The 115,343-nt window shown below is 47.4% G+C and carries 93 protein-coding genes, 11 tRNA genes, 1 rRNA gene, 2 pseudogenes and 1 other annotated feature (2 of these 108 running past the window's edge); of the genes and pseudogenes, 89 read left to right on the plus strand and 18 right to left on the minus strand.

Annotation, left to right across the window (positions count from 1 at the left end; genetic code table 11):
• Nucleotides 1-2,029, plus strand: a sequence feature (mutual gap in cmsearch alignment for this rRNA model is longer than 100); it begins 795 nt to the left of the window's first position.
• Nucleotides 2,030-2,186: 157 nt separating this feature from the next.
• The 16 genes from rrf (at nt 2,187) to CZ379_RS11655 (ending at nt 10,269) form a co-directional block, all read left to right on the plus strand.
• Nucleotides 2,187-2,303, plus strand: a 5S ribosomal RNA gene (gene rrf / locus CZ379_RS11580).
• Nucleotides 2,304-2,309: 6 nt separating this feature from the next.
• Nucleotides 2,310-2,385: transfer RNA gene (locus CZ379_RS11585), tRNA-Asn, on the plus strand.
• Between the two features lie 3 nt (nt 2,386-2,388).
• Nucleotides 2,389-2,463, plus strand: a tRNA-Glu gene (locus CZ379_RS11590).
• 150 nt (nt 2,464-2,613) lie between these two features.
• Nucleotides 2,614-2,689, plus strand: a tRNA-Val gene (locus tag CZ379_RS11595).
• Nucleotides 2,690-2,705: 16 nt separating this feature from the next.
• A tRNA-Met gene (locus tag CZ379_RS11600) sits at nt 2,706-2,779 on the plus strand.
• Nucleotides 2,780-2,795: 16 nt separating this feature from the next.
• Nucleotides 2,796-2,872 (plus strand) — tRNA-Asp (locus CZ379_RS11605).
• Between the two features lie 61 nt (nt 2,873-2,933).
• Nucleotides 2,934-3,006, plus strand: a tRNA-Lys gene (locus tag CZ379_RS11610).
• A gap of 12 nt (nt 3,007-3,018) precedes the next feature.
• Nucleotides 3,019-3,103, plus strand: a tRNA-Leu gene (locus CZ379_RS11615).
• Between the two features lie 6 nt (nt 3,104-3,109).
• A tRNA-Gly gene (locus CZ379_RS11620) sits at nt 3,110-3,184 on the plus strand.
• Between the two features lie 7 nt (nt 3,185-3,191).
• A tRNA-Arg gene (locus tag CZ379_RS11625) sits at nt 3,192-3,268 on the plus strand.
• A gap of 20 nt (nt 3,269-3,288) precedes the next feature.
• Nucleotides 3,289-3,372: transfer RNA gene (locus CZ379_RS11630), tRNA-Leu, on the plus strand.
• A 651-nt stretch (nt 3,373-4,023) separates the two neighbouring features.
• Nucleotides 4,024-5,064, plus strand: coding sequence for a zinc-dependent alcohol dehydrogenase (locus tag CZ379_RS11635; RefSeq protein WP_110931768.1), 1,041 nt, complete (start codon nt 4,024-4,026; stop codon nt 5,062-5,064).
• A gap of 46 nt (nt 5,065-5,110) precedes the next feature.
• Complete coding sequence (locus CZ379_RS11640) at nt 5,111-7,063, plus strand: alpha-amylase family protein (RefSeq protein WP_110931769.1); 1,953 nt, start codon at nt 5,111-5,113, stop codon at nt 7,061-7,063.
• A gap of 3 nt (nt 7,064-7,066) precedes the next feature.
• Complete coding sequence (locus tag CZ379_RS11645) at nt 7,067-8,230, plus strand: sugar ABC transporter substrate-binding protein (protein ID WP_110931770.1); 1,164 nt, start codon at nt 7,067-7,069, stop codon at nt 8,228-8,230.
• A complete protein-coding gene (locus CZ379_RS11650; RefSeq protein ID WP_110931771.1) occupies nt 8,227-8,892 on the plus strand; it encodes a dihydrofolate reductase family protein in 666 nt (221 codons plus the stop codon). Before CZ379_RS11645 ends, CZ379_RS11650 begins: the two co-directional genes overlap by 4 nt.
• A 15-nt stretch (nt 8,893-8,907) precedes the next feature.
• Nucleotides 8,908-10,269: an MATE family efflux transporter gene (locus CZ379_RS11655; protein WP_110931772.1), complete on the plus strand. Its 1,362-nt coding sequence runs from the start codon at nt 8,908-8,910 to the stop codon at nt 10,267-10,269.
• Nucleotides 10,270-10,587: 318 nt separating this feature from the next.
• Here CZ379_RS11655 and CZ379_RS11660 read toward each other — a convergent pair whose 3' ends face one another.
• Entirely contained in the window at nt 10,588-12,747 is a 2,160-nt protein-coding gene (locus CZ379_RS11660; RefSeq protein WP_110931773.1) for an alpha-amylase family glycosyl hydrolase, read from the minus strand.
• 299 nt (nt 12,748-13,046) lie between these two features.
• Nucleotides 13,047-14,867, minus strand: a complete 1,821-nt coding sequence (locus tag CZ379_RS11665; protein WP_110931774.1) for an alpha-glycosidase — start codon at nt 14,865-14,867, stop codon at nt 13,047-13,049.
• A 535-nt stretch (nt 14,868-15,402) separates the two neighbouring features.
• Between CZ379_RS11665 and CZ379_RS11670 the strand changes: the two genes are divergently transcribed.
• From CZ379_RS11670 to CZ379_RS11695, 6 genes and pseudogenes are all read left to right on the plus strand, one after another.
• The gene (locus CZ379_RS11670) at nt 15,403-16,731 is read left to right on the plus strand and encodes a sugar ABC transporter substrate-binding protein (protein WP_234404892.1); all 1,329 of its coding nucleotides are present in this window, start codon (nt 15,403-15,405) and stop codon (nt 16,729-16,731) included.
• Between the two features lie 105 nt (nt 16,732-16,836).
• Nucleotides 16,837-18,147, plus strand: a complete 1,311-nt coding sequence (locus CZ379_RS11675; protein ID WP_110931775.1) for a carbohydrate ABC transporter permease — start codon at nt 16,837-16,839, stop codon at nt 18,145-18,147.
• Complete coding sequence (locus CZ379_RS11680) at nt 18,144-18,977, plus strand: sugar ABC transporter permease (RefSeq protein WP_110931776.1); 834 nt, start codon at nt 18,144-18,146, stop codon at nt 18,975-18,977. Before CZ379_RS11675 ends, CZ379_RS11680 begins: the two co-directional genes overlap by 4 nt.
• A 189-nt stretch (nt 18,978-19,166) precedes the next feature.
• On the plus strand, nt 19,167-19,712 hold the full coding sequence (locus CZ379_RS11685; protein ID WP_110931777.1) for a pyridoxamine 5'-phosphate oxidase family protein: 546 nt from the start codon (nt 19,167-19,169) through the stop codon (nt 19,710-19,712).
• A 393-nt stretch (nt 19,713-20,105) separates the two neighbouring features.
• Complete coding sequence (serA, locus tag CZ379_RS11690) at nt 20,106-21,698, plus strand: phosphoglycerate dehydrogenase (protein ID WP_110931778.1); 1,593 nt, start codon at nt 20,106-20,108, stop codon at nt 21,696-21,698.
• A gap of 88 nt (nt 21,699-21,786) precedes the next feature.
• Nucleotides 21,787-22,020 (plus strand): annotated as a pseudogene (locus CZ379_RS11695) (YggS family pyridoxal phosphate-dependent enzyme); the annotation flags it as partial.
• A gap of 14 nt (nt 22,021-22,034) precedes the next feature.
• Here CZ379_RS11695 and pdxR read toward each other — a convergent pair.
• Nucleotides 22,035-23,465, minus strand: coding sequence for a MocR-like pyridoxine biosynthesis transcription factor PdxR (pdxR, locus tag CZ379_RS11700; protein ID WP_110931779.1), 1,431 nt, complete (start codon nt 23,463-23,465; stop codon nt 22,035-22,037).
• 286 nt (nt 23,466-23,751) lie between these two features.
• Between pdxR and CZ379_RS11705 the strand changes: the two genes are divergently transcribed.
• On the plus strand, nt 23,752-26,226 hold the full coding sequence (locus CZ379_RS11705; protein WP_110931780.1) for an ATP-binding protein: 2,475 nt from the start codon (nt 23,752-23,754) through the stop codon (nt 26,224-26,226).
• On the opposite strand, the gene CZ379_RS11710 is transcribed toward CZ379_RS11705, so the two are convergent.
• The 3 genes from CZ379_RS11710 to CZ379_RS11720 form a co-directional block, all read right to left on the minus strand.
• On the minus strand, nt 26,203-26,622 hold the full coding sequence (locus CZ379_RS11710) for a GNAT family N-acetyltransferase (RefSeq protein WP_110931781.1): 420 nt from the start codon (nt 26,620-26,622) through the stop codon (nt 26,203-26,205). The genes CZ379_RS11705 and CZ379_RS11710 overlap by 24 nt on opposite strands.
• The gene (locus CZ379_RS11715; RefSeq protein ID WP_199925582.1) at nt 26,606-27,715 is read right to left on the minus strand and encodes a D-alanine--D-alanine ligase family protein; all 1,110 of its coding nucleotides are present in this window, start codon (nt 27,713-27,715) and stop codon (nt 26,606-26,608) included. Before CZ379_RS11715 ends, CZ379_RS11710 begins: the two co-directional genes overlap by 17 nt.
• Before the next feature lie 95 nt (nt 27,716-27,810).
• A complete protein-coding gene (locus CZ379_RS11720; protein ID WP_110931783.1) occupies nt 27,811-28,734 on the minus strand; it encodes a tyrosine-type recombinase/integrase in 924 nt (307 codons plus the stop codon).
• Between the two features lie 218 nt (nt 28,735-28,952).
• On the opposite strand from CZ379_RS11720, the gene CZ379_RS11725 reads away from it, so the two are divergent.
• The 9 genes from CZ379_RS11725 to yajC all read left to right on the plus strand — a co-directional run bounded on the left by CZ379_RS11725 (nt 28,953) and on the right by yajC (nt 36,961).
• A tRNA-Pro gene (locus tag CZ379_RS11725) sits at nt 28,953-29,026 on the plus strand.
• A 209-nt stretch (nt 29,027-29,235) separates the two neighbouring features.
• Complete coding sequence (locus CZ379_RS11730; RefSeq protein WP_234404893.1) at nt 29,236-29,853, plus strand: BofC C-terminal domain-containing protein; 618 nt, start codon at nt 29,236-29,238, stop codon at nt 29,851-29,853.
• A 220-nt stretch (nt 29,854-30,073) separates the two neighbouring features.
• Entirely contained in the window at nt 30,074-30,577 is a 504-nt protein-coding gene (gene ruvC, locus CZ379_RS11735) for a crossover junction endodeoxyribonuclease RuvC (protein ID WP_110931785.1), read from the plus strand.
• A complete protein-coding gene (gene ruvA / locus CZ379_RS11740; RefSeq protein ID WP_110931786.1) occupies nt 30,574-31,191 on the plus strand; it encodes a Holliday junction branch migration protein RuvA in 618 nt (205 codons plus the stop codon). The genes ruvC and ruvA overlap by 4 nt, the downstream gene beginning before the upstream one ends.
• 35 nt (nt 31,192-31,226) lie before the next feature.
• A complete protein-coding gene (gene ruvB, locus CZ379_RS11745; protein WP_110934337.1) occupies nt 31,227-32,231 on the plus strand; it encodes a Holliday junction branch migration DNA helicase RuvB in 1,005 nt (334 codons plus the stop codon).
• A 53-nt stretch (nt 32,232-32,284) separates the two neighbouring features.
• Nucleotides 32,285-34,405 (plus strand): SpoIID/LytB domain-containing protein, encoded by a 2,121-nt coding sequence (locus CZ379_RS11750; protein WP_324616424.1) that lies wholly within the window; start codon nt 32,285-32,287, stop codon nt 34,403-34,405.
• Nucleotides 34,406-34,414: 9 nt separating this feature from the next.
• Complete coding sequence (gene queA / locus CZ379_RS11755; RefSeq protein ID WP_110931787.1) at nt 34,415-35,443, plus strand: tRNA preQ1(34) S-adenosylmethionine ribosyltransferase-isomerase QueA; 1,029 nt, start codon at nt 34,415-34,417, stop codon at nt 35,441-35,443.
• Nucleotides 35,444-35,467: 24 nt separating this feature from the next.
• Nucleotides 35,468-36,607: a tRNA guanosine(34) transglycosylase Tgt gene (gene tgt / locus CZ379_RS11760; protein ID WP_110934339.1), complete on the plus strand. Its 1,140-nt coding sequence runs from the start codon at nt 35,468-35,470 to the stop codon at nt 36,605-36,607.
• 33 nt (nt 36,608-36,640) lie between these two features.
• Complete coding sequence (yajC, locus tag CZ379_RS11765; RefSeq protein WP_110931788.1) at nt 36,641-36,961, plus strand: preprotein translocase subunit YajC; 321 nt, start codon at nt 36,641-36,643, stop codon at nt 36,959-36,961.
• A 76-nt stretch (nt 36,962-37,037) separates the two neighbouring features.
• On the opposite strand, the gene CZ379_RS11770 is transcribed toward yajC, so the two are convergent.
• Complete coding sequence (locus CZ379_RS11770; RefSeq protein ID WP_110931789.1) at nt 37,038-37,433, minus strand: TIGR04086 family membrane protein; 396 nt, start codon at nt 37,431-37,433, stop codon at nt 37,038-37,040.
• A 225-nt stretch (nt 37,434-37,658) separates the two neighbouring features.
• Here CZ379_RS11770 and CZ379_RS11775 point away from each other — a divergent pair, with 225 nt between their 5' ends.
• Complete coding sequence (locus tag CZ379_RS11775) at nt 37,659-38,381, plus strand: DUF421 domain-containing protein (protein ID WP_234404894.1); 723 nt, start codon at nt 37,659-37,661, stop codon at nt 38,379-38,381.
• On the opposite strand, the gene spoVB is transcribed toward CZ379_RS11775, so the two are convergent.
• The gene (spoVB, locus tag CZ379_RS11780; RefSeq protein WP_110931791.1) at nt 38,382-39,977 is read right to left on the minus strand and encodes a stage V sporulation protein B; all 1,596 of its coding nucleotides are present in this window, start codon (nt 39,975-39,977) and stop codon (nt 38,382-38,384) included.
• A gap of 194 nt (nt 39,978-40,171) precedes the next feature.
• On the opposite strand from spoVB, the gene CZ379_RS11785 reads away from it, so the two are divergent.
• The 7 genes from CZ379_RS11785 to CZ379_RS11815 all read left to right on the plus strand — a co-directional run bounded on the left by CZ379_RS11785 (nt 40,172) and on the right by CZ379_RS11815 (nt 49,904).
• On the plus strand, nt 40,172-40,426 hold the full coding sequence (locus CZ379_RS11785; protein ID WP_110931792.1) for a post-transcriptional regulator: 255 nt from the start codon (nt 40,172-40,174) through the stop codon (nt 40,424-40,426).
• Between the two features lie 131 nt (nt 40,427-40,557).
• Nucleotides 40,558-41,811 (plus strand): protein translocase subunit SecD, encoded by a 1,254-nt coding sequence (secD, locus tag CZ379_RS11790; RefSeq protein ID WP_110931793.1) that lies wholly within the window; start codon nt 40,558-40,560, stop codon nt 41,809-41,811.
• Nucleotides 41,801-42,703, plus strand: a complete 903-nt coding sequence (secF, locus tag CZ379_RS11795; RefSeq protein ID WP_110931794.1) for a protein translocase subunit SecF — start codon at nt 41,801-41,803, stop codon at nt 42,701-42,703. The genes secD and secF overlap by 11 nt, the downstream gene beginning before the upstream one ends.
• Nucleotides 42,704-42,802: 99 nt before the next feature.
• A complete protein-coding gene (locus tag CZ379_RS11800; RefSeq protein ID WP_110931795.1) occupies nt 42,803-43,762 on the plus strand; it encodes a cation diffusion facilitator family transporter in 960 nt (319 codons plus the stop codon).
• Between the two features lie 32 nt (nt 43,763-43,794).
• On the plus strand, nt 43,795-46,215 hold the full coding sequence (recJ, locus tag CZ379_RS11805) for a single-stranded-DNA-specific exonuclease RecJ (RefSeq protein ID WP_234404895.1): 2,421 nt from the start codon (nt 43,795-43,797) through the stop codon (nt 46,213-46,215).
• Between the two features lie 63 nt (nt 46,216-46,278).
• Entirely contained in the window at nt 46,279-46,791 is a 513-nt protein-coding gene (locus tag CZ379_RS11810) for an adenine phosphoribosyltransferase (RefSeq protein ID WP_110931797.1), read from the plus strand.
• A gap of 275 nt (nt 46,792-47,066) precedes the next feature.
• Nucleotides 47,067-49,904, plus strand: coding sequence for a glycosyl hydrolase (locus CZ379_RS11815; RefSeq protein ID WP_407668662.1), 2,838 nt, complete (start codon nt 47,067-47,069; stop codon nt 49,902-49,904).
• 112 nt (nt 49,905-50,016) lie between these two features.
• Here the strand turns inward: CZ379_RS11815 and uraA are convergent, their stop codons facing one another.
• Together uraA and CZ379_RS11825 are read right to left on the minus strand one after the other, a co-directional pair.
• The gene (gene uraA / locus CZ379_RS11820) at nt 50,017-51,300 is read right to left on the minus strand and encodes a uracil permease (protein WP_110931798.1); all 1,284 of its coding nucleotides are present in this window, start codon (nt 51,298-51,300) and stop codon (nt 50,017-50,019) included.
• Between the two features lie 161 nt (nt 51,301-51,461).
• Nucleotides 51,462-51,812, minus strand: a complete 351-nt coding sequence (locus CZ379_RS11825) for a DUF4870 domain-containing protein (protein WP_110931799.1) — start codon at nt 51,810-51,812, stop codon at nt 51,462-51,464.
• A 291-nt stretch (nt 51,813-52,103) separates the two neighbouring features.
• On the opposite strand from CZ379_RS11825, the gene CZ379_RS11830 reads away from it, so the two are divergent.
• From CZ379_RS11830 to hisS, 6 genes are all read left to right on the plus strand, one after another.
• On the plus strand, nt 52,104-54,281 hold the full coding sequence (locus CZ379_RS11830; protein WP_110931800.1) for a RelA/SpoT family protein: 2,178 nt from the start codon (nt 52,104-52,106) through the stop codon (nt 54,279-54,281).
• Between the two features lie 38 nt (nt 54,282-54,319).
• On the plus strand, nt 54,320-54,784 hold the full coding sequence (gene dtd, locus CZ379_RS11835) for a D-aminoacyl-tRNA deacylase (protein ID WP_110931801.1): 465 nt from the start codon (nt 54,320-54,322) through the stop codon (nt 54,782-54,784).
• A gap of 110 nt (nt 54,785-54,894) precedes the next feature.
• Nucleotides 54,895-55,062 carry a hypothetical protein gene (locus tag CZ379_RS26165; RefSeq protein ID WP_199925583.1) on the plus strand — a complete coding sequence of 56 codons (168 nt, stop codon included), beginning with the start codon at nt 54,895-54,897 and terminating at the stop codon, nt 55,060-55,062.
• Between the two features lie 121 nt (nt 55,063-55,183).
• A complete protein-coding gene (locus CZ379_RS11840; RefSeq protein ID WP_110931802.1) occupies nt 55,184-55,690 on the plus strand; it encodes a type 1 glutamine amidotransferase domain-containing protein in 507 nt (168 codons plus the stop codon).
• Between the two features lie 53 nt (nt 55,691-55,743).
• Nucleotides 55,744-56,208, plus strand: a complete 465-nt coding sequence (locus CZ379_RS11845; protein WP_110931803.1) for a hypothetical protein — start codon at nt 55,744-55,746, stop codon at nt 56,206-56,208.
• Nucleotides 56,209-56,833: 625 nt separating this feature from the next.
• Nucleotides 56,834-58,078 (plus strand): histidine--tRNA ligase, encoded by a 1,245-nt coding sequence (gene hisS, locus CZ379_RS11850; protein WP_110931804.1) that lies wholly within the window; start codon nt 56,834-56,836, stop codon nt 58,076-58,078.
• A gap of 93 nt (nt 58,079-58,171) precedes the next feature.
• On the opposite strand, the gene CZ379_RS11855 is transcribed toward hisS, so the two are convergent.
• The gene (locus CZ379_RS11855; protein ID WP_110931805.1) at nt 58,172-58,549 is read right to left on the minus strand and encodes a hypothetical protein; all 378 of its coding nucleotides are present in this window, start codon (nt 58,547-58,549) and stop codon (nt 58,172-58,174) included.
• A 128-nt stretch (nt 58,550-58,677) separates the two neighbouring features.
• Here CZ379_RS11855 and aspS point away from each other — a divergent pair, with 128 nt between their 5' ends.
• The 3 genes from aspS to CZ379_RS11870 all read left to right on the plus strand — a co-directional run bounded on the left by aspS (nt 58,678) and on the right by CZ379_RS11870 (nt 63,608).
• Nucleotides 58,678-60,459: an aspartate--tRNA ligase gene (aspS, locus tag CZ379_RS11860; protein WP_110931806.1), complete on the plus strand. Its 1,782-nt coding sequence runs from the start codon at nt 58,678-58,680 to the stop codon at nt 60,457-60,459.
• Between the two features lie 82 nt (nt 60,460-60,541).
• Nucleotides 60,542-61,294 carry a tRNA threonylcarbamoyladenosine dehydratase gene (locus CZ379_RS11865; protein WP_110931807.1) on the plus strand — a complete coding sequence of 251 codons (753 nt, stop codon included), beginning with the start codon at nt 60,542-60,544 and terminating at the stop codon, nt 61,292-61,294.
• A 160-nt stretch (nt 61,295-61,454) separates the two neighbouring features.
• Nucleotides 61,455-63,608: a HelD family protein gene (locus tag CZ379_RS11870; protein WP_110931808.1), complete on the plus strand. Its 2,154-nt coding sequence runs from the start codon at nt 61,455-61,457 to the stop codon at nt 63,606-63,608.
• Between the two features lie 148 nt (nt 63,609-63,756).
• Here CZ379_RS11870 and CZ379_RS11875 read toward each other — a convergent pair whose 3' ends face one another.
• Complete coding sequence (locus CZ379_RS11875) at nt 63,757-64,059, minus strand: CD3324 family protein (protein WP_199925584.1); 303 nt, start codon at nt 64,057-64,059, stop codon at nt 63,757-63,759.
• 423 nt (nt 64,060-64,482) lie between these two features.
• Between CZ379_RS11875 and CZ379_RS11880 the strand changes: the two genes are divergently transcribed.
• Both CZ379_RS11880 and CZ379_RS26645 read left to right on the plus strand, forming a co-directional pair.
• Nucleotides 64,483-65,799: a replication-associated recombination protein A gene (locus tag CZ379_RS11880; protein WP_110931810.1), complete on the plus strand. Its 1,317-nt coding sequence runs from the start codon at nt 64,483-64,485 to the stop codon at nt 65,797-65,799.
• Between the two features lie 39 nt (nt 65,800-65,838).
• Nucleotides 65,839-65,976, plus strand: a pseudogene (locus CZ379_RS26645) (GAF domain-containing protein); the annotation flags it as partial.
• Nucleotides 65,977-66,042: 66 nt separating this feature from the next.
• Here CZ379_RS26645 and mnmA read toward each other — a convergent pair.
• Nucleotides 66,043-67,179, minus strand: a complete 1,137-nt coding sequence (gene mnmA / locus CZ379_RS11890) for a tRNA 2-thiouridine(34) synthase MnmA (RefSeq protein ID WP_110931811.1) — start codon at nt 67,177-67,179, stop codon at nt 66,043-66,045.
• A gap of 283 nt (nt 67,180-67,462) precedes the next feature.
• Here mnmA and cymR point away from each other — a divergent pair, with 283 nt between their 5' ends.
• The 3 genes from cymR to CZ379_RS26950 all read left to right on the plus strand — a co-directional run bounded on the left by cymR (nt 67,463) and on the right by CZ379_RS26950 (nt 70,644).
• Entirely contained in the window at nt 67,463-67,882 is a 420-nt protein-coding gene (cymR, locus tag CZ379_RS11895) for a cysteine metabolism transcriptional regulator CymR (protein ID WP_110931812.1), read from the plus strand.
• 244 nt (nt 67,883-68,126) lie between these two features.
• Entirely contained in the window at nt 68,127-69,620 is a 1,494-nt protein-coding gene (locus tag CZ379_RS11900; RefSeq protein WP_110931813.1) for a hypothetical protein, read from the plus strand.
• A 178-nt stretch (nt 69,621-69,798) separates the two neighbouring features.
• Nucleotides 69,799-70,644 (plus strand): BclA C-terminal domain-containing protein, encoded by an 846-nt coding sequence (locus CZ379_RS26950; RefSeq protein WP_110931814.1) that lies wholly within the window; start codon nt 69,799-69,801, stop codon nt 70,642-70,644.
• A gap of 121 nt (nt 70,645-70,765) precedes the next feature.
• On the opposite strand, the gene CZ379_RS11910 is transcribed toward CZ379_RS26950, so the two are convergent.
• Nucleotides 70,766-71,020, minus strand: coding sequence for a hypothetical protein (locus tag CZ379_RS11910; protein WP_234404897.1), 255 nt, complete (start codon nt 71,018-71,020; stop codon nt 70,766-70,768).
• 195 nt (nt 71,021-71,215) lie between these two features.
• On the opposite strand from CZ379_RS11910, the gene CZ379_RS11915 reads away from it, so the two are divergent.
• From CZ379_RS11915 to CZ379_RS11995, 17 genes are all read left to right on the plus strand, one after another.
• Nucleotides 71,216-72,373 carry a cysteine desulfurase family protein gene (locus CZ379_RS11915; protein ID WP_110931815.1) on the plus strand — a complete coding sequence of 386 codons (1,158 nt, stop codon included), beginning with the start codon at nt 71,216-71,218 and terminating at the stop codon, nt 72,371-72,373.
• A 93-nt stretch (nt 72,374-72,466) separates the two neighbouring features.
• Nucleotides 72,467-72,988 carry a PRC-barrel domain-containing protein gene (locus CZ379_RS11920; RefSeq protein ID WP_110931816.1) on the plus strand — a complete coding sequence of 174 codons (522 nt, stop codon included), beginning with the start codon at nt 72,467-72,469 and terminating at the stop codon, nt 72,986-72,988.
• Nucleotides 72,989-73,002: 14 nt separating this feature from the next.
• Complete coding sequence (locus CZ379_RS11925) at nt 73,003-73,212, plus strand: hypothetical protein (RefSeq protein ID WP_110934342.1); 210 nt, start codon at nt 73,003-73,005, stop codon at nt 73,210-73,212.
• 151 nt (nt 73,213-73,363) lie between these two features.
• Entirely contained in the window at nt 73,364-74,431 is a 1,068-nt protein-coding gene (locus CZ379_RS11930) for an AI-2E family transporter (protein WP_110931817.1), read from the plus strand.
• A gap of 417 nt (nt 74,432-74,848) precedes the next feature.
• Nucleotides 74,849-77,473: an alanine--tRNA ligase gene (gene alaS / locus CZ379_RS11935; protein WP_110931818.1), complete on the plus strand. Its 2,625-nt coding sequence runs from the start codon at nt 74,849-74,851 to the stop codon at nt 77,471-77,473.
• Nucleotides 77,474-77,604: 131 nt separating this feature from the next.
• Entirely contained in the window at nt 77,605-77,865 is a 261-nt protein-coding gene (locus tag CZ379_RS11940) for an IreB family regulatory phosphoprotein (RefSeq protein WP_110931819.1), read from the plus strand.
• A 9-nt stretch (nt 77,866-77,874) separates the two neighbouring features.
• A complete protein-coding gene (ruvX, locus tag CZ379_RS11945; protein WP_110931820.1) occupies nt 77,875-78,291 on the plus strand; it encodes a Holliday junction resolvase RuvX in 417 nt (138 codons plus the stop codon).
• Nucleotides 78,292-78,303: 12 nt separating this feature from the next.
• The gene (locus CZ379_RS11950; protein ID WP_110931821.1) at nt 78,304-78,612 is read left to right on the plus strand and encodes a DUF1292 domain-containing protein; all 309 of its coding nucleotides are present in this window, start codon (nt 78,304-78,306) and stop codon (nt 78,610-78,612) included.
• A complete protein-coding gene (locus tag CZ379_RS11955; protein ID WP_110931822.1) occupies nt 78,612-78,911 on the plus strand; it encodes a DUF1292 domain-containing protein in 300 nt (99 codons plus the stop codon). The genes CZ379_RS11950 and CZ379_RS11955 overlap by 1 nt, the downstream gene beginning before the upstream one ends.
• A 74-nt stretch (nt 78,912-78,985) precedes the next feature.
• On the plus strand, nt 78,986-80,038 hold the full coding sequence (gene mltG, locus CZ379_RS11960; RefSeq protein WP_110931823.1) for an endolytic transglycosylase MltG: 1,053 nt from the start codon (nt 78,986-78,988) through the stop codon (nt 80,036-80,038).
• Between the two features lie 15 nt (nt 80,039-80,053).
• Nucleotides 80,054-80,992: a peptidase U32 family protein gene (locus CZ379_RS11965; protein WP_110931824.1), complete on the plus strand. Its 939-nt coding sequence runs from the start codon at nt 80,054-80,056 to the stop codon at nt 80,990-80,992.
• A gap of 22 nt (nt 80,993-81,014) precedes the next feature.
• Nucleotides 81,015-82,349: a peptidase U32 family protein gene (locus tag CZ379_RS11970; RefSeq protein WP_110931825.1), complete on the plus strand. Its 1,335-nt coding sequence runs from the start codon at nt 81,015-81,017 to the stop codon at nt 82,347-82,349.
• Between the two features lie 238 nt (nt 82,350-82,587).
• Nucleotides 82,588-84,759, plus strand: coding sequence for a methyl-accepting chemotaxis protein (locus CZ379_RS11975; protein ID WP_110934343.1), 2,172 nt, complete (start codon nt 82,588-82,590; stop codon nt 84,757-84,759).
• A 90-nt stretch (nt 84,760-84,849) separates the two neighbouring features.
• Nucleotides 84,850-85,590, plus strand: a complete 741-nt coding sequence (locus CZ379_RS11980; protein WP_110931826.1) for a Bax inhibitor-1/YccA family protein — start codon at nt 84,850-84,852, stop codon at nt 85,588-85,590.
• A gap of 281 nt (nt 85,591-85,871) precedes the next feature.
• Nucleotides 85,872-86,927 (plus strand): HD-GYP domain-containing protein, encoded by a 1,056-nt coding sequence (locus tag CZ379_RS11985; protein WP_110931827.1) that lies wholly within the window; start codon nt 85,872-85,874, stop codon nt 86,925-86,927.
• A gap of 162 nt (nt 86,928-87,089) precedes the next feature.
• Nucleotides 87,090-88,874 (plus strand): peptidoglycan D,D-transpeptidase FtsI family protein, encoded by a 1,785-nt coding sequence (locus CZ379_RS11990; protein ID WP_110931828.1) that lies wholly within the window; start codon nt 87,090-87,092, stop codon nt 88,872-88,874.
• Between the two features lie 105 nt (nt 88,875-88,979).
• Complete coding sequence (locus CZ379_RS11995; RefSeq protein WP_110931829.1) at nt 88,980-90,434, plus strand: polysaccharide deacetylase family protein; 1,455 nt, start codon at nt 88,980-88,982, stop codon at nt 90,432-90,434.
• Between the two features lie 98 nt (nt 90,435-90,532).
• Here CZ379_RS11995 and ilvD read toward each other — a convergent pair whose 3' ends face one another.
• The 3 genes from ilvD to CZ379_RS12010 all read right to left on the minus strand — a co-directional run bounded on the left by ilvD (nt 90,533) and on the right by CZ379_RS12010 (nt 93,866).
• A complete protein-coding gene (ilvD, locus tag CZ379_RS12000; protein ID WP_110931830.1) occupies nt 90,533-92,218 on the minus strand; it encodes a dihydroxy-acid dehydratase in 1,686 nt (561 codons plus the stop codon).
• 189 nt (nt 92,219-92,407) lie between these two features.
• Nucleotides 92,408-92,671 carry a KGG domain-containing protein gene (locus tag CZ379_RS12005; RefSeq protein ID WP_110931831.1) on the minus strand — a complete coding sequence of 88 codons (264 nt, stop codon included), beginning with the start codon at nt 92,669-92,671 and terminating at the stop codon, nt 92,408-92,410.
• A 139-nt stretch (nt 92,672-92,810) separates the two neighbouring features.
• Nucleotides 92,811-93,866, minus strand: a complete 1,056-nt coding sequence (locus CZ379_RS12010) for an acyltransferase family protein (RefSeq protein WP_110931832.1) — start codon at nt 93,864-93,866, stop codon at nt 92,811-92,813.
• Nucleotides 93,867-94,081: 215 nt separating this feature from the next.
• On the opposite strand from CZ379_RS12010, the gene CZ379_RS12015 reads away from it, so the two are divergent.
• The 3 genes from CZ379_RS12015 (at nt 94,082) to mgrA (ending at nt 96,730) form a co-directional block, all read left to right on the plus strand.
• Nucleotides 94,082-94,855 (plus strand): HAD family hydrolase, encoded by a 774-nt coding sequence (locus CZ379_RS12015; protein ID WP_110931833.1) that lies wholly within the window; start codon nt 94,082-94,084, stop codon nt 94,853-94,855.
• A 5-nt stretch (nt 94,856-94,860) separates the two neighbouring features.
• On the plus strand, nt 94,861-95,616 hold the full coding sequence (locus tag CZ379_RS12020; protein WP_110931834.1) for an NAD-dependent protein deacylase: 756 nt from the start codon (nt 94,861-94,863) through the stop codon (nt 95,614-95,616).
• Nucleotides 95,617-95,725: 109 nt separating this feature from the next.
• Nucleotides 95,726-96,730 carry an L-glyceraldehyde 3-phosphate reductase gene (gene mgrA, locus CZ379_RS12025; protein WP_110931835.1) on the plus strand — a complete coding sequence of 335 codons (1,005 nt, stop codon included), beginning with the start codon at nt 95,726-95,728 and terminating at the stop codon, nt 96,728-96,730.
• A 63-nt stretch (nt 96,731-96,793) separates the two neighbouring features.
• Here the strand turns inward: mgrA and CZ379_RS12030 are convergent, their stop codons facing one another.
• On the minus strand, nt 96,794-97,645 hold the full coding sequence (locus CZ379_RS12030; RefSeq protein ID WP_110931836.1) for an AraC family transcriptional regulator: 852 nt from the start codon (nt 97,643-97,645) through the stop codon (nt 96,794-96,796).
• A gap of 163 nt (nt 97,646-97,808) precedes the next feature.
• Here CZ379_RS12030 and CZ379_RS12035 point away from each other — a divergent pair, with 163 nt between their 5' ends.
• The 15 genes from CZ379_RS12035 to CZ379_RS12105 form a co-directional block, all read left to right on the plus strand.
• Complete coding sequence (locus CZ379_RS12035) at nt 97,809-98,990, plus strand: galactokinase (protein ID WP_407668663.1); 1,182 nt, start codon at nt 97,809-97,811, stop codon at nt 98,988-98,990.
• A 1-nt stretch (nt 98,991) separates the two neighbouring features.
• Nucleotides 98,992-99,984, plus strand: a complete 993-nt coding sequence (gene galE, locus CZ379_RS12040; protein WP_110934345.1) for a UDP-glucose 4-epimerase GalE — start codon at nt 98,992-98,994, stop codon at nt 99,982-99,984.
• Entirely contained in the window at nt 99,968-101,572 is a 1,605-nt protein-coding gene (locus CZ379_RS12045) for a UDP-glucose--hexose-1-phosphate uridylyltransferase (RefSeq protein ID WP_407668664.1), read from the plus strand. Before galE ends, CZ379_RS12045 begins: the two co-directional genes overlap by 17 nt.
• Before the next feature lie 236 nt (nt 101,573-101,808).
• On the plus strand, nt 101,809-102,972 hold the full coding sequence (locus tag CZ379_RS12050; RefSeq protein WP_110931838.1) for an iron-containing alcohol dehydrogenase: 1,164 nt from the start codon (nt 101,809-101,811) through the stop codon (nt 102,970-102,972).
• A gap of 210 nt (nt 102,973-103,182) precedes the next feature.
• Nucleotides 103,183-103,725, plus strand: a complete 543-nt coding sequence (locus tag CZ379_RS12055; protein ID WP_110931839.1) for an NfeD family membrane protein — start codon at nt 103,183-103,185, stop codon at nt 103,723-103,725.
• Between the two features lie 15 nt (nt 103,726-103,740).
• Nucleotides 103,741-105,333, plus strand: a complete 1,593-nt coding sequence (locus CZ379_RS12060; protein ID WP_110934346.1) for a flotillin family protein — start codon at nt 103,741-103,743, stop codon at nt 105,331-105,333.
• 167 nt (nt 105,334-105,500) lie between these two features.
• Nucleotides 105,501-106,343: a glucose PTS transporter transcription antiterminator GlcT gene (gene glcT / locus CZ379_RS12065; RefSeq protein WP_110931840.1), complete on the plus strand. Its 843-nt coding sequence runs from the start codon at nt 105,501-105,503 to the stop codon at nt 106,341-106,343.
• 247 nt (nt 106,344-106,590) lie between these two features.
• Complete coding sequence (gene ptsG / locus CZ379_RS12070) at nt 106,591-108,657, plus strand: glucose-specific PTS transporter subunit IIBC (RefSeq protein ID WP_110931841.1); 2,067 nt, start codon at nt 106,591-106,593, stop codon at nt 108,655-108,657.
• A gap of 105 nt (nt 108,658-108,762) precedes the next feature.
• Nucleotides 108,763-109,038 (plus strand): HPr family phosphocarrier protein, encoded by a 276-nt coding sequence (locus CZ379_RS12075; RefSeq protein WP_110931842.1) that lies wholly within the window; start codon nt 108,763-108,765, stop codon nt 109,036-109,038.
• Nucleotides 109,031-110,746 carry a phosphoenolpyruvate--protein phosphotransferase gene (ptsP, locus tag CZ379_RS12080; RefSeq protein WP_110931843.1) on the plus strand — a complete coding sequence of 572 codons (1,716 nt, stop codon included), beginning with the start codon at nt 109,031-109,033 and terminating at the stop codon, nt 110,744-110,746. Before CZ379_RS12075 ends, ptsP begins: the two co-directional genes overlap by 8 nt.
• Before the next feature lie 212 nt (nt 110,747-110,958).
• Entirely contained in the window at nt 110,959-111,600 is a 642-nt protein-coding gene (locus tag CZ379_RS12085; protein WP_110931844.1) for a 50S ribosomal protein L25, read from the plus strand.
• Between the two features lie 206 nt (nt 111,601-111,806).
• Complete coding sequence (locus CZ379_RS12090; protein ID WP_110931845.1) at nt 111,807-112,535, plus strand: DsbA family protein; 729 nt, start codon at nt 111,807-111,809, stop codon at nt 112,533-112,535.
• 2 nt (nt 112,536-112,537) lie between these two features.
• Nucleotides 112,538-112,978: a disulfide oxidoreductase gene (locus CZ379_RS12095; protein ID WP_110931846.1), complete on the plus strand. Its 441-nt coding sequence runs from the start codon at nt 112,538-112,540 to the stop codon at nt 112,976-112,978.
• 159 nt (nt 112,979-113,137) lie between these two features.
• The gene (locus CZ379_RS12100) at nt 113,138-113,968 is read left to right on the plus strand and encodes a hypothetical protein (RefSeq protein ID WP_110931847.1); all 831 of its coding nucleotides are present in this window, start codon (nt 113,138-113,140) and stop codon (nt 113,966-113,968) included.
• 166 nt (nt 113,969-114,134) lie between these two features.
• Nucleotides 114,135-115,343 carry the 5' end (the start) of a WIAG-tail domain gene (locus CZ379_RS12105; RefSeq protein ID WP_110931848.1) on the plus strand. Its footprint extends 4,062 nt past the window's final position, so only the first 1,209 of its 5,271 coding nucleotides appear in the window; its start codon is at nt 114,135-114,137; its stop codon lies beyond the right edge, outside the window.

The following is a 115,343-nucleotide window of genomic DNA, read 5'->3' on the forward strand; positions in this document are numbered from 1 at the left end:
ATGGTCAGCGCAAGCTGCCGGATATGCTTTCGAAGTAGCTTTGCTTCGTAAAGCTTTTAGCTCACTCGTTGGTCAGTTTTGAGAGTTCAACTCTCAAAACCCTCGTTACTTTTAGTCAACACGATTCGTGAACGACCCGAAAGTAATCGAGATTGATCCTTGAAAACTGGATAACGAAACGAAATTTGCGTTTTAGAAATATTCCTTTTCTGATGAANTAACACGAGACATTTTTGCCGAAAGCGACCTTGAATTTATTGTTCAGTGGTTTCGGCCAAATGCTCCAGGGGTTAGACACATCACTTCGAAGCTGGAGTGAAGTCGATTCAGGGGTAGGGGAGCGTTGTATATGGGTTGAAGTCAGACCGGAAGGACTGGTGGACTGTATACAAGTGAGAATGCCGGTATGAGTAACGAAAAGATCAGTGAGAATCTGATCCGCCGAAAGCCCAAGGTTTCCTGAGGAAGGTTCGTCCGCTCAGGGTAAGTCGGGACCTAAGGCGAGGCCGAAAGGCGTAGTCGAAGGACAACAGGTTGAAATTCCTGTACCACCGTAATCCGTTATGAGTGATGGGGTGACGCAGTAGGGTAGTGACGCGAGCTGATGGATGCTCGTCCAAGCAGTGAGGCTGATGTGTAGGCAAATCCGCACATCGTTAAGGCTGGGCTGTGATGGGGAGGGAAAATTTACAGTACCGAAGGTCATGATCTCACACTGCCAAGAAAAGCCTCTAGCCAGGAGAAGGTGCCCGTACCGCAAACCGACACAGGTAGGCGAGAAGAGAATTCTAAGGCGCGCGGAAGAACTCTCGTTAAGGAACTCGGCAAAATGACCCCGTAACTTTGGGAGAAGGGGTGCCCCGGTAGTGTGAATAGCACGAGGGGGCCGCAGTGAAAAGGCCCAAGCGACTGTTTAGCAAAAACACAGGTCTGTGCGAAGCCGTAAGGCGAAGTATACGGGCTGACGCCTGCCCGGTGCTGGAAGGTTAAGGGGAGCGGTTAGGGGTAACCCGAAGCTGTGAACCGAAGCCCCAGTAAACGGCGGCCGTAACTATAACGGTCCTAAGGTAGCGAAATTCCTTGTCAGGTAAATTCTGACCCGCACGAATGGCGTAACGACTTGGGCGCTGTCTCAACGAGAGATCCGGTGAAATTTTAATACCTGTGAAGATGCAGGTTACCCGCGACAAGACGGAAAGACCCCATGGAGCTTTACTACAGCTTGATATTGAACTTTGATGCGATTTGTACAGGATAGGTGGGAGCCTAGGAATCCGGAGCGCCAGCTTCGGTGGAGGCATCGTTGGGATACCACCCTGATCGTATCGAAGTTCTAACCTAGGACCGTGATCCGGTTCGGGGACAGTGTCAGGCGGGTAGTTTGACTGGGGCGGTCGCCTCCTAAAGAGTAACGGAGGCGCCCCAAGGTTCCCTCAGAATGGTTGGAAATCATTCGTAGAGTGCAAAGGCAAAAGGGAGCTTGACTGCGAGACTGACAAGTCGAGCAGGGACGAAAGTCGGGCTTAGTGATCCGGTGGTACCGCATGGAAGGGCCATCGCTCAACGGATAAAAGCTACCCTGGGGATAACAGGCTTATCTCCCCCAAGAGTCCACATCGACGGGGAGGTTTGGCACCTCGATGTCGGCTCATCGCATCCTGGGGCTGAAGTAGGTCCCAAGGGTTGGGCTGTTCGCCCATTAAAGCGGTACGCGAGCTGGGTTCAGAACGTCGTGAGACAGTTCGGTCCCTATCTGTCGTGGGCGTAGGAAATTTGAGAGGAGCTGTCCTTAGTACGAGAGGACCGGGATGGACGCACCGCTGGTGCACCAGTTGTTCCGCCAGGAGCATAGCTGGGTAGCTACGTGCGGATGGGATAAACGCTGAAAGCATCTAAGCGTGAAGCCCTCCTCAAGATGAGATTTCCCAATTAGTAAGACCCCTTGAAGACGACGAGGTTGATAGGCCTGAGGTGGAAGTGCAGCAATGTATGGAGCTGACAGGTACTAATCGGTCGAGGGCTTATCCAATTCCCTATATGAAGTAGGGCTAACACGCAAATGGTTGTTTCGTATCCAGTTTTCAGGTGATCAAACATCTGAAATGCAGTTTAAGCTGCATGTTTGTTCTAAGGTCTGATATTTTGTTGTAGCAGATCGAAGAAGTGAATGCAGTGCAAAAATCACGTTTGGTGGCAATGGCGGAGGGGTTCCACACGTACCCATCTCGAACACGACCGTTAAGCCCTCCAGCGCCGATGGTACTTGGACCGCAGGGTCCTGGGAGAGTAGGACGTCGCCAAGCGGATGTTCCCTGATAGCTCAGTCGGTAGAGCACTCGACTGTTAATCGAGTTGTCACAGGTTCGAGTCCTGTTCGGGGAGCCATGTGGCCCGTTGGTCAAGGGGTTAAGACACCTCCCTTTCACGGAGGTAACAGGGGTTCGAATCCCCTACGGGTCACCACTATCTTTAATGCTACGAGTAGGGTATGAGAAGCCCTTAAGGGTTCGTCGGAGCATAAACTTCGTTAGCAATAACATCGCAGTCTCGAACGAAGTGAGAGTATCCCCTACGGGTTACCACTTTATTTTGATTTATTACAGGTTTACATATGGAGGCTTAGCTCAGCTGGGAGAGCATCTGCCTTACAAGCAGAGGGTCAGCGGTTCGATCCCGTTAGCCTCCACCATATAACTTATAACTGACGCGGGGTGGAGCAGCTCGGTAGCTCGTCGGGCTCATAACCCGAAGGTCGCAGGTTCAAATCCTGTCCCCGCAATTGCAACATCTAGTGTGGAGCCGTGGTGTAGAGGCCTAACATGCCTGCCTGTCACGCAGGAGACCGCGGGTTCGAATCCCGTCGGCTCCGCCATTACATCTCTGAACAAGGGATGAGAATCCGTTAAGGTTCGTCGAAGCATCAGTATTATTTTGAGCCATTAGCTCAGTTGGTAGAGCACCTGACTTTTAATCAGGGTGTCGAAGGTTCGAGTCCTTCATGGCTCACTTTTAAAGGTTGCGCGTGTGGCGGAATTGGCAGACGCACTAGACTTAGGATCTAGCGTCTTCGGATGTGGGGGTTCAAGTCCCTCCACGCGCACCAAGTTTTGCGGACGTGGCTCAGCGGTAGAGCATCGCCTTGCCAAGGCGAGGGTCGCGGGTTCGATTCCCGTCGTCCGCTCCATAAATATGCGCCCTTAGCTCAGCTGGATAGAGCGTTTGACTACGAATCAAAAGGTCGGGAGTTCGAATCTCTCAGGGCGTGCCACTTTTTTTTGCATATGATATGCCGGTGTGGCGGAATGGCAGACGCGTTCGACTCAAAATCGAATGGGGAGACCCGTGGAGGTTCGAGTCCTCTTACCGGTACCAACTAATGAATTGAAGCTCTTAGGGTAATTTAACCTAAGAGCTTTTTTGTATTCAGAAGTGCACCGATATGATCCTGGAAAAGTTAGATAAGGAAGCGGATGAACAATGAAATGTTCTCTAATTTAATTTTCGACCTGTTCAGAGCGTGAACTAAATAGAGTGTCATACTGATAATGAAATCCAACAGGAAGTTGGCATCCGTTCTCTCCATCATTTATTGAAAATATGTTTCTCTAAAAAATAAGAAAGATCGCCTCCCTTCCCCGTATGGGCAAAGGGTTGACGATCTTCTTTTATTATGACTGTAGCGAGACTCATAGAGCTCTTCAGGTCAATTCAAGCTACCAGTTGTGGAAGGTTTTGTAGATTGCCGTTCAATATATAGACAGCAGCTAAGTCAAAGAAGAGGAATTTAAAACCCGCGAAGGGCCTTGTAAAATCAAGGTTTTTCGCGGGTTTTTCGTTTTTTTTAGGCTCCATAAGACTTCTGGTAGCAGAGCCGACGCAGACAAGAAAATGGATCTAATAAAAAAAAAATTTGTGGCAAAATTAGACAAAAATCACCTTACTTTTACATACAAGCTATGATACTATTTTATTCAAACGTTTGCACAACAGGCATAACTTAATGAAGAGAGGAGAGAAACAAAAGTGAAGGCATTGGTGTGGAGTGAAAGAAATCGCCTGGAGCTATGCGAGAGAGAGGAACCTCAATGTTCAATGCAAGATGAAATCAAGGTGAAGGTTGAGTTATCCGGTATTTGTGGTACTGATCTTGCCGTAATTACAGGTAAAGAGCCTGGAGTTCCGGACGTTATTCGTGGACATGAAGCTGTTGGGACTGTAATTCAGATCGGTTCTAGGGTTACACGGTTTAAAGTAGGCGACCGGGTTGTTATTGATCCGAATCAAAGCTGCGGACAATGTCGTTTCTGTCAAAAAGGGCAGCCGAATCTATGTATCGGGTTAGTTGGTCAAGGAATGAGTATAGCAGGTTTGAATACACAAGGAATGTTCGCTCCTTATGTCGTGTCTAAAGAACGGTTTGTGTACAAGCTGGCTGATTCATTAAGCTGGGAGGCTGCTGTATTAATAGAACCGTTGGCATGTGTCCTCCATAATTTCAAAGAGGCGCAGGTGACAGAGCGTGATCGGGTTCTGGTTCTAGGATCAGGTCCGATGGGGCTGTTGTGCCAAATCGTAAGCAAGCATTTGGGATGTGTAACGATAGCTTCGGAATGCAATCCTTATCGATTATCTCTGGCCCGTCAATTTTCGGATGATGCCGTTTTACCTAATGAGCTGCAGCAGTCTAGAGTAGATAATTTGCTAGGAGAAGGGAAATTTGATGTCGTCATTGATACGGTAGGCAATCAGATGGCAGCTGCAGAGCAATGGGTTGAGCGGGGCGGTCGAATTATTCCCTTCGGAATTAATGGGAAGTACGAATATACCATTCATCCAACTCACTATACTCAAAATGCGGTCAAGCTAATTGGAGCTGGCGAATATCTAGGTACATTTGAAGAAGCAGTACAGTTTGCCGCCCATCATTCTGAGCTATCATCGTTAGTCACTAGGAAGTTTGATTTAGAGGATTATGAGACAGCCATTCATGAATTGCTAGGATATCACCTCGAAACCGGGGTTCCTTTGGAGTCTCAATCCATGAAAACAGTTTTTGTTTTCTGAAACAAACAATGTAAATATCTTCTTCTTGCGAAAAGGAGATGGGTTTATGAAGCAACAGGGGCGTTTAAAGCAAATACACCGATTTTTGATGTCGAATAGACGTAAAGAAGTAGAAGCGATATGGATTCCATCCTTATGGAATCAGTGCGGATACACGAACGTTCAGGATGAGCATGATGGAGAAATCCAAGTTCATCCTTTCGATTTTATCGTTCATCATCTGCAATATGTATTTGATTCTTCATCGCAATATCATTTGGCTGAAACAAGAAATCTGGATGAGAGTGTTATTTATTGCTCTTTAGTTAGATATACGACAGCTTGGGATTACGGTCATACAGGCGTGCTGGCATCCGGAACCTTTTTACGCACGATGATTCTGCTTCCTCTTCTTAAAAAAATGGGCGTTAACATCTTGTATTTACTGCCTGTAACCCGCTACAGCAGTCTGAATCTTAAGGGTGACATAGGCTCACCATACGCGGTTCATAATTTGTTTGAGCTGGATTATCATCTGCATGATTCTTTGTTAGACGGCATGAAGGATTTTACATTGCATGATGAAATGGCTGCATTAGTTGAAGCCTGTCACTTGCTGGATATCAAAGTAGTTGTCGATTTTATTCCTAGAGTTACAGCTAGAAATAGTGTGGTTATTGAAGAGCATCCTGATTGGGTGTATTGGATATACCTGGATCAACTAGAGGGGTTTTGCCCGCCAAACATTCCAGAACTGGGTTTCTTTGAGGAATGTACACCGGATAAATTGGATACCATTTATCGCAGCGATGAAACAGCGGATTTTTTGGACAAATTCTCCCTTCCTCCTAATGAGCTTGATTCAGCATTATGGGAGTCCCTTAAGGTTAGAGCCAAGCAGACAGGAGAGGAATTGCTCACACTAGTAGAAGAAGAAATGGGAATTACGACTTCACCAGCGCACTCAGACTGGATTAATGACGTTCAACCGATCTGGACGGATATAACCTTTTATCGATTGTTCAAGGATTTATCCCCTATGGTCAAGCCCTACGTATCACCTCAACAAGCACCTTATGTGCTGTTTGATACGATAAAATGCAACTATTATCCAGGACTTGAGCCTAATCGAGAGCTATGGGACATGCTGATTGATGCGATAAAGTTTAACCTCAATATCTACGGGATTGATGGCTTCAGGATTGATATCGGCCATGTGCTGCCTACAACTCTTCTTGACGAGATTTTTCAGCAAATAAAAGAAGTTAAGCCGCATGCCATACTAATTAGCGAGGACTTATTCAACCGAAACCACAGAAAAGCGGCGAAAACGGGATATAACATCATGCTTGGCAGTGGTTGGAACATGATGACGGATATCAAGGTAAACCTACTGCAAAATTATTTGCGGGAACTGCCGGAGCTGGAGATTCCTGTGTTTGCCTGCTCGGAGACAGCAGATACGCCAAGAATAACGAGTCGCGGGGGGGTTAAGCTTGCAAGGATGATGACTGTATTCAATTATTTCCTGCCAAACGCCATACCTTATTTGACCACTGGAATGGAGGTCAACGAGGAGCAGCCGCTTAATTGCGGCTTGGGTGATAATACGGAAGGTGCTGAGATTCCTAGAGCGTTCTTTAATAAGCTTTCGATTAATTGGACGGAGCCTAGAACTATGATTCCTTTGCTTGACCAACTGAACCAATACAGGAAGGAATATAGCAAGCTACTGCAATCAGGTAACTTTTTCGTTCCGGATAATCAAGGCGATGTCCTAATATATGCCTATTATCAAAGGAATGAACTGTTTGTAGGCTGCTTCAATTTAAGCTCTGATACTGTGCAAAAAGTGGATTTGAAGGCTATATATCCGTTTAACGATGGATTTGTTCTTTTAATCGACAGCAACAGTGAGCCTGGAACGGGCCATGTTGGGCAAAGGTATAAGCAGTTTATGATCCAACCGAATCAAGGAATGATTTTTTATCATGACAAGATTAGGAGCGGAGAGGAGTAAAAGATGATGACGACCCAAAAGAAGGAATTAATCATTTGGCATGAATTTGATGGTCCTGGGGACACCTCCATTCAAGTTCTGGAGCAGTTATGTGAGGAGTATTCCAAGGAATATGGCATACAAGTAACTGCTGAAGTTATGAATTTGAAAGAGCTGATAGATCGATTAAATAATATAGCGAATGGCGGAAAGACAGCTCACATGGCTTTTGTGCCGGCAGATATGGCGGTTTTTTGGAAATCTGCCTTGTATTCCGAGGTTCCGGAATCCTTGTCTAGTATAGTAGAAGCTTTCGGAACAAATGATTTGTCCTCCATGCAGGTTGGAGCAATTCAGTATGGCCTGCCTATATTAAAGGGGAATCATATGGTTCTATATTACAACAGAGAGATATTCAACAAATCTCCCGAGTCCTGGGAAGAAATAGAGAGCTTGAGCAGCCAACTGAAGCAGCAAGGAATTGTTTCGATAGGTGCGGATCTACAGGATCCATATTGGTTTATTCCATTCTTCACTGCCTTTGGAGGATTGCCGGTTCACGAAGGAAGACCTACCTTCTTGAATCATGAGATGCAGCAGGCTTTGCATTTTGTCAGTGATCAAATGGAGGCGGGTATTCTGACTAGCCTGAGTGGCTCTAATGAATTGTTAGAAGATTTTATAGCTGGAAAGGTAGGAGCCATCATCTGTGGGGAATGGATTTACAATTATCTGGATCAACAGATGGGAGCACGGCTTGGTATAGGCAAGCTGCCTGCTATTAACGGCGCACCATCAGTATCCATGTCCTCTTCAATCGGTCTCGTATATCCCAATCGCTCATTAGACGTAGAGTCTGAATGGAGAGAGGAGATTATCTCCTTTAGCAAGTTTATGTTAAGTGAGGAGTGCCAGCACAAGTGGGGGACTAAGGTTCAACGAATTCCCGTTCATCCTGAGGTGCAAAAACAGCTTGTTTCGACGTATTCTCCCAATCGTGCTCAGCTTACGGAGCAGCTTAGGAATAGCCGTCCTATCCCTATTGAAGCCGTTATGAGTTCCATATGGAGTGCTATGGGGCCGGGACTTCATCAATTGCAGCATGGTGCTGTCCGTGCGTTTAATACGATGGAGCAGACGTTTCAGGAAATGAATAGTAAAGACGGAAGAGAGAAGGTTGAATCATGAAAACCAGTATTTTTAGTCAAATCTCAATAGATGGCAAGTTAACTTTAGGTGCGGGTCAATCAAGTAAACCGCTGTTTAGCCTGTTTGATAGCAATGATATTGAATATATCCATAAATTTCGCGGCAATGTAGATGGAATTATGGTGGGTAGGAATACAATTACTACCGATAACCCGTATTTAACCAATCGGTATGAAAATAACAAAAATCCGATCCGTATTATACCAACAAGAACGATGGATATTTCATGGGACAGTAATGTATTGACAGACGAAGGAAGAACGATCATCGTAACGACAGAAAAAGGGAAACATCTCGAGAAGATGGAAAACCTTCGTCAGCGAAACAAGGAGTGTCTTATTTGCGGCGAAGATGAAGTTGATTTTGTGGAATTGTATCGTCAGCTAAAGGAGAAATTCGGGATTACCAGCTTAATGGTTGAAGGGGGAGGCTTCCTGAATTGGCACATCTTCAATCAAGGATTAGTGGACGAGATTATTTTGATGCAGCTGCCGATCATAATCGGAGGGGCATCGAACACTACATTGGTAGACGGTGATGGCTATACGAAAATGGAGTATATCAAGAGGTTTAAGGTGGCTGAAGTTCAGCAAAGAGATAATTACACACTTTTACGATATTTGAAGGATTGTAGTCATTAGGGGGAGTATAGAGGAATGGATAATGAGGTGAAAAAAGAATTTTACAGGAATGTATACAAAATTGCAATTCCAGTAACGCTGCAAAGCTTGATTATGGCGCTGTTAACCCTGACGGATCAGCTAATGATTGGTCAACTCGGTGACGTTGCCATCGCTTCTGTCGGAATGTCCAGTAAAATATACGGAGTCATTTCAGTAGTCTTGGCTGGCTTAGCCATGGGTGTATCGATTTACGCAGCACAGTTTTGGGGGAAGCAGGACCGGAAGAGCATTTCCGGTCTGCTTGGAATCGGATTGCTGATCGGTTTCAGCTTGTCCTTTCTGTTTTCCTTGTTGGTGTTTTTCAAGCCCCAGCTCTGTCTCAGTCTTTTTACGACTGACACAAGAATCATGGAAGAAGGGTATATTTATCTTGAAATTACAGCTTTAACTTACGTTCCTATGATGCTGACCATGCTGTACTCAGCCATCTTGCGAAGCACACAACACGTGAAACTGCCGATGTTCGTCAGCTTCTTAACCGTAGGACTCAATATTGTGCTGAACTATTTATTGATTTTTGGTAAATTTGGTTTTCCGGAATGGGGCTTGAAGGGATCAGCCGTTGCTACCCTGATAGCAAGAATCTTCGAGTGCTTGCTTATTATCGGAGCTGTGTACAAATTTAAACTGCCAGGCGGTGCTGACTTACAAGATTTATTTAGTGCATCCAAGCCGTTGGTTTCCAAGTTTCTTCAGACGACGTATCCGATTGTGTTAACGGAGTTGATTTGGGTACTCGGAGAGACTGTATACGCGATTATTTATAGCCGGATGGGAACCGAAGAGATGACTGCAATGACGATTACCTTCCCGCTTCAAGGCATATGTATCGGTCTTCTCGCGGGTCTCTCCAGCGCGGGTGGTGTCATGGTCGGGAACAAGCTGGGTGCTGGTGAGGAGGAGGTCGCCTTGCAGTATGCCAAACGGTTTATTTTGCTGGGTATAGGTGTATCTCTGGTCATTGGTGCAATCCTTGTACTCATCTCACCGTTCTATGTATCTGCATTTAATGTATCCGATGAAACGCATGAATTAGGTATATATTTAGTCTGGGTATTTGCTGCCTTCCTGTGGGTGAAGGTGAGTAACATGATTATGGCTGGGGGCATATTGAACAGCGGTGGAGATAGTAAATTTGTGTTCGCAATGGAATCTACGGCAACCTGGCTGATTGGTGTACCGTCAGGCCTGTTTATGTCTTTTGTTTGGAAGCAGCCTATTTTCCTTGTATATCTTGTTCTCTCTATTGAGGAAGTTGTTCGTTTTGTAATCGGTATGGCTCGAATCAGATCGAAAAAATGGATTAAGAACCTGGTTAATGATCTGGCTGTTTAACATCACTATCGAAAAGAATCCCTGCAGCAGTTTTGAAGACTGCAGGGATCTTATTTTCGTTCTTACCTGCGCTATGGGTAAGTAAGAACGGGGGGATTGTTGGTTGAGTTAGCTGTCCGAATCCATCATGCTAATGGGGCAGATGGATAAGGGGAATCTGTTATCCGGGTGATCTCGCAGACGCGGAGTAGTAACAACAGCCAGCCTTATCATTGTTGCCATAGGGCGTGGTTATCGCCCCAAATTACGGAGCATGACAAGGTAAGGTTCAGCCGGGGGAGATCCCCCGGCTGAACCTTTGTGCTCCTGGACATGAGACTACGGCTGCCAGTCGACCACGACGGTGCCGACACCACTGACTGGCGCTGTATAGGTATGGTTGGCGCCGCCTTCCCAGGTGACCGCCGTACCGTTCTTTTTGATGAGTTTGAATTGTAATTCTGTTCCGGCAGGCACGCTGATATCATAGTACCAGGACGGATAGGCGGCTATAATCTGATTGAAGAGCGGGCCGATCGCCTTGTTCGGATCCCAGTTGCCGAGCTCGGCAGTATTGCCCGTCAGGTAGACATTTTCGCCGTATACGGTGCTGGCATTGTTCACGATGACGCGGATCGACACCTGATCCCCTGTTAGCAGGCTGAAGCTGCTGTAGCTGTTGCTGTCCACGGATTCGGCACTGCGAACCTTCACGTTATGCGAGCCGGGTGCAGCCGCCGGAACGATGACTTGAATCTGGGAATCCTCCCATTGGATGATCTGGCTATCGGTGACCGCTGTTGTGCCGAAGAAGACGGTGCCCTTGATATCGCCAAAGCCGCGTCCGTCAATCGTCAGTGTTGTTCCAGCCTTACCTAGATCCGGACCGATATTGCCAATTATCGGAGCTGTCTCGTTAGCGACATATTGCCATACGGCGGCAGCTCCGGCCGGCAGGTTAAAGGCTGTCACGGAGCCCGTGGTGTTAACCGTTATGCTGTTGCCATCCAGCAGTCCTCCCAGCTCGTCCGCATAGGTGCCGGCGGGGAGCGATGTCTGCAGGCCGGTAATCGATGCAGCGGCTGTCTCGCTACGGTTAATGGCAATCAGTGCCGTACTGCCGCCGAACTTCCGCTCGTAAATATAGACATCGTTATTGATCCAACTCTCCTGCGTGCTGCCGTAAGCAATAGCCGGATTAGACTTGCGGAGCGGTGCTAGCTTGCCGATAACTTGATAAGCGGTGGTAGCTGTTGAGAAGCTGTTCATGAAGGGGCGGTTCCCCGGATCACCATTGCCTGCCATATATTGCTCCGTACCGTAATAGATAGCCGGAACGCCGCGTGAGGTAAGCGTAAAGGCCAACGCCTGCTCCAAACGACGGTTATTGTTCCCGAGCTTGAAGCGATCCATATCATGATTGTCAATAAACGTGACTTGGTCATGAATATGTGTGTATTCGGCTGTGGTTTCGGTCAGCATGTTGTTTAAACCGTACATATTGTCGGTATTGTCACGAAATACCTGACGTACCTTTTGCCCGAAGCGAAAATCCAGCAGACTCATGCCTGACTCATTGGCGAAGTGAATATTGTTCGGATCATTCTCGCCGACTCCGAGGAACCATTCACCGAAGGTGAACACTGGCTTATATCCCGAAATGTAAGCCATCCAGTTCTTCTGCCAGCCTTGCGGCATATGTTTCACCGCATCTACCCGGATGCCGTCGATGCCCATATCCAGCCAGAGTTTGATCGCCTCCTTGAAGTAGGTGTCTGTCGTGTTGTTGTGGTGATTGATGTCGGCCAGATCATACAGATTACGATAAATGCCATCCTCCAGCGAGGAAAAATCGGTTCCTAAATTATGATGAAAAATACCATTTGTATCTGCGGTGTAACCGGCGATGAGGCTGCCATTATCGTATAGCCGTCCGTTCTCGGCGAAGGAGGGCTGCGTCTCGGAAGCCGGAGAAGTATGATTCGGTGCAAAATCGATAATAATTTTGATGTTATGGGCATGGGCGGTGTCGATTAGCTCTTGAAAGTCGGTCATACTGCCAAATGCCGGATTTGTCTGCTTGAAATCGCGAGCCCAATAACCGTGGTAAGACGTGTTCTTAACGCCGGAGTAGTCAATAATGCTATATATATTTTCTACAGGCTGGGAGATCCACAGCGCGCTGATGCCCATCCCCGCAAAATAGCCATCGGAGATTTTGTTGATGATTCCCCGCCAGTCTCCGCCGCAGTACAGCTTAAGGTTCGTGCAACTTGGAGAGAACGCTGCACCGGACGGATTGTTGGAGGTATCCCCGTCCGCAAAGCGGTCGGTTACAATCTGGTAGATGACATCGGTGGAAAACCCTTGCTTGTTCAGAACCGATGTATCGGGGGCGGCACTTGCCGAAGGAATGGCATTAGATGGAGTAAGGAGTGTAATAGAGAGAAAGGTGGAAGCAAGCAGTGTGATAATTGATTTTTTAATCATCCATTTCATTAATAGAACCGCCTTTCAAAATTTTGATATTGTTTCTGCAAATGCGTCAATCCTTGGACACCAAGCCAAGCACTGAATGAAATTCCCTCCTTTCCCGCTGCCTACGCAAATAACCCCGTAATCTTCACATGAAGATTACGGGGTTGTTCCTGATCCGGGACATAATCAGAAAAACAGCGCCCTCAAAATGTAATATAGATACCCTTGTCCTTGCAAGTTGCAGAGTGCCAAACAAGGATACGCTATCATTCTAAATGACGAGTCTATTCTTGTCAAATACTAACAATAAAATAAATTGTTTACAGACTGCTGCACCGGGCCTGGGCTAGGGCGCTATGCGCGGATAGACGGATTGCTCCGGTGACGTTATCCGCATAAGCGTGCAGGATGGCGTAGCCAAAGCCAGGGAGCACGACTTGAATCGTTTCCTCATCTGCCTTGATATCGGCTTCGCTGCCGGCATCCTGCCACAGCCCGCCGTTCTGTACGATGACTGAGCATGCAGCCTCGTCATTGTTCAGTAGCAGCAGAAAGCGATCCCGCTCATCGCACCGCTCATAGGCAAGCAGTTGTGGATGCCCAGCGTCCACCAGAAAGTGCAGGCCGCTGCCGCGAAATGCAGAATGGGCCTTGCGCATGGCGATAAGGCGACGGAAGAAGCCCAGCAGATCGTGATCCTGCTTCTCGGGTTCCCATTCCATGCATTTGCGATTGTATGGGTCATGTTCGCCATCGAGGCCGATCTCATCCCCGTAGTAGATGCAGGGCGCTCCTTGAAAGGTCAGCTGGAACAGCACTGCCAGCTTCATCAGCTGCTTATTACCGCCGCACAGCGTCAGCAGCCTGACGGTATCGTGGCTGCCCAGCAGATTGAACGCCGCCTCGGTGACCTGCTGCGGGAAGCTGGCCAACTGAGCGTTGATGCTCTGGGCAAATTGAGTGGCGTCGGTGCGTCTTCTGGCGAAGAAATCAAGTAAAATGTTGGTGAACGGGTAATTCATCACGGCGTCGAACTGGTCGCCCTGAAGCCACGGCATCGCATCGTGCATAATTTCCCCGAGCAGGTAGGCGTCCGGGTTCATCTTCTTGATCTCACGGCGGAACTCGCGCCAGAATTGGCGATCCACCTCGTTGGCCACGTCCAGCCGCCAGCCATCCAGTCCCAGCTCGCCAATCCAATATCGGCCGACCTCCAGCAGATAGGCCTTGACCTCCTCATTGCCCGTGTTCAGTTTCGGCATGATCGGCTCGAAGCCGAAGGTGGCATAGTTCGGGATGCCGTTCTCCACCATGAGCGGCCCCTCTTTGATATGGAACCAGTCGGCATAGCGGGAGGTAGGGCCGTTCTGCTGCACATCTACAAAGGGCGGAAACGTGTGCCCGCAATGGTTGAATACGCCGTCCAGCAATACCCGAATGCCCCGGGCGTGACAGGCGTCGACCAGTTCCTTCAGCTTTTCGTTCGTGCCGAAATGCGGGTCGACAAGCATATAATCGCTTGTGTCATATTTGTGATTGGTTGTCGCAGCGAACAACGGATTGAAATAAATCGCGTTGATTCCCAACTCAGTCAGATAGTCCAGATGGTCAAGCACCCCTTGCAGATCGCCGCCAAAAAAATTGGTCGGACTTGGCACGCCGCCCCATTCCAGCACTCCCTCCGGGTCGATAGACGGGTCACCCTTGGCGAAGCGCTCGGGGAAGATCTGGTAGAAGACCGCTTCCTTGACCCATTCCGGCGGGGAGTGAACATCCTCGGGGTTCAGATAAGGGAAATCGAACAGCCCCTCATACAGAATCGTCGGAGGCGTATCGAAGAAGCCCTTTTCCAGAAAATAGACAGTCTCGCCCGCTTCCTCATGGAGGGCGAAATAATAGACGACCCGCTGAAATCGCGGCGAGATGGCGGCTTGCCAGTAATCGAACAGGGCGTCTGAAGCGAACCGTTCCATAGCAATGGATTCGTTGTAATGATCCCAGCTGTATTTGTCGCCACATACCAGCTGCACCTGCGCCACATTGCCGCGCTTCGTGCGCAGACGGATATGCAATGTTGATTCGTTATAGGCATAGGACCAGTTCAGCCCGATGCGATGGTATACTGCTTCCAGCATAATCATTAATGATGGCCTCCTTCAGGCATGAGAACACAAAAAGGTCCAACCTCTGAATGGGACGAGGTTGAACCCGAAGTTTCATTGCCTTTAAATTTCCTCCATACTATCATACTGTTTCCATGCTGGCAACAGTATGATCGAGCAGGTGCAGCGAACGAGTGTTTCCTACAAAAACATCGTATGAACAAGAAAAGAGGAGGAAAAATGAGGTTTTAGAATATAATACAGAAGAAAACGAGAAATTTAATATAATTTTGTGATATTAACGCCAATTTTCATCGATTACTGTATTTGCAAACGTTTTCTCGTGTAGTTTATGATTGAAGTGTCTTAATAGTTCTAGTGAAAATTATAACCGCTTGAGCAATTTAAAGGCGCTGCTACCCCAAGGGTACAACCTCGACAATCGTGCGATTTGTAGAGTGTTGTACTCTTTTTTGTGGTTTTAAGAAGTTAGGGGGTAGAGGTATTTTTTGCAAATTGGGTATAACGTTTGCACAAAAGAAATGAGAAACTAAATCAAGAAAGGGTGGACTAAGTGAAATTGAAACAAAGAGTGAAGTTGAGACAATGGGTTATCAGTCTAGTTAGTGTAGTGTTGATCCTCAGTCTAACGGCATGCGGGGGCAATGGAGGCAATTCAAGCCCGAACAGTTCCCAGCCATCTAACACATCAGATGCGCCTCCTGCTTCTTCTGAGAACGGAGAGGCTAGCGAAGAGGAGTACTTACCTGAACCTGGGGCCAAGTTGACGGTGTGGGAAGCACAGGAGCAAATTGAGTATATGGAGAAAATCGCGGCTGAATTTGAGAAGCAGTATGGAGTGCCCGTCAAGTTGGAAGTCATAGCCGGCGGGGATCAGGGCACCCGTCTAACGACTGACGGACCGTCGAAGCTCGCAGCCGACGTCCTTACATTGCCTCATGATCAGATCGCCCAAGCGGTTAAAGCAGGACTTCTACTGCCTAACGACCTGTTCGAGGATGAGACACGCGCCGTAATGGAGGAGTCCGCAATCAAAGCGGTGACTTATGATGGAGTTTTATATGGCTATCCGAAATCGGTTGAGACATACGCCATGTACTATAACAAGGACATCTTCCCTGAAGCTCCGAAAACCTGGGACGAAATCGTAAGCTTCGCGGAGACTTATACGGACACTAAGCAAAATAAATACGCCATTATGTGGGAGTTCGTTGGATACTACACCTATCCATTTGTTAGCACGCTCGGAGGTTACTTCTTCGGTAATGATAACACCGATACGACCGATATCGGCTTGAATAACGAAGGAGCGGTTCAAGGTTTCGAGTTGCTGAAGAGCCTTAAAAAAATTCTGCCTATGAACGCGGGAGATGTGTCCTACGACGTGAAGACGCAATTGTTCCAGGAAGGCAAGCTGGCTTTGAATATCGACGGGCCTTGGTCCGTAGCGGCATTCAAGGACAAAGTCAACTTCGGAGTCGCTCCATTGCCAGCGATGTCGAATGGCGAAATATCGCACTCGTTCTCTGGTGTTAAAGCTTACTTCGTTAACTCTTACACCGACTATCCGATCGCTGCGCGTCTTTTCTCCAACTTCGCTGCTGATAAGGAGAACCAGTTGTTGAACTACCAGATGACGGGAGCTATTCCGGCAAACAAGGAAGCGGGAGAGGATCCGGAGATCAAGAATGATCCGATAATCAGCGGGTTCTTTGAGCAGTTCTCCCACTCTACGCCGATGCCGACCATCGGGGAGATTAACGCGGTATGGGATCCGCTTCAAGCGGCGTTCATAACAATTTGGGACGATCCGAAGGCCGACGTAAAGACCACATTGGATACGATGGTCGATACAATCAAGACAAATATTTCATCCAAGTAGCAGGTTAGCCGATCTTTCAACGATTTCACCCGATCGCCCGGCGGTCGGGTGAAGTCTGTCAAATCAGAAGTCTGTCAAATCGTAAGAAAAGAGGTTGTTTAACGCATGCAGAGAAAGACAATAAGTACGACCCTGTCGGTTCTATTTATGGGTCTCGGGCAATTGTACAACCGGCAATGGATGAAGGGGATTTTGTTCTTGGCGGCAGGCCTGACTGCGATATACGTATTTTCGGTGATTGGCCTTCCTTCTTACCTGAAGGGACTTATTACATTGGGAGAGCAGCCCAGTGGAATGGTGAAGGTAGGTAGAATTATGAAGATGGTCGAAGGCGACCACTCGATATTTCTTATGATCAAAGGGTTGATGGCGGCCTTATGTTTTTTGCTCGCAGCTGCGATATACGTTCTGAATATCAGGGATGCCTACAAAGTTGGAAAGGAAAGGGATGCGGGTATAGCCCCCAATAATTTCCGACAGTCGCTGCAGCTTGTAAATCAGAAAAACTTCGCCTATCTCGTACTTGCGCTGCCCGTCGTCACGATATTATTCTTGACAATCCTACCATTAATCTTCTCCATTTTGCTGGCCTTTACAAATTATGCAGATCCGATCCTCCCACCTGCCAATCTGATTGACTGGGTTGGCTTCAGCAATTTTGTCAAGCTGGTCAGTCTAAAGGTGTGGAGCAATACGTTCTTTGGGGTCCTGCTTTGGACTATGATATGGGCAATCCTCGCTACGGTGACGACTTATATCGGCGGCATCCTGATAGCGGTACTGATTCAACAGCCCCGCATTCGCTTCAAGGTGTTCTGGCGTACGGTTATGATCATTCCGTTTGCCATTCCGAGCATGATCTCTCTTCTCGTGATGCGGAATATGTTTAACAACAAGTTTGGTCCGGTCAACGATATCATGCGTTGGATCGGCTTCGACGGAATACCGTGGCTTACAGATCCGATCTGGGCTAGGGTTACACTCGTTCTCGTCAATATGTGGATCGGTATCCCAGTAACGATGATACTGGCTATCGGGGTGCTGACGACGATTCCGAGGGATCTGTACGAAGCGGCTGAGGTTGACGGAGCGAATTCGTTCCAGAAATTCCGTTCCATTACGATGCCGATGGTGTTGTTCTCGACGGCGCCTGTTCTAATTATGCAATTTGCCGGCAATATAAATAATTTCAATGTAGTCTATCTAATGACAGACGGCAACCCGGTCAATTCGAATTACCAATACGCCGGGCATACGGATTTATTGGTGACCTGGCTTTACAAGCTGGCCTTGAATCAATCGCAATACAGTTTCGCGTCGGTTATCGGCATCATTATCTTCCTAATCATCGCTTCCTTGTCGATTATGAGCTACCGCCGCACCAGATCCTATAAAGAGGAGGATATGATAGCATGAACAGCCGATCCGACCGGGTCAAGCTAGGCATTAGCTATATGCTGCTTGTCATTTTAACCTGTGTAAGCTTGTTTCCCGCATTATGGATTATCATGTCTTCCTTAAAGGAAGGCAACAGTCTTTACAGTGATACGTTAATTCCTCGCACCTTTACGGTAGAACATTATCGGGATTTGTTCGAGAAGACCAAATACCCACTGTGGTTCATGAATACGCTGAAGGTTGCAGTGCTGTCGACTCTTTTCGGAACGTTTCTGTTGCTGCTTACTTCGTACGCAATCTCAAGATTCCGCTTCGCGGGGCGTAGATTTGCCCTTAACACTTTGCTGGTGCTTCAGATGTTCCCAGGATTCATGGCCATGATCGCTATATATGTTTTGTTGAATACGATGGGGTTACTCAATTCCCACTGGGCGCTGATTCTTGTCTACAGCTCTGGTGCAATTATATCGAATGTATTCATAGCCAAAGGTTTTTTTGATACGATCCCGAAAAGCTTGGAAGATGCGGCACGAATCGACGGGGCTAGCCATCTGAAGGTGTTCTTTTTTATCATTATCCCGCTTGCTAAGCCCATGCTGACCTATGCTAGCCTCATGATCTTTAACGGCGCCTTCCTCGATTTCATCTTCGCAGATCTGGTATTGAGGACAGAAGATCAGCGGACGTTGGCAGTCGGGCTATACAGAATGGTGAGTCAGCGGAATTCGACCGAATTTACGATGTTCGCTGCTGGAGCTGTTCTTGTCGCGCTGCCTATCACGATGCTGTTCCTACTGCTTCAGCGCAATCTGGTCGACGGGCTGACTGCAGGAGCTTCCAAAGGTTAGAAGCATTTGGAGAACATTAGGCAGCCGGATCTAATGGGTAGTTCGATATTCGCTTGCAAACAAGTCGATGTTGCCCTAAGAATGTGATAGATATGGATTGCAGCATTTCTATAATTATGGACATTTATATTCACTCCAATGGCTGATAAGCTTACATAATAATACTGCAGTACATAAGGAGTGAAAACAATGGATAAGGTTCGTTACAAGGTAAGAGAAGTGTTGGACAAGGATAAAATCGAGGCATTTCTGCAGCAAGCCCGGATTGGACATCTTGGAATGGTTGATGGCCATCATCCGTATGTTGTTCCACTCAATTTTGTTTGGTTTAATGGAAAGCTATATTTCCATGGTGCTGCCGGCGGAAGACGAAATCAGGTTATGAGTGTGAATCCGGAGGTCTGCTTTACGGTTTGTGAAGAATACGGAACAATTACTGATCCGGTGCCAGCCAAGACGGACACAGCGTATATGAGTGTAATGATTTTTGGCAAGGCACAGCCGATCGTTGATCTGAATGAAGCTACACACATGTTGCAAGAAATGATTTATAAATATGTGCCTGGTTACTATAGTCGGCCGTTACCTAGGCAGCACGTAGACAAATATCGATCAGCAGTATTTGGTGGCCCGGTTCAGGTATACCGAATTGACCCCCAGCATATTACTGCGAAAGAAAATCCGATTGAGGAAGAAAAAATGTTCGAACCTGGAAAAAGGGTGACTCCATTTTAACGATTTAGCAGTTAATGTGAAAGTTTATCCCTGATTTGATCTAAATGATGAATATCATGCTTTGAAAAAATAGTTATGTAACTATCAATAGTAAACTGTCGATAGGGTCAAGCATTATATGCTCATCAATTTCTTTCAACATTGCTATTTCATTTGCTGTGTCCTGCTAACTAATAATTGATTTCAAGCGCAATTAACTTTTCTCCATCTTATTAAAATTAAGATTTTGGAATTATTATACTTTAAAGAAATCAATTTATGGGGGCGTATGTTTCCAATAATTAAAATAGCTATGTTTACTTTGCAGCAACCTTTTACCTTGGCTGACAATTACTAAATACAAGGCTTGAATCAACTGCCATGAAGTCTTCGCATAGAGAAGGAGGAAGGTCGATGTTTAAAGTTTTGGTATCCGATCCCATAAGTAATTTTGGATTGCAGCAACTGACGAATGCTGAAGATGTGGAGGTCACCCAAATAACGGGATTGAGCGAGGAGGAGCTTATTTCCATCATCTGTCCCTATGATGCACTGCTCGTACGTTCTCAAACGAAAGTCACTCGTCGAGTTATAGAAGCCGGGATTCATTTGAAAGTTATTGGCCGGGCAGGTGTTGGTGTGGACAATATTGATTTGGACGCCGCTACGAGCCGAGGGATTACCGTGATCAATGCACCCGACGGCAATACGGTCACAACGTGCGAGCATACCTTTGCGATGATGATGGCGCTGGCCCGGCATATACCGCAAGCCCATGCCAAAACCATTACTGGGCTGTGGGATCGTAAGTCATTCCTTGGCGTTGAATTACGAAACAAGATACTCGGTGTGCTTGGGCTTGGTCGTATCGGGATCGAAGTGACCAAACGCGCAGCGGCGTTTGGGATGACCGTTATCGGCCACGATCCCTTTCTATCGGAAGAAAAGGCTAATAAACTGGGCATCAAGCTGGCGACCTTAGATGAAATTATACGGACTGCTGATTTTATGACGATTCATACGCCGCTAACGAATAATACGCATCATATGATTGCCAAACCGCAATTCGACGTCATGAAACGGGGAATGCGAATCATCAACTGTGCTCGCGGGGGAATTATTGATGAGTCGGCTCTTATTGAAGCACTCGACGAAGGGATTGTAGCAGGCGCTGCTTTTGATGTATTTGAGCATGAGCCCCCAGCACCGGATCATCCATTTCTAAGGCATCCTAAAATGATTGTTACTCCGCACTTGGGTGCATCCACTTTGGAAGCACAAGAGAATGTAGCTCTCGATGTCTCCGAACAAGTTATTCATGTATTGCGACATGAACCGTTTAAAAATGCAGTTAATATGCCAGCCGTATCAACTGACCTGCTAAACAAATTACAACCATACTTTACATTGTGCGAACAGCTGGGAAAAGCGCTTGCCCAGATGACCGATGGTGCCGCACGTGAGGTTACGGTGGAGTGTGCAGGCGAGCTTGCCAGTCTGGATACGTCATCATTGATCCCTTATGTGCTTAAGGGCATACTATCCCACCATCTCGGTGCAGAACAAGTCAATGTTGTCAATGCTATTCACTTGGCGAAGATTCGTGACATTCATTTTGTCGTACGAAAATCCTTGTTAACCCAAACCTTGCCCAGCGAGATTACGATTCGATTAAAGACGACAGTCGAGGAAAGATGGGTGACAGGATCTGTTCTGCCTGACGTCGGGGAGCGTCTTGTCCGAATCGGGCCATATCCGGTTGATATTTCAACTGAAGGATATGTTCTGTTAATTTCGCAGAAGGATAAGCCAGGTATCATTGGGCGTGTTGGAACATTGCTCGGGGAGAGAGGTATTAATATTGCCACGATGCAAGTCGGGCGCAACGAAGTTGGCGATTCGGCGGTGATGATATTAAAAAATGATAAAAAAGCTTCTAATAATGTGATGGAATCCTTATTCGCGATACCGGAAATCAAACGCGTACGGGAAGTTTCCTTTGACTAATAGATTTCAACCCGAAGAAGCGGGGGACATTAGGAATTACCTTGGCAACGTACATTTACAAACGCGAAGCTGAAAGAGGAAAGAAGATATGGGCAATCTAGTTAAAGAGAATTTCAAGGTCGTGAGACAGCAGATGAAATTGGCTTGCCTAGCCTCAGGGCGCAAGATCGAGGATGTGCAATTGCTGTTGGCGACCAAAACTGTTCCGCCCGAAAAATTGCAAGTAGCTATGCAGGCGGGCGCGAATCTGTTTGGGGAAAACAAAGCGCAAGAACTTCGGGAGAAATTTCCGTTTATGCAGCAATATAATCAGGTGGAATGGCGGGATGGCTTGTATTATACAAGCATCCCCGCCAGACGATAAATGCCTTCTTCGATAGCTGTTTCATCTACTTTAGCAAAACCCAGTACCCATCCTTTCCGATCGCTTTCCAAACAATACCTGCTAAGCGGATAAACACGGATTCCCTTTTCGAGCGCAAGGCTCGTCACTGCTTCCTCGTCAAACGATTTATCAGCTTCAAGGAGCATATGCAGGCCCGTTTCTACGCCGCTTAATGTGAAATATTCACTCAGGCCTGTCGCGTTAATGGCTTTCGTCATGGCTGTGTGTCTACGACGATATACATTTCGAGCACGTCTCATATGGCGCATGAAATGGCCACGTTCGATAAAATGAGCAAGAGTTAATTGCTCCATAATCGGTAGATGACGATAGGTTAATTCATGGATCCGGGCAAGCTGACGAATGGCCTCTTTAGGGCCAATGATTGCCGATAACCGAATGCCAGGAGCAATCATTTTGGAAAAACTCATCATATACAAGGTGTTTTGGGGACGCTGACTAAACAAAGTTGGAAGCGGGTCACCACGATATCGAAATTCGCTGTCATAATCATCCTCAACAATCCAGAATCGCTGCTCAGCAGCCATCTGCAACAACTGTTGCCTGCGAGGCTCCGACATAATAACTCCAACCGCGCACTGGTGCGATGGCGTAACAAACACAAGTTTGGATCCGGGGGGAATGCGATCTACGCATAGCCCATATTCGTCGACCGGAACGGGGACAACCTGCATACGACGATACTTCATCGCCATCCAGGCAGCTGGGAAGCCGGGATCTTCAACCGAAACCGTTTCTCCTTCCTGTAAAAGAGCTTGTGCGATCAAATCAATGCTGTGTTGTGCACCCGAGGTTAATATGATTTGATCGATATCCACATGAACGCCTCGTTCAAGCGACAAATAACGTTGAATCTGTTCTCTTAGCGGCAGGAAACCATAGGCATCGCCGTAACTCCAACTGTCCAGGTCTGCCCCTGTCGAGGCCTGCAAAAATGATTGCCTCCAACTCTTCTGAAAATGTTCGTCTAAATAAGGCTCATGGGGAGTGAAATCGATTTCTACTTTTCGATCTTCTTTGTCTCCAAGCCAACTGTGCAAATGGCCGATTGCAGCATTTAATACAGGCAATTCGGGGGGGAGTAGTCCTTGTGCTACAGCGTTCTCTGAAGGACGAGTCGTATATGTCCATTCGCTAATTCTTGTTCCGCCGCGACGGGAGGTTACGGTATACCCGCGGCTGTATAACTCTTCGTAAACAATCTGTATAGTTGAACGGGAGACGCCAATCAATAGAGCGAGTTCGCGGGATGGCAGAAGCAATTCGCCTGGCGGCCATTTTCCGGTTGTAATATTGTGGATCGCTTGATCCAGTAATTGCTGCCAGATAGGACGCTCGTCATCTCGGTTTACTTTTAGCATTCATTCACCTTCATTGTTTCTAGTGTTATTATGGACTGTTAAATATCTTGATTATGGATGAAAAACAACAGTCCATTGGTTGATATACTAGCATGACAATACTTGCTTTTGCAATACGACAGAATGACGTTCAATCTTGCTTATGAAAATATCAATTACAGTTATTTTACTTACAGGATTAAAGTGGATTTGTTGGAGAAATAGTGAATATGTCCTATTAATATGATATAATGTGCCCTAGTAAAGGATAATATGTAATTATCCATAACACTGAACGGAGGTGAAAATGATGTATTTTCCTCATGAAAAAAGATTTGTTCAGAAGTTAGGCACAAAAATACAAAATGGATCACAGCAAATTGTAACAACTGGGTCTTCAGGATGTGGAAAATCTTATTCCGTAGAATCATTTTTAAAAAGCTACGACGATGAAGATACGAAAGTTTTATATTTGGTTGGCGACAAGGAACTAATGGATAGAGATTACAAACCATTTCTAGATGGTTTGTCTAATGTCGCTCCTGCTACCAAGTCCTTTCAAAAACCGATCACAGAGCTTGTAGAAAGTATTCCAAGTATCGGGAAGCCCTTGAAAATTCTATTGAATTTGATGTTTGATCAAATGAATGAAAAAAGGAAAAACAGAGACTCGATTTTAACTGAAATAGAGCAGGATATTATATGTAGAATTGAAGCTTTGTCTAAAAGATATCGCCTCATCTTTTTTTGTGATCATTTTCATTATTGGGATGAAAGATCGCTCAAATTGATGTACGTCATTCTGGATGGTATTCAAACAAAATATAAATTTTTAAGTAATGCATTGTTTTTATTTGCAATTACTACAGATCAGGAGAATAGCTATAGAAATCGAATCGATGCAGTAATTAACAGAGAATGTGTTGTTAAGCTTCCATTTCCCGAAATGGAGTTTGACGATTTTGATATTACTCTTCGTATGCTTAATTATAGCGGAAGCTTATCAATTACCGAAAAGAAGATGCTGCACTCTTTAGTAAAGGGGCATCTGACGATGCTCAAAGAATTGATACGAGAACTCACTAATAAGAATGTGGATCTTAGCAATGCGGATCAGGGGATAAAAAAGTTACTGCTGCAGGTATTGGAAAATCGACTTAATGATTCCGGGCTAGAGTCAAGTAAAATTAATTTTGTTTTGGAATATGCATCTATTTTAGGTGTTACATTTTCGAAATTTGAACTTAGCCGGATTACTGAATTAGAAAATAATTATTTTAATCGTATTATTGATAATGCCAGAAGTATGGAACTGGTTCACGAACCTCGTTACGGACAACTAAAGTTTGCGCATGAATTCATCCGTGATATTTTTCAAATGAAAATTTCAAGCCAAGAAATAGCTTATTATAGAAAAATAGAAAAATGTATCGGTGAAATTGCTCCAGACCATTATCATAGAAGAGCCCAATATAGATTTAAAGTTGGGGATACACATGAAGGACTTATTTTATTCGTGTTGGAAATTATTAAGCAAATTAGAGAGAATGGAGATGTAACTCCTTCCTTATCAGAACAAGCACAGGTGCTGCTAAGAGACCATCCGCAATATTTATCCTACGTAGATAGTATGAAAGCAGCAATGCATCTATATCAAGAAAATAAATATAATGAAGCATATATTAAAATCAGTGCTATTAACGATACCCTGCCTAATCAATTAATTGCCGAAAAACAAATTTTACGATCTTTAACGTATTCTAAAAAAATAGATGCTGACTTCCGTAAAGAAGGGATTCGTATACTCAGTCAGTATGGTTCTCTAGAACAATGCGGAAATGAACGGGATATCTATGAACGGGTTAAAATACGATTAATGACAATGTATATACATATAAATGAATTACAAACTGCCCGCAAAACAGAAGAAGAGATTATTGCATCACTCCGTGAACGAATAGGACAGGATGATACCGCTGAAGATCGATTGCATAGGCTGAACCTGATATCTGCATCTGTTTATGATTGTGAAATTGCTTGTAGTAAGATTGAAGAGGCTGTAGCTTACTTTGGACCTAATGGGAGTAATAACTATCTTTGGACGAATCTTAAGCAATATTACATATCATTAATTAATTATTCGGCTTCACTATGTGTCTGCGGACGTTATCAAGACAGTTTCAAAGCGGCTGAAAAAGCAAGGGATCTCATGGAGGAAAACCCCAATTTCGATTTTCCCCGCATCCGGATATCTGTTAACAACTATTTATTATCTGGATATTTATCAGGATATTTTAAGCCACACGAATGTGTTGAAGGATTTAAGGGGATGATAGCCGACATGCCCTTATGTGCGGAAAGACTTTTCTATACTTCTAACTTGTCCATCTTCTTGGCTTTGGATGGTAAAGTTGAGGAAGCATTCGAAACGCTCAAGCTCGAAGGTAATTTGCAGGCAAGTCATGATGATCCTGAAAAGATATATAATTATCGAGTAGTTGTAAATTGCGCAGTATTTCAGTATCTACTAGGAAATATAAAGGATGCAATAGAACAGCTAGCCGAAATTGCAGATGACAAAATGGATACTGTTGGTGGTTCTCTTATGATGCGCCGAAAAACCGAATTACTCCATTTTATGAAAACTAGTTTATCCCATCCAGATTATCGCGAATGGGAGACTGTTCTATTGAGCAGCACTAGTGAAATGCAAGTCAATCCATGGAATTACTATGGAAGAGGTTATGTATTTAGCGCACTAAATAATTGGGATTTGTGGTAAGTGCATTCCAAAGCCATTTGTATCTGTGCGCTTAATGAAACCAAAACGAGAATAGAAATCTTCTTTTTCTCGAGAAGACATTAACGCAACAACAGCATTGGGCACCGCACTTTCATTAATAAAATTTAGTAGGCGCTTCATTATTTCAGTACCAATCCCGTTACGCTCGTATTCTGGGGCTACAACAACATCTTGAATATAGAAACAAATTTTCCCGTCCCCAACAATCCGCCCCATTCCAATAATTTGAGCGTTATGATACGCACTTACGCCAAATAGTGTTCCTTCACCGGCATTGTGAAAATCTTGATCTGAATGTATTGTCCATCCAGCAGTTTTTCGTAATGCCTTCCATTCCTCTATCGTCGGCAATTGGCATTTATAGTGAATATTCATATGAATTTATCCTTACATCATTTTGAATTAATGCAGTGCCAATTAAAGTTTGCAGCACATCGCTGTAGCTATAGCCCATTTGGCGGTAAGCAAACCAAAACGTCATGCTTTGAGTAATATGAGGATTAGTTGCTATGTCGGTAATAAAGAATTCATTAAAATGGTTGATTCGATAATCGATTCGTCCAAAGCCTTGAATATTCATGGCTTTAGTTACCTCTTCAGTCATTTTCATAATATCTTCTGCAATTTGTGGGTTCTTCTGATAGTAAAGTTCATAATCAAATAAATGATCTCCACGAATGGTATAGTCTAATATGGTATCGTTCAAATCACTGTTTCCATTCACAGTAATACTAGCGGGAAATAAGCTGCAGGTATTTTGAAAAGATGAAATTACAGGAACTTCTACTTCCTCTCCTGAAATAAACTGCTCAACGATAATGCGCTGGTTGAACTTTTGACTTAGTTGTAATAGAAACTGATCTTTATCCTCAGTGTAATAGAAGATGTTTTCTTTATCTAAGCCTATACTGGATGACTCGCCATTAAGCTTTGCTATAACTCGCTGTCCATTGTTGGGTTTTTGGTTCATAATCCAATGATGATTAGGGTCAAATAGATAGCTTTTACATGTGGGAAAACCACCCTGTTGCAAAAAACTAAACCAGTGATATTTATCTCTGGCGAAGCTTACAGTATAAGCATCACTACCTGTATATGTAATGCCGTGCAAATCGCAAAAAGCAGGAATTAGAGATTTGCGACCAGCCCCTGTTCCTTTTTGTGCCGAGTTAATAACGACAAGCTTACGCGGATAATTGTCACGAAGTATACCCGATTGGAAATCAGATATAAAATCGTTCTCATCGAAATATGATTTCACATCATAATTACAACTACGCAAAGCACTAATTATCTCTTCATATTGCTTGTAAGAATAGTATTCGCTCATTACTGACATGGAAGAGTAGTCATTATAATTAACAGTAATATCTTTAACATTCATAACAAGTATAAGTAATATTTTATCTTTAACAGAAATGGCTTGCTGTATGTAGTGATCAATAATTTTTTTTTGACTTGTGTACATAAGCTCCCTCTCCTTCATTAAAGGATAATTACATATTATCCTTTACTCAAATCAGGGACTGATTAGGAAATGAATCCCACCAATCCCTGGTTTGTCTAATAAATGGAGAGACGATTTCGTGGATGCTTTAAAGTGAGGATGTCATTTTGCTTTTTTGTAGAAACATGTGTGTAAATTTGAGTCGTAGTAATAGAGCTATGTCCAAGAATCTGCTGAATATATCGTATATCTACATCTTCCTCTAATAACAAAGTAGCAAATGAATGTCGGAACATATGTGGAGTCAGGTGCTCTGCAATATTTGCCTTTTTGGTATATTTAATGATCATCAGCCGAACGGACTGTTCTGATAAACGGTTGTTTACTCTGTTAATAAAAAAATATCCGATATCTTCAATTTGCTGGTTAAAAGCGGTTTTGTAATTTTTAAGCGCTGCCAAGACATCGGGATTGCTAATAATAATAATTCTTTCTTTAGCACCTTTTCCATATATGCGAACTAATCCATTCACCAGATTAATATCATTGGCTTTTAACGAGCATAACTCAGAGACCCTAATGCCAGTTGCAAATAACAGCTCCAAAACCGCAACATCACGCAAATTTGTACGCTTTTTATAAGATGACGCTGTTTCATCGGATAAGACTTGATAAGCTGACTGCAGCAGCACTTCGATAATATCTAGCGGAATCGTCCGCGGAAGAACATAGGGCTCATGAAATTTTAAATTTAATTTGGCAAATGGATTTTCTTGAATAAATTCTTCGTACTCCAGCCAATTGCAAAACGCTTTAATGCTTGCCAATTTTCGCTTTATTGTTTTAGGCTTATAAGTCTTGTGCAGCAGCCTTGCAAAATTGGAAATATTACTTTTGGTCAGCTCTTGTTTTGAATTTTGAGTAAAATCTAGAAACTGTTTCAAATCTATTCGATATGCTTTTATCGTTTTAGAATTTAAATTTTTTTGATATTTACAGTAGTCATAGTAATGTTCTAACATCATAGAAAGATCAAGCATGTGTAAAACTCTCCCCAAATTATGTATTTGTAACTTAAGTATGAAGGTCGTGTCGGTTTTTGTCGAACGGCGCCTATGCCATCTACCTACAGATCAAGGCCGAATGCCAAATGGTTAAGGCAATAGTTTTCTAGAATCTAGGTATTGACTTATACTTGATGAAGTGATATTATCTTAGAAGTGACCCAAAAAAGGATCACTAGTAATATTACATACTTCGGGACGTAGCTCAGCTTGGTAGAGCACCTGGTTTGGGACCAGGGGGTCGCATGTTCAAATCGTGTCGTCCCGATATGAACAGGAAGCAGCCATCATTTGATGGTTGCTTTCTTTTTTTTGTGCATATGGCATGTTGTATATTTCCTTCGCCCTCCGGTCACAATAACAGTAAATATTGACTGATAGAAGGGGATACCTGTGAATATCTTCCGTATCAAAAAGCAGTTGAGACGCCGATGGAGAAGATGGAGACGTGCCATTTGGACTGCAGGAGGCTGCGGATTGGTCACCCTGATGGCTTGGCTGGGCTTGCTATTGTCCAATCAAATGGAACAGTTAATGACGAAGGAACCTATTGCCCTCGAAACGCTGGGAATCATAAAGGAAGCCGCCATGGGAGCTGGGAAGGAAGCTGAATCCGAAGCGGCATGGATTAAACAATTAGAACGAAGCGATCAACCGCGGGTCGTGCGCTTAAACAAAATATATGCTTGTGGGCAAGAAAGCTCTATCCTTGGGACGATGACTTCGGCCGAAGTCATCCAATTGTCGCGTGAAAATCCGGATTGGCAGGGAATCATCGGGGCTGAAGGAGATGTATGGTTCGAGCAGCATATCAATGAATTGTCGGAGGTTTGCAAGAGAAACGGATATTTCGGAATCGATCAGCAGGGGAATCTCAGCTTGTTCGAGGGCCCTCCTGATAAAGAAAAGGTATTAAAGACCTTTTTTCAGCTGGATGTAGAAACGATGGAAAGCTCATTGCCGCCGGATGTCCTGCTCCACTTGCACCAGGGAATCCGAATACAAGACGTGGATGAATATAACAGCGTGCTGTCGACTTTTAGCGAATTTGCAGCTTTGCCTGCGAGAAAAGTCATGCAACAAAAAGATGAATAAAGCGTATGTATAGGCACGGCAGGAGACGTTCATGTAACGTCTCTTGTTTTTTGCTGTCAAAAACAAGTTCTACAAAGATTTTCCTCAACAGAATCGAAACTTTTGATATAATAAGTGAATACATATGTTCGGTTATCTGGACATAGGCTTCAATTCCATGACGGGGCTCCTATATTAATGGGAGAGAAGAAGCCGCAACAAACGTGGGGAGAGATTAAGCTTGCGAATTTTAGGGATTGACCCCGGCATCGCCATCGTCGGTTTCGGCTTTATTGATAAACAAGGCAGCAAATGCATACCTGTGCAGTATGGCTGCATTCAGACTGAAGCACATACACCTGAAGAGGAGAGGCTTCTTCATGTCTATGAAGCCATGGTTCAACTCATTGATAAATACAAACCGGATACAGTAGCGTTGGAGAAGCTGTTCTTTAATCGGAACGTGACTACTGCGATGTCGGTCAGTCAGGCGAGGGGCGTGCTTGTACTGGCGGCGGCGCAGCGGAATCTACCGATTTCGGAATATACGCCCATGCAAATTAAACAGGCAATCGTAGGGTACGGCAAGGCTGAGAAGAGGCAGGTACAGGAGATGACGAAGATGTTCTTAAAGCTGCAGGCGATCCCGAAACCGGACGATGTAGCGGATGCGCTGGCTGTGGCGATTTGTCATGCCCATTCCTATACATTAAATTCGAAAATAAACGAGGTACTGAGGTCATGATTGATTTTGTAAGGGGCCAGGTGGCTCATTTGGAAAATGATTATGTCGTGTTGGACGTTCAGGGAATAGGATATCGCATTTATTGCCCGAACCCGTATGTTTTTGCCGCTAAAAATGAACAGACGGCTACCGTCTATACTCACCATCATGTACGAGACGATGCTATATTGCTATACGGCTTTCCGACGAGAGAGGAGCAGAGGCTATTCCGCAAGCTGATTGAAGTGTCGGGAATTGGCCCACGCGTTGCGCTTGGTATTTTAAGCGGCGGTCATCCAGATCACGTCGTTGCAGCGATCCAGCAGGAGAACATTGCGTTTCTGACTAAACTGCCGGGAATCGGCAAGAAGACGGCCCAGCGAATGATTCTTGATTTGAAGGATAAGCTTGAGGGCTTGGGAGGACCTTCGCTGTTCGATGAGCTACCGACAGAGGTGGAGGAACTGGATGGGCTGAATCCGGGCTGGCCGGAAGCAAGAGAGGGACTTAAGGCGCTGGGTTATACCGATGCAGAGCTTGATCGTGTATGGCAGCAATTAAAGGAGTCGGTTAAACCGACAGAAGAGGTAGATTCGGTTATGAAAAAAGCGCTCAAGCTGCTGTACGCAGGCTAGTCTTGGGTTGAAGGGGAAGGAGCGAGAAGGCGATGATGGAAGACCGGATCATATCCGCGAATCTAATGATGGAAGAACAGGCGGTGGAGCTCAGTCTTCGTCCCCGTTATTTAGCGGAATATATCGGACAGAACCAAATCAAGGAGAATTTGAAAATATACATTGAAGCCGCAAAAATGCGCAACGAAGCATTGGATCATGTGCTGCTATACGGCCCGCCCGGCCTTGGAAAAACAACGCTGGCCAATATTATCGCCAATGAACTTGGTGTCAATTTACGTACGACTTCAGGTCCGGCGATTGAACGGCCTGGAGATTTGGCTGCGCTTCTAACGAATTTACAAGAAGGGGATGTCCTCTTTATTGATGAAATCCATAGGCTGCATCGGACGGTCGAAGAGGTTCTATATCCAGCGATGGAAGATTTCGCATTGGATATTATGATCGGCAAGGGCCCTAGTGCGAGATCGGTACGGCTGGATCTCCCGCCATTCACCTTAATAGGTGCGACTACAAGAGCTGGGCTGTTGTCGGCTCCGCTGCGGGATCGTTTTGGAGTGATGAACCGACTGGAGTTATACACGGTGGAGGAGCTTAGCTATATTGTTAGCCGCGGTGCTGATATTTTCGGCATCGATATTATAGGCGACGCGGCCGATGAGATCGCGCTTCGCTCTAGAGGGACACCGAGGATTGCGAACCGGCTGTTGAAGCGCGTACGGGATTTTGCCCAGGTTCGGGGTGACGGGCACATTACAAACGATATTGCCAAGGAAGCTTTGCAAATGCTGCAAGTTGATCCTATGGGATTGGATATGATCGACCATAAGATGCTTCGGGCCATGATCACGAATTTTCGAGGCGGTCCTGTCGGACTTGATACGATTGCGGCAACCATCGGGGAAGAAGGCCAGACGATTGAGGACGTGTATGAACCTTACTTGCTCCAAATTGGTTATTTGCAGCGTACGTCCCGCGGCAGAATGGTAACGCCCGCAGCTTATCAGCATTTAGGCCTGCCGATACCAAGCGATTCCTGATCGCTTTAGTCGAAAGTTGGAGCAATATACGTTGACGAGGAGGACTATCGAACGTGAATAGACCAAGACTGAGATCGAAAAAGGCGTTAAAAGGCAGGGCATCCAAGTGGGCAGCGGCTTTATTAGCGGCAACTTTGCTAGGCGGTGTGCTTCAGCTTCCAGCTAGTGCGGATGAAATGCCGGACACGCGTGTCCGCGTAGCGATGTTCCTTGATTTAGGAAGCACTTATAAATCAGTTGTCCCCGCGGTGACAATGACTGCGGAGTCAGCCTGGCAGGCAGGGCCGGAGCGAGGGGACGGCATGGAGAGCTGGGTGGATTTCAGCCCTGGTCAAACGGTGCGCTTTAGCGTAGACGGGATAAAAGTCAAGGCACTGGAGAGCGCAGACTGGCAATCGGTATCAGCTGCCATAAAGAAGCTGCAAGGAGGGACGGATAAACCGATCGCCATTGCAGCTCAGCAAGCCGGAGGCACGGTATATCAAATTTATACCGGGCCTTATGCCAGCGAAGATGAGGCTTCGGCTGCGGTAGCTCGTGTCGCTCAGACACTTGCCGGGCAGTTGGGCGAGCAGCTGCCAACCATACACGGCAGTTACTATTATTCCGCAGGCATATTTGGCAGCAAAGCGGAAGCTGAAGCCTATAGTCAGGCGCTAAACCTGCCGGGCATAGAAGTAAAAGTGGCTATCATAGGCGCAAATCAATACGCGGTATGGGTAGGCGGCGCTGTAAGCGATGCTTCACTAGCAGCGCTTAAGGCACAAATTATTCAGCTTCAGCCTCAATTGAATCTCTCCGCTATCGATTCTCAGGCCCCTGCCCTTATTGCTTATCGCGATGTTACAGGGGATCTGACTTCGCCGGGAGCAGTCGAGCATTATGCGGTCAGTGGCGTAAATATGAAGCTGCTGGTACATGATAGCGAGGACTCGGCCCTTCAGGTGACGGAGAGATTTGGCCGCAAATATCGAGGAAACTTCGAAATCAGCTCTGTAAATGGCCAGCTAGCCCTCGTGAATGACGTATCGTTGGAGCAGTACTTATATTCAGTTGTTGCTGCAGAGGTGCCTAGCTCCTGGCCGCAGGAGTCGCTTAAAGCGCAGGCCGTTGCGGCCCGGAGCTACGCGCTTTATCATGCGGACGGAAATAAGTTTAAGGTTGCCGGTCTAGTAGACACGACTTTAAGCCAGGTATATAACGGGGTAGAAAAAGAAGTCGACAGCATCATACAAGCGGTGGACAGCACGGCCGGGGAAGTTATAAAATCGAATGGCCGAATTGTAGAAGCCATTTTCTCCTCCAATAGCGGCGGTGTGACGGCGGACTCATCGGAAGTATGGAGCAATCCGAATTCGACGTTCAGCAGCATGGTCAGCGACGGAGACAAGGCCGCGCAGGCTGGGTTGAAATCCTGGTACCAGGTGCTGCTTCCAACAGGAAAGACTGGATACGTCAGAGAAGATAACGTGAAGCTTACGGGAGGGACGACAACAGCGGGCTTGGCCAAAATGACGGTTACGGCCAACGCCACGAATGTGCGGCCAATTCCGATGATCCAAGCGGATGTGAGCCCGGTGGCACAAATGAATCCTGGCGATCAGGCAGTTGTCCTCAACGTAGTGGATGAATCCAGCTCGTATTCATGGATTCGAGGCCCGTACAGCTCGGATGAGCTGTTGAAATCGCTGAAAGGCAGGACGGCAAAGGATGTTCCTTCGCCGATCCTCAATTTGGAGATTACGCAAAGAGGGCCGTCCGGGCGGGCCACACAGATCAAAGCCAACGGACAAATCCTCGATGTGCGCTATCCGGATTTATTCCGATCTGCTTTCGGCGGGCTGCCCAGTACGTTGTTTGATATTGCAGCTACCGGTAGATATACTGTGCAGGGCGCTGGCGGAGCGATTTCCTCCGGAACGGCTAACTCTGGCACGTCAGTGCTGTCTTCAACGGGAGCAACGAATTGGAGCGGAGGCAGCATGGTTGTTATGGGAGCGGATGGAGCTGCCCGGGCGATTGATCAGAACAATCGATTCTTGTTCGTTGGACGCGGCAATGGTCATGGCCTGGGCTTATCCCAATGGGGAGCCAAGGGAATGGCCGATGCAGGGTATGATTATGCAGCCATATTGCAACACTATTATCAGAATGTCACTATCGTTAAGGAATGATTGGTTTATATGAATGTTGACTTGTATGATTTCGATTTGCCAGAAGAGCTTATTGCCCAGACCCCGCTTGCGGATCGCACCGCATCCCGGCTGTTGACTTTGAATAAATCAACCGGAGAGGTACAGCACCATATGTTTCCGGCAATATTGGATTATTTGCAGCCCGGAGATACTCTGGTACTCAACGATACGCGGGTAATTCCAGCTAGATTATTTGGTGTGAAGCAGGACACTGGAGCAAAAGCCGAAGTATTGCTGCTTAAGGACTTAGGCGCGGATCGATGGGAAGCGTTAGTCAAACCTGGAAAAAAGCTGAGAACCGGGGCCGTAATTATTTTCGGTGATGAACTGACGGCAACGATCGAGAGTGAGGGGGATATGGGAGAGCGCGTTCTTTCCTTTTCCTACGAGGGAATCTTCAATGAGATCCTGGATCGACTTGGTCAAATGCCCCTTCCTCCCTATATTAAAGAAAAATTAGCCGATCGCGAGCGTTATCAGACCGTGTATTCCAAGCATGAAGGCTCGGCTGCGGCACCTACGGCAGGCCTGCACTTTACGAAAGAGCTATTGGAGCAGGTTCGTTCTAAAGGAGCTGACATCGCTTTTGTTACGCTGCATGTGGGGCTGGGAACCTTTCGCCCGATGTCTGTGGAAAAGGTAGAGGATCATGTGATGCATGAGGAGTACTATATTCTCTCCGAGGAGACGGCAAAGCTGTTGAACGCAACGAAGAAGCGGGGAGGCCGGATCATTGCGGTAGGAACGACGTCTGCCCGCACATTGGAGACGGTAGCTGGGAAGTGCGGCGACGGCCCGATTACGGCGATGAGCGGCTGGACAGGCATTTTTATTTACCCGGGATATGCCTTTAAACTAGTTGATGCGCTGCTTACCAATTTTCACTTGCCGAAATCTACACTAGTCATGCTTGTTAGCGCACTTGCCGAACGGGAACAACTTTTGAACGCATACCGGGAAGCCGTTGAGCAGAAATACCGCTTCTTCAGCTTCGGGGATGCCATGTTTATTTATTAAGGTTGAAGAGGATGGTTGATGACATTGGCAGCAGCAATAACCTATGAACACATTAAGACGTGCAAGCAGTCCGGCGCTAGACTCGGACGAGTGCATACGCCGCATGGCGTCATCGAGACACCGATATTTATGCCGGTGGGCACGCAAGCTACGGTTAAGACGATGAGCCCAGAAGAACTAAAGGAAATGAATGCGCAAATTATTTTGAGCAATACGTATCATTTGTTTCTACGGCCTGGGCATGAAATCATTCGTGAAGCAGGCGGATTGCATCAGTTTATGAACTGGGATCGCCCCATCTTGACGGACAGCGGCGGCTTTCAGGTGTTCTCATTAAGTGAGATGCGGAAAATTACGGAGGAAGGCGTGCATTTCCGCTCGCACCTGAACGGAGACAAGCTGTTTTTGTCCCCGGAAGTAGCGATGGAAATTCAGAACGCTTTAGGCTCGGATATTATGATGGCCTTTGACGAATGCGCGCCTTACCCGGCTGAATACGATTACGTAAAGAAATCGCTTGAACGCACGAGCCGCTGGGCCGAAAGATGCTTAGAAAGCCATGCCCGTCCACAGGATCAAGGATTGTTCGGTATTGTTCAAGGCGGCATGTTCGAAGACCTGCGAAAACAGAGCGCGAAGGATTTGACTTCCCTGGATTTTCCGGGGTATGCTATTGGTGGACTGAGTGTAGGTGAGCCAAAGCATTTGATGTATGAGGTGCTCGACTATACTGTGCCTCTGCTGCCTGCGGACAAGCCCCGCTATTTAATGGGAGTTGGTTCGCCGGATGCATTGATTGAAGGCTCCATCCGAGGAGTCGATATGTTCGATTGCGTGCTGCCAACAAGGATCGCCCGCAATGGTACAACGATGACGAGTCAAGGCAGATTAGTGGTGCGTAACGCTCAATATGCTAAGGATTTTGGGCCGCTCGATCCGGAGTGTGGTTGCTATACTTGCCGCAACTACTCGCGAGCTTATTTGCGGCACTTGATCAAGAGTGACGAGACATTCGGTCTTCGGTTGACTACATATCACAACCTGTATTTCTTGATTGATCTGATGCGTCAAGTTCGTCAGGCGATTATGGATGACAGGCTGCTCGACTTCCGGGATGAGTTCTTCGAGCGGTATGGTCTGTTTGGCAACGACAAAGGATTCTAAGACTATCAAATTTTCATCGAAAGGGGGATATATATGTTCCACTATGCAGCAACGGCAGCTCCGGCTGCGGGGAATCCGCTCATTACTTTGGTTGTTCCGTTCGCGATCATGTTTATCGTGTTCTATTTTCTGTTGATTCGTCCTCAGAAGAAGAAGCAGCAATCACGCAACGCAATGCTGAGAGCGCTCCAGAAAGGGGACAAAATCGTCACGATTGGCGGACTTCACGGTACGATCGTATCGTTGACGGATGATACCGTCGTGCTTCTTGTGAACGATGCAACCAAGCTTACGTTTGAGCGCAGCGCAATTAGCCATAGCGTGAATCCGGTAGCTTCTTCCGAATCGAAATAATGGATAGGAAGAAGAGCCTAAAAGCAAGAAGAGCCTGATGCAGGCTCTTTTTTTTGTTTCCCCAGCCGGGTTACCCTCATTTTTTCTTGTGCAAATTAACCCCGAACATGCCACCGAGCGCACCAATCGCAATGGCCGGAAAGAGCAAAGTCAAATCGCTTAACCCAGGTGAGCTGTCTAATGCAAGCAAGCTGATGCATAAAATTAGAATTCCATAAAATAATCCAGTTAGTGAACCCTGGTACCAGCCCTTATGCCCTGCTCGCTTCCCTGAGGTAAGCCCACCGAATAACAGAGCTGCTGCATGAACGATGTAAATGGGCCATGTTAGATTATGTTCCTCCAGTGAGCCTGACTGAAGCAACAGGGATAAGACTAGAGCCCCGATCATCATCCATAAGAAAGCGTACCAAATGCCGGAAAGGGTAGGATGAGTGAGCCGAAGAGACGCCAAACGTCGGAAGAAATCCATCACTTGTTCCTCCTATATCATTTAATACCATCATTGTATGGTCAAGCTTGCAGGATTAGTACAGGTTTAAAAACCGTTCGAGGCATTGCTGTTCAGTGGCGGATCAATGTCAAAATTAACCGCGATTCAAGCAAAATGAGATTTGTATGGTTATCTGCTTAGAAGGTCAGAATATCTGTACGATGCTTTGTCCGATATGAACTAAATAGGATGGAGGGAACCATTTTGACGGCTCATCTTATTTCGCTTGTACTTCGAACGGTACTGATGTATTTTACAGCATTTGCTGTTATGCGCATTATGGGAAAAAGAGAGATTGGGGAGCTGTCGATTTTCGATTTGGTCATTTCCATCATGATTGCGGAAATCGCGGTATTCGCGATCGAGGATATGAATCGCCCGCTCTATGATGGGTTTGTTCCTATGATTACTTTGCTGCTTATACAAATCGCTATCGCAATGCTGTCATTGCGGAGCCGGGGCATACGCTTTTTGTTTGACGGCAAGCCGAGCGTAATTATTCAGAATGGGCAGATTAACCGGGAAGAAATGAAAAGACAGCGGTATAATCTTGACGATCTGTTGATGCAATTGCGAGCCAATAACATCGACAATGTAGCCGATGTGGAATTTGCCGTACTGGAGACCAGCGGCCAATTGAGCGTTATTCCAAGAAGCGAGGACAGCAGCGAAGGAAACAACCAAGACAGCAATTCGCCGCAGGCCAGCGATGCTAAGGTTATTTCGAAAATTAGATATGAAGAAATCCCATTGTCCTTAATCATGGATGGCAAGGTACAAGATCAAAATTTGGAGCAGATCGGAAAAACGAGATTTTGGTTAAAAAATCAAATTCAAGCTAGGGGAGTAAAGGATTTTAAGGAGATATTCTTTTGCTCCATCGATCATCAAGGCAAGCTGTACATTAATTTAATGCAGGATAAATAATTAGCGGAACCATCTTCGGAGCAGCGGAATCCGTCGGAGGTCATGAAGATCAATGAGTCCCATGATTCCTGATAATGCGATATACAATACCCCTGAAATTACAGTGGCGGCAATCAACTGAATTCCAGGCTGCGGGCTGATTGTAAGCTCATGATAAATATAAGCAGCAGCCCCTGCCATAATGATCATGCCACAAATGACTTTAAGGATATCCAAATAGGGAATATGATAACGCAGTGCCTTGGCCACGCTATAGCCATGGAGAAGAGTCACGATGACAATATTGGCAATGATGGCGATAATGGCGCCATAAATCCCCAAACTCGGATTGGAGGCTAAATAGAAAATAAGCGAGATTTTAACAATGGCTCCGATCAAAGTGTTAAGCAATGCTCGTCCGGGCTTATCTAGCGCTTGCAGAGCAGCCTGCAGAGGAGTTTGGACATAAAGGAATAGAGCGAACGGAGCCATGATTTTAAGCATTCCGGCGATATCCCCATTATCATAAATAAGCAAGCATAACGGTTCAGCCAGAACATACATAATCGCTGCGAAGGGCCCGCCCGTAACGAGAGCAAGCCGCAGCGACTGGTGCAGCCGCAGATGAATCGTTCGCATATCGCCGCGCGCTTGAGCCTCCGCTAGTGAAGGGACAAGTGAAACAGCAAGCGAGGATGTGAGCGCTCCGGGCAGCAGCAGCAAGGGAATGATCATTCCTTGAAGGGCTCCATACTGGGCTGTGGCAATTGCGGTAGTAATACCAGCAATAGCGAGGCTTTGCGCGGTGGTGATCGATTCCAGCAAATAAGAAAGCGATCCGACGAGCCGGCCTCCCGTAACCGGAATGGCTATTCGGAGAATGCGCTTCAGGTTGGCGGCAAACCCTCTACCTAAGTTTAATTCTTTGTCCGGGCTTGTCGTCGCGTTGACTTGCTGGCCTAAGAATGGAGATCTCGCCTCTTTACGTTTGGAGTGCCAATAATGCCACAAGATTACCGCCATACCGACCACTTCGCCAGCAGCCACTCCGAGCATCGCTCCGGCAGCTCCATAAGCAACGCCCATGGGAAGCATTAAGTACGAGAACCATAGTACACATACGATTCGGGCTAACGTTTCCAGGATTGATGAAGAAGCAGATGGGATCATATTCTGTTTGCCTTGGAAATACCCGCGAAAAACAGAGGAGATAGCTACGATCACGATCATCGGACTCATGGCGATGAAGGGATAATAAACCCGGGAATCCGGCAGGACATATCGGCTGATCCAAGACGCGCCGAACAGACTGGCGACCGTAAAGATTAATCCGGCAACTGTCGTAAAAATCAGGCTTGTTCTTAGTATTGCTGCCGACCGGCCAGGCTGGCCGGAAGATTCCGCCTCCGCGATTAGCTTAGCGACGGCAAGCGGAATGCCGCCGGTAATAATCGTTACAAGGACGATGAAGAATGGGTACCCGAGCTGATAGAGGCCGACCCCTTCGGCACCGATAATTCGGGGAAGAAGGATGCGGGGAATAAAGCCGAGAATGCGATTAATAATGCCAGCAGCGAGCAGGATCATCGTTCCTTGGATAAAGGTCTGTTTGTTCAAAATGATTCCCTCTTTCCCGGATTGAGCATTTTACTAAGACGACTTGTCTGATATATTTATGAATATGCTGTACCCGTCCGTATTCATACCTGCTAGTTTTATAGCAGTATCCAGAACGACAGAAGCAGGAATCATGAGATCGGGGTAGAATTAGTTTAAAGACAGCTTAGCTCGCAGGAAAGGGGCATCATGAAATGGATCAACAGGAATTCGCCGAGAAGCAGTTGAACGAAACGATTGAAACTCTATGCCGCAGCAAAGTAGAAGAATTTCGGCTTATCGGTTATGAACATGTAACCGTATCGGAAATATGGGACTGTGTCAGTCATAAATATGAGAAAGAAGGTTATCCGGAGCTTCACCAGTTGGTCAACGATATCCTTTCATTGAAATCTACCCAATTTATGAATTACATGACGTTATCCGCATTTCGTGGGTCCCGTTTCTAAGGAATCGGGATCTTTTTTTGGCTCTGAATGGGGCGCGTTAAAGAAACCGACAATATTTGATAAATTGACGCTCTTTTCCTGCATCGCTATAATAGGAATATTGAGAATTTGAAAGGGGAACGAAGTACGGGATGAAAAGACTCATCGCATTCATAACCGTCGTGGCCGTCACAACTGGAATTATGGTTTGGACAAGCCCTGGTCTGCTTCGAGATGTACATCTTGGCCTGGATCTGAAGGGTGGATTTGAGATTCTTTATGAAGCCGAGCCTTTCGATAGCGGGGCTAAGGTTACAAGGGAATCATTGTTAAAAACGGCTCAAAGCCTGGAGAAGCGCGCTAACCAGCTCGGTACAAGCGAGCCGGAAGTAACGACAGAGGGAACGAACCGGATTCGGTTGAAGCTTGCTGGCGTAACCGATGAGAATGAAGTTCGGAAGCTGATGAAGAAGCCATCAACTTTGACGTTCCGCAGTAAGGATGGAACGGAGAAGGCGCCTGAGGAGTTCAATAAGATTGAATTAGTCGGTACCGACTTTGTAGAGGGCGGAGCTTCCGTTCAATTTAATCAGCTGAATCAACCAGAAATTGCAATAAAGCTGAAGGATAAGGATAAGTTCTCCCAAATTACCGAACGGCTGCTAGGGAAGGAGCTAGCGATTTTTCTTGATGAGGAATTGTTGTCCGCTCCTGTAGTTCAGGCTGTATTAAGAGACGGAACGGCTTCGATTAGCGGAAGCTATACTCGGGACGAAGCGAATGACTTGCGGGATGAGATCAACCGCGGTGCCCTGCCGCTTAAATTAACCGAGAAGTATTCACAAAGCGTGGGAGCTACATTAGGGAAGCAGTCCCTTTTTCAGACGATTCAAGCAGGTTTGATTGCCTCCCTGTTTATATTGATATTTATGATTTGGATGTATCGCATTCCAGGCCTGCTGGCCAGTTTCGGCCTCATTTTGCATACCTGGCTGCTTATTTTAGTCTTTAATTTTGCAGACTTTACATTGACCCTGCCCGGCATTGCGGCTATCGTGCTTGGGGTAGGGATGGCCGTGGATGCCAACATCATTACCAATGAGCGAATCAGGGAAGAAATGCGGCTCGGAAAGAGCATCATGTCTGCGGTTAAAGCGGGTAGCAAGCACTCTTTCCGTACGATTATGGACTCGAACATCACGACGATCATCGTTGCGATCGTCATGTATATTTTTGGTACGGGAGCGGTCAGAGGCTTTGCCCTCGTCTTGATCGTCGAAATTGTGCTCAGTATCGCCACCAATATTTATTTCATTCGTTTCCTGCTGAACCTGCTGCTCAAGGCGGGTAAGCTGAAGAAGCCGAAATATTTCGGTGTAAAGGAGAGTGAAATTGGTGAGCTCTAAAAATAAGCTATTACATTTGGATTTTATACACATTAGCAGACGCTGTTACACATTCTCGATTATATTAACGATTATTGGAGTTATTTCGTTGGCCGTTTTCGGGCTTAACTATAGCGTTGATTTCAAAGCTGGATCAAATGTCGATATTGCGTTTACAAAACCCGTTACGTTGGAGCAGGTTGAGCCGGTTCTGGAGGAACTCGGCATTTTGGAAGGAACGAAGATTACTCCAGGGGCGGATCGTATGTCCATTCGCTTTAACGAGGTTCTGAATGAAGACCATGATCACCAATTGAAGAGCGAAATTATGAAGCTCGACAGTGAGGCGTCCATGGAGATTAACACGGTAGACCCAGAAATGGCCAAAGAGCTGGCGGCAAACGCGATGTGGGCTGTATTGCTGTCAAGTTTGGGGATTATCGTGTATGTAAGCATTCGCTTTGAATGGCGTTTTGCGGTCGCTGCAATTACTGCCTTGCTGCATGATGCTTTTATGGTGGTAACGATCTTTTCCATCTTCCGTCTAGAGGTTGATCTAACCTTCATCATAGCGGTTCTTACCATTATTGGTTATTCCATAAATGATACGATCGTTATTTTTGACCGAATTCGAGAAAACCTGCGGTTTGCCAAACATAAAACACGCCAGGATTTGATCGATATCGTAAACAAGAGTGTGTCCCAGACAATTATGCGGTCGCTGTATACCGCGTTAACCGTATTTATTGCAGCTCTATTCTTGCTCTTGCTGGGAGGAGCTTCGATCAAGATGTTCTCGCTGGCCATGGTAATTGGGCTTTTAATCGGGGCATACTCCTCGATCTTCATTGCCAGTCCGCTGTGGTTTGTGCTTAAGAGCAGGCAGAAAAACAAACCGGCCAAAGCGTCCTAAACGACGGTTTGCCATTTGCTTGGCAGGAGTGAAGCCGCGTCTCGATGATGGACGCGGCTTCGCCGTCTTCATGGTAATAACGGGTTCAGGAGGGTTATTATGATTCGCGAACAAGCTGTGCCATCTGATTCTGCCGCTTGGCTAGGCATTGTGAACAATGTCATTCTAGCTGTATTCAAAGGGGTGGTAGGTTTGCTCTTTGACAGCCGCGCATTGCTTGCTGACGCTTTATATTCAGCATCAGATGCAGCAGCGGGCATTGCTAAGAAGGTTCATTTGCCGCAAGCGTTCAACAAGCGGAGTGGGATACGGCCTATGACAAGCAGGAAAATTACGGCAGAACCGCTCATAGCGAGTTTATTTGCAGCTTTTCTGTTCATGGGTGCTTTGCAAATGGGAGTGAATTCAATTTCTGCAATGGTGAACGGGAATGTTCTCGCGCCAGGTTATATGTCCGGAGTAGCTATTGTTATATCGATTGCTTTGAGAGAAATCGTATTTCAAATACAGCATCGCCAGAATCGCAAGCATTCGGGGAGTACCTCTCTATCCTACATTGAAATGCAAAGGCATTCCTTATATACTTCTATTGTTGTTCTTTTGGGTGTCTTTGGGGCGATGACTGGCGAAGCATGGGATATCCCGCTGATGCTGTATATAGACCCGGCAGCCGCTCTGATTGTAGCTTGTCTTGTCTTTTGGAAAGGGTATCGGCTAATCTTTGGGGCCATATACAGCAAGCCAAAATCCAAGGCGCAGATGGAAGATAAGCTGCCATTCATTGAAACTGTACAAAGGGTTCACGGCGTCATTACTGTAGACGAAATGAAAATAAAAGACAGTGGCCATTATATTTCCGTCGCCGCAATGATCAGCGTAAATCCTCGAATTTCTGTTTTGGAGGCTAATCATATTGCGAATCGCGCCAAAATATTGCTTCTGAATCGCTTCTCTCAGATTAGCGATGTTAATATACAAGTTATGCCCTATGATCCGGGCTATCCTTACAAAAGTAATTATGAAGGATCAAATAATGATCTGCCTACATTGCTGCAATGAGGCAGAAGGATGAGAAAGAAGGTGCTGTCAGGTTGCTTCATCCGAAGTACCGTTGGGTTGGTTTACATAGTGAGGAGGATGTCGCTTCACAGCTTGCCGAGCAGCTTGAAATACCAAAAATATTAGCTTCCTTGCTCGTTAGTCGTGGCATTCAGGGTGTTCAGGAAGCGCAGCATTTTTTACAGGGGACGATGGATGATCTCCACGATCCTTTTTTGCTTAGCGGCATGCAGGAAGCAGTGGCTCGAATTAGGAGAGCGATCGAGCAAGACGAGCAAATTTTAATTTATGGCGACTATGATGCGGACGGCGTATCTTCTACAGCACTCATGATTTGCTTAATGCGTCATTTGAATGCCAGGTATGAGTACTATATCCCGCATCGATCGAAGGAAGGGTATGGACTTCATATTGCTGCCTTAGAGCCATTTGTGGAGCGTGGATTCACGCTAGTCATCACCGTAGATACAGGAATTAGTGCAGTAGAGCAAATCGCCTATGCGAACGCCGCAGGCATGGATGTCATCGTTACCGATCATCACGAACCACCGGAAATTCTTCCTGAGGCTTACGCGCTCGTCAATCCGAAATTATCTTCCTGTCCATACCCGTTTAAGGGGCTTGCGGGCGTAGGGGTAGCCTATAAATTAGCAACAGCCCTGCTTGGCAATGATACGCCTGCTTCGTGGACGGAGTTGGTTACGTTAGGGACGATAGCGGATTTGATGCCGCTTACAGATGAGAATCGAATTTTGGTTACGAACGGATTGAAGGCGATGTCCTATTCCAGTTTTCCGGGGATAACCGCTCTGATGGGGGCATCAGGCTATGCTAAAGGAGTGAAGGAAGAGGTTTCATCGAATCAAGTAGCATTCGGACTTGCCCCTCGTATTAATGCAAGCGGACGGATGAGCCATGCGAATCAGGCTGTTGCTCTGTTAACGACAGAAAATATGGAAGAGGCAGAGAAGATTGCCGAGGAATTGGATATCCTGAATAAAGAACGTCAATTGCTTGTCGACCGTATTGTTCAGGAGGCTGAGGCCCAGTTAGCGGCGAAAGAGGCTGAGGGCTCGATTCCTCATGTCATCGTATTGGCGGGAGAGGGATGGAATCCAGGGGTCATCGGGATTGTCGCTTCTAAAATATTGGATCGATATTATCGTCCCACCCTTGTCTTGGGCATAGATCCGGAAACGGGGGTATGCAAAGGCTCCGCCCGTTCTATTCCCGGGCTCGATATTTTTGAAGCTCTTACCCATTGCAAAGGCTTGCTGGAGCATTATGGAGGACACCCGTCGGCGGCAGGAATGACCCTGCAGCGCGACCAGCTTAACAATCTTGAAGAGCAGTTGAATCGGTTTGCAGAAGGTGTGCTTGGCGAGGAGCATTTTGTACCGATTATGCACACGGATTTAGAGTGCTCCTTGTCGGATATCTCGTTGCCGGTCATTGAACAGTTAGAAGGACTTGCCCCGTTCGGCATGGGGAATACTTGCCCTAGGCTGCTCATTCGCGGCGCCAAGCTAGTAGAATCACGACCATTGGGGAAGGAAGGCAAGCATATGAAGCTGCTGCTGAGCCAAAATGGAACCATGATGGAGGCTGTTGCATTCGGCAAAGGCGAGCTGTTATCCCATTTGACAGAAGAGGCGAGAGTCGATGTGGTTGCCGAAGCCAGCATCAATGAATGGAACGGTTCCCGAAAGCCGCAATTGATGGTTCAGGATCTTGCGGTTCCGCATATTCAGGTGTTCGATCATCGGGGATCCAGATATCCCGTCAACAAGTTGAATGAAATTAGAAGCGAGCTTACAGTGAAGCAATCGCTGGAGCAACGAATGATTGCCATCGTCACGATGGAAGATTCGAATGCAGCGAAAAATTATGAATTGAATGATACCCCTTGTTGGATATATGATAAGGACGTTGGCGTAATTCCTAGCAATACGGCAGCTCTAAAAAACGGACAAAGCAGGGATGATATAAAGATATTGTTCGTACTTGAAACTCCTGAGTCATCCGAAATATGGCATAAAATGATGAGCTCATTCTCATCGCTCGAAAGGGTGTATTTGTTCCATTCCACGAGGGAGAGACAGGAAGCGATTCTACCGCCTTCCAGAGAGCAATTTAAACAGATTTATGCGCTGTTGAAGCATCAGGTTACGGCTCCCACTCAGGAGGAAGAGCTTATTTCCAGCCTCATGCAGCGTACTCGACTATCTCGGAGGATGCTGGTCATGACGCTGGAGATATTTGAGGAGCTGGGATTCATATTCCGTCGTACCGGTACCGTAACAATGAATCAGGCACCAGCCAAACGAGCGCTCGATTCGTCGCGCCGTTATTTGGAGCTGGAAGGGCTGGCTGAAATGGAGCAGATTTTGCACCATGCTGGAATACCACAAATTACCCAGTGGCTAATGACAAATCAGCAAAATGTATCTTAGCATTCGCTATTTTATTTTATAAGTATGCTGTTGTTATGCGCTAACTACTAGGAGGAGATTGTATTGGATTTCAAAGAGTACATTCGCGTTATACCCGATTTTCCCCAACCAGGAATCAGCTTCAAGGATATCACGACATTGCTCAACAATGGAGAGAAGTACCGAGAAGCGATAAACGAGCTTAAGAACATGGTGTCCGATCTAAAGATCGACTTGATAGCCGGCCCGGAAGCGCGCGGTTTCGTCGTAGGTGCTCCTTTGGCTTATGCTCTTGGCGTAGGCTTCATCCCCATCCGTAAGAGCGGGAAATTGCCTTATCAAACGATCGAGGTCGGTTATGATCTGGAATATGGATCCGATCGGTTGGCTATGCATAGCGATGCTGTCAAACCAGGGCAGAACGTCTTGATTGCCGATGACTTATTGGCTACGGGGGGAACCATCTCCACTTCGGTTAAGTTAGTGCGCGAGCTAGGCGGCAATGTGGTAGGAACGGCATTCTTAATCGAATTGAGCGAGCTGAACGGCCGAGACAAATTGACAGGAATCGACGTGTTCTCGTTACTAACGTATTAAAAAAAGCGTAAATAAAAAGTGTAGAAAGGCAGCCTACTTTGGCTGCCTTTTTGTGCTTGATTTTTTGAAAATTGGAAAGATAATGGAATGTTTACGAAAATGATTATGGACGTTTCGCACTACGAATAATGCTATTTTTTAGTGTTTTCGCCTTATTTAGTTAGGAAATAGCAATAATTTCTTGACCTTGCTGTGGTATGAGACTAACAATAGGGGAGTACTCGCTAGTCAGGCATGCGGAAGTCTTGTAACTATTATACCTGAGGAGGGTTCCATTGAAGAAGCTATTATCGTATGTGCTCGTTATGGCCGTAGGAATGTCGCTTTGGGCGACAAGTTTGAATGCGTTTTCAGGAGAAGTGATTATAGGCAAAGGATCATATTCGACGGTACTTCCCCCAGGAGCAACAGATGCACCATCCAGTATATACAAAACCTCTAACGTTATTGGTAAAATGCCTACAAATGATTGGTGGAGCAACCTGGCATGGGATCCTCATTCCGAGGCTCAGTATCCGCATCCTCTGGCGATGAAAAATCAAGAGGATGGCATGCGCATTTACTATCCTGGTGCAAGAATATCGGCTCAGCCAGGATTTGTCGCTGGATGGATGAGTGATATTCATGATTTCACTGTAAGCCATTCTGCCACAGCCTCCTTCCCGGACGCTAAAGTCGATGGGTTCAGCGATTGGTTCGTGAAGGCGCTGTACCAGCAAGGCAGCAGTGCTATGAACGTATCCTACGGACATGGTTCGCCGTATGTATACTTTACTTTTACTGGAGGGGATCCGAAGCTGAATTTCTATACGCCGCCGACTGTATGGTCAGGTAATAGCAGCAGTTCTGTTCTCGGTGTCACAATTGAAGGTGCGCATTACGGTTTGTTTGGTGCAACAGGCAGCACATGGAGCGGTATTGGAAGCAATACGCTGACTAATCATCTAAACGGCAAAGACTATTTCTCCATTGCGGTTCTTCCGGATAACTCAGTAGATACCTTGAATAAATTTAAAGAATACGCTTATTCCCATATCACTGATACCAAAGCGGACTATTCCTACAACGAAGCTTCCAGTGAAGTAACGACCACTTTCACGGCTAGTACGGTAGCTAAAGAAGGCAATCAATCCGGGACGATCTTTGCTCTTTATCCGCATCAGTGGAAGAATTCTCCGGTATCGACGCTTCCATACACGTATCCTTCCGTACGCGGTCAAATGAAGACGGCGGAGGGGACGACTTTTCAAACAATCATGAAATATAACGGGGTTCTGCCTGCGCTTCCGGATCTTGGGGCATATGACAAAGACATTTTAAATCAATATGTAAACGAGGCGGCAGCCGAGCAGTATACAGGAGCAACGGATACGTATTGGACGGGAAAGCGCTTAGGCAAGCTTGCTGTACTGGCTCCTATTGCTGATCAGGTTGGCAACTCGGCCGCAGCCGCTCAATTCCGATCGGAAATTAGAGGTATTCTTGAGGACTGGTTAAAGGCGAGTAATTCCTCGGGAAATTTGAAAGCATCCAATGTTTTTTATTACAACGATAATTGGGGTACCATCATCGGTTATCCTGACAGCTACGGAACAGCCAATGAGCTGAATGATCATCATTTCCATTATGGGTATTTCATCAAGGCTGCAGCGGAGATTGCCAGAGCAGATAAGGATTGGGCTAGCGACGCTAGTTGGGGCGGGATGATTGAGCTGCTTATACGTGATATGGCCAATGTAGATCGCGGGGATTCCATGTTCCCATATCTTCGTAATTTTGATCCTTATGCCGGCCATTCGTGGGCTTCCGGGCATGCCAAGTTCGGGGACGGTAATAATAATGAATCATCGTCGGAAGCTATGAATGCTTGGGCAGGACTTATCTTGTGGGGAGAGGCCACAGGAAATAAAACGATTCGCGATGCGGGAATTTATCAATATGTAACGGAAATGAATGCGATTAATGAATACTGGTTTGATGTGCATAATACGAATTTCCCGGCAGGATTTACTAAAGAGACGGCTAGCATGGTTTGGGGAGGCAAGACAGTGGGCGATGCAACTTGGTGGACCGACAATCCAACGGAAGTTCATGGCATCAACTGGCTGCCAATCACATCCGTATCGCTTTATTTGACGCAATATCCTGAATATGCGGAGAGAAATTACAGTGCGCTTTTATCAGAGAGCGGTGGTAATTTTAGTCCTTGGGAAGATCTCGTGTATATGTACCGGTCGATTTCCGATCCTGCGGATGCCAAAGCTAAATTCAGTGCCCGCGTATCTCAACTAATTCCGGAGGCAGGGAACTCTAAGGCGAATGCGTATCACTGGATTCATAATTTAGATGCGTTAGGTCATGCGGATGCCACGGTTACGGCAGATTATCCGATCTATGCGGTGTTCAATAAGAATGGCGTGAAGACCTATGTAGTCTACAATATGACGAGCAGCGTGAAGACGGTTCGTTTCTCGGATGGGCATCATGTTACCGTACAGCCGAACAGCTTTAATGTCGGAAATGGCGGAGGTGAGGGCGGTGAAGGCCCAGATACGATGGCTCCAACAGCTCCTGTCGGCTTGAATGTCACGGGAAAAACAGCGACAACGGTCAGTTTAAACTGGGAGGCGTCAAGAGATAATGTTGGTGTGACGGGATATGAAGTATATAGCGGAAGCAGCCTAATAGCCGAGGTGTCGGAGACGACAGCAGTAGTTAGCGGGCTGGCACCGAATAAAGCTTATACTTTTTCGGTCAAGGCAAAGGACGCAGCAGGGAATATTTCTCTAGCCAGCAATAGTGTTGATGTTACGACAGCCCCATCTGATGAAGGTAGTGGGGAGATAGTTACGGATGAATATGCAGTTGATGTAAATCGGTATTCTGCTTCAGAGATCAGGATAGTCTTCATTCCTACAACGCCAGCGCTCTACGTTGATATTCATTACACCTTATCGGGAGGTCAGCAGCTTAATTACCGAATGGCGAATCATAACGGTATTTGGGAGCAGAGTATCGGAGGATTACAGGCTGGGGACGTAGTAGATTATTGGTTTACGTATGAGAAATCAGGGCCACAGTATGATTCTCCTCATTATACGTACACGAATTAACTAATCTGAAAAGGAAAGCATGCGAAGCTTGTAACAAAAGGTCGAGTCAGGAATGTAATTATTTCCTACTCGACCTTTCTTACTTGATATATTGATAAGCCTTCCTCGTGCCTTAATGAGCCTCCTTCTCGTTGGAAATGCCCAGCACATCGATCAGCTTAAAGAACAAGCTCATCAAAATACCGATGATGGTAGCTAGCGCCATACCTCTCAACTCCACATCTCCCATTTTTAGCGTTGCGCCGCTAAGACCGATGACGAGAACGATGGTAGCCAGCAGCATGTTCGTTGGCCGGGAGAAATCGACCTTCTGCTCTACGAATATGCGCAGTCCGGAAGCGGCGATAACTCCGAATAGCAGTAGAGATACTCCGCCCATAACCGGTGTAGGAATAAATGCGATCATCGCCGAAAATTTACCGGAGAACGAGAGCAGAATGGCAAAGATGGCTGCGCCGCCGATGACAAAGATCGAGTAAACCTTCGTCAGGGCCATAACGCCGATATTTTCTCCATAAGTCGTGTTCGGTGTCGATCCGACAAATCCGGATAACACGGTCGATATTCCGTTACCGAGCAAGGAGCGGTGCAAGCCGGGATCTTTGGACAGGTCTTTGCCCACGATGTTGCTTGTCACTAGCAAATGCCCGATATGCTCAACAATAACGACCAGCGCTACTGGAATGATCGTAATGATCGCGGATAGATTCCATTGCGGTGTTGTAACGGTTGGCATGGAAAGCCATGGGGCAGCTGCGATGGCCTCTGTATTAACCTTGCCTAGGGAATAAGCCAGGCCGTACCCGACGACGATGCCAATGAGGATGTGAATGATCTTCGGGAAGCCGCGGAACAAAACAGCCCCGAGAACCGTGACCCCGAGCGTAACGAGGGATAGCATAATATCCGTCGAATTCGGCGTCCAGGCTTGGGTCGGATCAGAATTGATCAAGCCAGCCATGCCGGCAGCAACCGGAATCAGCTCCAGCCCGATCAGCGCTACGATCGCCCCCATAGCTGCCGGAGGGAATACAACGTCGATCCAGCCTGTACCAGCAAACTTGATGAGAAGGGCGACAGCGATAAAAATCAAGCCCGTTACGATAAAAGCACCTAATGCGTAAGAATAGCCCGCACCCGGGTGAGTAGCCAAAACTACGCCGACCGGGGAAAGAAAAGCAAAGCTCGATCCGAGGTAAGCAGGAATTTTTGCTTTACAAATCAGGATATACAGCAGCGTTCCGATCCCGTTCATAAGCAGGATCATCGCCGGATCCACTTTGAATATATTCGGTACAAGAACGGTGCTGCCGAACATAGCAAAAAGGTGCTGCATACTTAGCAGAACACCAGGCCCGAAAGGAACTTTCTCATTAACTTGAATTTCGCGTTGCAAACAGGGTCACTCCTCTAAACGTTCGTATTTAGTTATCCTTACTAGGATAATGACATTGTCCGCATTTTTCAACATAAAATATTATACAGTTCTAAATTTTATTAAAAAAGACCCGGAATTCGCCGTCCGGCGAGCTTCGGGTCAAGACAAAGATATGAGAGCTACTTAAAATTATTCGCTTGCTGCTCGGCGAAATCGCCAAGGTAGGGTACTTTGAACCATTTTCCTTGCAGAGCCAAAAGCATGAGCACGATCCAGAGCACGAAAGATAGCGCGCCGACGAGAAAGGAGACGAACGGGCCGATAAAAGGGATCCAGGAGAAAAAGATGTTGACGACAGTCAGCAGGCCGAATACGATAATCGATTGCATGGCATGGAATTTAACAAATCGGCTTTGCTTCTCAATGACGAGAAAAATAATTCCCGTAATAAAGGTGAGCGCATAACATAGTAAACCGGCGACTTTCGGATCAAGGTTGGTGGATGAAGCGTCAATGTGCGGTTCGTTCATAAGTATAAAAAACCTCCTTAGTAACAATATGTATTTTGCTAAATAAAAAATATTCGCTATGAATGAAACTAATTCCTGTTTAATCTACAAAATTTTTAGAAAATATTTAATAAAACAACGTTATAGAAAAATGGGGAAGGAAATAAGTTTATATTTACTCTCCTAGCGCAATGGTTGACGTAAGTGGACGCAGGAGTCATAATTATAGGAAATCAAAATGGGGCAAAAAGTGCCCTTTTACGTGATGTAATACAGCCTTATTTTATATAGAAAGGAAACGAATCGGATTCAATGGGCATAGAGCGATTACTCGAAAAGGCGTCTTCTTACATTAAAGAACCGGATCTCAAGCGCATTCGGGAAGCATATGACTTCGCGGAACAAGCCCATCATGGACAGCTGAGGAAATCCGGTGAACCTTATATTCTGCATCCGCTCGCGGTTGCGGAAATTGTCGTGGGCATGCAAATGGATGTTCTTTCTATTATTGCGGCCTTGCTTCATGATGTCGTTGAAGATACGACCGTTTCCTTGAAGGAAATTCATGATCACTTCGGCAGCGATTGTGCCATGCTTGTTGACGGGCTAACCAAGCTGGAGCGCATTAAGTTTCAATCCAAGGAAGAACAGCAAAATGAAAACTATCGAAAAATGTTCATTGCCATGGCACAGGACATCCGGGTGATTGTCATTAAGCTCGCGGATCGCCTGCATAACATGCGGACGCTAAAATTTCAATCCGAGGAAAGTCAGCGCCGCATTGCCTATGAGACATTGGAGATTTTTTGTCCTATCGCCCATCGGCTTGGGATCTCGGCGATCAAGTGGGAGATGGAGGATATTTCCCTCCGTTACTTAAACCCGCAGCAATATTATCGGATTGCCAATCTGATGCACAAGAAGCGGGCTGAGCGGGAGGAATTCATTAAGAATGTCATCGCCAAAATTCAGGAGAAGCTGGATGAGATGGGCGTTGAAGCAGAGCTATCGGGTCGTCCGAAACACATCTACAGCGTCTACAAGAAGATGACGACGAAGAACAAGCAGTTTAATGAAATTTATGATTTGCTGGCTATTCGGATTATCGTAAACAATATTAAAGACTGTTACGCTACCTTGGGGATTATCCATACCCTTTGGAAGCCGATGCCTGGGCGGTTTAAGGACTATATCGCCATGCCGAAGGCCAATATGTATCAGTCTCTGCATACCACCGTTGTGGGCCCGACTGGAGAGCCTACTGAGGTTCAAATCCGTACGAAGGAAATGCACCGGACTGCGGAATACGGGATTGCCGCCCACTGGGCGTATAAAGAAGGAACGGACGCGGCCACGCCGGAGAACAAAATGACGTTCTTCCGTGAAATATTGGAGCTGCAGCATGAAGCCAAGGATGCTTCGGAGTTCGTAGAGTCGTTAAAGATGGACTTTTTCTCCGACCTTGTATTTGTCTTCACCCCATCGGGGGAAGTGATAGAGCTGCCGAAGGGCTCCGTACCGCTTGACTTTGCCTATCGTATTCATACCGAGGTGGGCAATCGGACGATCGGGGCTAAGGTGAATGGACGGATTGTTCCGCTGGATCATAAGCTTAAGACAGGCGATATTGTCGAGATTCTGACGTCGAAGCATTCTTATGGACCGAGTCAGGACTGGCTCAAGATCGCCCAGTCCTCCCATGCCCGCAGTAAAATCAAGCAGTGGTTTAAGAAGGAGAAGCGGGAAGAGAATGTGGAGAAGGGCCGCGATGCTATCGAGCGTGAATTGAAACGCGCAGGCCTTGATGCTCCGCAATTTATGACGGAGGATAAACTGCTTGAAGCTGCGAAGAAGTATGCCTTCAACGATGTTGAGGATATGCTGTCCGCCATCGGTTTCGGGGGGATCACGGCATCCCAAGTTGTGACCAAGCTGACGGAGAAGCTGCGCAAAGAGCAGGAAGAGGCAGAGCAAATCGAGTTGACCTCTGAAGTCAAGGAAGTTAAGGCTCCACCCGAGGTGCGAAGATCCCGGCCAACGAACGGGGTCGTTGTTAAAGGCATCGATAATTTGCTTGTTCGATTTGCCAGATGCTGCAATCCGGTGCCGGGAGACGATATCATCGGCTATATTACCCGGGGCCGCGGAGTTTCCGTTCACCGAAGCGATTGTCCGAACATTCCTACTGCGAACGACGGGGAAGAAGCAGCACGCGTCATCGAAGTGGAATGGGAAAGTGCGGTTGAAGCGAACTATAGCGTCGATATTGAAATTACTGGGCATGATCGCCGCAACTTCTTAAATGAGGTGCTGCAAGCCGTTTCGGAGAGCAAAACAAATATTTCTGCGGTTTCCGGACGTGCGGATAAGAATAAGATGGCGCTCATCCATATGACGATTCTCATTCGCAACACAGACCATCTTCATTCTGTCGTGGAGAAGATCAAACGAGTTCAGGATGTATATACAGTTCACCGCATTATGCAGTAATTCAGGTGCAGGGTTGGAAATAAAGGAGATATGAATCGATGAGAATTGTTGTGCAGCGCTGCAAGGAGGCGAAGGTTACGGTTGATGAATCCGTGATCGGTCAGATTGGGCCCGGCTTAATGCTGCTCGTCGGCATCACGCATGAGGACACCGAGAAAGAGGCGGCGTACCTGGCGGATAAAATCGCCGGACTGCGGATTTTTCAAGACGATGAAGGCAAGATGAACCGGAGCGTAACGGATATTGGTGGAGCAATATTGTCGGTGTCCCAGTTTACCTTGTACGGGGATTGCCGCAAGGGCAAGCGACCGAGCTTCGTTGCTGCAGCAAGGCCGGATGCAGCTGAGCCGCTGTACGAGCATTTTAACCGTTTGCTTCGCGATAAAGGCTTGGTGGTCGAGACGGGTGAATTCGGCGCAGATATGGACGTGCAACTGACGAATTGGGGCCCTGTAACTTTAATGCTGGAAAGCCATCAACCGCCAAAGGCGGAAACGCCGTAGCGTCAAGAACTAGAATACGATTTCTCTTTTCAGGGCATTCTGGAGAAGAGAGATCGTATTTTTTTTCCTAAAAATTGCACAGCCTCATATTTGATAAAGGAGTTCTTCTCATGCGACAGTCTCTAAAGGCTACTCAATGGAAATATCCTTCGCTTATTCCAGCGGGAGATCGAACTGAAGCTCGCATGCTGTCTCGCACAGCCAGGACTGAGGAGTACGAGTGGATTCAGCTGGAGTTTAAGCCGGGGCGGGAGCTAGTCCCCCGTTCCGGAAGCTAGAGCCAAATCGGCTCTCTTTTACATGGAGACGGCGAATTCGGGACGTTAGTGCCTTGTTATAAAGAATGCCGTTCCGGGTAATAACATGCGAGAACAAAAACACTGGAAGGAGAGGAATGCCATGAGTAAGGTAGCTTTTTTACTGGCTAACGACTTTGAGGATTCTGAAATGCAGGTTCCATATGACGAGGTGAAGAAGGCGGGACATGAAGCTGACATTATCGGCCTTAAAGAAGGGGAGACGTTGAAGGGGAAGCAAGGAAAAGCTGAATATCAGGCGGATAAAGCTATTACTGATGTCAAAGTGGCGGATTATGACGCCGTGGTCATTCCTGGCGGTTCATCTCCCGAAAATCTTCGCTTAAGCGAGGGGATACTGCAATTTGTTAAAGAGGCGAATGAGGCTCAAAAAACGATCGCTGCCATTTGCCATGGCCCGCAAATATTGATTAGTGCCGACCTATTGAAGGGCCGCACGATCACATGCTACCCTCCGCTAAAAGACGATGTGATCAATGCTGGAGCTGAATTCAAAGATCAGGAGGTTGTCGTCGAAGGCAACTATATTACTTCTCGAACACCCAAGGATGAACCAGCCTTTGTACGTGAAATTCTAAATGTGTTGTAATTGACGGGGAAGCCAGTTCTTTCCCGATCATTGGATGATAAGGAGAGATCGACATGGCCAAGCATATTCAAGCCTATTTTAGGAGTGAGGATCAGGCGGAGGGAGCAAGGACGAGCCTGCTCTCGTTTGAGACGGAGCAAGTCGAGGTGGGACGCCTGGAACAATCGATCGGAGGCGACAGCGGCATACTTGTTCCGTTCGTCCCTGTCAACAATAGTGCGACAGGAGGCACTTACGGCGCGGTAGGTTATCCCGGGGCGGCGGGAGGACAAGGTATCATTCCGGTCGTAGGGCCTGACGGTCCTATAACCGGCGAGGATGAAAATGAGGAACAAATCGAAAATAGAAGGAACAGGTATGAATCGGATTCTGTCGTTGACCTGAATGATTTTGGCGACGAGGATTATGACAGCTTGAAATATGTTCTGAGCGTTAAGGTTCAGGACAAGGATTACGATGCTGCTGTCCATAAACTGCGCTCTCAGGGTGCCTATGTAGCGCAGCTTGATGAAAAATAAGCGCGAAATAAATCGCTTTCGTTTATGTAATATAACTGTAATATTACTTTCATGTTCCTTTAACATAGCTTGTTTATAATAACAGCATGACCCCCTTTTAATATATACTTTTTGGACCTGCACCCCGTTGGTAGCAGGTCTTTTTCTTTGGAAGGCTTGACTTTGTGTGAGGGGTTCCTTAAAATCTAAAAATATACGTAATTTCTTTAATACTTTTATTCGATGACGGGAGAAAGTAATTCAGCCCCACATCCACAGAGAGGAATCCCGGTAGGAGGGTGTATGATTGTTTTGAGCTTGACTCGGAATCATATGCTGATCATGACTGGCTGGAAGGATTCTGGTGATGATTGAACGAAAGACTTCCCTGAGAACCGACGGCGAAATAGCAGCAGAGTAGCCGAGCGGCGTAGGCGGGCGTTAACCGCATAAAGCGAATACCGTTTTCTGGACGGGAATGAATGATCAAGAACTTTGTTCCCGGACAGCAGCTAACGGCAATCGGAATGTGGGTGGCACCACGGGTGATTTGGTAAATGATCTCTCGTCCCTGTTTGATTTATGAACAGGGACGGGAGTTTTTTATTTTCACAGCTTAATATGATGTTAGATGGAGGGATGGGACATGGCTTTTCAAAAACCGACAGGCACGCAGGATATACTGCCCGGTACTGTAGAAAAGTGGCAATTCATTGAAGAGAAAGCCAGAGATTTGTGCCGTCGATTCAATTACAAGGAAATTCGCACCCCGATCTTCGAACAGACAACATTGTTTGAACGCGGAGTCGGAGAAACGACGGATATTGTCGAAAAAGAAATGTACACATTCATCGACAAGGGGGATCGTAGCATGACGCTGCGGCCGGAAGGAACGGCGGGCGTCGTTCGCTCTTATGTCGAGAACAAGCTGTATGGCGAACCGGACGTAACCAAGCTGTATTATATCGGCCCTATGTTTCGTTATGAGCGCCCGCAGGCTGGTCGCCAGCGTCAGTTCCATCAATACGGCGTAGAAGTATTCGGCGCCTTTGATCCGGCGATAGATGCTGAGGTGGTAGCTCTTGGATACCAGTACTGCCGAGAGCTTGGCTTACAGGAAGTTAAGGTTGAGCTGAACTCCGTCGGCAATCCGGCAAGCCGCGCCGCCTACCGCGACAAGCTGCTCGGATTCCTCATGCCGATGAAAGATGAGCTGTGCAAGGATTGCCAGTCCCGGATTGAGCGCAATCCGATGCGTGTGCTCGATTGCAAGGTGGATCAGGACAAGTTTGCGGATGCCCCTTCCATTCTGGACAGCCTTGATGAAGAGTGCACCGCGCATTTTGCTGAAGTGCAGGAGTTGCTTACGGCGATGGGAATTGAGTATGTTATTAACCATCGTCTCGTGCGCGGCCTGGACTATTACACGCACACCGCGTTTGAATATAAAGCCCAAGGCATCGGAGCGATCGATACGATTGGGGGAGGAGGGCGCTATAACGGTCTTGTCGCTGATGTGGGCGGCCCTGACCAACCAGGCATTGGCTTTGCTATCGGCCTTGAGCGAATCGCGCTTATCCTGGAAAAGCAAGGGATTAGCGTCTCTGCGGAGAAACCGCTCGATGTCTATCTTGTCGCCCTAGGTGAAGCCGCTGATAAGGAAATTACGTCACTGTTGTTCAAGCTGCGTCAGGCCGGATTTACTGCTGAACGCGACTACCTAGGCCGCAAAATGAAGGCGCAAATGAAGTCCGCTGACCGAATGAAAGCTCGTTACACCGCCATCCTTGGCGATGATGAGCTGGAGCGGGGCGAAATCGCCCTTAAGTCGATGGAGACCGGCGAGCAGCGCACCGTCAAGCTCGCTGAGCTTGTGAACGAGCTGAAGTAGGCAGCAGTTGCCCTGCATCATGGTGAGCGAATCCCCGTAAGGGGAGAGCGTCTCCTTAGAAGAAAGCAGAAGTAAGAGCCGTAAGCCATGCTGTTAGCAGTAGAAGCTTTGCATCTTAGCAAGCGTATCTCCGCAGGAGAGAGCGCAACCCGCAAGAACCCATTGCCCTGCACCAGTGTGAGCGAATCCCCAAAGGGGACAGCGCCCACTAAGCTCGGTAGTACCGCCAATACGCACTCCCGTAGCAATTATAGCCCCAATCGCAGGAGCGCCGGCGTAAAGCGGGCCCGTCAGGGCGGCAAGCGGCTGATAGCACCATACCATGCCCAGGTGAGCCGAAAGCAGAAGAACTATGCAGCGTGTTTGCCAGGTAACCCGGGAGCGCCAAAAGTAAGACGTACCCGAAGGGGGAAAAGCGTTCCATACACCAACCCAGCGCATTCCCGAAGGGAACAGCGGCTGCAGGAGCACCTCTTCACCTCCTACGTTACTCCAGTTTGCGGGAGTCCCGAGGGCAGCGAGCCCTCGGGGGCCCTCCCTTACGGTAAGGGAGGGTTTGGGTGGGTTGGGAATATACTAAATGAAGGAGCCATAAATCCATGAATCGTACTCATCATTGCGGATCGCTTAGCGCCGCGCATATTGGAGAAACTGTAACCCTGAACGGCTGGGTGCAAACCCGCCGTGACCTCGGAGGCGTCCTGTTCATCGACCTCCGCGACCGCAGCGGTATCGTGCAGATCGTATTCAACCCTGCTTATTCCGGCCAAGCGCTGGATATTGCCGATAAAGTGCGCAGCGAATACGTCCTTGCCGTTCAAGGTAAAGTAGTACAGCGGGATCCCGAGACGGTGAACCCGAACCTGCCGACAGGGGAAATTGAGATTCAAATTACGGAAATCGAAGTGTTGAATGCGGCAAAAACACCTCCGTTCTTCATTGAAGACGGTGTAGAAGTAGACGAGTCCATCCGCTTGAAATATCGTTACCTGGATCTGCGTCGTCCAGAAATGCAAAAAACATTATTGCTTCGCTCCAAAGCGGCGAAAGTATTCCGCGACTTCCTCGACGGGGAAGGATTTATCGAAGTGGAAACCCCGATTCTGACGAAGAGCTCTCCGGAAGGTGCGCGTGATTATCTCGTACCAAGCCGGGTGCATGCGGGCGAGTTCTTCGCCCTGCCGCAATCGCCGCAGTTGTACAAGCAACTGTTGATGGTCAGCGGCGTAGAGCGATACTATCAAATCGCTCGCTGCTTCCGAGACGAGGATCTTCGTGCTGACCGCCAGCCTGAATTCACTCAGGTGGACATCGAGACCTCATTCCTGTCCCGTGACGAATTGCTGGACATGATGGAGAGACTCGTGGTACGTCTGTTCAAAGAAACAAAGGGAGTCGATATTCCTACACCATTCCAACGCTTGACCTATGCAGAAGCGATGGGCAAATACGGTTCCGACAAGCCTGACCTGCGTTTTGGCCTGGAATTGATCGAAGTTAACGACATCGTTTCTACTTGTGGCGTTAAAGTATTCTCTTCCGTCATCGAAAAGGGCGGCGAGGTTAAAGTGCTTAACGCTAAAGGCTGCGGCACATGGAGCCGCAAGGAAATCGATGATCTGGGGCCGTTTGCAGCTCGGTACGGAGCAAAGGGTCTTGCTTGGATTCAAGTGAAGGAAGGCGAATTCCGCGGACCGATCGTTAAGTTTTTCACCGAACAGGAAATTGAAGCGCTGAGAGAGCGTACAGGCGCAGAAGAAGGAGACCTCTTGCTCTTCTCCGCAGATACCAAGAAGGTCGTAGCTGATGTTCTCGGCAACCTTCGCCTTAAAATCGGTCGCGATCTCGGTCTTATCGACGATAATGTGTACAAATTCGCATGGGTTGTCGACTTCCCGCTGCTTGGTTGGGATGAGGATCAGAAGCGCTATGTCGCTGAGCATCATCCGTTTACGCGTCCTCGCGATGAGGATATCGCATTGTTCGATACAGATCCGGGCAAAATTCTAGCCCAAGCCTATGACCTTGTGCTCAATGGATACGAAGTGGGCGGCGGATCGATGCGGATTTACAAACGCGACGTTCAGGAAAAAATGTTCAAAGCAATCGGCTTGTCCCCAGAAGAAGCGCAGGAGAAATTCGGCTTCCTTCTAGACGCCTTTGACTACGGTACTCCTCCGCATGGCGGCGTAGCCTTCGGATTCGACCGTCTTGTCATGCTACTGGCTGGCCGCAACAATCTGCGCGAGACAATTGCATTTCCGAAGACGGCAAGCGCGACAGATCTGCTTATGAACGCACCATCCGAAGTCGACGCGCCTCAATTGGAGCAGCTTCATATTAAACTGGCTGTAAAACCGGCTGAAGATAAAAAACAATAATACTTTAGCAAGGAACGGGTACGGCTCCCTGATAGGAGGCCGTAGCCCGTTTCTGCTTCCATGAAGGAGGAGTGCGGGAAATATGCTTCATCAGTTTTCACGAACAGAGCTGGCCATCGGGGCAGAAGGTCTGGAAGCATTAAAGAACAGCACGGTCGCAGTACTAGGGATCGGCGGGGTTGGAGCGATTGCTGTAGAGGCTCTCGCTCGGACGGGAGTCGGACGGATTATCCTTATCGATAAAGACGTCGTTGATATTACGAACCTTAACCGTCAAATCCATGCATTAACGACAACGATTGGTCAGAAAAAAGCGGATTTGATGTGCGAACGGGTAAAATTAATTAACCCGGAATGCGAGACGATTGCACTCAACATGTTCTATACGGAAGAAACCTATGAGCAGTTGTTCCAGTATGATATCGATTACGTGCTGGATGCCTCGGATACCATTATGTACAAAATCCATCTCATTAAAGAATGCCTGAATCGGAAAATTCCGCTCTTGTCCAGTATGGGCGCTGCTAACAAGATGGATCCGACCCGGTTCCAGGTGGCGGATATTTCAAAAACATCGGTTGACCCGATGGCCCGTGTCATTCGCACAAAGCTGCGTAAAGACGGTATCAAGAAAGGGGTTAAGGTGGTATTCTCCACCGAAGAACCGGTCAAGCCTCGGGAGGATGTAACCAAGAAAATTGCTCCGGAAGGCGCTAAAATCCGTAAAGCGAAGCAGCCGCCGGCCAGCAACTCATACGTTCCACCTGTGGTTGGACTCATTATGGTCAGCGTAGCTGTCCGGGAATTGCTTGAGAATAACGGGATTAAAATATAAATTAGCGATTGCAAAAAGCGATCCTGCCTTTTGAAGTGAAGGCAGTCGCTTTTTGTGTTTCTTGGTGGTATAATGTAACTCCTTTTGACTTCTGGAATGAAGATGATCTGACGTATTCTCCAGGACACAATTGGAAGACTAACCTTAGGAGGTAACTGAAATGAATAATTTTCAAAGTGCCTATCAAGAAGAGAAGGAGCGGCTTGACCGTACCTTGCAGGAGATCGATCACCAATTGTCAGCTCTGCGGGCGATACCTGTATACACAGGACATGATTTCACAGAGCAGGTACTGGAGGCTGGCCGGGAAGGCCAGCGCCAGCAGCTGGAGAAGTCATTGCGCGAACCTTACTTCGGCAGACTGGATTTTGAGGAACAGGGACGCGAGCTTGCCTCGCTCTATATCGGCAAAGTAGGCGTAGGCGATCCTTCCGGCAAGCAGCCGATCGTTATGGACTGGCGAGCGCCGGCAGCCAGCTTGTTCTATTCGTTCACCGGTGGAGATTTGGCATCCTATGAAGCGCCGGAGGGCATTATTGAGGGACTTGTCTATTTAAAAAGAAATATTGTCATTCGCCAGCAGATTCTGGATCGTGTCGTCGATACGTACAACCGGGAGGACGAGGGACCAGCAGTTTCGGATGAATTCCTTGTCTACCGGCTGGGCGAGAATAAGGATAATCGGCTGCGGGACATTGTGTCTACGATCCAGGCGGAGCAGGATCAAATCATCAGGGCAGCTAGGAATACGGCGCTCATTATCCAAGGCGTAGCGGGCAGCGGAAAGACGACGGTAGCGCTGCATCGCTTGGCCTTTTTGCTGTATCAATATAAGGAGCAGATAGCCGCTGAACGCATGATTATTTTTGCACCGAACCATATGTTCATTGATTATATTTCTGAGGTGCTTCCGGAGCTTGGTGTAGGCGACATTCTGCAAAGCACATTTGCAGAATGGGCCATGGGCGTACTTGAGCTGAAGCATCCCCTGGCCGCTAGTCAAGGCGACCTCCATCGCTGGTTCGATGCAGACCGGACAGAGCGCATGCCGGAAACCCTGTTGCCTGCCCGATTCAAGGGCTCGATTCAATTCAAAGCACTGATCGACGCCTACCTTGATAATATGGAATCGTTATGTGTTCCCAAGGTGGATTTCGAGCCCTGGGACGGAGCAAATCTTTCCTATGCGGAAATTCTGGCATGGTTTGAAGGAGAGTATAAGCATTATCCCGTTGCAAAGCGCAAGGAACGGGTTCTTGCTCGAATTCACCGCTGGATCGAGATGGAGCTGAAAAAGTCCTCGTCTACTGCGACTATCAAGGAACGGAAGAAGAAAGCGCAGCAGCGCGAGAAAGCCTATGCTAAGAAGTGGCCCGAGCTTACGCCGTTATCGCTTTATGAGGAGCTTTTTCAGACTAAAAAAAAGGGCAGCCTGGGACTGCCCGACATGTCTCCTGATATTCCCCAGGACGTTTGGAATGAAACGCGGAGCAATTTGAAAGAGGCTATCGTTAAAGAGGAGGATCTCGCACCACTGCTGTATTTATACACGTGTATTCACGAAATCGAGGGCAGGCTGATCTTCGACCATGTCGTGATCGACGAAGCTCAGGATTTCTCGCCCTTTCAGGTCGCCGTACTTGACCAGTTTGTTAAAGGGCATTCCTTCACGATTTTGGGTGATTTGTCGCAAGGCATTCATTATTACAAAGGGGTGCGCGATTGGTGCGAAATGCAGGAACTGTTCCGCTCGGAGGATACGGCTTACTTTGCCCTGACGCGCAGCTACCGCTCGACCATGGAAATTATATCGTTTGGCAATGAAATATTGGCTCAGGGAGTAGGGACGGAGCTGCTGGCTGTGCCCGTATTCCGCAGCGGAGAGCCGGTAAAGCTGTTATCTGCGGGAGGAACGGAGCGGATTGCCGCCATTAAAGAGGTGCTGAAGGCCTTGCTCAAGGGAAGCTACCGGACGATGGCGCTGCTAACGAGGACACTGCAGGATGCCTCTGAGCTTCATAAATGGCTCGTTCAGGAAGGGCTCGACATCAATTTGATCGATGGAAATAGCCAGCAATATGCGGGCGGGGTATCGGTTCTCCCGGTATATTTGTCTAAAGGGCTTGAGTTCGACGCTGTTATCGTTACGGATGTCGACAGGGAGCATTACTCTAGCGAGGATGCCAAGCTGCTTTACGTCGGCTGTACTCGGGCTTTGCACGAGCTCTGGCTGTTGCATGGAGAGAAGCTGCCAGATTATGTGCTCCCGGATGATACAGAGATGGTCATGAACATGACTCGTCCTCTCCTGTAAATTCAGAAAAAAAATGAACCGGGTTGGGGACACGGCAGTCATAAAGGAAATTAATCAATCCAAGTCTCGTAGGGAACAACATAAGGAGCTGCTCATTAGAAAAATTCTAATAGGGCAGCTCCCGTTTTATTATATGGATATTTATTAGTTAGCATGAGGGCAATGTTTCCTTCTGGGCGGTTCGCATTTTGGTCAGTATTTTGCGAATGCTCTCGTCTGAGAGATAGTACATCTCGGCTAAATCTCTAACCGATAGGCCTGAACAATACTTACGAAATATTTCCTGATTCCGATTGGCAATCGATGTGCGGGAACCGCTTAACTCTCCCCAGGAAGCACGATTTTGCTCCGGTTTGGGGATATAGAGAAGCTCACCTTGAATATGGCGCTGCAATTCCTTCAGCAATCGGGGGGGAAGCACATCCTTCCCATTTTTGTAGCTCACGGTCATGTTCCTCCTTGTTTCGATGTGCTCGATCTAGTTCAAGAACGAAATAAGTCACCATGATCGTAATCCCCCTTTCGCAACAGTTTGATTTAATCGTTATGGCCAATTATAAATAGCTGGCTATATCTTAACATATTTTCACAGCAACGAAAATAGAGGGGCTTTAAAGCCCCCCTTGCTTGAGGTTTCCGCTTACGCGGAAACCACCTCACTCACTGAATACACATTCATCAGCCCCCTTTCCAGTGATTCGTCGGCCCGACACCTATATTAACTCATATTCAGCGCGGGGAAGGAAGTGAAAGAATGATTATAAATGTTTTATACCCTTATATGGTAAAATGGACATTAGGTTCGTAGAGTAATATCATAGATAAGCTAACATATGAATATTGAGTCATTATGAGTCATAAGGAAGTGAACTGCATGGATTTGTTCTCTTACCAGCAAAGCTCGAGCCCTGTCGGCAGGCTGCTTGCCGACCGAATGAGGCCGACGACACTGGATGAATATATCGGACAGGAAGACATCGTGGGGCCGGGCAAACTGCTGCGCAGGGCAATCGAAGCGGATCAGGTCTCTTCGATTCTGTTGTACGGGCCTCCCGGCTGCGGAAAAACGACGCTTGCCCACATTATTTCCAATCATACGCAAGGGGAGTTTGTCAGGCTGAATGCCGTTGATGCTTCCGTCAAAGATGTGCGGGAGGTCATCGAGAAGGCGCATAATGATAAGTCTTTTTATGGAACCAAAACAATTCTGTTCCTGGACGAGGTGCACAGATTCAACAGCTCGAGGCAGGATGCCCTGCTGCCGGCCGTAGAGAAGGGCACGATTACCTTTATCGGGGCGACGACAGAGAACCCGTTCCATTATGTGAACGGGGCTTTGATGAGCCGTTCCACCCTGTTCCAGCTTCAGCCCTTGACGAAAGAGCATTCGCTGATTGCGATGAAGCGGGCTTTGGCGGATAAGGAGAAGGGGCTGGGCTTTATGCATCTAGAGGTGGACGAGGAGGCGCTGCTCCATATCGCGGCGATGGCGAACGGGGATATTCGCCGTGCGCTCAACGCGCTGGAGCTGGCGGCGATGACGACGCCGCCTCGGGGGGATGGCGGTGTTCACATTACCCTGGAAGTGGCGGAGGAATCGATCCGGCGCCCGCTTGTCAAAGCGGACGAATCGACGCAATACGACGTGCTGTCCGCTTTTCATAAGAGCATTCGAGGCTCAAGCGATGCGGCATTGTTCTGGTTTCTCTACGCTGTTGAGAAGCTGGGAATGGATCCAATGACGTTTATCCGGCGGCTGATTGCCGCGAGCAGCGAGGATATCGGCCTGGCTAATCCCCAGGCGATGGTTCAGGCGGTCAGCGCATTAGATGCCTATCGGCACAACGGCTGGCCGGAGGCGAAGCTGAACATTGCCCAGGCGATTCTATTTGCGGTAGAGAGCCCGAAGTCCAACGCTGTGACCACAGCGATCTCCAAAGCGATGACCGCCATCGAGGATGTGAGATCGGCAGAGGTGCCTTTGCATTTGCGGGATACCCATTACAAGGGAGCCGAAAAGCTTGGACATATCGGCTATAAATATCCGCATGATTATCCAGGGCACTATGTGAAGCAGGATTATTTGCCGCCGAATTTAGCGAAGCGGAAGTTCTACGAGGCGACGGAGCAGGGGAATGAAAGCAAAATCCGCTATAATCAGCAAATTCGCCGTGCGAAGGACATGGAATAGAGTGGGGATATAATCCAAATTAGGGAGAGCCTAACCACATTGCCAATGGGAAAGGGTGTTTGCGGTACTGCTGCAATAAAACGATCTACTATGCTGGTCGATGATGTCGAGCAGTTTCCCGGCCATATCGCCTGTGATGCCGCCTCCCAGTTGGAAATCGTAATACCGCTGATCAAGAAGCCCTCTTCATCCACCTTTATACAAGTTGGTCGAAGAGGGCTTCATTTTTGTACTTATGAAGCACTAGATGCGTGCTGTCCCCAATTCGGGCACAGGCAATTTCTCTGGTGCTTCGATTGTGCCGCCACCCAAACAATCGTCTCCATCGTAGAAGACAACCGCCTGGCCAGGGGTAATCGCCTTTTGTGGCTGGTCGAAGGCAACAAATATCGTGCCGTCTTCCCTAGGAGTCAGCGTAACCCCCTGATCCTGCTGGCGATACCGAAATTTAGCTGTGCATTTGAACGGTTTGTCCGGCAGCTTGTCCATCCCTGCAATCCAGTTTACACCGGAGGCGATTAATCCGGTCGAATACAGACTAGGATGTTTGTCGCCCTGCACGACGTAAAGAAGGTTACGCTCCAAATCTTTCTCGGCTACGAACCAAGGCTCACCGCTGCCTGATCCTCCGATGCCGAGGCCTTGCCGCTGTCCCAGCGTATAGTACATCAGGCCGTCATGGCGACCTTTGACCTCACCCGTCGTAATATCGACCATGTCGCCGGATTGGGCAGGCAAGTACTGGCTAAGAAATTCACGGAAGTTACGCTCGCCAATGAAACAGACTCCTGTGCTGTCTTTTTTCTTAGCCGTGTAAAGTCCCGCTTCTTCAGCAATGCGGCGTACCTCGGATTTGGGCAGATGGCCGATCGGGAACATCGCTTTGGAAAGCTGCTCCTGATTTAATGCATTCAGGAAATAAGTTTGATCTTTGTTGCTGTCCACGCCGCGCAGCAGCTTGTACATGCCGTCTTCTTGCACAACACGTGCATAGTGGCCAGTAGCCACATAATCGGCGCCTAAATCCATCGCTTTATTCAGGAATTCGCCGAACTTGATTTCGCGGTTGCACATCACATCCGGATTCGGAGTGCGGCCGCGCTTATATTCTTCGAGAAAATAGGCAAATACTTTATCATAGTACTCCTTCTCGAAATTAACAGTATAGTACGGGATATCGATTTGTTCGCAGACGCGCCTTACATCTTCGGCGTCATCCTCTGCCGTACAGTGGCCGAACTCATCGGTATCATCCCAGTTTTTCATGAAAATGCCGATGACATCATATCCTTGTTGCTTGAGCAACAGCGCCGTTACCGAGGAATCGACGCCTCCGGACATGCCGACGACAATTCTTGTTTCGCTGTTTGATCCAGACATCTTTATCACTCCTTTGGCGGTTTCCCTGTCGATATTTTATCATAAGCAGCTGGCTTGAGCGAAGTCGCTCCCTTGTTAAGGCCATGTAAACAATTTACCGAGGCCGGGGCTGTTTTAATTTCCAAAAGACATGGGATGTGTTACGATAAACATAGGTTAATGATAGGAATAGGGCGTTTTACGATGACATGCCCTTCCATACGGACAAAGATCCCTGTCATGCCTTTATTGATCAAAGTTCAATTATATAAATATTACTTGAAAATTGAAAGAGGTGGCTTCTTTGAAGATTTCCACAAAAGGACGCTATGGCTTAACGATCATGATGGAGCTCGCTGCAAAGTTCGGTGAGGGCCCTACCTCCTTGAAGAGCATCGCTGAGAAAAATCAGCTGTCTGAGCACTATTTAGAGCAATTAATTGCCCCACTGCGCAACGCAGGGCTTGTGAAGAGCGTACGCGGTGCTTATGGGGGTTATATATTAGCGCGTGCTGCGGAAGAGATTACGGCAGGGGATATTATCCGCGTATTGGAGGGGCCGATTTCACCGGTAGACTTCACAGAAGAGGATGACCCGGCCAAGCGGGATCTATGGCTGCGCATTCGCGACGGCATTGCCGAGGTGCTGGATTCGACGACGCTCGAAAATTTGATCAACTTTGAAGAGCAGGGCGCGGATCAGAATTACATGTTCTATATTTAACAGGGAACACGAAATCTCCCCTTTTAAAGGGATGTAGGGCTGTTCTTATAAAGAGTTGCCCGCACTTTACCCGCAGTCAGCTGTTAAAGGCCGACAAAATGCCCATTAACCTATTCGGTTGGTGGGCTTACTTTCTATACTAACTCCAATCGCGCTATCATAACTAGCTCAAAATATATATGCTTCAAGTTGCTTGTTATTTATACAAACATACATATTTTATTTTAGTTACTTAGGAGGAATCATGAAGAAAGTATTGAGTGTGTTTACCTTAATAATTAGTATTTTTATGATTAATCCAAATGAAGCATCTGCGGAGGAAATCGACTTAACAAGTGGGAAATATAAAATTTTCTATAACTTTATACCGGCAGAGAACAATAATCCTTCTGTAATGAAAGTTCGACGAGTAGATTTTACTACGGGGGCTGTTAAAACAGATGAAATTCCGTTTCCCGAGGATAATTTCTTTATTTCCTATCAAAGCAAATCAAAACAAAATCTCCTTGTCCATGGATCGACTTTGGATAGGAAGACCTTGTTAACTTATGACTTCAAGAAACAAAAAATAAATGTTTTGAGAGAGCTGGGGCTCTCTGAAGGAACTATAGATGCAGTTTATCCGGATAGCAAAATGTATGTTGTGAAGAAATCTGAAAAAGAATACGAGATCTACTCTTTAACCTCGCATCGATTATATTCTACAGTCCAATCCCAACCTAAACTGTATGATGACAGGAATCCGGAATTAAACAATGTCCCGCTGTACTTACCTGAACCCGAAGTGGGCGATTTGGTTTATGATGGAGAGCCTAGATTACAAGATTATAATGGTCAGTATATGTACCGCTATACAGGCGGAAATCCAGTGGCTATAAAGCCTAATGGTAAGGTTGTCACATTAACGGGTACTAAAAATCAGAAATTGTATATGCCTGGTTATGTGTATAAAAAGTATGTTGGAAATGTTATTTATAAGAGAAGTATCACGCCGGATCGAAAGGTAGTAACGGAGTTGATTTATCCCGACGGTACTAGAAAAACCTTATATAGTAATAGTGGTAAAGGCGGAAGCTTTTTAGATCAATTCAGCCCAAATCATAAATTGATGATTTCCTTTGTTACAACAGGTGATTATACAGCGGAATATCGGGTATATGAAGTTAGCACTGGAAAATTAATCAACACGTTCGATGTTTCAAACGTTAGAGTATTTAGCAATTCCGACTTGAGAGCAATATGGACGGATAACGAAGACAATCATTTCAGATTATTCCACTATAGTCCATTGCGAAACCTGAATGCATACAGCGACGTTGAAATACAAATGGCAAGCTCCATACTTGGATATCATTACAGTAATAGTTACTTGTTGACATTTGATACTTCCAGACTATTAACGAACCAAGATCCTTTTCCAATTATGTATAATGGGGAATACGTTAAATATACAGGACAGGGTTCTTTTAGAGTCATGGATGGCATTGTTTACACACCTGTGAAGGATCTAATGACTGCACTGGAAGGTAAGGTGTCTTATAATAAAAAGGAAATTACAGTTTCACGAAACGGAAACTCGTACCAATTAGATTCATCAAAAATGATTATGTGGGATAACCAAGTGTTTTTTCCTCTAAAAGAAATTGCTTCTGCTTTAAAGTTGAAAGTGACTGGAAGAGCTCTAGATCACGGATCTGCTTATAACAGTTTTGCTGAATTTGAACTATCTGAGTACTAAGTTTGATTTTACAAGTCCATTCAAAAAGGGCCGAGAATTATTCTCGACCCTTTTTTTGTAGGGATGATCTTGTTTTGAGCTATAGGCGATAACCATTTTCTATGATCCATGGCAGTCGTCCAATCTTTTGGTTGATTCGCACAATAAACTGTTGGTGATCAACTATGGAGGTGATTGTATGCAAAGGCATATTAAGAAAAAGTGTGTTCATCCAGTGAAGAAATTTAAAAAATGTTTCCCAAAAAGAATCGTTAAAGTGAAACGAAAAATTGTTATCAATGCCCCGCAAGGTCTTCCAGGGGCACAAGGGCCTCAAGGATCTCAAGGCCCTCCGGGACCGGCAGGCATTCAGGGCCCTCCAGGGATACCTGGGCCACAGGGCATACCCGGCCCTCCAGGGGGGATTGGAGTACAAGGTATTCCAGGGCCACAGGGAGAGAGAGGGCCGCAAGGCGAAGCTGGCCCTGTAGGCCCTCCAGGGCCAGTTGGCGCAACAGGGCCAGTTGGCGCAACAGGGTCAGTAGGCCCAGCGGGCCCTGCAGGCGTGACCGGCCCGGTAGGCCCAGCAGGGCCCGCAGGTGCGACAGGTCCCGCCGGCCCAACGGGTCCTCCAGGGGCAGGAATCAGCGACTTCCTAAGCATTTTTCGATTCGATCCGGGCACGGGAACAGATACGGTACCTGGTAACTCGCCTGTAGTGTTTAACGGAACGTTTGCAAATGTCGGCGGAGCCTTTACGTTCACTGCACCGTCCGGTACGATTACGATCAATGAGACTGGAACCTACTTGATTAGCTTTACGGTGCATAATCAAGGGAATGCCGATTTTAACTTAACGGTCAATGGAACCCCAGTAACACCCGTACCTTTTACAGGTAATGGGGGCGGCCCGACTTCAGCTGAAGTCATTATTACAGTAACTACCGTTCCAACAACGATTCAGCTTGTGAATGCCAATGCAACGCCAGCCCAGCTTCATAACTTGACGAATGCGACGCTCACTATATTAAAGCTAACTTCCTAAAAGAATAAATAAGGTTGTATCAATGTTGGTTATATATTATATGGAGGAAACTCCAATTAGACTGTGTGAATACGGCATATTATCTGACCATTTTAGCAGTGTGCCGTCAAGTCTTTTCACATTATTCTATCCGATAAGAACGATGTTGCTTCGCCTGCTGTTTCGGGCGAGGCTTTTCTATTTTATCGATGGGAATGATGCGAGTAACATGTGCGATTTCTTCCAGCAGCAACCAAAATGCGCCTTCAACCGTGCGAAGCTGCACCTTCTTCGGATCAGCTCCCCATTTGGGCAGGCCGCGCATCGTATCTCCGGACTCCAATATTATGACGACTTCCTGCTCCAGCGTAACCGCCATTTTTAGTTCGTGCATCATTCTCACGCTCCTTGGGATTTATATTCTTATCATCGGTATGTTGGTCTAGAAAATAAAGAGAAAATCAACATAAGTTATACATTTGCTGGACACATGGTTAGTCCGGCGTTATGATGGGAATGTTTCCGGGGAATAATACAGTAAAACGCATGAATTTAGGTTGTTTTCACAACCTTTCAAAGATAGGTGATTCTGATGAGAAAAGTATATTTGGATCATGCGGCCTCGACTCCGATGCATCCGGAGGTTGCCGAGGCTATGATGACGATTATGACTGAAAAGTTCGGGAACGCGTCAAGCGTCCATTCCTTTGGCCGAGAAGCGAAGCGGATGGTGAACGGGGCGCGTGATCGACTCGCCGCTTCCCTAGGCTGCAAGCCGGAGGAGCTTGTATTTACGGGAGGCGGCACAGAGAGCGATAATCTGGCGATATTCGGTACGATGCAGGCTAAAAAATCGCAAGGCAAGCACATTGTTACGACAGCAATAGAACACCATGCGGTGCTGCATTCTTGTCAGCAATTGGAGAGGGCAGGGTTTGAGGTAACATATCTTCCGGTGGATCGAACTGGTCGTGTCCATCCGGAGCAGGTCGCCGAGGCGCTCCGTCCGGATACCATTTTGGTCAGTATTATGTATGGCAATAATGAGGTCGGCACGCTGCAGCCGATCGTGGAAATTGGAGAAATAATTCGCAGCAGAAACGCTGAAACTGCATTTCATGTAGATGCTGTACAGGCTTTTGGGGCAGTTCCAATTCATTGCAATGAACTCCCGATTGATCTCATTAGCTTTTCCTCACATAAAATTAATGGACCACAAGGCGTAGGGGCGCTGTATATTCGTAAACAATTAATGATCGAGCCAATCATCTATGGCGGGCTGCAGGAGAAGAAGAGACGGGCAGGTACGGAAAATATGGCTGGAATTATCGGGTTTTCCAAAGCCGCAGAGCTTGCAGCAGCTGGTTTGTCCCAAAGGCGGGAGCATGATTTGGAGATGCGCTCCACCTTGTTAGCCAGTCTTGCGCGAACGGTTGGCCGCGATCAATTTCATGTTAATGGAAATGAAGAATTTTACTTGCCGCATATTGTAAATATCAGCTTCCCGGAAATGCAGACGGAGACGATGTTGATGAATCTCGATATGGAGGGAATAGCCGTAGCCAGCGGCTCTGCCTGCACCTCGGGATCGCTTGAGCCATCCCATGTGCTCGAAGCCATGAATCTTCCACAAAATCTTTTGCGTTCCGCGATTCGATTTAGCTTTGGTTTGGGTAATACTAGTGAAGAAATCAAGTATACCGCCGAAAAAGTTGGAACCATCCTAACCCGTCTTCGTAAAAAAATATAATGGGCTTTCGCTTGTAGACTATAAGGAAAGGAGGATGTGTTCGCTTTTTCACAATGAGCCGCAATAAGCCCAGCGAGGAGGGACCTGAACGTTATGAGACTCCAAGATATGATTGGCTTGTCTGTCTTTGATGTAGAAGGCGGTAAGCAGGTCGGAAAAGTCCTCGATGTGATGTTGAATGAAGATTGGACTATCTCAGGGATTACACTGGAGGGCAAGGTTATGTTTTCCTCTAGTTGTAAAGTGGTGCTCTGGGAAGATATCGTCGCTTACGGCGAGGATGCCGTCATGATTCGCAATCAACAGGCTGTCCGCAGGTGGGAAGCCGAGAATATACAGCTTACCTTCATTTCGGGTAACGGCAAATTGAAGGAACTTCCCGTTCTTACAGAGGACGGGACGATGATAGGATACGTTGCAGATGTTTATTTTGAGCAGGATTTGGGAAATACAATTACTGGTATCGAAATTAGTGATGGATTCATTTCTGATCTGATGGAGGGGCGCAAAATGTTGCCCTTTATACCGGGAATGACGAAAGGGGAAAATGCGATCATGGTCCCCCCGAACAGTGAGCAACGGCTGGATAAGACCATGAATTCTATCAATGGATAGGTGATAATTGAATGATGAAATGTCCAAATTGCAGCTCCAAGGATATCGGGAAAATCGGTTCCCATCAATTTTATTGCTGGGGATGCTTTATTGAATTAACCGTAAACGGCGAGAAAATGTCCGTATATCAAGTCGAGGAAGATGGGACGCTCAGCTCTCTGGATGATTTATTCTTCGGAGAAGACATGTCGCAGGATTTCTCGCAAATACAAGCTTCAACTTAAGATAGCAGGCCTACATATAGAATGATATCTATATTGGCCGGTGAGCCCTTCTCCTTTGCGGAGAAGGGTTTGTTTTATATCACGCGATTATTTTTAGCGCAGCAGGCATATACTGACCTATAGCCAGTCCACCGCCAAGGAGGGATCGCGAGTGGAACCGATTTACAAAAATAAAATGTTCCGCAATGGAATGTGGCTGTTGCTAGGACTCGTCATTCTCTATTTCATTTGGCTGCTCCGTCCGATGATCGCCTTAGTTTACGGTTTTCTTAAAGCTGTGCTTGCCCCTTTTGTCATCGCGATGATCATCTCTTATATCCTCAATCCCGTAGTACGGATGCTGGGCGGCCGCAAAGTGCCGAGGACGATGGCTGTGCTCTTAATTTATGCGGTGTTTCTTACCAGCCTTTCCGTAATTCTAATCAATGTGATACCGATGTTCATCGAGCAGTTAGAGGAGCTTGGGGAGCATTTGCCTGAGCTGACTTTACATACCCAGCAGATGATCAATCGTTGGGACAGCAGTTTGCTTCCCGGCAGCATCCGGATGGGGATGAACAATTGGTTCTTCCAATTTGAGCATCGGCTGGCTGACGGGATTTCTAATTTCCTGGACAATATCGGAACGACGATCGGGGTCGTCTTCAATGCGTTTATCGTTCCTTTTCTCATCTTCTATATACTTAAGGATTTTGAGGCATTTGAGCGTATGATATTACATTATTTACCTCGTACACGCCGCAAGTCTATCGTTGCTTTGTTGAAGGATATCGACGATGCACTGGGCAATTATGTGCGGGGACAGCTCCTCGTTTGCGTCATTATCGGGGTGCTCGCCTATTTCGGCTATATGATTATTGGCATGCCTTTTGCGCTATTGTTTGCTGGAGTCGTTGCGGTATGCAACATTATCCCTTATCTTGGCCCTTTTCTGGGGGCTGCGCCTGCCCTAGTCATGGCGACCACGATTTCGTGGCGGCTGGTGCTGATGGTCGTGTTGGTCAACACGATATGCCAATTTATCGAGAGCAATATTATCTCTCCTCAAGTCGTCGGAAGATCACTGCATTTGCACCCGATGCTCATTATTTTCGCTTTGCTCGTCGGCGGGGAATTGGCTGGAGTGGCGGGTTTGATTCTCGCGGTGCCTTTTTTTGCGGTGGGCAAAGTGATCATTCAGCATTTCTACACGTATTACGTTCGTCGTAAAACGGTCTAAACCGCATTGACAGCGGGAAATTCGCCTTATATACTTATTATTGATTTATTTACGATGTGTATAGATGTAAATCGTTGACGAAATGAAGTACGTCCATGTTCACTGTTCCAGAGAAGGTGTTCCTTCGCGAAGCTTGCGGATAAGCATTAGCGCCGCATCGATGAAGCGCGTTGGCTGAAAGAACCCGATCATTGACCGGACGGAAAGCTGATTTCAGAGTGCGAAGCAAATTCGCCGGGTGATTCCCGTTATCGAATCGTTCGAGGCGATCGTTTCTTTCGGATATTGTTTAGATTAGGATCTGAGAAGCGATAACCAGGGTGGTACCGCGAGTTAATCGTCCCTGATGTTCAGGGGCGTTTTTTCTATTTTTTTATGAATACTGTCGTGATTATGATCTATTTAGGAGGAACTCTTATGAAATCAAGTGAAATTCGTTCCAAGTGGCTGGAGTTTTTCGCCAGTAAAGGACATAAAGTTGAGCCAAGCGCGTCCCTCGTTCCCCATAACGACCCTTCTTTATTGTGGATTAATGCCGGAATGGCTCCATTAAAGGCTTACTTCGATGGTCGGGTGAAGCCGGATAATCCTCGCATTGCGAACTCTCAGAAATGCATTCGTACGAATGATATTGAGAATGTCGGCAAGACGCGGCGCCACCATACCTTTTTTGAGATGCTGGGCAATTTTTCGATCGGTGATTATTTTAAAGAAGAAGCCATTACTTGGGCATGGGAGTTTCTTACGGGCAAAGAGTGGATCGGATTCGATCCCGAACGCTTATCCGTAACGGTATATCCTGAGGATGAAGAAGCTTACAAGCTGTGGAATGAGAAAATCGGCATTCCGGCGGAGAGAATCATTAAACTGGAGGACAACTTCTGGGATATCGGCGAAGGGCCATGCGGACCTTGTACGGAAATTTTCTATGACCGCGGCGATGCCTACGGCGATTTGTCCGATCCGGACTGCACGCCAGGCGGCGAGAACGAGCGCTTTCTTGAAGTGTGGAATCTCGTCTTCTCGCAATTCAATCATAATAAAGACGGCAGCTATACGCCGCTACCTAACAAAAATATTGATACCGGAGCAGGATTGGAGCGGTTTGCTTCCATTTTGCAGAACGTGGATTCCAATTTTGACACGGATTTGTTTATGCCAATCATGGATAACACGGCTAAGATCTCCGGCGTTCCATATGGGGCAAACGAAGATAGCGATGTAGCCATGAAGGTTATTGCCGACCATATCCGTACGGTTGCCTTTGCTGTTGCTGACGGCGTGCTGCCGTCCAATGAAGGCCGTGGATATGTTATCCGCCGTCTGCTGCGCCGGGCTGTCCGCTATGGAAAAACGCTGGGCCTCGACAGACCGTTCATGTATGACCTCGTTGAAACGGTTGGCGATATTATGGGCAGCTACTATGGCGATGTTGTTGCAAAGCGCGAATTTATCGAGAAGGTCATTCGCACAGAGGAAGAGAGATTCCATGAGACGCTGAGCGATGGGCTTGCCATTTTGTCCGAAATCAGCGAGCAGGCCAAGGCGGAAGGGCGTACGGTTATCGGTGGAACAGATGCCTTCAAAATGTATGATACTTATGGCTTCCCGCTTGATTTGACCGAAGATTTTGCAGCAGAGCAAGGCTTGACCGTAGATCGGGAGGGCTTTGAAGCCGAAATGGAGAATCAGCGGGAGCGTGGCCGGGCCGCGAGCCATAAAGGCGGGAGCATGTCCGTGCAAGGCGGGGTATTGGCTGATTTTACGACTAAAACGGAGTTCGTTGGATATAATGAGCTAGAAACATCAACTAACATACTAGCTATAATAGCGAATGACACATTTGTCGACGTGTTGTCCGCGGGAGAGAGCGGACAAGTTATTTTGGAGACAACTCCCTTCTATGCAGAAAGCGGCGGCCAGGTCAGCGATAAAGGGGCTATACTGAGCGAATCCGGCAGTGCGGATGTGGAAGGATTGTTTAAAGCGCCTCGCGGACAGCATGTTCATCAAGTGACGGTAAACTCCGGTGAACTGCGTGTAGGGGCGGTTGTTACTGCACAGGTTGATCGGAAGCTGCGCAGCGGGATTCTGAAAAATCATACGGCTACGCATCTGCTTCATAAAGCGCTGAAAGAGGTGCTGGGAGAGCATGTCAATCAAGCTGGCTCTTTGGTTGAGCCGCAGCGCTTGCGCTTTGACTTCTCGCATCTCGGCAGCGTTACCCCCGAGGAGCTTGCTGAGATTGAGCGCAAGGTGAACGAGCAAATCTGGAATGCACTGGACGTCGTCATTGAACACAAGCCGATTGACGAAGCCAAGTCTATGGGAGCCATGGCTCTGTTCGGCGAAAAGTACGGCGACATCGTCCGCGTCGTTCAGGTTGGCGAATACAGCCTGGAGCTATGCGGAGGCTGCCATGTGAGCAATACAGCAGAGATTGGCTTGTTCAAGCTGATTAGCGAGAGCGGCATCGGTTCGGGAGTGCGCCGGATCGAGGCGGTTACCGGGCGCGGGGCTTACTTATACATGGATAGCCAGCTTGAGCTGCTGAAACAGTCCGCAGCGCTGCTTAAATCGAATGTGAATGAGGTGCCAAAACGGATTGAGGCGCTCTACCATCAGCTGAAGGAGCTTGGGCGCGAGAACGAATCGCTGCAGAGCAAGCTGAGCCGTGTCGAAGCCAACGAGCTGACGAGCCGTATTGTCGAGGTAGGAGGAACCAAGCTGCTTGCGGCACGCGTAGAGGCTGGAAGTATGGATATGCTAAGAACCTTGGCGGATGAATTGAAAATTAAGGTTCCAGATACCGTCCTTGTACTTGGCGCAGCTATGGACGACAAAGTGAACTTTGTTGTAGCTGTACCGCAGGAGCAGGTGAAACTGGGCATCCACGCGGGCAAGCTTGTTAAGGAAGTTGCCGCCGTATGCGGCGGGGGCGGAGGAGGCCGACCGGATATGGCTCAAGCCGGCGGCAAAGATGTCTCCAAGCTGGATGAAGCTTTGAAGGTTGCCGAAACATGGATTGCATCGCAGCGGTAGTGTAATTGAAAAATTCGCTGCATAACCGAAAATTTCCTTAAAGAACCTACAATATGATATAGTAGGGGTAGACTAAGAGGAAACCAGACTGCGATCAAGAAGACGTATGTCTTAAGAAGCGAGGTGTCATCATGGACTACATGGATAAAACCGTCAAGTTTAATGTCAAAGGTGATGAGCAGGAGGCGTCTGCGCAGGAAATTCTTCTTACGGTATATGGAGCTTTACAGGACAAAGAATATAATCCAATCAACCAGATTGTAGGATACCTACTGTCAGGAGATCCGGCATATATACCGCGCCACAACAATGCGAGAAGCCTGGTGCGCAAGAAAGAACGCGACGAATTGATTGAAGAACTGGTAAGGTTTTATATGTCCAGTCACCGTTAGGAGAATGGCATGAAGATTATGGGTCTAGATTACGGGGATCGCAGAATCGGCGTAGCGATTAGCGATATTTTCGGATGGACTGCCCAAGGTGTTGAAGTGATTGAACGCCGAAGGGAAGGCGATGGAATCGATCGAATTGCTGAGCTGGCCAGCCAGCATGAAGTAGAGGAAATCGTAGTTGGCCTGCCGAAGAATATGAACGGATCAGTCGGTCCTCGTGGTGAAATATGCAAGGCCTTTGCAGAGGAGCTGCGAAGCAGGATCGAGGTGCCGGTTCATCTATGGGATGAGAGGCTGACCACCGTCTCTGCTGAGCGGACGCTGATTGATGCAGATGTTAGCAGAAAGAAGCGTAAAGGAATTGTAGATAAAATGGCCGCGGTTTTGATTTTACAAAACTATTTGGACTCTAAGAGTAAAAAGTGAGGGTGATCGCACATGTCTAAAGATCGTATCGGCAATGAAGAAGAACCGGAAATTATTTATATCCCTGACGACGAGGGCAATGAGGAAGAGTTTGAAGTCATCATGAAGTTCGAGGTTGACGGTTCAGATGCGAAGTATATGATGGTGGTTCCTTTGGATTCCGATGAGGATGCAGAGGCCGAAGAGGTATACGCATTTCGTTACGAGGAAGACGGCGATGACCTAAAGCTGTATACGATTGAGAGTGACGAGGAATGGGAAATCGTGGAGGAAACGTTCAACACATTAGTCGACGAGTTCGACGGGGAGGATCAGGATTAATGCCGGAATTCTCCGCAGCAGATGTTGTGTGGACCTCCCGGGTGCTCGATGCATTCGGAACTGTCGTTGAGCTTGAAGATGAGCAGGGTCATGTTTCCTGTTATTCGATTGAGAAGGAGTTCGATGTTGCGGGGGGCTCTTACGCTGTTCTTCGCGCAGAGAGCGCAGCAAACCCGGAGCCGGAAATATTCAAAATTATCAGCGGACAGGACGGTGCACTGGAGCTCGTCACGATCGATGATGATGACGAATGGGAGAACGTAACTGAATTGTACGATGAATTGACGTTCCCGGAATAGAACCAAACACATTTTTATAGATAAGTCTGAGAAGGGCGGATACCGCCCTTTTTGGCTGTTAAGGAGTTGATTGGTTGAAGAAGGTATGGAAGTGGTTGATTTCCTTGCTGCTGCTAATGGTTATTGGCACTGGGGGGCTCGCCGCCTATGGATATATGGAGATGCAGCCGATGAAGCGTTCGGAGCAGCCTGTCAAATTTACGATTGAGCCAGGTACGGGCACGACCACGATTGCGAATATACTTGAAGACCAAGGTTTGATCAAAAATTCCTTTCTATTCAAATCCTATTTGAAATTGAAATCAGAAGGCAGTCGGTTTCAGGCAGGCGTTTATGAAATGCAGCCCGGCGCGACCTACGACGAAATCATTCAAAAATTGAATAGTGGCGATGTAGTCAAGGCGGAGATGATACGTTTTACCATTCCAGAAGGATATACCGTAAAGCAAATGGCCGATAAGCTTGCCGAAGCAGGCTATGTGAATAAAGATATATTTCTAAATTTGGTTAAAGAGTCGAAGGGAATTGAAGAGGCTATTCTTGCCTACGTTCCAGAGTCATCAGAGTTCAACTACCGTTTGGAAGGCTATTTATTCCCGGAAACCTACGAACTGGAGAAGGGGAGCAGCGAAGCGGATATCGTCTCCAGAATGCTCCAAGAGACCGACAAACGAATTAAGAATATTCCCGATTTTGATCAGAAGCTAAAAGCTCGGGGGCTTGATTTTAACCAATTGATGACGGTAGCGTCGCTGGTGGAACGGGAGGTTGTCGCGGACAGTGAGCGAAGCCTTGTCGCCGGAGTCATTTACAACCGTATTGCGAAAGATATGAAGCTGGAAATCGATGCTACGGTTCAGTATTTGCTTGAGAAGCCGAAGGAGCGGTTATTATATAAAGATTTACAAAGCGTGGACAGCCCTTATAATACTTACATGTACAAGGGACTTCCTCCGGGGCCGATCGCAGCGCCCAGCTTGAAATCGATCGAAGCTGCGCTGGAGCCTGAGGCATCCGATTATTTATTCTATGTAACTAAAAAGGATGGAACTGGCGAGCATTTATTTGCCAAAACATATGCGGAGCATTTGCAAAATATTAAAAAAAGTAAGGCTACAGCCAAATAACTGAGGTGTATGAAAATGGGAAACAAACCGGAGTTGCTTGTCCCTGCCGGTTCTTTGACAGAGCTGGAGAGCTATCTGGAAGCTGGAGCTGACGCGGCATTAATTGGGGAAGAGAAATATGGAATGAGGCTGCCGGGCAGCTTCACCCTGGAAGAAATCGCCGAGGCGGTGGGGCTGGCTCATGCTCGTGATCGTAAGGTTTATGTTAGCGTGACGAACATCATTAGCAATGAATTATTGGATGAGCTTCCACTTTATTTACAGCGATTGGAGCAAGCTGGAGTCGATGGCGTACAATTCGGGGATCCGGCGGTGCTGCAGGTAGTAAGATCAATGGATTTAAATTTGAAGCTGCATTGGAATGCTGAGATGACATCGACCAACTATGCCACGGCGAATTATTGGGGAAGCAAAGGAGCTTCGCGAGTCGTATTAGCTCGGGAGCTGAATATGGATGAAATAACGGAGATGCAGCCGAAGCTAAATATTGACTCAGAGGTTCAAATCCATGGAATGACGAATATTTATCACTCCAAACGACGTCTTGTGAACAGTTATTTGACGCAGCAGGGTAGGACTCCCGAGCCTGGTGATGCTGATTTGGGCAAAGAACGGGGGCTGTTCTTAGTCGAGGCAGAGCGGCCTGGAGAGAAGTTCCCGATTTATGAGGACTCGAATGGAACACATATTATGAGTTCGGATGATATCTGCATCCTAGAGGATCTACATCATCTGATGGCTGCTGGCGTGCACAGCTTTAAAATCGAGACTCTGCTGAAGGATGTTAACTATAATACGATGGTCATACGTGCTTATCGTAAAGCGGTCGACAGCTACTTCAGCAATCCGGAGGATTATGAATTAGACGAGAATTGGCTGGATGAAATTCGGGAAATTCAAGATCCTGAGCGCGAGCTGTCATTCGGTTTTTTCTACAAGGAGCAAGTATATTAATCAGAGTAAGAGGTGAACGAGGATGCAAACAGCACAGAAACATCAGCCGAAATATATCGGGAAACGCTATCGCTTAGATAAGCCTGAGCTGCTAGCTCCGGCGGGAAATTTGGAGAAGCTGAAATTTGCGATCCATTATGGGGCGGATGCAGTATATATCGGGGGGCAGAAATATGGTCTTCGTTCGAATGCGGACAATTTCAGCTTTGAAGAGATGCGCGAAGGCGTAGAATTCGCGAACAAATATGGAGCCAAAGTATTTGTGGCCACCAATATATATGCACATAATGAAGACATTGAGGGAATCGAAGAATATTTGCGCAACTTGTACGATGTGGGGATTTCGGCAATTATCGCTGCAGACCCGATCATCATTGACACAGCGCGCCGCATCGTACCTGGACTTGAGGTGCATTTGAGCACCCAGCAATCCACGGTCAATTGGCAGGCGGTCAAGTTCTGGAAGGAAGAGGGCTTGCCGCGGGTTGTGTTGGGCCGGGAGACCAGCATGGAGGAAATCCAAGAAATCAAGAAGCATGTGGACATTGAGATTGAATCCTTTATCCATGGTGCCATGTGTTCATCCTATTCCGGGCGCTGCGTATTGTCCAACCACTTCACGGATCGTGACTCCAACCGCGGGGGTTGCTGTCAATCCTGCCGTTGGAAATACGATTTGTTCGAGGACGGTTCGGCGGAAGAGGTATGGGTATCGGAAGAAGCACTCGCCATGGCGCAGTCTGTACAGTCGCCTAAAGTAGGGACTTCACCGCTCCCGCTGTTTCAGGAAGAAGACAATCCATTTACGATGGGCTCTAAAGATATGTGCATGATCGCCCATATTCCAGATCTGATCGACGTGGGAATCGATAGCTTCAAGATCGAAGGACGAATGAAATCGATTCATTATGTGGCTACCGTAGTCAATGTCTACCGCCAAGCGATCGATTCGTATATGGCCGATCCCGACAACTATGTATTAAAGCCCGAGTGGCTGGAGGAGATCAACAAGGCGGCAAATCGCCCGCTGAATACAGGCTTTTTCTACGACACACCGGATCATGAGGATCATATTTATGAACCGGAGGAGAAAGCTGTGCCTTATGATTTTGCCGGACTGGTGATGGATTATAATGCAGCGGAGGGGACTGCGGTCATCCAGCAGCGCAATCACTTTAAGCCTGGACAAGAAGTTGAATTCTTTGGCCCGAACGGAACCTTCTTCAAGCAAATCGTCGGAACAATTTGGGATGAGGAAGGCAATGAGCTGGATGCGGCTCGTCATCCACTGCAAAGAATAAAAATAAAAGTGGATCAGCCCGTTGCGTATTTCGATATGATGAGAAAAAGAAAATAAACATAAATGAATGCAAAGAGTCTTTTTCCAACTAGGACAAAAGACTCTTTTTTTATTGTCTTTTTGACTTTTTTAGCTGAACATTAAACTCATAGGAGATTTTTACCGATAATAATAAAGGAAAAGGTGGGTTTTTGTCGAATATAAATAAGCAACACAGGAAGAATTTATGAGGTTCGGAGTATGGCCTCGGGTCCTACTTTGGTGGATTAATTATTATGAGCGGTGGGTGATCAACATGAAATTGGTTCCTAAGAAGGAGAACCAAGCTAAAGACAACAAGAAGGAAATAAAGAAAGGTACGGATACCGGACAAGCTAAAAACAAAGCAGGTGGAGGTTGGAAGGATAAGTTCAACAATGTCATCGATCAGCTTCCCAAGGACATCAACCCGTCCAGGTCGGTAGGTATTCGTCTGTTTCTTATTTTCTTTATTGCCATTATGTTCTTCGTACTTGCGATCGGTGTGCTATCTTATCAAATGGCGAAGGGTACCATTGAGAAAAATGCTGAAACAGCAAGCCAGCAAACCATTGTACAGACATCACAGAAGCTAGATATTATTTTCCAAAAGTATGAGGAAACGCTGCAGCAAGTTTTCTTAGACGATGAAATGCAAAAGGCTATTCGGGACGCCTCGCTCTCAACTACCTCTGACTATGACCGCTTTACGACTTCTAACCAAATGAGAAACCGTCTGAATTCCATGACGTTCTCAAGCAAAGGCGTTGTAGCGGTGTATATGGTTCCCGGAGAAGAGGATCTGATTGGTCCCGTAACATCTGGGAGTGCGGACAACGAATTCGTCAACAATATTCGCAATGAGCCTTGGTTTGAGGACATGGCCAATACTTCGCAGGTTAGATGGGTTACAGGATCAAACGAGTATACAACAGGAACGCAAATTTTCAGATTGGTTAGATCCGTTCAGAGCGTCAGCAGCATGAAGCGCTTTATTCTAGTGGCAGATATTAACCTGGAGATTTTGAATGGATATTTGCAGGAGCTCAATCTTGGTAATGGTTCGAAAGTTCAAATGATTACGTCTGATAATATGGTTGTAGGCTCTTCGGTTGAAGGAGAGCAGGGACAACAGTCTGAATTTAACATTCAGAAAAAAGAAGGCGAAACCAAGGGCAGCTCTCGTATTAGGGATGCGCAGGGCAGAACGGTGCTTGCCGTCTACAATACGCAGGAGAATTCAGGCTGGACGCTTACGGGCGTGCTGCCTACGGATCAACTGACTAAGGATGCCAGGGGAATTCTCGTAACTACGTTTGTCTCGCTGGCTGTCGTTGCTGTTATTGCCGTTCTGCTCGGAATGTGGATGGTTAGAATGATAGCTCGTCCGCTCGTAAAACTAATGAAACTGATGGATGAAGGCTCTAAGGGGAACCTCAATGTTCGCATGGAGCAGAAATCCAAGGATGAAATCGGTATGCTGACAGCTAGCTTTAACGTGATGATGGAGCAGATTACGCAGCTTGTTAAGCAAACGAACGATTCCGCGCAGGATGTGCTGGATACTGCGACAGAATTGACACAAGCCTCGAATAAAACGGCGATTTCCGCCAAAGAAATTGCGATCGCTACTGAGGAAATTGCTAATGGAGCAACAAGTTTGGCTAATGAAGCTGAGCGCGGCAATGAACTGACGGAGAATATTTCCAGGCAGATGGATCATGTTATCACAGCGAATAAGGAGATGGAAACATCCGCTCGCCAAGTGGAGAAATCCAGTCAACAGGGTACAGATTACCTGAATGAGCTATTGCAGAAAACAAGTGTCACGGGTGAAATGGTTAATGCGCTCACGGAGAAGGTCGATTCGCTGAAATCAAGCACATCTTCGGTATTGAAGGTACTCGATGTGATGCAGAACATTACGCAGCAAACGAACATTCTGTCGCTCAATGCAACGATCGAGGCTGCGCGTGCCGGGGCTGCAGGACGCGGGTTTATGGTCGTAGCGGATGAAATTCGTCAGCTTGCTGATCAATCCCGTCAATCTATCACGATGGTAGGAGAAATTACTGACAATATCCAGAAGGAAATGAATGAGACTGTTCAGGCCCTATCCGAGGCAAGTCCGTTATTCCAGGATCAGATTAAGTCTGTGAAAGAAACAAGCCAAATCTTTGTTTCCGTGCAAGAGCAAATGGAAGGCTTCGTGCAGCATTTGGATTCTGTAACATCATCCATTGATGAACTGAACCAATCGCAATCCGTATTGTCCGAAGCGATGAGCAACGTCAGCGCGGTAGCGCAGCAATCATCCGCGACTTCGGAGGAGGTTGCTTCGCTAAGTAGCGAGCAGGAGACTGTAGGAGAGCAGCTTGTGAATCTTTCCAATAAACTGGAGAACGTATCGAATGGATTGAAGGAGTCCTTGTCGAAGTTTACCGTGTAACTCCTAGATAAAAATATAGGTGTTATAATATGGACAAAACTGGAGTATATGTTACTATTGAAATAAAATCTTATCTGAGGTGATTCAAGGTTGATAGGTCGTAGTGGAAATCCGACATTGAATGACAAAACATTCGATCAGATCGGATATCATTCCGGACAGGACGCAATGACCATTGAAGGCACGGTAAATAAAGTGTTTATTACACTTGCAGTGCTTTTAGGGGGCGCATTTGCTTCATGGTCCATGTATTTCAACGGGCAGAACGTGTTGCCGCTTGCTATTGGCGGAGCGATAGGCGGCTTCATCTTAGCGCTGATTATTAGCTTCAAGCCAACGACAGCTCCATTCCTCGTTCCGATTTATGGAGTACTGGAAGGTTTGTTCCTAGGCGCAATTTCTGCAAATTTCGAAAATTTATACCATGGAATCACGTTGCAAGCTGCACTACTGACGATGGGCGTGTTCATCGCTCTGCTGCTTGCTTATAAGACAAGGATCATTAAAGCGACGGAAAACTTCAGGCTTGGCGTATTTGCGGCTACGGGCGGCATAGCGCTAGTATATCTGCTGAGCTTCATCCTTGGGTTCTTTGGAATCTCTATTCCATACCTGCATGAAAGCAACTGGATTGGAATCGGAATTTCCGTCGTCATCGTAATCGTGGCGGCTTTGAATCTCGTATTGGATTTCGATTTTATTGAGAACGGTGCTAATCAGGGTGCTCCGAAGTATATGGAATGGTACGGGGCTTTTGGATTGATGGTTACTCTAGTATGGCTCTATATTGAGATGCTTCGCCTTTTGGCTAAATTGGCGAGTAGAGACTAGAACGCAATTTAAGCATTAGAGGGTGGAGATATAATCTCCACCCTCTTTTTTAGATATAAAATAGCACTAAATGCATGAAATGATCTGAAAGTCCCTGTTTCGTGGGTGTACTATAGTAGTATAACAAACACCTCATGATGTGGCCTTTAGAACTATTTAATTTATGACATTAGCATTCGATATTATAAATAGGGATTACAGAATATAGAGTTTTATTCCTGATTAACCGGGAACTAGGCCTTAGACTGTGAATATATGAATGAGAGGGGAGGGTCTTTCCTTTGAGAACTCATGTGATGGAGCTTAGGGCTGGAGATAGATTAAAGGAAGATACTTTTAATCGTGCCGGGCTTCATGTTCTACCTAAAGGAACGGTTATTAAAACCGAGGAAATTGCTTTATTGATTCGACAAAGCATCGATTACGTCGATATTGAACCGCGCGACGGGAGCGCTGTATCCGAGGCTGCAGAGGTTGCGGGAAGTCAGGGATTTAGCCAACGATTACAGGAGAACTTCGACAAAACGATTCAAGGTTTCCAGGCTATTTTTCTTGAGGCGCTAACTACAGGCAAATTTAATCAGTCGATGGTTGACGAAAAGTTGCTGCCGACTTTGGAGGCATTGGATGAACGTAAGAATGTTTCCTCTTTGTTGTATATGCTCAGCAATGATGATGTAAATATTTATAACCATTCACTGCAAGTCGGATTACTATCTTATTACATAGCGACCTGGCTCGGATACTCCAGAGAGGAGTGCCATGAGATTAGTAAAGCTGGGTACCTGCACGATATCGGCAAAAGCCGTGTGCGCCAATCCATAAAGAACAAAAGCGATTTGCAGGGCGAGGAACTGGAGGAAATGAGGCGGCATACCAACTATGGCTACGAAATTATCTGTGAATCGATCAAAGATAATAAAACGCTCGCTCTTGCTGCTCTCCAGCATCACGAATATGAAGATGGTACCGGGTACCCTATGGGGATTGGAAAAGGCGAAATACATCCTTATTCGCAAATTGTCGCCGTAGCTAATGTTTATGTAGAAATGACAACATCGCCTAACAGACGGCCTCAGGATAGTTTATTAACCGTACTGCGTAAAGTGTATGAGCTTGGCTTTGGAAAGCTGGATGAGAAAGCTGTTCAAGCACTGACCCAAAATCTCCTGCCTAACTTTATAGGCAAGCGAGTACAATTAAGCAATGGGGAAAGTGCAACGATCGTCTATAATAATCCAACAGATATTTTTAAACCGCTCGTTAAAGTTGACGATTTCTTCAGAGACTTGTCACGTGAGCGAGACATTGAAATTGAAGAGATTTTTTTTGAATAGCCCCATGGTAAAAAGCCTGACTGAAATCAAATTTCAGTTAGGTTTTTTTTGCCTTTTTCTCATTTTATCGTGCTATTTCATCAGTTCATCTTAGGTAAGTGTGATAAGGGTGTGAAGTAGCTTTTCCCAGGAAATAATAAGAAGACAGAAAGGTGGAGGACGATGACATTACTTCGGAAAAAGCGCATATTTTATATTTTAATAGGGTTTATGATTGTGCTTGGTCTGTATGTGATAAGAGTAGGGTGGATTCAATTTGCTTCCGCTAGAATGGCTATTAGCGCTTCGGGGATGACGATGAATGAACTGGCAGTACGTCAGCGTGAAGAAGGAATCGAACTCGATCCTGGCAGAGGACAATTCTTGGATCGGCACGGCTATCCATTAACGGGAACTACGGTATGGGTGCCTGTCCTATTCCCTGTAAAGGATTTGCCGGATGATGCCCAGGTAAAGGCGATGGCTGGTCTGCTCGGTGTAACTGCTTCAGAGCTAGAGGGGAAATGGAGCAAGCTTCAATATCCGTATATATGGCAAAAGGGGGATGAGCGGGTTCCGCTTGTACTCTCGAGAGAAGATGCTGAACAGTGGACGCAAATCAGCGGTTTTAAAGTCCTCCCTTATATGCGGCGCTATCCGGAGAAGGATTCAGGCAAGCAATGGCTAGGTTATGTCTCGCAGCGTCCGGATTACGTTCGCAGTCTGCACGGGCAGAAAAACAGCCGTGCGATTCCTCTAACTATGCAGGTAGGATCATCTGGACTGGAGCGAACATTTGATCATTTCCTGCGCGGTGTAGGATCAACCAGGGCTGCATTTACGGTTGATGGACAGAAGCGTCCTCTAATCGGATTAGGCCTGCGCTTGAAATCGGCTAATGACCGTTATTATCCTTTATCTGTCCGGACAACTGTGGATGGAATGATTCAGCAGCAATTGGAGAGCGTGACGGAGCAAATGGCCGTCCAGGAAGGAGCGATCGTCGTGCTGGATGCGACGCAAGGAGATGTTGTCGCTATGGTGTCGCGTCCGTTTTTTAATCCTCGGCATATTGATTTGGAGGAGGGCAATTGGAGTAATCACGCTGTAAAGGCCGCGATCCCGGGCTCAATCTTTAAAACCGTAATTGCCGCTGCGGCTTTGGAGGAAGGTGTAGCATCACCAACAGAAACCTTCCATTGTACCGGACATTATGGCAAGTACGGTCTTTCGTGCTGGAAAGAAGGAGGCCATGGCACGATAACGCTGAAGCAGGCTTTTGCTCAATCATGCAATATCGTATTTGCGACATTAGGCGAGAGGCTGACGGCTGCAAGTATTGAGCGTACCGCTGATAAGTTGGGGATAGGACACACTGTGGGCTGGTATGATCCGTCATTTCGAGGAGGGGCGGGGTTAAGACAGATCGATCAGGAGGAAGCGGGAACTGTATTTGCGAAAGGAATTCAGCCGGATGGAGGCGTGAGGGCACAAACCAGTTTGGGACAGCGTGACGTTATGTTGTCTCCTCTGCAGGCCGCCAATTTGGTCGTTGCTTTGCTGCATGGTGGCAAAGTGAGTTCCCCGCGACTTGTACAGGATATTTATTTTAAAAATGGCACGCGAATGCTTGAATTTCCTTTACAGTCACTTCCTTCAAGCTATGGGGCGATTTCCCCGGAGACAGCGAAAACCCTGCTCGGCTGGATGGAGGAAGTGGTGAAGAAGGGGACGGGCCGATCCCTGCTGAATGCCAAGTGGAATTTGGCAGGCAAGTCTGGAACGTCTCAAGTCGTTTCTGCCGGAACACCAGCCAATCATCAGTGGTTTATCGGATATGGGCCGGTGGAGCGCCCCCGTTATGCAGTAGCTGTCCTTGTGAAAAATAGGCGGGAAGGCTCGCCTCATCAAGCAACGGAGTTATTCCGCCGAGTCATGGATATTTTAGCTGAGAGATTTCCTAAATAAAAAGACCCTAATTTTGGAGTTAATATGATAAAATAAAAGGGATACACTAAAAAGCCTTAGGGCCCGCCAAAGTCAGTGAATGAGATAGAAAAGTGGGGAAAAGACATGGAGACTTTGCTGCTGTGGTTGTTTTATATTTCAACATTATACGCTTTCATACCCGGCTTGATTACGCGGCTGTTCGGATTTCGCGTATTCCGGCGCGGGGTGGGGATGAATGAATTTGCCCTTACCTTTGATGATGGTCCAGACCCTCTTTATACGTCGCAGTTGCTTGATTTATTGAAGAAATACGAAGCTAAAGCCACATTTTTCGTCGTCGGCTCCAATGCGGAGAAATATCCGCATATAATCAAGCGAATGCATGAAGAAGGACATTTGATCGGCATTCATAATTATGTGCACAAGACGAACTGGTTAATGGGCCCGGCTGCTGTAAAGAAACAAATTCAGCGAACCAACAAAATCATTAGTGACATTATCGGCAGTGATACGCATTACTATCGGCCGCCGTGGGGAATTGTCAATTTATTCGACTTCGCGAGAAGAAGCGAAACACAAATTGTTCTATGGTCGTCGATGTTCGGCGATTGGCGCCAGCGTCTTGGCGCTGATCGGCTAACGAAACGCATGCTGAAGAAGCTCAAGAGCGGTGAAGTATTTCTGCTTCATGACTGCGGGAATACGCTAGGAGCGAATGCCAAAGCGCCCGTAGAGATGCTGACCGCCCTGGAGCGAGTGCTTCAAGAAGCTGCGAAGAAGGGTCTCGGAACGATACGAATTGACGACATGATCAGCAAGAGCGAGACGGCGAAGCGTGAGGCGAAAGGCCAGAACTCTTTGACTGAAACGCCAAAGAAAGACCCTAAGAACAAGAAGCCGCTATCCTGGGGCAAGAAAATTCTTGTATCTCTATGGCTGCTTTGGGAGCAAATATTTCATGCGCTCTTTCAGTTAAAAACAACGAATAAGGAAGACCCGATATTTCACTTCCGCATACGTCCGTATCGGGGAGAGCCCGTAATGATGAACGGTGGTATAGAGCTTGTTAACGGTGATCGGGTATTAGAGCTTCATTTTGACAACAAAAGGTTGTTTGAAATTGGTTCGCGATCCCGAACATCTGTGCAAATAGCCATTCAAATGATTCGTGGAGTAGAGAAGACGCTTCCTGAGCTGGCCCATTATATTCAAAGCCATCCAGAACTGCTCGACGTCAAAGCGTTGTACGGAGTAAGCATGATCAATCGGGGGCCGGAGCAATTTGGATTTACGGTGACGGATTTGCCGGATAGCTTCTTTGCCAAATCGACGCGTCTATATTTGAAGTTTTTGCTGAGTGTCATCCATCCGTCAGGCGGGGATCGACTGAAACAACGTTCCTCCCATGAACTGATTCCTAAGCTGATCGTGATGCCTATAGAGCTCTTGCTTGAAAAATATTCCGAAGACGGTTCGCACCGCCGCTTTACTGAAAAGGCAGACAGGGAAGCTGCTAGAGAGGAAGCTAGTGACGAAGCCAATGATGAAACTGCTTTAAGCGCGACTCAGCCTTGTTGATTCATTGCAAAAGGGGCATTCCACCAACATAGTGGAACTGCCCCTTCTTTATGCTCTTATTACATATGAACATGTATAAATAATTGCAATAAATTGAATTAAATTTTCATGACTCCGCCGTTGCTTGCATTTGTAACGAGCTTGGAATAGCGGGCAAGATAGCCGGTCTTCACCTTAGGCTCGAAGCCCTTCCAGTTAGCCTGGCGGCGTGCAAGCTCTTCATCGGCTACATGAAGCTCGATTTTACGGTTGTTCAGATCGAGCTCGATAATGTCGCCATCTTCTACGAAGGCAATCGGTCCGCCTTCGGCAGCTTCCGGAGAGATATGGCCGATACTGATGCCGCGGGAAGCGCCGGAGAAGCGGCCATCGGTGATCAGGCCGACCTTTGCGCCAAGGCCCATACCTGCAATTTGCGAGGTTGGAGCGAGCATTTCAGGCATGCCTGGTCCGCCTTTAGGCCCTTCATAGCGGATGACGACAACATGGCCTTCCTTGACCTTGCCGTTTGCGATGCCTTCCAGCGCTTGTTCCTGCGAGTCAAAGCAGATGGCAGGGCCTTTATGGTATCCGCCAACCGAAGGGTCTACCGCGCCGACCTTGATGACGGAGCCTTCAGGAGCAAGGTTTCCGTACAGGATGGCGAGGCCGCCCTTCTCGGTATGCGGGTTGTCGATGGCACGGATGACTTCGTGGTCATGAATCTCGCAGCCAGCCACGTTCTCGGCAAGCGTCTTGCCCGTAACGGTCATTTGGTCGCCATAGATCGCACCAGGCTTCTTCAACAGCTCATTGATGACGGCACTTACGCCGCCGGCCCGGTGAACGTCTTCAATGAAATAATCGGAGGCCGGAGCCAGCTTCGAAATATGAGGTACGCGGTTGGCAACCTCATTGATGCGCTCCAGCGGATAATCGATGCCTGCTTCCTGTGCCAAGGCCAAGGTGTGCAGTACAGTATTGGTTGAACCGCCCATGGCCATGTCGAGCGCAAAGGCGTTGTCGATGGATTCTTTCGTTACGATATCGCGTGGCTTAAGATCGAGCTTGATCAGCTCCATCAGTTGGCGGGCAGATTGTCTTACGAAATCCTTACGCGCCTCGTCGACCGCTAGGATCGTTCCGTTACCCGGCATCGCGAGCCCAAGTGCTTCGGCAAGACAGTTCATGGAGTTTGCCGTGAACATACCGGAGCAGGAGCCGCAGGTCGGACAGCCGTATTGCTCAAGCTCAAGCAGGTCGGCGTCGTCGATCTTGCCCGCTTGATAAGCGCCGACACCCTCAAAGACCGAAGTCAAGGAGAGCTTGCGTCCCTTGCTGTCTACGCCGGCCTTCATCGGCCCGCCGCTGACAAATACAGTCGGGATGTTCACGCGAAGCGCGCCCATCATCATCCCTGGCGTGATTTTATCACAGTTCGGGATACAGACCATACCGTCGAACCAGTGGGCGGAGACAACCGTTTCTAGGGAGTCGGCAATGATCTCCCGGCTCGGAAGGGAATAACGCATCCCGATGTGCCCCATCGCTATTCCGTCATCAACGCCGATGGTGTTGAATTCAAAAGGCACGCCGCCAGCTTCGCGGATTGCTTCCTTAACGATTTTACCGAATTCCTGCAAATGCACATGGCCAGGAACGATATCGATGTAAGAGTTGCATACCGCGATAAACGGTTTGCCGAAATCCTCGTCCTTAACGCCGGCAGCTCGCAGCAAGCTGCGATGAGGCGCACGGTCGAAGCCTTTTTTGATCATATCTGAACGCATTTTCTTGGCAGTCATGGTTGCCTATCCCCCCATAAAATGTATATTTTAATTTTGGAACTTTACACCGCTAAAGGTTTCTCTAAAGTCTATCATATGTAATCCGCTTTTTCTAGCGGTTGATAAGGATTGGAAGAAAGGTTTCTATTAAAAAAGAGCTCCAGCTTAACCTGGAACTCTTCCTAATGAATGGATGGTTTTTCATCCTTATTTATTGTTATTATTGTTGCGGGCTTCCCCGCCCATTCGTCCTATTCTGCGATAAAATTCCTTATCGTGCTTCTCGGAGGTGGCTTCTCCGCCTTTTTGGCCGATCTCCTGATAGAATTCCTTGCTGTGGCTTTTAGAAGTAGCCTCTCCGCCTTTTTGCCCGATTTCCTGATAGAACTCTTTGCCGTGGTTTTTAGAGGTGGCCTTTCCTCCCAAGCGACCGGCTTCTTGACGGCTCATCTTGCCGTTTCCGCGTGCCATTACAAATCAACTCCTTGTGCGAAAAGTTTTGTTTTACGTATGAGTTATTTACCACAGCCAGTTAGTTTGAAACATCAGTAAACAAAAAAAAGAGCCAAATGGCTCTAAAATTGGTAATATCATTCATAATATTTTGCTCTTATTGTTTGCTTGCTGTACTAAAGGGACGAAATGCTCGGCGCTCTAGATTAAGCAGCCATTGTACGGATGGCTCAATGACAGGCGATGTCCATTTCCGAACGAAGGAATGGCTGAGCAGCAGAGTCAGGAGAACCGCGCCGATAATGAGCATGATCGAGGCTGCTGCATTCGTTATATAATCATACAAAGGAGATGCAGCGGCAATCCGGATAATCAATCCGTGCAGCAGGAAAACATATAATGTACGCCGTCCCAAATCCGTGAGCTTGCTTTCCCGCAGCGGCACGAAAGAGAGAAAAGCGATCCCGGCCAGCAGTTGAAGGGCGTAAAGGGCTAATCGATACAATCCGGCATGCCATTCATAGTGACCCAGTTGGCTGTAAGTCATGCTGCCATAAAGCCATCCGACATCGACACGGCTGCCCCACAGGGCGATAGTTCCAAGCAAAGCGGCGGCTAAAGCAAGTGTGAACAAACGCCTTTTTGGGGTAAAGATTTTTATCAAATAAGCAAATGAAAAATGATAACCGGCAATAAAGAAAGGCAGGTAAACGAACGTACGCGACAAGCTGAGCCAGGTTCCATCCACCTGCAAATAACCGACCAGGACGCCTAATGCCAAGGATAATGCCAGCTGCTGAAGAGGCGTCCATTTGTTCATAGCCATGAGCAGCAGGCGCCAGCATAGGTGGCTGGCCAAGAACCAGAGCAGTAAATAGGGGGCGAAGAAAGAGTGCCGGATGTTCTCTACTTGAAATATGGTAACGTCTAATACGGAGTAAAGACTTTGAAAGATAACGTATTGCAGGCCGATTTGCAGCATCAGCTTGCGTCCGGGCTGGCCGAGTAGATTCGTTTTGGCGAAATATCCGGTGACGAATACGAATAGCGGCATATGAAAAGTGAAGATCCAAACATATAAAGTATGCATTACAGCCATATCTTTAATTAATGGCTCAATGGCATTGCCTACGAAGACACATATGATCAGTAAAAAACGCAGGTTGAGAAAAAAAGTCTCTCCTCGCGGATTCGATTGAACGTTTGTCGTCATGCTGATGGCCTCCCCGACCCAATAAATCATTCAAAATTTTAAGTATTTGATCTCTGTATTAAAGGTACTCCTTTTCATCCTTTATACATGTGATTTTTATCACGAAGGAAAACGCTCTCAGTCTCTGCATTTGTGGCAAACTATTGAATCATAGGGGTTTAAGGTTACAATGAGGATAGCGATACACGAATAATGAAGGTGGGGCATGGAAGGCCATGGCGGTTGTACAAGCGGGGGGACGCAGGGCGTCTTGCCAGGCGATATTGTTTGATAAGGATGGAACTCTCTTGGACTTTATGGCTCTTTGGGGCGAGTGGGCGATGACGCTGCTTGAATTGCTGGACAGTCATTTGGAGATGATGGGCGCGCGTCGAATCGATAGCAAAGCAGCTCTGCTGGGACTTAGGCTGGATGGCCAGCAGCAGATAACAGATTACGATAAAGCCGGACCGCTGGCGATGGGAACCGAGGAAGAGGTCACCGCGCTGCTCGCCTGGCAGCTTTATGCTGCAGGTGTTCCTTGGAATGAAGCGTTGATTCAGGTTAGGCAATTTAGCTCATCGGCGATGATTGAATTGAAGAAGCATAAGAACGCGAGGCCGATGCCAGGGCTCGGTGCCTTTCTAAGCGCTTGCCGCGAGCGGAATATCCGGCTGGCTGTCGTCACTTCCGATACAACTGAGGCTGCACGGGAGCATCTTAGCTGGATGGGGATCGGGCACTATTTCAGTGCGATTATCGGGAGGGATCAGGTGAGTATTGGCAAGCCTTTTCCCGAAATGGCCCTGCTGGCTTGTGAGGAACTTGGCATTCCGCCGGAGCTGGCGCTCGTTGTTGGGGACAGCAACGGGGATATGCAAATGGGCAAGCAAGCAGGCGTACAAATGACGGTCGGGCTTGCCCCGGATGGCGGAGGGGAGGCATATTTGCTGGACGCCGACGTAATCATTCGCAGTTTTTTGGAAATGAAAGTGCTAGAGGAGGCATGAAAGCAATGACGTTGAGTAATATTGAGAAATTGGCATCTTGGGTGAGCGAGGGAAGAAGGATCGTTTTTTTTGGCGGGGCAGGGATTTCAACAGAGAGCGGGATTCCAGATTTTCGCTCAGCTGCAGGGATTTATCAGGAGGAGAAGGCATCCCCTTATTCGCCGGAGGAGATATTAAGCCGGCCTTTCTTTGATCGTCATCCAGAAGTGTTCTACGATTTCTACAAATCGAAAATGATCCATCTGCATGCGGAGCCGAATCCGGCACATCGTTTTCTAGCCTGGCTGGAAGACGAAGGCAAACTTGATGCGGTCATCACTCAAAATATCGACGGTCTCCACCAAAAGGCAGGAAGCCGCAAGGTGCTGGAGCTGCATGGCTCCATCCATCGAAATTATTGCATGAGCTGCGGGAGGTTCCACAGCTTGGAGGATGTTATGCATTCAGCCGATCCCGTGCCTAAATGCATGGGTTGCGGCGGTACGGTTAAACCTGATGTCGTATTGTACGGGGAAAACTTAGATAATAAGGTAATTGAAAATACGGTTAAAGCGATTAGCGATGCTGATTTACTGCTGATTGGGGGCACTTCGCTGACCGTGCAGCCAGCTGCGCATCTAATTACGTACTTTCAGGGACAGCGAACTGTGTTATTGAATGCATCCTCCACGGCCTATGACAGCAGGGCTGATTTGCTGATTACGGAACCGATCGGCTCCGTGCTTGGCCAGGTAGAAGTGTTATTAAAAGCGGAAGCTTAAACAACTCTCTTTCCAAAACGAAAACGGTTTCTTCTTCCTTGCCAAAGGGGATTGAACGAGATATGATATTTTTCGAAAGATAATTTACAGCAGGAAGGTAGGGAACTAAATGGCATACGTTGCTAGTGAAGACCGGTACGAGTCGATGATATATAATCGTGTGGGTCGTTCGGGCCTTAAGCTTCCAGCCATATCGCTTGGATTATGGCATAACTTCGGTGGTGTAGATACGTTCGAGAATGGCCGCGAAATGATTCGCAGAGCATTCGATTTGGGCATTACCCACTTTGATTTAGCCAATAACTATGGCCCGCCTCCGGGCTCGGCAGAAGAAATGTTCGGAACCGTTCTGAAAAAAGATTTGGCCCCCTATCGGGATGAATTGGTGATCTCCTCCAAGGCAGGCTACTATATGTGGCCTGGTCCGTATGGCGAGTGGGGATCTCGTAAATACTTGATTTCCAGCTTGGATCAAAGCCTGAAACGGATGGGAGTCGATTATGTCGATATTTTCTACTCCCACCGCTTTGATCCGGATACGCCGCTGGAGGAGACGATGATGGCGCTCGATCATATCGTTCGCTCAGGCAAAGCGTTATATGTGGGCATATCGAGCTATTCGGCCGAGCAGACGAAGGAAGCGGTATCCATTCTCAAGCAGCTTGGCACGCCGCTGCTCATTCATCAGCCGAATTATTCGCTGCTGGATCGTTGGATCGAGAATGGCCTGCAGGACGTTCTTGAGGAGAACGGCGTCGGCAGTATTGCCTTCTGTCCGCTGGCGCAGGGGCTGCTCACGAACAAATACTTGAACGGCATTCCGGATGATTCCCGCGCGAAGAGCCCGACAGGAGCTCTGCAAGAGACGCAAATTACGCCGGAGACGCTGCGCAAAGTGCGCGCGCTGAATCAAATGGCTGCTGCACGTGGCCAGAGCTTGGCTCAGTTTGCGCTGGCTTGGGTGCTCCGCGGAGGAAGGGTCACGTCCGCTCTGATCGGAGCGAGCCGGGTAAGCCAAATTGATGAGAACGTTCAGGCGCTGAATAAGCTTGATTTCACAGATGAGGAACTGAACCGGATCGAAACGATTCTCCATAACCACGGCGATCATTAATTATGCGCCCCAATATAGAAGAGCCCGTATCCCTTGTATTGCTATTTAGGGAACGGGCTCTGGCTATTTACCGGGGGCGCTTCTCCGGTACTCGCTGGGCGATTGCCCATGAAATCTGCGGAATTGCCGGGAGAAATAAAGCGCATCGTTGAGACCGACGGAGGAAGCGATTTGCTCAATGGATAATTCGGGACGTTCACGAAGCAATTGGCGTGATTTATCGATCCTCAGTTTAAGCAAATACGTAACGGGAGTAAGCCCGGTCTCTTTTTTGAAAATACGCGATAAATAAGCCCTATTATATCCTAGGCTTGCGCACATTTCTTCTATAGATACATGATGGGCATACTGGCTTGAAATATAGTAAATCATTTGCTTGACGATTTTTTGGACGGCGGACTCTCCGGAAGGAAGCGTGGATTCCTTGAGATGAGAGTCTTCCGCTTCAGCCATAATCAGATGCAAGCAGCCAAGGGAATACAAATGCGAGCTTGGCTTCTTGCTGCGAAATTCCTGCAGTACGGATAGAAGCAGCTGGGGAATGCTGCTATCCGTCGGGGTATGAATGACGGGATGCTGCGGCGTTAAACCGGCACGCTCGAGAAGCGCTGGAACCTTTGCCCCGGTAAAGGCGATCCAGCGATAACGCCAGGGCGTTGCTATATCAGAAGCGTAGCTTACCAGTTGGTTTGGAAGGATGAGAAATCCGTCGCCCGGCTGCAGCTCATATATGGAATACTCTGTTTGAAAGCTTCCAGTTCCTTCTTCGACAAAGTGGAGTAAATAATAGTCATATACTTTCGGTCCGACACGATGATCCGGTCTGGTTTGACTTTCGCCAGCGAACAAAATGTGCAGGTCGCTCTCATCAAATACTTCGGGGTTAGCTGCGGCGCTGTAGGTTTCTTGTAGCATTGGGGGAGCCTCCTTCGTGCATAGCGAATATTTAATTATATTTATATTCTACTTGGTAAGGTCATATTTATCCATACAAACCTCGCATACATACATTATCAAAATGACGTGGAATCTTTATACTGGAAGCAAGAAAGGAATATTCCATGAAGATGGGGTGTACATGTTGAATAAACGAAAAATGGAGCAATTGTTCTTATCCCGTTATGGGAGCAGTGAAGAAAGCATATTTGTATTCAATGCGCCGGGCCGGGTGAATCTCATCGGCGAGCATATCGATTATAACGGGGGTTATGTACTGCCAGCAGCGCTGGAATTCGGAACGACACTGGCGGTTCGCCGCCGCTCTGACCGCCAAGTAACCTTTGCATCAGCAAATCTTCCGTATGTGGCGGAGTATGAGATTTCTGAATTGGGGCATTCCAAGACAGGAGAATGGGTTGATTATCCGATCGGGGTTATATCGGAATTAGGCAAGCTTGGGATTACACTGACATGCGGTTATGACCTGCTATTCCATGGAGAGATTCCGAATGGAGCAGGACTGTCGTCTTCCGCTTCGCTTGAAGTTGTTACCGCATTTGCGCTGTTGACAATGGAGGGGAAAGAGACGGACAAGGTGGAAATTTCCCGCCTGTCCCAGCGAGCCGAGAACGAATATGTAGGCGTAAACAGCGGTATTATGGATCAATTCGCAGTAGCCAACGGCGCGAAGGATCATGCGATATTGCTGATGTGCGACACGCTTGAATATGAGCTGGTTCCATTTCGCACGGGGGCATACAAGTTGGTGATCGGCAATACGAACAAGCGCAGAGGTCTAGTGGATTCCAAATACAATGAGCGCCGTTCGCAGTGCGATGAAGCGCTAAGCCTCTTGAAGGCCCACGAGCCAGGCTTAGAATATTTGGCTCATTTGAAGCCAGGGCGCTTGGCTCAGCTGGAGACGACTTTTACTGAAGAGGTTCTGCTGCATCGGGCAAAGCATGTTGTGCTTGAGAACGCCAGAGTGCTGGAATCCGTAGAGGCTTTAAAGAACAATGACTTGCAGCATTTCGGTGAACTGATGAATGCGTCGCATGATTCCCTGAGGGATCTGTATGAGGTCAGTTGCACGGAACTGGATGTGATGGTGGAGGAAGCACGCCTGATCGAGGGAACTCTTGGTTCCCGGATGACCGGAGCCGGATTTGGCGGCTGTACGGTTTCTCTCGTGCATGAAGATTCGGTTGAAGTATTTGTAAGGCAGGTGGGCGAGGCTTATCTGCGTCGTACGGGGCTAGAGGCTGAATTCTATGTTTGTGGAGTAGGGCCTGGCGTACATCAAATGAAGGAGGAGAAATAAGATGGCTATATTAGTTACTGGAGGAGCAGGCTATATCGGATCGCATACGGTGGCGGAACTATTGGATCGGGGTAAGGAAGTCGTTGTCCTTGATAATTTGCAGTCAGGACATCGCGAAGCGCTGCTTGGCGGCAAGCTGTATGAAGGGGATTTGCGGGACAAGGCGCTGCTGGCAAAGTTATTTGCAGAGAATGAGATTGAAGCGGTTATTCATTTCGCGGCCAACTCGCTGGTGGGAGAGAGCATGCAGAAGCCTGTCAAATACTATGACAATAACGTGTACGGCACGCTCTGCCTGCTTGAAGCGATGGATGCCGCAAACGTGCGGCGAATCGTATTCTCGTCTACGGCCGCTACTTATGGGGAGCCTGAAAAGGTGCCGATCGAGGAAACCGACTTGACTCAACCGACGAACGTGTACGGAGAGACGAAGCTGATGATGGAGCGGATGATCGACTGGTTCGATAAGGTGCTCGGCATCAAATATGTATCCTTGCGCTATTTCAACGCTGCGGGCGCTCACGAGAGCGGACGAATCGGGGAAGACCACAGACCGGAGAGCCATCTCATTCCGTTGATATTGCAAACCGCGCTCGGACAGCGGCCTTCGATTTCTGTCTTCGGCGATGATTACAGTACGCCGGACGGCACATGCATCCGCGATTATATCCATGTCAGCGACCTGGCGGATGCGCACTTGCTCGCGGTAGAGCATTTGATTGCCGGTGGAGAGAGCAACATTTTCAATTTAGGCAATGGACAAGGGTTCTCGGTCAAGGAAGTGATTGAGCAGGTTCGTGAAGTAACCGGCCGTGATTTCCCAGTTGTAATAAGCCCTAGACGTGCAGGGGATCCTGGCGTGCTGATCGCTTCCTCGGATAAAGCTAGAACGATTCTGAAATGGCAGCCTTCCCGAAGCAGCCTGGATCATATTATTCGGAGTGCCTGGGCTTGGCACAATGCCCATCCGGGCGGTTATGACGACTTCAAGTGAGGAGGGATTGAAAGTGGCAGCTAAAGAGATAAATATGCAAGAGGCACAGCAGGCTATAGAGCGGCTGCTGCACTATGGACGTGAGCATCAATTATTTGAGGAATGGGATATGGATTACACGCGCAATCGCTTGCTGGAGCTGTTTGCGCTGGATGAGCCATGGACGTCGGAATTGGAGATTCCTTCTGGAGTCGGGCTTCGCCAGCCGCTGGATGTTCTTATCGATTATGGCTTTGCGATCGGTCTTATCCCGGATGGTTCCGACACGTACCGCGATTTGCTTGACGCGAGAATTATGGGCCAATTGATGTCGCGTCCGTCTGAGACGATAGCGGCTTTCAAGCAGACTGTCAGTGAGAGGGGAGTCGCGGCTGCGACTCAGGATTTCTATAAGCTTGCTGTGGACAGCAACTATATTCGCATGGATCGGGTCGCGAATAATATTTATTGGAATCAAGCGACACCGTACGGCGAAATGGAGATCACGATCAACCTATCGAAGCCGGAGAAGAGTCCCAAGGAAATTGCGATGGCGAAACTGCTGCCTCCACCGGTATATCCGAAATGCCAGCTATGCCGGGAAAATGTAGGTTATGCCGGACGAGTTAATCACCCGGCAAGGCAGAATCTGCGGGTGATTCCGATCGAACTGAACGATGAGCCGTGGTTGTTTCAGTACTCGCCTTACGTATACTACAATGAGCATTGCATCGTCTTCCATCATGATCATGTGCCGATGAAGCTGACGCGGGATACCTTTAAGCGTCTGCTGGATTTTACGGCAGAGTTCCCGCATTATTTCATCGGCTCCAATGCGGACTTGCCGATCGTTGGCGGGTCGATCCTGACGCATGACCATTTCCAGGGGGGCAGACATACCTTCCCGCTGGAGAAGGCTCCTGCGGAAGCGACGTTCCGGCATGAGGCGTTCAAGGGTGTCACGGTTTCCATCGTGAATTGGCCCATGACCGTGCTGCGCCTGAACGGCCATCAACCAGACGTGCTGCTTGACGCTGCCGATGATTTGTACGAGAAGTGGAAAGCCTACAGTGATCCGGAAGCTGAGGTTCTGGCGTTCACGGAAGAGAACGGACAATCTGTTCCTCATAACACGGTAACGCCGATTGTACGCCGTGGTGCGGACGGCAGCTATGAGATGGACATCGTCCTGCGCAATAACCGGACGAATGAGCAATACCCGGAGGGGATATTCCATCCGCATCGCGAGATGCACCATATTAAGAAGGAGAATATCGGCTTGATCGAAGTGATGGGATTAGCGATTCTCCCTGGACGGCTGAAGGAAGAGCTTGCCCGCATCGCTGAAATTCTCAGTGGAAATAAAGAAATGTATGAAGAGGTTCTGGCCAATCCGGAAAGCGCGCTTGCCGTCCATGCCGACTGGATTCGGGAACTTGTTGCCGAGCATGGACAGGGTCTCCGCCAAGAAGAAGCTGAAGGGCTGCTTCGCAATGAGGTCGGGCTGAAATTCTCAGCCATATTGGAGCATGCCGGCGTGTTCAAGGCAACGCCTGCGGGCCGCGAAGCCTTCCGCAGATTTGTCCTATCCGCAGGCTATCGCGAATAGGCGGAGTTTATAGAGGCTCCGAATGCCGAATGCCGAATATAATAGAGCTTTGCCCTACCTCCCGTTCGATTGAATAGGGAGGTAGGCTTTTTTATAGAGGAATGTCATAGGAGCCTGCTAAGCTCACCAAAAGTAAGCCGATTGTTTCCTTATAGTTAGAAGAGTATAATTTAAAGTGCAGTACATAATTTAAGGGACACAACACTTGAGGACAACTAATTAGGGAGGCATGTTGCATGAACTCTTTTCAATTCCATAATCCGACTAGGCTTATTTTTGGCAAAGGTCAGTTAACAGCTTTGAGGACAGAGGTTCCTAAATACGGCAGCAAAGTATTGTTGGTGTATGGCGGAGGCAGCATTAAGCGCAATGGGCTTTATGATCAGGTGATAGACCAGCTTAAGGAGATCGGAGCAGAGATCACGGAGCTCCCCGGTGTAGAGCCTAACCCACGTTTGTCCACGGTTCATCGCGGCGTAGATTTATGCAAGACAAAGGGGGTGGAGCTGGTTCTTGCCGTAGGCGGAGGCAGCGTTCTGGACTGTGCCAAGGCGATAGCTGCGGGTGCTAAGTATGATGGTGATATGTGGGACTTTGCCGAGCATAAGGCGGTTCCTCAGGCTGCGCTTCCGCTAGGAACGGTGCTGACGATGGCAGCTACCGGATCGGAAATGAACGGTAACTCGGTTATTTCCAACGAAGCGACCGAGGAGAAGCTGGGATGGGGAAGCCCGCTCGTATATCCGGTCTTTTCGATTCTTGATCCAGAGAACACGTTTACTCTGCCGAAAGATCAGACGGTATACGGCATTGTGGATATTATGTCTCACGTGTTCGAGCATTATTTTCATAAGGAGAGCAATACGCTCCTGCAGGATGAATTCTGCGAGGCGCTGCTGCGTACTGTCATTGAGACGGCGCCTAAGCTGCTCGAGGATTTGGAAAGCTTCGACCATCGGGAGACGATTTTGCTATGTGGCACAATGGCACTAAATGGAGTGCTGAATATGGGACTTTCGGGTGATTGGGCGACTCATAACATCGAGCATGCCGTTTCCGCCGTCTACGATATACCACATGGAGGCGGCCTCGCGATCCTGTTCCCGAACTGGATGAGCCACAATATGCGCCATGACGTAGCCCGCTTCAAGCGTCTGGCCGTGAAGGTGTTCGGCGTTGACCCAAGCGGTAAGAGCGATCAGCAGGCAGCTGAGGAAGGGATTGCGGCGCTGCGCGCATTCTGGAACTCGATTGGCGCGCCAAGCCGGCTTGCGGATTACGATATCGATGAGAGCAAGCTTGAGGCTATGGCTGATAAAGCGATGCGGTTCGGGGCGTTTGGTAATTTTGCGAAGCTGGAAAAAGAGGACGTTCTGGCAATTTACCGCCGTTCGCTGTAATGAAGGTCGAGTAAGGTTGCGAATTAACCTGTGCTGACGTAACAATATAATATTTCGGAACAAGCCGAGTAAGAGGAATGAGAGGTTCCTTTGCTCGGCATTCTGGAATTTCCCCGCATTGTCTTCGATTCGTTGCCAAATGAACGAAACGAAACCACTTCTTGCTACGTAATACTAAATATATACACACCCAGGAAGGAGGGACGGCGAATGGAGGCCATGTTCTGGAGCTGTTTGCTTGGCGGAGCCGTATTCGCGCTGTTAAGCGTCATCGTGGGAGATATTGTTGGCAGTTGGCTGGATGGTATATTCGACATTTTAGCGCTTGATTTTTTGAAGCCCATTATTTTGGCGTCCGCAGTCACTACGTTTGGAGGAGCTGGCGTGCTGCTGGTTCGTTATACTGGCCTTGGTTCCGCAGTTGTCATTCTAATTGCGACTCTGATCGCTTTGTTTATGTCGGTTGTCATTTACTTTGCCTACGTGAAACCGATGGATAACAGCGAGAACTCAACAGGTTTCTCCGTAGCCGAACTTCCGGGCAAGCTGGGGGAAGTGACCGTGCCGATTCCAGAGTCGGGCTTTGGGGAAATCATGGTCAATTTCGTGGCTGGAAATACGCTACATATTGCATCCAGTTGGGACAACACGGAAATACCGGCAGGCACGCTTGTCGTCGTCGTCGATTCGAAAGACGGCGTCGTGCAGGTATCCAGGCTTTATGAGAATGGACAAGAAAAGGAGATGGTGTGATTGTTATTCGAAGGTATTCCTGATTTCTTATTAATTCCGATTATAGTTCTAGCCGTAATTGTTGTGCTTGGCCTCGCTTTCTGGGCAAGGTATAAGACGGTGAGCCCGGATGAGGCGATGATCGTTACAGGTTCCTTCCTAGGGAGCAAAAATATTTCGGATGACGAAACAGGCCGAAAAATTAAAATCGTACGCGGCGGCGGGGCGTTCATTTGGCCGATTTTTCAAAAGGCGGAGTTCATGTCATTGCTGTCCCATAAGCTGGATGTCATGACTCCAGAGGTATATACTGAGCAAGGTGTCCCGGTATCGGCGGACGGGGTTGCGATTATCAAGGTAGGCAGTTCTGTAGAGGACGTAGCTACTGCTGCAGAGCAATTCATGGGCAAGCCGATTGAATCGTTAAAAGGGGAGGCCCAGGAAGTATTGGAAGGGCATCTACGCTCGATTCTCGGATCGATGACCGTAGAGGAGGTCTACCGCAACCGGGATAAGTTCGCACAGGAAGTTCAGGGCGTCGCTGCCCGGGATTTGAAGAAGATGGGGCTGCAGATCGTTTCCTTTACGATAAAAGATGTCCGCGACAAGCACGGCTATCTGGAGGCTCTAGGTAAGCCGCGCATTGCGGCGGTTAAACGGGACGCCGAGATTGCTGAAGCCGAAGCGGTTAGGGATTCGCGGATTCAAAAGGCACTAGCAGAGGAGTCCGGTCAGAAGGCGGAGCTGCTTCGCGATACGAATATTGCGGAAGCCTCCAAGGAGAAGGAACTGAAGGTCGCTTCCTTTAAGAAGGAGCAGGACACGGCGAAGGCGGAAGCCGACCAGGCCTATCATATCCAGGAAGCGCGTGCGAAGCAGACGATGGTTGAAGAACAAATGAAGGTAGAACTCGTCCGTAAAGAACGCGAAATCGACCTGCAGGATAAAGAAATTGTGGTACGCCAAAAGCAGTATGACGCTGAAGTGAAGAAGAAAGCCGATGCCGATCGTTATGCAGTAGAGCAAGCGGCGGAAGCAGAGAAGGCTCGTAAAATGCGTGAAGCCGATGCAGTGCAGTATTCCATCGAAACGCAGGCAAAGGCTTCTGCAGAACAGAAGCGTCTTGAAGGTTTGGCAATTGCCGATGCCGAGCGTGCTAAAGGTACGGCTGATGCAGAAATTATCAGGCTCCGGGGGCTGGCAGAAGCGGAAGCGAAGGAGAAGCTCGCCGAGGCGTTCCAGAAATTTGGCGAGGCTGCCATCCTTGATATCGTTGTAAAAATGCTGCCTGAGCTTGCAGAGAAAATTGCCGGTCCTATTTCGTCCATCGACAAGTTGACCGTCGTTGACACTGGCAAAGGAGAAGGCGCAGCCCGGGTAAGCAACTATGTTACCGAGCTTATGGCTACTGCCCCGGAAATGTTAAAAAGCGTATCCGGCATAGAGCTGGATCGCTTAATTAAAGGCTTGACGCAAGGCAAAGCCCTGCCGGCAGCTCCTGCTCCGGCCGCTTCGACCTCCGCATCAGTCCAGACAGCGCCTTCCGGTCCGGCATCTCCATCGCCGAAAGCGACAGCTAAGCCACCGGTCATTCAGGAGAGCGCCGCTTCTTCGGAACAGAACACTTAAAGCGGTATTATGGATACCCTTGACAAGTAGAAGCAATACCTGTAACTTGTGCATAAGTTACGCTGCAAAGCGTCCCGCCGGAAGGCGAGACGCTTTTATAATGCGCCGTACTATGGTAGAATTTATTATTCGTAAGCAAGGAATTTGTAAGCAAGTGAGGTGCAAATGTGAGCAGGCTGCATGTAGCCAAAGCGTTGAACAACAATGTAATCATAGCGAACCATCCTGGGCATGGAGAGGTCGTTGTCATTGGCAAAGGCATTGGATTTAACCGCAAGCAGGGCGATTCTATTCCTCTGGGTGCGGTGGAGAAGATGTTCATTCTGACGAACCAGCAGGAGCAAGAGCAATACAAACAGCTCGTGCCTCAAATCGACGAAAATTTAATCGAAGTCATCGGGGAAATCATTATGTACATATCCCAGAAGACCGGCAAAGAACTGAATGAACATATTCACATTGCATTAACTGATCACATTTCGTTTGCAATTAAGCGGGCGGAGCAGGATATTGCAATCCATAATCCCTTCTTGTTCGAGACAAGGGAGATATACCCTATGGAGTACGAGCTGGCTGAATACGCCATCGAACTGATCCATGATAAATTAGGCATAGACTTGGGCCAGGATGAAATTGGCTTTGTCGCTCTTCATATCAACAGCGCAATGACGAATCGGCATGTTAGCGAAGTGCGGGAGCATACGCAACTGATTGCGGATTTAGTGGGTATAGTAGAGGAAGAGCTGAAGCTAAGAATACTTCGTCATTCCTTGGATTATTCTCGTCTGCTGACTCATCTAAGATTTGCCATTGAAAGAGTACGTCGCGGCGATAAAGTTGCTGTTGTCGAGAAATTGGAAGCGCTGCTCAGTCAGGAATATCCGGCGCTATATCAGTTGGCCGGAAGATTGACGAAGGTCATGGAGGAGAGACTGGACAGGCCGGTTTATCAGGCAGAGATCAGTTACTTAACCATGCATTTGCATCGTCTAACGGTTCATCATAAATGATTATCGATAGAAGCTTGACACTAATTCAAACTTCTTGTTATACTCTAGTCGATAAACAACAATAGCATATCACAATGTGTAACTGATTCGATCAGGCATGAGTTGATTAAAGTACTTTGATTGTATTGCTACCATGCGGGGTATTATAACCGTAGGAGAGCTATGCAATAGGTATCTTTTATTGACCCATGCCTTTTTGCTGTTGTTTAATCGCTATAGAGAGAAAAAACCATACAGGAGGATGGATATGTTTAAACGCTTTTTTGGCGTGCTGCAGCGGGTGGGCAAGGCGTTAATGCTGCCAGTAGCGCTGCTGCCAGCAGCTGGTTTGCTGCTTGGAATCGGGAACATGCTGGTAAACCCGGATTTTCTTAATCTCGTTCCGGCTCTAGATAATGCCACGGTAAATGCGGTTGCTACAGTGATGATGAATGCTGGTGATATCGTATTTACAAACCTAGCTCTGCTATTTGCCGTCGGGGTAGCCGTAGGGCTTGCTGGTGGAGATGGAGTAGCAGGGCTTGCTGCGATTATTGGTTACTTGGTCATGAATGTGACCATGGGAACGGTAATCGGAGTTACGCCATCGATGATTGGGGAAGATCCAGCTTACGCTAGCATACTTGGTATCCCGACACTAGGGACAGGGGTGTTCGGAGGGATTATAGTAGGGGTTCTTGCAGCTTCGATGTATAAGCGATTCTTTAAAATCGAGCTGCCATCCTATCTAGGTTTTTTTGCGGGTAAACGTTTCGTGCCGATTATGACAGCAGCGACTTCCTTGCTGCTTGGATTGGTCATGGTGGTCATTTGGCCGCCGATTCAGAGCGGACTTAATACGGTTTCCCACTTTATGCTGGAGCAGAACCGTACGCTTTCTGCCTTTATTTTTGGAATCATCGAACGGGGACTCATTCCATTTGGTCTCCATCATATCTTCTATTCGCCGTTCTGGTTTGAGTTTGGAGAATATGTGAATAGTGCCGGAGATATCATACGCGGCGACCAGAAAATCTTTATGGCGCAGCTTCGCGATGGCGTTGGCTTTACGGCGGGAACATTCATGACGGGTAAATTCCCATTCATGATGTTCGGGTTGCCGGCAGCGGCTTTAGCTATCTATCATGAAGCTAAGCCCCAGCATAAGAAATTCGTTGCCGGGATTATGGGATCGGCTGCACTGACTTCCTTTTTGACGGGAATTACTGAACCGCTTGAATTCTCATTCTTGTTCGTTGCTCCGATATTGTTCGTTGTACACTGTGTGTTTGCAGGCTTGTCCTTCATGACAATGCATTTGTTAGATGTTAAAATCGGGATGACATTCTCCGGCGGTCTGATTGACTTCTTGATTTTCGGGGTAATTCCGGGGCGCACACCTTGGTGGAACGTCATTATCGTCGGCTTGATTCTTGCTGTTATTTACTACTTCGGATTCCGCTTTGTGATTCGCAAATTCAATCTTAAGACACCAGGCCGCGAGGATGATGCGACTGAGGATGGCAGTGGAGAACAAGAAGCGGGATCTAAAGTGAAGCAGGATGAACTGCCGCACAACATACTTGACGCGCTGGGCGGAAAGGATAATATTGTTCATTTGGATGCTTGTATTACCCGCCTTCGGGTTGAGGTGAAAGAGAAATCGGAAGTGGACAAGAATCGACTGAAGAAATTGGGTGCTTCTGGAGTTCTTGAAGTTGGCAACAACGTTCAAGCCATTTTTGGCACAAGATCTGATACGATTAAAACCCAAATTGGAGATATAATGGAGGGTAAGACCCCGGCGATTGCTCCAGCTGCTTCTGCAGACAAAGCCGCCGAGGTTGAGCAGCTAGCCATGCAAGAGGGTAAAGCGATTATAGAAGAGGAAATCGTTATGCCAGCAAGCGGCGAAATTTTGAGTATCACAGAAGTTCCTGATCCTGTATTTTCCGAAAAGATGACAGGTGACGGGTTTGCTATACTGCCGAATGAAGGAATGATTTGTTCGCCGGTTAACGGAAAAGTGTTCAATGTGTTCCCTAGCAAGCATGCCATCGGTATTTTGTCCGATGGGGGCAAGGAAGTGCTGGTGCATATTGGAGTTAATACGGTGAAGCTGAAAGGACAAGGATTTAAAGTTCTTGTGGAAGAAGGAGATATTGTAGCGGCAGGACAACAGATTATGGAAGTGGATATCGCCTATGTAAAAGAAAATGCGAAATCCCTAATATCGCCGATTATTTTCTCCAATCTTCCGGAAGGTTCTACAGTATCCTTGAATAGATCAGGTACATTGAAAGCCGGAACAGGGGACATTATTACTATTAAGTAAGCACAGCATTGGTTACAGAATCCCTCATCTCAATAAGTTGACCACTTTTGAGGTGAGGGAGTTATAATAAACATAAATTCAAAGCAGAAAGCGAGATGTACTAACATGGAAAGAGTATTCAGAATTACGGACGAAGACGGAATCCACGCACGCCCAGCAACAGCGCTGGTTAATACAGCAAATAAATTCAGCGGTGCGGAAGCTTTCGCGGAAGCGAACGGCAAGAAAGTAACTTTGAAGTCGATTCTGGGGGTACTATCCCTGGGTCTTGAGCAAGGTGATCTTATTACGATCATTGTTGAAGGAGACAATGCCGCAGAAGCACTTCAAGCGCTCACTGATGTAATGGTCAATGAAGGGTTAGGCGAAGTGAATGCTTAATATTCAAGGGATTGCTGCATCGGCAGGTGTAGCGATTGCTCCGGTATTCAAGCTGGAGCATCCTGACTATACGGTAAAGCACCGGGGGATCGAAGATACTGCGGCTGAGATTACTCGCCTGGAAGAAGCTTTATCGAAATCGCAGCAGGAGCTTGAAGCAATTAAGGCGCGTACGCAGCAAGAGCTGGGGGAGAAGAAGGCGGAGATTTTTGAATCGCACTTGCTTATTCTGAATGATCCTGAGCTGCTTACGCCGGTACGAGATAAAATTAATACGGAGAAAGTCAGCGCGGAGTATGCGCTGAATGAAACGGCACAGCAGTTTATCTCCATGTTCGAAAATATGAAGAGCGACTATCTTCGTGAACGGGCTGCTGATATGAAAGACGTAACGAAGCGCGTGCTGACCCACTTGCTTGGATTGAACTATGTGAATCCTGCAGAGATTAGCGAGGAGGTTATCGTGGTAGCGGAAGACCTGACGCCTTCGGATACAGCGCAGCTTAACCGCAAATACGTTAAGGGCTTTACGACAAACATCGGCGGCCGTACTTCTCACTCTGCGATTATGGCTCGTTCCTTGGAAATTCCGGCTGTTGTCGGAACGAAAGACGTACTAAGTAAAGTAAGCAATGGCGACCTGCTTATTGTAGACGGGCTTGACGGTACAGTGATCGTAAACCCGTCTGCCGAAGTAGTGGAGCAATATACAGCCAAACGCGACGCTTATTTGCAACAAATCGAAGAATGGAAGAAGCTGCGTGAGGTTCCGACAGTATCCCGTGACGGGGTACACGTGGAATTAGCTGCCAATATCGGAACACCGAACGATGTTACGGGCGTTCTTGAAAATGGCGGTGAGGGCGTAGGTCTATACCGCACCGAGTTCCTTTATATGGGGCGGACGGAGCTCCCTTCGGAAGAAGTGCAGTTCAACGCTTATAAGACGGTGCTTGAAAAAATGGAAGGCAAGCCCGTAGTTGTAAGAACGCTTGATATCGGCGGCGATAAAGAGCTGCCTTATCTGGATTTGCCAAAGGAAATGAACCCTTTCCTTGGCTTCCGAGCCGTTCGTCTCTGTCTGGAGCAGACGGATATCTTCCGCACACAGCTTCGCGCCTTGCTGCGGGCTAGCACGTACGGGAATTTGCGGATTATGTTCCCTATGATTGCTACCCTGGATGAGTTCCGCCAAGCGAAAGCCTTGCTGTTGGAAGAGAAGGCTAAGCTCGTATCTGAGGGTGTAGCCGTATCGGAAGATATTCAAATTGGCATCATGGTGGAAATTCCTGCTACAGCCGTATTGGCTGATCAATTCGCTAAAGAAGTCGACTTCTTTAGTATCGGCACGAACGATCTCATTCAGTATACGATGGCTGCCGACCGGATGAACGAGCGCGTTTCATATTTGTACCAGCCTTATAACCCAGCTATTTTGCGCTTAGTAAAAATGGTTATCGACGCCGCTCACAAAGAAGGACGTTGGGTGGGAATGTGTGGCGAGATGGCAGGGGACGCTACAGCAATTCCGCTGCTGCTTGGACTTGGGCTGGATGAGTTCAGTATGAGCGCTACATCAATCCTGCCAGCCCGTTCGCAAATCGCCAAGCTTTCCAAGAGCGAGATGCAGGAACTGGCAGCAAAGGCACTTCAGCTTGGCACGGCTGAGGAAGTTGTAGAGCTTGTTAAAGGTATTAATCAGTCATAATTGTTAATCAAGTATTAAGTAAACTTTTAACTTTTCCAACATTTTTGGGTTTCATTACAGCCGGCGCATTTTGCGCCGGTTTTTTTTGTTCAATGGTCAAACGTTTGTGATGGTATCGCATCTTTCGCGGAGGGACGTTAGGACTTGTACAAATTTGGGTAAAATAACAATGTGGCTAAAGTTATGCATTACATTGAGGAGGGTGTTACTTTATGACCAAGAGTACGAATCAACAGACCCAGTACTTAGATGTGGCAAAAAGAACTGAGTTTACCCGCTCTTCACTAAATCAATTGAGAAAATCGGGGCATATCCCCGCAAGTGTGTATGGAGGAGGAACGGAAGCCCAGTCCGTTTACGTAGAGGAGAAGCAACTTGTCAAAGTGGCTCGTACGGGACGCACCGAGTTTTTTGACTTGCGGATCGATGGAGGCCAGGGCATTCCGGTTTTGATAAAAGAATTCCAACAGCGCAGCGGAAAAGTCCTTCATGTGGATTTTCAGAAGGTTTCGAAAAATAAACCGATTCGCGTCAGGGTGCCGATTATTTATAATGGGACGGCGAAAGGAACCAAAGTCGGCGGAATATTGCAGGTTCAAGCGACAGAGCTCGAAATTGAAGGCTTGCCGGACGTGCTCCCGGGAGGGCTGGAAGTGGATGTGACGTCGCTGGGAACCGGCGACAAGCTGGTTGCGGCCGATATCCAACTGCCTGAGGGAATAACGTTGATCGGCGGAGAAGATGAGCTGCTGGCTTCTATCGTGTTGCCGCGTTTGGCGGAGGCGGATAACGATACAGAGGCCGATCCTGCTTCGGAGCCGGAATCGGCTGAGGCTGCGGAAGATAAAGAATAGGGTAATAACTGAGCTGGTTGAAAGGAAGACGGTCTAGTGGATCGTCTTTTTTTTCGTGTTCTGCGGCATGTATAAATATAGTGGTATAATATATTCATGATATGTATTATAATTCCATTAATAGATACTATAAAACATTCCTTTGTAACTAGGTTAGTTACTACTGTATAATGTGATTATGCAAATTTTAAGAAAGTGGGGATGACATGCCGCCGAAGAAAAAGAGTCCTGCGTTGGCACAGCGCCAAACGGAACAAACGAAGCAAAAGCAGAAACAGAAGACAAGACAAATTATTTGGTTTTCCACGGTTGGAATATTGCTGGCGCTTTGCATTATCGTGTTAGTGATTCCGACGAAGCCTTCGAACGAAGCAGCAGCGGAGGCGACATTCGATTATGCTAGCCTTCCAGTGCTCGGAGATCCGAACGCTCCGATCAAGATCGTAGAATTCGGAGACTATAAATGCCCGGCATGCAGCATCTTCAATGAGCTCGTAAAGCCACAAATCCAAAGCGATTATGTAGATCAGGGCAAGGCAGCTTTTTATTTTATGAACTTCCCGTTTATCAGCTCTGATTCAGATACGGCTGCTCTAGCGGCGCAAGCTGTATATCATCAAAGCAATGAAGCTTTTTGGAGCTATTTCGACGCCTTGTACAAGAATCAAGGGGAAGAGAGTGCACAATGGGCGACAGTTGATTTTCTGGTAGAATTGGCTGAGAAGGAAAATATCGGCATCGATTACGAGCTTCTTCGCAAGGATATCGAGGAGAAGACGTATCAGAAAGAAGTGGACGAGCATAGAAATATGGCTAACCAGCTTAGAATCGGAGGAACGCCGTCCCTATTTATCAATGGAAAGCTTTATCAAGGCCATTTTGAAGACTACGCCGCGATTAAGGAGCTTATCGAAAACGAGTTAAAGGGTGAATAAGGATGGCGCAAGGATCGGTGCGTTCTTTTTTCAGAGAATATGGCATTTATCTTGCTTGGCTAGTATCCATGGTGGCCACTGCCGGCAGCTTGTATTTAAGTGAAGTGCTATATTACGAACCCTGCAAGCTTTGCTGGTTCCAGCGGATTTTTATGTACCCCCTGGCCATTCTGCTCGGAATGGCGGCGTTTCGTAACGACCGCAGGATTCTCGTTTATACCATTCCGCTCAGCATCATCGGAGGAACTATCTCTACCTATCATTACGCTCAGCAAAAGATTCCGGGTTTGGCGAAGCTATTGCCATGCAAAGTAGGGATACCTTGCAACATTGATTACTTGAATTGGTGGGGGTTTGTGACGATTCCTTTTATGGCTCTAATCGCATTTATATTAATTACTGTATGTCTGTTTCTTGCTAGAACTTCCTCTAATCAAGATTAATAATTCATAGAGTGCCCTCGGCCATTTGGATTGGCTGAAGGGCACTTTTTGTGCTGATGCATGAGGAGGAGCGCTCATCGGTTGGCTGATGCTTCGTCTGGGTAATGGATAGTGCAACAAATTGAAAGCGTGAAACGTTATTGTAAGTGGAGGTGCATCATGAATAAGAGCAGAGGAATGATGACTTTATTTGCAGCAGTGTTGCTTACATTGTCTTTGTCGCTGACAGCCTGCAGTAAAACGGATAGCCCGGCGAATCCCCCTGATGAGGCGGCGCAAGCTGAGGAGACGAAACAGGGAACGGGCCAGTTTGTCGGTCTGATGGATAATCACTCGGTAGAAATAGTAGTGAATGGCGAACCGACAGCATTTCAGATGGACGCTTCGATAGCGGCTATAGCTGAGGGATTGGCTCCGAATGAATCGGTTGAGTTTGAATACGTAGAGAAAGCTATCGACGGAGAGGATACGTTAAAGCAGTTGTTTCTTACCAAACTAGTGAGGGTGTCACAGTCGGATTCGCCAGTCGGGTTGCCGGCTACTAAACAGTTGGAAGTAGAGCTTGAAGGAATGAAGGAAGCACGGAATGCCAATTTAGCAGAAGGCAATGGCTATGCGCTTTATGTGTTTGATATTTTCACATTTGATTCGAAGACCGATACATTGAGTATGAACTATGACCCCAATTACAAGGTGAAAATTGTTAAGCTGCCATCGGACTATAAGACAGATGAGTTGTTGTCGGAGGCAAATAAACAGCTGTCAAAGAACGGGCAGGTAGAGGAAGTGCAAAGCGATGTCATGGATAGATTCATGAAAGACACCTCGGTGTTCCTGGAAGCTGTCGGAAACGATCTGACTCAGCAATATATCGTTAAAGAAATCGACGGGCAAGGTTATGCTTTTGAGTTGATTATCCCGCATGGGGAAGCTACGGAAGGCTTTGTACCTTTAGCCTATGCCACTTTAAATTCCATCGTAACAAAATAGCTGTATATTGTTAATAACCTTAGCGAGAGCGGTCTTGCTGAGGTTATTTTCTTTTTATTCTGAACTATAACCGTGCTCGTTTCTTAGTGAAGCTGTTGTGACAAGTGCCTAGCCGTGCGCATATCATACCAAAGACGATTAATTACTGAGCAAAGGAGAGAACGGCTTGAAGAAGAACAGAACCCCAAGAACCAGTAGAGCGAAAAAGTCACTCTATTTTGTAGATAATCCGGAAATTGATGAACTTAAGATGCTGGAGGATGACAGGCGCGAACGACGAGCCGGGCAGAAGGAAATCAAAATCCACCAATCTATCGCTCCCGTAATATCTCCTGAAGAAATTGAAGTGGAGATATTGGATGCTTTTACAGAGGAGTCGGAAAGCGTTGATTGGAAGGAACAAGAAGTAATTAAGGTGGAGCCCTTAGCCGTGGAGGAGCCGCTGATCCCGGCAGTTAATTTGGAGGCCCATTTGGCAGAGAAAAAAACACCACTCGCAAGTGAAGGAATCGTCTATACGAGTGATTTGAGGGATGCTGCCGTTACAGGTGCAAAAATTGCTCCTTATACGATTGATGCCTCGAAAATTAAATATGGTACGATTGGAACCGCTTGGTTGGCTGATTATGCCATTCAAGGCATCAAAATTGCCGACGGGGCTGTTAGCTCTTCTAAAATTGCAGCAGAGTCGATTACAGGGGAGCATTTGGTAGATGGCTCCATAGAGGGAAGAACGATAAGAAACCGCTCAATTAGCGGGGAGAAGCTTCAAGATGGAAGCATTACTTCGGATAAGCTAGCGGATAGTGTCATCGGGGCTGATAAGCTGGCAGATCATTCGATTCAGAGCCGCCACTTAAGCGATTGGATCGTGACTACGGATTTGCTGCAGGATCAAGCCGTCACCTCGGATAAAATATTGAGCGGAAGCATTCAAACGAATAATTTGGCGAACGGAATCATCGATAATTCCAAGCTTGCCGAGCAAGCGGTCACGTCGTCGAAGCTTCGAGACGGCTCGGTCACGGCTTCTAAAATTCAGGATGGCATCATTGAAAGCCGCCACTTAGCTGAGAGTGCAATCACTGCGCGAAACTTGGCCCCCGGATTAATTGGCAAAGAACAGCTGGCTTGCCCGAGTGTGGGTGCTAATCATCTAGAGAATAACATTATTGCTTCGCAGCATATCGGCGAGAATACCGTCCAGTCTAAGCATATTTCCCCGGAATCGATTGACCGGGTTCACATTCGGGCAGGCAGCATTGGGGAAGAGCATATCTGCGCAGGCGAAATTAAGGGAAGACATCTTGCTGACCGCAGCATTCTTTCGTCGAAGCTGGCGGATCAATCGGTAGGCACAGCGCAAATCGTCGAG

Source organism: Paenibacillus bouchesdurhonensis (assembly GCF_900155685.1).
GTDB classification, from domain to species: Bacteria; Bacillota; Bacilli; order Paenibacillales; family Paenibacillaceae; genus Fontibacillus; species Fontibacillus bouchesdurhonensis.

What these genes read in the sequence shown, in the direction of transcription:
- CZ379_RS11640 (WP_110931769.1), top strand. Translation starts at nt 5,111, where the DNA reads ATGAAGCAACAGGGGCGTTTAAAGCAAATACACCGATTTTTGATGTCG.
- CZ379_RS11645 (WP_110931770.1), top strand. Translation starts at nt 7,067, where the DNA reads ATGATGACGACCCAAAAGAAGGAATTAATCATTTGGCATGAATTTGAT.
- CZ379_RS11650 (WP_110931771.1), top strand. Translation starts at nt 8,227, where the DNA reads ATGAAAACCAGTATTTTTAGTCAAATCTCAATAGATGGCAAGTTAACT.
- CZ379_RS11655 (WP_110931772.1), top strand. Translation starts at nt 8,908, where the DNA reads ATGGATAATGAGGTGAAAAAAGAATTTTACAGGAATGTATACAAAATT.
- CZ379_RS11660 (WP_110931773.1), bottom strand. Translation starts at nt 12,747, where the DNA reads ATGAAATGGATGATTAAAAAATCAATTATCACACTGCTTGCTTCCACC.
- CZ379_RS11665 (WP_110931774.1), bottom strand. Translation starts at nt 14,867, where the DNA reads ATGATTATGCTGGAAGCAGTATACCATCGCATCGGGCTGAACTGGTCC.
- CZ379_RS11675 (WP_110931775.1), top strand. Translation starts at nt 16,837, where the DNA reads ATGCAGAGAAAGACAATAAGTACGACCCTGTCGGTTCTATTTATGGGT.
- CZ379_RS11680 (WP_110931776.1), top strand. Translation starts at nt 18,144, where the DNA reads ATGAACAGCCGATCCGACCGGGTCAAGCTAGGCATTAGCTATATGCTG.
- CZ379_RS11685 (WP_110931777.1), top strand. Translation starts at nt 19,167, where the DNA reads ATGGATAAGGTTCGTTACAAGGTAAGAGAAGTGTTGGACAAGGATAAA.
- serA (WP_110931778.1), top strand. Translation starts at nt 20,106, where the DNA reads ATGTTTAAAGTTTTGGTATCCGATCCCATAAGTAATTTTGGATTGCAG.
- pdxR (WP_110931779.1), bottom strand. Translation starts at nt 23,465, where the DNA reads ATGCTAAAAGTAAACCGAGATGACGAGCGTCCTATCTGGCAGCAATTA.
- CZ379_RS11705 (WP_110931780.1), top strand. Translation starts at nt 23,752, where the DNA reads ATGATGTATTTTCCTCATGAAAAAAGATTTGTTCAGAAGTTAGGCACA.
- CZ379_RS11710 (WP_110931781.1), bottom strand. Translation starts at nt 26,622, where the DNA reads ATGAATATTCACTATAAATGCCAATTGCCGACGATAGAGGAATGGAAG.
- CZ379_RS11715 (WP_199925582.1), bottom strand. Translation starts at nt 27,715, where the DNA reads ATGTACACAAGTCAAAAAAAAATTATTGATCACTACATACAGCAAGCC.
- CZ379_RS11720 (WP_110931783.1), bottom strand. Translation starts at nt 28,734, where the DNA reads ATGCTTGATCTTTCTATGATGTTAGAACATTACTATGACTACTGTAAA.
- ruvA (WP_110931786.1), top strand. Translation starts at nt 30,574, where the DNA reads ATGATTGATTTTGTAAGGGGCCAGGTGGCTCATTTGGAAAATGATTAT.
- ruvB (WP_110934337.1), top strand. Translation starts at nt 31,227, where the DNA reads ATGGAAGACCGGATCATATCCGCGAATCTAATGATGGAAGAACAGGCG.
- queA (WP_110931787.1), top strand. Translation starts at nt 34,415, where the DNA reads ATGAATGTTGACTTGTATGATTTCGATTTGCCAGAAGAGCTTATTGCC.
- yajC (WP_110931788.1), top strand. Translation starts at nt 36,641, where the DNA reads ATGTTCCACTATGCAGCAACGGCAGCTCCGGCTGCGGGGAATCCGCTC.
- CZ379_RS11770 (WP_110931789.1), bottom strand. Translation starts at nt 37,433, where the DNA reads ATGGATTTCTTCCGACGTTTGGCGTCTCTTCGGCTCACTCATCCTACC.
- CZ379_RS11785 (WP_110931792.1), top strand. Translation starts at nt 40,172, where the DNA reads ATGGATCAACAGGAATTCGCCGAGAAGCAGTTGAACGAAACGATTGAA.
- secD (WP_110931793.1), top strand. Translation starts at nt 40,558, where the DNA reads ATGAAAAGACTCATCGCATTCATAACCGTCGTGGCCGTCACAACTGGA.
- CZ379_RS11800 (WP_110931795.1), top strand. Translation starts at nt 42,803, where the DNA reads ATGATTCGCGAACAAGCTGTGCCATCTGATTCTGCCGCTTGGCTAGGC.
- CZ379_RS11825 (WP_110931799.1), bottom strand. Translation starts at nt 51,812, where the DNA reads ATGAACGAACCGCACATTGACGCTTCATCCACCAACCTTGATCCGAAA.
- CZ379_RS11830 (WP_110931800.1), top strand. Translation starts at nt 52,104, where the DNA reads ATGGGCATAGAGCGATTACTCGAAAAGGCGTCTTCTTACATTAAAGAA.
- dtd (WP_110931801.1), top strand. Translation starts at nt 54,320, where the DNA reads ATGAGAATTGTTGTGCAGCGCTGCAAGGAGGCGAAGGTTACGGTTGAT.
- CZ379_RS26165 (WP_199925583.1), top strand. Translation starts at nt 54,895, where the DNA reads ATGCGACAGTCTCTAAAGGCTACTCAATGGAAATATCCTTCGCTTATT.
- CZ379_RS11840 (WP_110931802.1), top strand. Translation starts at nt 55,184, where the DNA reads ATGAGTAAGGTAGCTTTTTTACTGGCTAACGACTTTGAGGATTCTGAA.
- CZ379_RS11845 (WP_110931803.1), top strand. Translation starts at nt 55,744, where the DNA reads ATGGCCAAGCATATTCAAGCCTATTTTAGGAGTGAGGATCAGGCGGAG.
- hisS (WP_110931804.1), top strand. Translation starts at nt 56,834, where the DNA reads ATGGCTTTTCAAAAACCGACAGGCACGCAGGATATACTGCCCGGTACT.
- aspS (WP_110931806.1), top strand. Translation starts at nt 58,678, where the DNA reads ATGAATCGTACTCATCATTGCGGATCGCTTAGCGCCGCGCATATTGGA.
- CZ379_RS11865 (WP_110931807.1), top strand. Translation starts at nt 60,542, where the DNA reads ATGCTTCATCAGTTTTCACGAACAGAGCTGGCCATCGGGGCAGAAGGT.
- CZ379_RS11870 (WP_110931808.1), top strand. Translation starts at nt 61,455, where the DNA reads ATGAATAATTTTCAAAGTGCCTATCAAGAAGAGAAGGAGCGGCTTGAC.
- CZ379_RS11875 (WP_199925584.1), bottom strand. Translation starts at nt 64,059, where the DNA reads ATGACCGTGAGCTACAAAAATGGGAAGGATGTGCTTCCCCCCCGATTG.
- CZ379_RS11880 (WP_110931810.1), top strand. Translation starts at nt 64,483, where the DNA reads ATGGATTTGTTCTCTTACCAGCAAAGCTCGAGCCCTGTCGGCAGGCTG.
- mnmA (WP_110931811.1), bottom strand. Translation starts at nt 67,179, where the DNA reads ATGTCTGGATCAAACAGCGAAACAAGAATTGTCGTCGGCATGTCCGGA.
- CZ379_RS11900 (WP_110931813.1), top strand. Translation starts at nt 68,127, where the DNA reads ATGAAGAAAGTATTGAGTGTGTTTACCTTAATAATTAGTATTTTTATG.
- CZ379_RS26950 (WP_110931814.1), top strand. Translation starts at nt 69,799, where the DNA reads ATGCAAAGGCATATTAAGAAAAAGTGTGTTCATCCAGTGAAGAAATTT.
- CZ379_RS11910 (WP_234404897.1), bottom strand. Translation starts at nt 71,020, where the DNA reads ATGATGCACGAACTAAAAATGGCGGTTACGCTGGAGCAGGAAGTCGTC.
- CZ379_RS11915 (WP_110931815.1), top strand. Translation starts at nt 71,216, where the DNA reads ATGAGAAAAGTATATTTGGATCATGCGGCCTCGACTCCGATGCATCCG.
- CZ379_RS11920 (WP_110931816.1), top strand. Translation starts at nt 72,467, where the DNA reads ATGAGACTCCAAGATATGATTGGCTTGTCTGTCTTTGATGTAGAAGGC.
- CZ379_RS11925 (WP_110934342.1), top strand. Translation starts at nt 73,003, where the DNA reads ATGAAATGTCCAAATTGCAGCTCCAAGGATATCGGGAAAATCGGTTCC.
- alaS (WP_110931818.1), top strand. Translation starts at nt 74,849, where the DNA reads ATGAAATCAAGTGAAATTCGTTCCAAGTGGCTGGAGTTTTTCGCCAGT.
- CZ379_RS11940 (WP_110931819.1), top strand. Translation starts at nt 77,605, where the DNA reads ATGGACTACATGGATAAAACCGTCAAGTTTAATGTCAAAGGTGATGAG.
- ruvX (WP_110931820.1), top strand. Translation starts at nt 77,875, where the DNA reads ATGAAGATTATGGGTCTAGATTACGGGGATCGCAGAATCGGCGTAGCG.
- CZ379_RS11950 (WP_110931821.1), top strand. Translation starts at nt 78,304, where the DNA reads ATGTCTAAAGATCGTATCGGCAATGAAGAAGAACCGGAAATTATTTAT.
- CZ379_RS11955 (WP_110931822.1), top strand. Translation starts at nt 78,612, where the DNA reads ATGCCGGAATTCTCCGCAGCAGATGTTGTGTGGACCTCCCGGGTGCTC.
- CZ379_RS11965 (WP_110931824.1), top strand. Translation starts at nt 80,054, where the DNA reads ATGGGAAACAAACCGGAGTTGCTTGTCCCTGCCGGTTCTTTGACAGAG.
- CZ379_RS11970 (WP_110931825.1), top strand. Translation starts at nt 81,015, where the DNA reads ATGCAAACAGCACAGAAACATCAGCCGAAATATATCGGGAAACGCTAT.
- CZ379_RS11975 (WP_110934343.1), top strand. Translation starts at nt 82,588, where the DNA reads ATGAAATTGGTTCCTAAGAAGGAGAACCAAGCTAAAGACAACAAGAAG.
- CZ379_RS11990 (WP_110931828.1), top strand. Translation starts at nt 87,090, where the DNA reads ATGACATTACTTCGGAAAAAGCGCATATTTTATATTTTAATAGGGTTT.
- CZ379_RS11995 (WP_110931829.1), top strand. Translation starts at nt 88,980, where the DNA reads ATGGAGACTTTGCTGCTGTGGTTGTTTTATATTTCAACATTATACGCT.
- ilvD (WP_110931830.1), bottom strand. Translation starts at nt 92,218, where the DNA reads ATGACTGCCAAGAAAATGCGTTCAGATATGATCAAAAAAGGCTTCGAC.
- CZ379_RS12005 (WP_110931831.1), bottom strand. Translation starts at nt 92,671, where the DNA reads ATGGCACGCGGAAACGGCAAGATGAGCCGTCAAGAAGCCGGTCGCTTG.
- CZ379_RS12010 (WP_110931832.1), bottom strand. Translation starts at nt 93,866, where the DNA reads ATGACGACAAACGTTCAATCGAATCCGCGAGGAGAGACTTTTTTTCTC.
- CZ379_RS12015 (WP_110931833.1), top strand. Translation starts at nt 94,082, where the DNA reads ATGGCGGTTGTACAAGCGGGGGGACGCAGGGCGTCTTGCCAGGCGATA.
- CZ379_RS12020 (WP_110931834.1), top strand. Translation starts at nt 94,861, where the DNA reads ATGACGTTGAGTAATATTGAGAAATTGGCATCTTGGGTGAGCGAGGGA.
- mgrA (WP_110931835.1), top strand. Translation starts at nt 95,726, where the DNA reads ATGGCATACGTTGCTAGTGAAGACCGGTACGAGTCGATGATATATAAT.
- CZ379_RS12030 (WP_110931836.1), bottom strand. Translation starts at nt 97,645, where the DNA reads ATGCTACAAGAAACCTACAGCGCCGCAGCTAACCCCGAAGTATTTGAT.
- CZ379_RS12035 (WP_407668663.1), top strand. Translation starts at nt 97,809, where the DNA reads ATGTTGAATAAACGAAAAATGGAGCAATTGTTCTTATCCCGTTATGGG.
- galE (WP_110934345.1), top strand. Translation starts at nt 98,992, where the DNA reads ATGGCTATATTAGTTACTGGAGGAGCAGGCTATATCGGATCGCATACG.
- CZ379_RS12045 (WP_407668664.1), top strand. Translation starts at nt 99,968, where the DNA reads ATGACGACTTCAAGTGAGGAGGGATTGAAAGTGGCAGCTAAAGAGATA.
- CZ379_RS12050 (WP_110931838.1), top strand. Translation starts at nt 101,809, where the DNA reads ATGAACTCTTTTCAATTCCATAATCCGACTAGGCTTATTTTTGGCAAA.
- CZ379_RS12055 (WP_110931839.1), top strand. Translation starts at nt 103,183, where the DNA reads ATGGAGGCCATGTTCTGGAGCTGTTTGCTTGGCGGAGCCGTATTCGCG.
- ptsG (WP_110931841.1), top strand. Translation starts at nt 106,591, where the DNA reads ATGTTTAAACGCTTTTTTGGCGTGCTGCAGCGGGTGGGCAAGGCGTTA.
- CZ379_RS12075 (WP_110931842.1), top strand. Translation starts at nt 108,763, where the DNA reads ATGGAAAGAGTATTCAGAATTACGGACGAAGACGGAATCCACGCACGC.
- ptsP (WP_110931843.1), top strand. Translation starts at nt 109,031, where the DNA reads ATGCTTAATATTCAAGGGATTGCTGCATCGGCAGGTGTAGCGATTGCT.
- CZ379_RS12085 (WP_110931844.1), top strand. Translation starts at nt 110,959, where the DNA reads ATGACCAAGAGTACGAATCAACAGACCCAGTACTTAGATGTGGCAAAA.
- CZ379_RS12090 (WP_110931845.1), top strand. Translation starts at nt 111,807, where the DNA reads ATGCCGCCGAAGAAAAAGAGTCCTGCGTTGGCACAGCGCCAAACGGAA.
- CZ379_RS12095 (WP_110931846.1), top strand. Translation starts at nt 112,538, where the DNA reads ATGGCGCAAGGATCGGTGCGTTCTTTTTTCAGAGAATATGGCATTTAT.
- CZ379_RS12100 (WP_110931847.1), top strand. Translation starts at nt 113,138, where the DNA reads ATGAATAAGAGCAGAGGAATGATGACTTTATTTGCAGCAGTGTTGCTT.